This window comes from Streptomyces rapamycinicus NRRL 5491, from assembly GCF_024298965.1.
GTDB lineage: Bacteria > Actinomycetota > Actinomycetes > Streptomycetales > Streptomycetaceae > Streptomyces > Streptomyces rapamycinicus.
Window position 1 is genome coordinate 5,088,256 of sequence record NZ_CP085193.1, and the last position, 114,160, is coordinate 5,202,415.

98 protein-coding genes and 2 pseudogenes (2 of these 100 running past the window's edge) are annotated in these 114,160 nt (G+C 72.2%); 44 read left to right on the forward strand and 56 right to left on the reverse strand.

The features are described from left to right. The 3 genes from LIV37_RS21030 to LIV37_RS21040 form a co-directional block, all read right to left on the reverse strand. Window positions 1-837 carry the 5' portion of an LLM class flavin-dependent oxidoreductase gene (locus tag LIV37_RS21030; RefSeq protein WP_020869135.1) on the reverse strand. Its footprint begins 291 nt before the window's first position, so only the first 837 of its 1,128 coding nucleotides appear in the window; the start codon lies at window positions 835-837; the stop codon falls past the left edge of the window. A gap of 422 nt (window positions 838-1,259) precedes the next feature. Then, the gene (locus tag LIV37_RS21035; RefSeq protein ID WP_020869136.1) at window positions 1,260-2,042 is read right to left on the reverse strand and encodes an SDR family NAD(P)-dependent oxidoreductase; all 783 of its coding nucleotides are present in this window, start codon (window positions 2,040-2,042) and stop codon (window positions 1,260-1,262) included. A gap of 14 nt (window positions 2,043-2,056) precedes the next feature. After that, complete coding sequence (locus tag LIV37_RS21040; RefSeq protein WP_020869137.1) at window positions 2,057-3,025, reverse strand: LLM class F420-dependent oxidoreductase; 969 nt, start codon at window positions 3,023-3,025, stop codon at window positions 2,057-2,059. Window positions 3,026-3,264: 239 nt separating this feature from the next. Between LIV37_RS21040 and LIV37_RS21045 the strand changes: the two genes are divergently transcribed. Further along, window positions 3,265-4,323 carry an AraC family transcriptional regulator gene (locus tag LIV37_RS21045; protein WP_020869138.1) on the forward strand — a complete coding sequence of 353 codons (1,059 nt, stop codon included), beginning with the start codon at window positions 3,265-3,267 and terminating at the stop codon, window positions 4,321-4,323. A gap of 137 nt (window positions 4,324-4,460) precedes the next feature. Here LIV37_RS21045 and LIV37_RS21050 read toward each other — a convergent pair whose 3' ends face one another. Beyond that, window positions 4,461-5,690, reverse strand: coding sequence for an amidohydrolase family protein (locus tag LIV37_RS21050; protein WP_020869139.1), 1,230 nt, complete (start codon window positions 5,688-5,690; stop codon window positions 4,461-4,463). Window positions 5,691-5,847: 157 nt separating this feature from the next. Here LIV37_RS21050 and LIV37_RS21055 point away from each other — a divergent pair, with 157 nt between their 5' ends. The 3 genes from LIV37_RS21055 (at window position 5,848) to LIV37_RS21065 (ending at window position 11,937) form a co-directional block, all read left to right on the forward strand. Then, entirely contained in the window at window positions 5,848-8,307 is a 2,460-nt protein-coding gene (locus LIV37_RS21055) for a tetratricopeptide repeat protein (RefSeq protein ID WP_020869140.1), read from the forward strand. Between the two features lie 129 nt (window positions 8,308-8,436). Continuing rightward, the gene (gene afsR / locus LIV37_RS21060; RefSeq protein ID WP_020869141.1) at window positions 8,437-11,361 is read left to right on the forward strand and encodes an SARP-family global regulator AfsR; all 2,925 of its coding nucleotides are present in this window, start codon (window positions 8,437-8,439) and stop codon (window positions 11,359-11,361) included. A gap of 213 nt (window positions 11,362-11,574) precedes the next feature. Then, the gene (locus LIV37_RS21065; RefSeq protein WP_148717813.1) at window positions 11,575-11,937 is read left to right on the forward strand and encodes a hypothetical protein; all 363 of its coding nucleotides are present in this window, start codon (window positions 11,575-11,577) and stop codon (window positions 11,935-11,937) included. A 545-nt stretch (window positions 11,938-12,482) separates the two neighbouring features. Here the strand turns inward: LIV37_RS21065 and LIV37_RS21070 are convergent. Next, a complete protein-coding gene (locus LIV37_RS21070; RefSeq protein ID WP_020869143.1) occupies window positions 12,483-14,093 on the reverse strand; it encodes a FadD3 family acyl-CoA ligase in 1,611 nt (536 codons plus the stop codon). A 116-nt stretch (window positions 14,094-14,209) separates the two neighbouring features. On the opposite strand from LIV37_RS21070, the gene LIV37_RS21075 reads away from it, so the two are divergent. Genes LIV37_RS21075 through LIV37_RS21085 form a run of 3 tightly spaced genes read left to right on the forward strand, consistent with a single transcriptional unit; the run spans window position 14,210 to window position 16,631 of the window. Then, window positions 14,210-15,376: a lipid-transfer protein gene (locus tag LIV37_RS21075; RefSeq protein ID WP_121824674.1), complete on the forward strand. Its 1,167-nt coding sequence runs from the start codon at window positions 14,210-14,212 to the stop codon at window positions 15,374-15,376. An 8-nt stretch (window positions 15,377-15,384) separates the two neighbouring features. Then, the gene (locus tag LIV37_RS21080) at window positions 15,385-15,870 is read left to right on the forward strand and encodes a Zn-ribbon domain-containing OB-fold protein (RefSeq protein ID WP_020869145.1); all 486 of its coding nucleotides are present in this window, start codon (window positions 15,385-15,387) and stop codon (window positions 15,868-15,870) included. Next, complete coding sequence (locus LIV37_RS21085) at window positions 15,867-16,631, forward strand: enoyl-CoA hydratase/isomerase family protein (RefSeq protein ID WP_020869146.1); 765 nt, start codon at window positions 15,867-15,869, stop codon at window positions 16,629-16,631. The genes LIV37_RS21080 and LIV37_RS21085 overlap by 4 nt, the downstream gene beginning before the upstream one ends. Before the next feature lie 31 nt (window positions 16,632-16,662). Here the strand turns inward: LIV37_RS21085 and LIV37_RS21090 are convergent, their stop codons facing one another. The 4 genes from LIV37_RS21090 to LIV37_RS21105 all read right to left on the reverse strand — a co-directional run bounded on the left by LIV37_RS21090 (window position 16,663) and on the right by LIV37_RS21105 (window position 22,061). Then, entirely contained in the window at window positions 16,663-17,211 is a 549-nt protein-coding gene (locus tag LIV37_RS21090) for a PT domain-containing protein (protein ID WP_243146186.1), read from the reverse strand. Window positions 17,212-17,346: 135 nt separating this feature from the next. Next, window positions 17,347-17,928 (reverse strand): hypothetical protein, encoded by a 582-nt coding sequence (locus tag LIV37_RS21095; RefSeq protein WP_020869148.1) that lies wholly within the window; start codon window positions 17,926-17,928, stop codon window positions 17,347-17,349. A 374-nt stretch (window positions 17,929-18,302) separates the two neighbouring features. Then, a complete protein-coding gene (gene afsK, locus LIV37_RS21100) occupies window positions 18,303-20,984 on the reverse strand; it encodes a protein serine/threonine kinase AfsK (RefSeq protein ID WP_121824673.1) in 2,682 nt (893 codons plus the stop codon). Between the two features lie 231 nt (window positions 20,985-21,215). Next, a complete protein-coding gene (locus LIV37_RS21105) occupies window positions 21,216-22,061 on the reverse strand; it encodes a VOC family protein (RefSeq protein WP_020869149.1) in 846 nt (281 codons plus the stop codon). Between the two features lie 460 nt (window positions 22,062-22,521). On the opposite strand from LIV37_RS21105, the gene LIV37_RS21110 reads away from it, so the two are divergent. Next, on the forward strand, window positions 22,522-23,169 hold the full coding sequence (locus LIV37_RS21110) for a TetR family transcriptional regulator (RefSeq protein ID WP_121824672.1): 648 nt from the start codon (window positions 22,522-22,524) through the stop codon (window positions 23,167-23,169). A gap of 186 nt (window positions 23,170-23,355) precedes the next feature. Here LIV37_RS21110 and LIV37_RS21115 read toward each other — a convergent pair whose 3' ends face one another. Together LIV37_RS21115 and LIV37_RS21120 are read right to left on the reverse strand one after the other, a co-directional pair. After that, on the reverse strand, window positions 23,356-23,838 hold the full coding sequence (locus tag LIV37_RS21115; RefSeq protein ID WP_020869151.1) for a nitroreductase family deazaflavin-dependent oxidoreductase: 483 nt from the start codon (window positions 23,836-23,838) through the stop codon (window positions 23,356-23,358). Next, a complete protein-coding gene (locus LIV37_RS21120) occupies window positions 23,838-25,244 on the reverse strand; it encodes an acyl-CoA dehydrogenase family protein (protein WP_020869152.1) in 1,407 nt (468 codons plus the stop codon). Before LIV37_RS21120 ends, LIV37_RS21115 begins: the two co-directional genes overlap by 1 nt. Window positions 25,245-25,435: 191 nt before the next feature. On the opposite strand from LIV37_RS21120, the gene LIV37_RS51785 reads away from it, so the two are divergent. From LIV37_RS51785 to LIV37_RS21130, 3 genes are all read left to right on the forward strand, one after another. Then, a complete protein-coding gene (locus tag LIV37_RS51785) occupies window positions 25,436-25,564 on the forward strand; it encodes a hypothetical protein (RefSeq protein ID WP_020869153.1) in 129 nt (42 codons plus the stop codon). 156 nt (window positions 25,565-25,720) lie between these two features. Beyond that, a complete protein-coding gene (locus tag LIV37_RS21125; protein WP_020869154.1) occupies window positions 25,721-26,899 on the forward strand; it encodes a thiolase C-terminal domain-containing protein in 1,179 nt (392 codons plus the stop codon). Window positions 26,900-26,969: 70 nt separating this feature from the next. Beyond that, the gene (locus LIV37_RS21130) at window positions 26,970-27,656 is read left to right on the forward strand and encodes a pyridoxine/pyridoxamine 5'-phosphate oxidase (RefSeq protein ID WP_020869155.1); all 687 of its coding nucleotides are present in this window, start codon (window positions 26,970-26,972) and stop codon (window positions 27,654-27,656) included. 248 nt (window positions 27,657-27,904) lie between these two features. On the opposite strand, the gene LIV37_RS21135 is transcribed toward LIV37_RS21130, so the two are convergent. Then, the gene (locus LIV37_RS21135; RefSeq protein WP_020869156.1) at window positions 27,905-28,366 is read right to left on the reverse strand and encodes a Zn-ribbon domain-containing OB-fold protein; all 462 of its coding nucleotides are present in this window, start codon (window positions 28,364-28,366) and stop codon (window positions 27,905-27,907) included. Then, a complete protein-coding gene (locus LIV37_RS21140; RefSeq protein WP_020869157.1) occupies window positions 28,363-28,815 on the reverse strand; it encodes a DoxX family protein in 453 nt (150 codons plus the stop codon). Before LIV37_RS21140 ends, LIV37_RS21135 begins: the two co-directional genes overlap by 4 nt. 218 nt (window positions 28,816-29,033) lie before the next feature. Here LIV37_RS21140 and LIV37_RS21145 point away from each other — a divergent pair, with 218 nt between their 5' ends. The 4 genes from LIV37_RS21145 to LIV37_RS21160 all read left to right on the forward strand — a co-directional run bounded on the left by LIV37_RS21145 (window position 29,034) and on the right by LIV37_RS21160 (window position 34,225). Next, on the forward strand, window positions 29,034-30,188 hold the full coding sequence (locus tag LIV37_RS21145; RefSeq protein WP_020869158.1) for a flavin-containing monooxygenase: 1,155 nt from the start codon (window positions 29,034-29,036) through the stop codon (window positions 30,186-30,188). Between the two features lie 206 nt (window positions 30,189-30,394). Further along, window positions 30,395-32,644, forward strand: a complete 2,250-nt coding sequence (locus LIV37_RS21150; protein WP_020869159.1) for an acetate--CoA ligase family protein — start codon at window positions 30,395-30,397, stop codon at window positions 32,642-32,644. Window positions 32,645-32,660: 16 nt separating this feature from the next. After that, window positions 32,661-33,476: an enoyl-CoA hydratase/isomerase family protein gene (locus tag LIV37_RS21155; protein ID WP_121824670.1), complete on the forward strand. Its 816-nt coding sequence runs from the start codon at window positions 32,661-32,663 to the stop codon at window positions 33,474-33,476. Window positions 33,477-33,589: 113 nt separating this feature from the next. Further along, complete coding sequence (locus tag LIV37_RS21160; protein WP_020869161.1) at window positions 33,590-34,225, forward strand: flavin reductase family protein; 636 nt, start codon at window positions 33,590-33,592, stop codon at window positions 34,223-34,225. Between the two features lie 202 nt (window positions 34,226-34,427). Here LIV37_RS21160 and LIV37_RS21165 read toward each other — a convergent pair whose 3' ends face one another. After that, window positions 34,428-35,762, reverse strand: coding sequence for an MFS transporter (locus LIV37_RS21165; protein ID WP_020869162.1), 1,335 nt, complete (start codon window positions 35,760-35,762; stop codon window positions 34,428-34,430). 111 nt (window positions 35,763-35,873) lie between these two features. Here LIV37_RS21165 and LIV37_RS21170 point away from each other — a divergent pair, with 111 nt between their 5' ends. After that, complete coding sequence (locus LIV37_RS21170) at window positions 35,874-36,923, forward strand: GlxA family transcriptional regulator (RefSeq protein ID WP_020869163.1); 1,050 nt, start codon at window positions 35,874-35,876, stop codon at window positions 36,921-36,923. Window positions 36,924-37,106: 183 nt separating this feature from the next. On the opposite strand, the gene LIV37_RS21175 is transcribed toward LIV37_RS21170, so the two are convergent. From LIV37_RS21175 to LIV37_RS21190, 4 genes are read right to left on the reverse strand one after another with little or no spacing between them, the layout of a single operon-like run. Beyond that, a complete protein-coding gene (locus LIV37_RS21175) occupies window positions 37,107-38,156 on the reverse strand; it encodes a Zn-dependent alcohol dehydrogenase (RefSeq protein ID WP_020869164.1) in 1,050 nt (349 codons plus the stop codon). Window positions 38,157-38,177: 21 nt separating this feature from the next. Beyond that, window positions 38,178-39,644: an aldehyde dehydrogenase family protein gene (locus LIV37_RS21180; protein WP_020869165.1), complete on the reverse strand. Its 1,467-nt coding sequence runs from the start codon at window positions 39,642-39,644 to the stop codon at window positions 38,178-38,180. After that, window positions 39,641-41,035, reverse strand: coding sequence for an acyl-CoA dehydrogenase family protein (locus LIV37_RS21185; protein ID WP_020869166.1), 1,395 nt, complete (start codon window positions 41,033-41,035; stop codon window positions 39,641-39,643). The genes LIV37_RS21180 and LIV37_RS21185 overlap by 4 nt, the downstream gene beginning before the upstream one ends. A gap of 58 nt (window positions 41,036-41,093) precedes the next feature. Then, the gene (locus LIV37_RS21190; RefSeq protein ID WP_020869167.1) at window positions 41,094-42,005 is read right to left on the reverse strand and encodes an SDR family NAD(P)-dependent oxidoreductase; all 912 of its coding nucleotides are present in this window, start codon (window positions 42,003-42,005) and stop codon (window positions 41,094-41,096) included. Between the two features lie 110 nt (window positions 42,006-42,115). On the opposite strand from LIV37_RS21190, the gene LIV37_RS21195 reads away from it, so the two are divergent. Continuing rightward, a complete protein-coding gene (locus LIV37_RS21195; protein WP_020869168.1) occupies window positions 42,116-43,042 on the forward strand; it encodes a cyclase family protein in 927 nt (308 codons plus the stop codon). A gap of 272 nt (window positions 43,043-43,314) precedes the next feature. Here LIV37_RS21195 and LIV37_RS21200 read toward each other — a convergent pair whose 3' ends face one another. The 3 genes from LIV37_RS21200 to LIV37_RS21210 all read right to left on the reverse strand — a co-directional run bounded on the left by LIV37_RS21200 (window position 43,315) and on the right by LIV37_RS21210 (window position 46,600). Then, the gene (locus LIV37_RS21200; protein WP_020869169.1) at window positions 43,315-43,866 is read right to left on the reverse strand and encodes an ATP-binding protein; all 552 of its coding nucleotides are present in this window, start codon (window positions 43,864-43,866) and stop codon (window positions 43,315-43,317) included. 471 nt (window positions 43,867-44,337) lie between these two features. Beyond that, the gene (locus tag LIV37_RS21205) at window positions 44,338-45,429 is read right to left on the reverse strand and encodes an acyl-CoA dehydrogenase family protein (RefSeq protein WP_254807109.1); all 1,092 of its coding nucleotides are present in this window, start codon (window positions 45,427-45,429) and stop codon (window positions 44,338-44,340) included. A 7-nt stretch (window positions 45,430-45,436) separates the two neighbouring features. Beyond that, the gene (locus LIV37_RS21210) at window positions 45,437-46,600 is read right to left on the reverse strand and encodes an acyl-CoA dehydrogenase family protein (RefSeq protein WP_020869171.1); all 1,164 of its coding nucleotides are present in this window, start codon (window positions 46,598-46,600) and stop codon (window positions 45,437-45,439) included. 147 nt (window positions 46,601-46,747) lie between these two features. Here LIV37_RS21210 and LIV37_RS21215 point away from each other — a divergent pair, with 147 nt between their 5' ends. Continuing rightward, entirely contained in the window at window positions 46,748-48,295 is a 1,548-nt protein-coding gene (locus LIV37_RS21215) for an AMP-binding protein (protein ID WP_020869172.1), read from the forward strand. A gap of 177 nt (window positions 48,296-48,472) precedes the next feature. Here the strand turns inward: LIV37_RS21215 and LIV37_RS21220 are convergent, their stop codons facing one another. Both LIV37_RS21220 and LIV37_RS21225 read right to left on the reverse strand, forming a co-directional pair. Continuing rightward, window positions 48,473-51,394 (reverse strand): protein kinase domain-containing protein, encoded by a 2,922-nt coding sequence (locus LIV37_RS21220; protein ID WP_121824669.1) that lies wholly within the window; start codon window positions 51,392-51,394, stop codon window positions 48,473-48,475. A 157-nt stretch (window positions 51,395-51,551) separates the two neighbouring features. Continuing rightward, entirely contained in the window at window positions 51,552-53,552 is a 2,001-nt protein-coding gene (locus tag LIV37_RS21225) for a serine/threonine-protein kinase (RefSeq protein ID WP_020869175.1), read from the reverse strand. A gap of 200 nt (window positions 53,553-53,752) precedes the next feature. On the opposite strand from LIV37_RS21225, the gene LIV37_RS21230 reads away from it, so the two are divergent. Next, entirely contained in the window at window positions 53,753-54,916 is a 1,164-nt protein-coding gene (locus tag LIV37_RS21230) for a serine hydrolase domain-containing protein (protein ID WP_020869176.1), read from the forward strand. 93 nt (window positions 54,917-55,009) lie between these two features. Here the strand turns inward: LIV37_RS21230 and LIV37_RS21235 are convergent, their stop codons facing one another. Further along, the gene (locus LIV37_RS21235) at window positions 55,010-56,716 is read right to left on the reverse strand and encodes a glycerol-3-phosphate dehydrogenase/oxidase (RefSeq protein ID WP_020869177.1); all 1,707 of its coding nucleotides are present in this window, start codon (window positions 56,714-56,716) and stop codon (window positions 55,010-55,012) included. Between the two features lie 197 nt (window positions 56,717-56,913). Between LIV37_RS21235 and LIV37_RS21240 the strand changes: the two genes are divergently transcribed. After that, window positions 56,914-58,185, forward strand: a complete 1,272-nt coding sequence (locus tag LIV37_RS21240; protein ID WP_020869178.1) for a nucleotide sugar dehydrogenase — start codon at window positions 56,914-56,916, stop codon at window positions 58,183-58,185. Window positions 58,186-58,216: 31 nt separating this feature from the next. Here the strand turns inward: LIV37_RS21240 and LIV37_RS21245 are convergent, their stop codons facing one another. The 3 genes from LIV37_RS21245 to LIV37_RS21255 form a co-directional block, all read right to left on the reverse strand. Then, complete coding sequence (locus LIV37_RS21245) at window positions 58,217-60,289, reverse strand: DUF6049 family protein (RefSeq protein ID WP_185057982.1); 2,073 nt, start codon at window positions 60,287-60,289, stop codon at window positions 58,217-58,219. Continuing rightward, window positions 60,286-60,504 (reverse strand): hypothetical protein, encoded by a 219-nt coding sequence (locus tag LIV37_RS21250; protein ID WP_185057983.1) that lies wholly within the window; start codon window positions 60,502-60,504, stop codon window positions 60,286-60,288. Before LIV37_RS21250 ends, LIV37_RS21245 begins: the two co-directional genes overlap by 4 nt. 640 nt (window positions 60,505-61,144) lie before the next feature. Continuing rightward, entirely contained in the window at window positions 61,145-62,302 is a 1,158-nt protein-coding gene (locus LIV37_RS21255; protein ID WP_020869179.1) for a rod shape-determining protein, read from the reverse strand. 89 nt (window positions 62,303-62,391) lie between these two features. Here LIV37_RS21255 and LIV37_RS21260 point away from each other — a divergent pair, with 89 nt between their 5' ends. Both LIV37_RS21260 and LIV37_RS21265 read left to right on the forward strand, forming a co-directional pair. Then, a complete protein-coding gene (locus tag LIV37_RS21260) occupies window positions 62,392-62,835 on the forward strand; it encodes a hypothetical protein (protein WP_020869180.1) in 444 nt (147 codons plus the stop codon). 208 nt (window positions 62,836-63,043) lie between these two features. Next, a complete protein-coding gene (locus LIV37_RS21265; protein WP_020869181.1) occupies window positions 63,044-63,733 on the forward strand; it encodes a hypothetical protein in 690 nt (229 codons plus the stop codon). A 109-nt stretch (window positions 63,734-63,842) separates the two neighbouring features. Here LIV37_RS21265 and LIV37_RS21270 read toward each other — a convergent pair whose 3' ends face one another. From LIV37_RS21270 to LIV37_RS21285, 4 genes are all read right to left on the reverse strand, one after another. Next, on the reverse strand, window positions 63,843-64,970 hold the full coding sequence (locus LIV37_RS21270) for a GuaB3 family IMP dehydrogenase-related protein (protein WP_020869182.1): 1,128 nt from the start codon (window positions 64,968-64,970) through the stop codon (window positions 63,843-63,845). Window positions 64,971-65,089: 119 nt separating this feature from the next. Further along, complete coding sequence (gene guaB, locus LIV37_RS21275; RefSeq protein WP_020869183.1) at window positions 65,090-66,592, reverse strand: IMP dehydrogenase; 1,503 nt, start codon at window positions 66,590-66,592, stop codon at window positions 65,090-65,092. Between the two features lie 156 nt (window positions 66,593-66,748). Next, window positions 66,749-67,360: a sigma-70 family RNA polymerase sigma factor gene (locus LIV37_RS21280; protein WP_020869184.1), complete on the reverse strand. Its 612-nt coding sequence runs from the start codon at window positions 67,358-67,360 to the stop codon at window positions 66,749-66,751. A gap of 290 nt (window positions 67,361-67,650) precedes the next feature. Continuing rightward, on the reverse strand, window positions 67,651-68,262 hold the full coding sequence (locus tag LIV37_RS21285; RefSeq protein WP_003948568.1) for a response regulator transcription factor: 612 nt from the start codon (window positions 68,260-68,262) through the stop codon (window positions 67,651-67,653). 408 nt (window positions 68,263-68,670) lie between these two features. On the opposite strand from LIV37_RS21285, the gene LIV37_RS21290 reads away from it, so the two are divergent. Next, window positions 68,671-68,985: a WhiB family transcriptional regulator gene (locus LIV37_RS21290; RefSeq protein ID WP_014054233.1), complete on the forward strand. Its 315-nt coding sequence runs from the start codon at window positions 68,671-68,673 to the stop codon at window positions 68,983-68,985. Window positions 68,986-69,076: 91 nt separating this feature from the next. Here LIV37_RS21290 and LIV37_RS21295 read toward each other — a convergent pair whose 3' ends face one another. After that, the gene (locus LIV37_RS21295) at window positions 69,077-69,997 is read right to left on the reverse strand and encodes a LysR family transcriptional regulator (RefSeq protein ID WP_020869185.1); all 921 of its coding nucleotides are present in this window, start codon (window positions 69,995-69,997) and stop codon (window positions 69,077-69,079) included. 79 nt (window positions 69,998-70,076) lie between these two features. Here LIV37_RS21295 and LIV37_RS21300 point away from each other — a divergent pair, with 79 nt between their 5' ends. Both LIV37_RS21300 and LIV37_RS21305 read left to right on the forward strand, forming a co-directional pair. Beyond that, entirely contained in the window at window positions 70,077-70,763 is a 687-nt protein-coding gene (locus LIV37_RS21300) for an MOSC domain-containing protein (protein WP_121824667.1), read from the forward strand. Between the two features lie 97 nt (window positions 70,764-70,860). Continuing rightward, window positions 70,861-71,634, forward strand: a complete 774-nt coding sequence (locus LIV37_RS21305) for an SDR family NAD(P)-dependent oxidoreductase (protein ID WP_121824666.1) — start codon at window positions 70,861-70,863, stop codon at window positions 71,632-71,634. An 87-nt stretch (window positions 71,635-71,721) separates the two neighbouring features. On the opposite strand, the gene groL is transcribed toward LIV37_RS21305, so the two are convergent. The 3 genes from groL to LIV37_RS21320 all read right to left on the reverse strand — a co-directional run bounded on the left by groL (window position 71,722) and on the right by LIV37_RS21320 (window position 75,067). After that, a complete protein-coding gene (groL, locus tag LIV37_RS21310; RefSeq protein ID WP_020869188.1) occupies window positions 71,722-73,347 on the reverse strand; it encodes a chaperonin GroEL in 1,626 nt (541 codons plus the stop codon). Window positions 73,348-73,441: 94 nt separating this feature from the next. Beyond that, entirely contained in the window at window positions 73,442-73,750 is a 309-nt protein-coding gene (gene groES / locus LIV37_RS21315) for a co-chaperone GroES (RefSeq protein WP_014054228.1), read from the reverse strand. A gap of 231 nt (window positions 73,751-73,981) precedes the next feature. Beyond that, on the reverse strand, window positions 73,982-75,067 hold the full coding sequence (locus tag LIV37_RS21320; protein ID WP_243146185.1) for a polysaccharide deacetylase family protein: 1,086 nt from the start codon (window positions 75,065-75,067) through the stop codon (window positions 73,982-73,984). A 77-nt stretch (window positions 75,068-75,144) separates the two neighbouring features. Here LIV37_RS21320 and LIV37_RS21325 point away from each other — a divergent pair, with 77 nt between their 5' ends. Both LIV37_RS21325 and LIV37_RS21330 read left to right on the forward strand, forming a co-directional pair. Next, window positions 75,145-76,365 (forward strand): class I SAM-dependent methyltransferase, encoded by a 1,221-nt coding sequence (locus LIV37_RS21325; RefSeq protein WP_020869190.1) that lies wholly within the window; start codon window positions 75,145-75,147, stop codon window positions 76,363-76,365. 508 nt (window positions 76,366-76,873) lie between these two features. Next, window positions 76,874-78,286, forward strand: coding sequence for an acyltransferase (locus tag LIV37_RS21330; RefSeq protein ID WP_020869191.1), 1,413 nt, complete (start codon window positions 76,874-76,876; stop codon window positions 78,284-78,286). Here the strand turns inward: LIV37_RS21330 and LIV37_RS21335 are convergent. After that, window positions 78,283-78,750, reverse strand: a complete 468-nt coding sequence (locus tag LIV37_RS21335; RefSeq protein WP_020869192.1) for an ATP-binding protein — start codon at window positions 78,748-78,750, stop codon at window positions 78,283-78,285. The genes LIV37_RS21330 and LIV37_RS21335 overlap by 4 nt on opposite strands. A gap of 189 nt (window positions 78,751-78,939) precedes the next feature. Here LIV37_RS21335 and LIV37_RS21340 point away from each other — a divergent pair, with 189 nt between their 5' ends. The 4 genes from LIV37_RS21340 to LIV37_RS21355 all read left to right on the forward strand — a co-directional run bounded on the left by LIV37_RS21340 (window position 78,940) and on the right by LIV37_RS21355 (window position 81,329). Further along, entirely contained in the window at window positions 78,940-79,791 is an 852-nt protein-coding gene (locus LIV37_RS21340) for a Scr1 family TA system antitoxin-like transcriptional regulator (protein WP_121824663.1), read from the forward strand. A 10-nt stretch (window positions 79,792-79,801) separates the two neighbouring features. After that, window positions 79,802-80,014, forward strand: a complete 213-nt coding sequence (locus LIV37_RS21345; RefSeq protein WP_020869194.1) for a DUF397 domain-containing protein — start codon at window positions 79,802-79,804, stop codon at window positions 80,012-80,014. A 51-nt stretch (window positions 80,015-80,065) separates the two neighbouring features. Further along, on the forward strand, window positions 80,066-80,887 hold the full coding sequence (locus LIV37_RS21350) for an arylamine N-acetyltransferase family protein (RefSeq protein ID WP_121825349.1): 822 nt from the start codon (window positions 80,066-80,068) through the stop codon (window positions 80,885-80,887). 100 nt (window positions 80,888-80,987) lie between these two features. Then, the gene (locus LIV37_RS21355) at window positions 80,988-81,329 is read left to right on the forward strand and encodes a hypothetical protein (protein WP_121824662.1); all 342 of its coding nucleotides are present in this window, start codon (window positions 80,988-80,990) and stop codon (window positions 81,327-81,329) included. On the opposite strand, the gene LIV37_RS21360 is transcribed toward LIV37_RS21355, so the two are convergent. Next, entirely contained in the window at window positions 81,278-81,991 is a 714-nt protein-coding gene (locus LIV37_RS21360; RefSeq protein ID WP_020869197.1) for a hypothetical protein, read from the reverse strand. The genes LIV37_RS21355 and LIV37_RS21360 overlap by 52 nt on opposite strands. 185 nt (window positions 81,992-82,176) lie before the next feature. Here LIV37_RS21360 and LIV37_RS21365 point away from each other — a divergent pair, with 185 nt between their 5' ends. Further along, window positions 82,177-83,034 (forward strand): polysaccharide deacetylase family protein, encoded by an 858-nt coding sequence (locus LIV37_RS21365; RefSeq protein WP_020869198.1) that lies wholly within the window; start codon window positions 82,177-82,179, stop codon window positions 83,032-83,034. A 2-nt stretch (window positions 83,035-83,036) separates the two neighbouring features. On the opposite strand, the gene LIV37_RS21370 is transcribed toward LIV37_RS21365, so the two are convergent. Further along, window positions 83,037-84,242: a sensor histidine kinase gene (locus LIV37_RS21370; RefSeq protein ID WP_243146309.1), complete on the reverse strand. Its 1,206-nt coding sequence runs from the start codon at window positions 84,240-84,242 to the stop codon at window positions 83,037-83,039. Window positions 84,243-84,268: 26 nt separating this feature from the next. Beyond that, entirely contained in the window at window positions 84,269-84,955 is a 687-nt protein-coding gene (locus LIV37_RS21375) for a response regulator transcription factor (protein ID WP_020869200.1), read from the reverse strand. Window positions 84,956-85,156: 201 nt separating this feature from the next. Between LIV37_RS21375 and LIV37_RS21380 the strand changes: the two genes are divergently transcribed. The 4 genes from LIV37_RS21380 (at window position 85,157) to LIV37_RS21395 (ending at window position 88,753) form a co-directional block, all read left to right on the forward strand. Then, a complete protein-coding gene (locus LIV37_RS21380) occupies window positions 85,157-85,744 on the forward strand; it encodes a hypothetical protein (RefSeq protein WP_020869201.1) in 588 nt (195 codons plus the stop codon). Further along, the gene (locus tag LIV37_RS21385; protein ID WP_020869202.1) at window positions 85,741-86,805 is read left to right on the forward strand and encodes an efflux RND transporter periplasmic adaptor subunit; all 1,065 of its coding nucleotides are present in this window, start codon (window positions 85,741-85,743) and stop codon (window positions 86,803-86,805) included. The genes LIV37_RS21380 and LIV37_RS21385 overlap by 4 nt, the downstream gene beginning before the upstream one ends. Beyond that, a complete protein-coding gene (locus LIV37_RS21390; RefSeq protein WP_121824661.1) occupies window positions 86,802-87,551 on the forward strand; it encodes an ABC transporter ATP-binding protein in 750 nt (249 codons plus the stop codon). Before LIV37_RS21385 ends, LIV37_RS21390 begins: the two co-directional genes overlap by 4 nt. Window positions 87,552-87,613: 62 nt before the next feature. Further along, on the forward strand, window positions 87,614-88,753 hold the full coding sequence (locus LIV37_RS21395; RefSeq protein ID WP_121825347.1) for an ABC transporter permease: 1,140 nt from the start codon (window positions 87,614-87,616) through the stop codon (window positions 88,751-88,753). Between the two features lie 55 nt (window positions 88,754-88,808). Here the strand turns inward: LIV37_RS21395 and LIV37_RS21400 are convergent, their stop codons facing one another. After that, complete coding sequence (locus LIV37_RS21400; protein ID WP_020869205.1) at window positions 88,809-89,708, reverse strand: alpha/beta fold hydrolase; 900 nt, start codon at window positions 89,706-89,708, stop codon at window positions 88,809-88,811. A gap of 179 nt (window positions 89,709-89,887) precedes the next feature. Here LIV37_RS21400 and LIV37_RS21405 point away from each other — a divergent pair, with 179 nt between their 5' ends. Next, entirely contained in the window at window positions 89,888-91,993 is a 2,106-nt protein-coding gene (locus LIV37_RS21405; RefSeq protein ID WP_121824660.1) for an AfsR/SARP family transcriptional regulator, read from the forward strand. Between the two features lie 435 nt (window positions 91,994-92,428). On the opposite strand, the gene LIV37_RS21410 is transcribed toward LIV37_RS21405, so the two are convergent. Genes LIV37_RS21410 through tsaB form a run of 4 tightly spaced genes read right to left on the reverse strand, consistent with a single transcriptional unit; the run spans window position 92,429 to window position 95,106 of the window. Next, complete coding sequence (locus tag LIV37_RS21410) at window positions 92,429-92,692, reverse strand: hypothetical protein (protein WP_020869206.1); 264 nt, start codon at window positions 92,690-92,692, stop codon at window positions 92,429-92,431. Beyond that, window positions 92,689-93,807 carry a tRNA (adenosine(37)-N6)-threonylcarbamoyltransferase complex transferase subunit TsaD gene (gene tsaD / locus LIV37_RS21415; protein WP_020869207.1) on the reverse strand — a complete coding sequence of 373 codons (1,119 nt, stop codon included), beginning with the start codon at window positions 93,805-93,807 and terminating at the stop codon, window positions 92,689-92,691. Before tsaD ends, LIV37_RS21410 begins: the two co-directional genes overlap by 4 nt. Further along, on the reverse strand, window positions 93,800-94,405 hold the full coding sequence (gene rimI / locus LIV37_RS21420; RefSeq protein ID WP_121825346.1) for a ribosomal protein S18-alanine N-acetyltransferase: 606 nt from the start codon (window positions 94,403-94,405) through the stop codon (window positions 93,800-93,802). Before rimI ends, tsaD begins: the two co-directional genes overlap by 8 nt. 32 nt (window positions 94,406-94,437) lie before the next feature. Further along, complete coding sequence (gene tsaB / locus LIV37_RS21425) at window positions 94,438-95,106, reverse strand: tRNA (adenosine(37)-N6)-threonylcarbamoyltransferase complex dimerization subunit type 1 TsaB (protein ID WP_020869209.1); 669 nt, start codon at window positions 95,104-95,106, stop codon at window positions 94,438-94,440. A 265-nt stretch (window positions 95,107-95,371) separates the two neighbouring features. On the opposite strand from tsaB, the gene LIV37_RS21430 reads away from it, so the two are divergent. Next, window positions 95,372-95,911, forward strand: coding sequence for a hypothetical protein (locus tag LIV37_RS21430; protein ID WP_020869210.1), 540 nt, complete (start codon window positions 95,372-95,374; stop codon window positions 95,909-95,911). 71 nt (window positions 95,912-95,982) lie between these two features. On the opposite strand, the gene LIV37_RS21435 is transcribed toward LIV37_RS21430, so the two are convergent. From LIV37_RS21435 to alr, 4 genes are all read right to left on the reverse strand, one after another. Beyond that, a complete protein-coding gene (locus LIV37_RS21435) occupies window positions 95,983-96,183 on the reverse strand; it encodes a hypothetical protein (protein WP_020869211.1) in 201 nt (66 codons plus the stop codon). Window positions 96,184-96,426: 243 nt separating this feature from the next. Then, a complete protein-coding gene (gene tsaE, locus LIV37_RS21440; protein ID WP_020869212.1) occupies window positions 96,427-96,945 on the reverse strand; it encodes a tRNA (adenosine(37)-N6)-threonylcarbamoyltransferase complex ATPase subunit type 1 TsaE in 519 nt (172 codons plus the stop codon). A gap of 104 nt (window positions 96,946-97,049) precedes the next feature. Continuing rightward, on the reverse strand, window positions 97,050-98,273 hold the full coding sequence (locus LIV37_RS21445; RefSeq protein WP_020869213.1) for an alpha/beta fold hydrolase: 1,224 nt from the start codon (window positions 98,271-98,273) through the stop codon (window positions 97,050-97,052). 2 nt (window positions 98,274-98,275) lie between these two features. After that, window positions 98,276-99,430: an alanine racemase gene (alr, locus tag LIV37_RS21450; protein WP_020869214.1), complete on the reverse strand. Its 1,155-nt coding sequence runs from the start codon at window positions 99,428-99,430 to the stop codon at window positions 98,276-98,278. A 121-nt stretch (window positions 99,431-99,551) separates the two neighbouring features. Between alr and LIV37_RS21455 the strand changes: the two genes are divergently transcribed. The 3 genes and pseudogenes from LIV37_RS21455 (at window position 99,552) to LIV37_RS21465 (ending at window position 102,607) form a co-directional block, all read left to right on the forward strand. Then, entirely contained in the window at window positions 99,552-101,015 is a 1,464-nt protein-coding gene (locus LIV37_RS21455) for a bifunctional ADP-dependent NAD(P)H-hydrate dehydratase/NAD(P)H-hydrate epimerase (protein WP_020869215.1), read from the forward strand. Between the two features lie 369 nt (window positions 101,016-101,384). Continuing rightward, window positions 101,385-102,227, forward strand: a pseudogene (locus tag LIV37_RS21460) (transcriptional regulator); the annotation flags it as partial. 14 nt (window positions 102,228-102,241) lie between these two features. Next, on the forward strand, window positions 102,242-102,607 hold the full coding sequence (locus LIV37_RS21465) for a hypothetical protein (RefSeq protein ID WP_020869217.1): 366 nt from the start codon (window positions 102,242-102,244) through the stop codon (window positions 102,605-102,607). Between the two features lie 533 nt (window positions 102,608-103,140). Here LIV37_RS21465 and LIV37_RS21470 read toward each other — a convergent pair. After that, window positions 103,141-103,713 (reverse strand): GNAT family N-acetyltransferase, encoded by a 573-nt coding sequence (locus LIV37_RS21470; protein WP_020869218.1) that lies wholly within the window; start codon window positions 103,711-103,713, stop codon window positions 103,141-103,143. Continuing rightward, window positions 103,710-105,047, reverse strand: a complete 1,338-nt coding sequence (locus LIV37_RS21475; RefSeq protein WP_243146184.1) for an NsdA family TPR-like regulatory protein — start codon at window positions 105,045-105,047, stop codon at window positions 103,710-103,712. Before LIV37_RS21475 ends, LIV37_RS21470 begins: the two co-directional genes overlap by 4 nt. A 207-nt stretch (window positions 105,048-105,254) precedes the next feature. On the opposite strand from LIV37_RS21475, the gene LIV37_RS21480 reads away from it, so the two are divergent. Further along, window positions 105,255-105,578 (forward strand): hypothetical protein, encoded by a 324-nt coding sequence (locus LIV37_RS21480; RefSeq protein ID WP_020869220.1) that lies wholly within the window; start codon window positions 105,255-105,257, stop codon window positions 105,576-105,578. Between the two features lie 424 nt (window positions 105,579-106,002). Here the strand turns inward: LIV37_RS21480 and LIV37_RS21485 are convergent. The 5 genes and pseudogenes from LIV37_RS21485 to glmS form a co-directional block, all read right to left on the reverse strand. Beyond that, a pseudogene (locus LIV37_RS21485) lies at window positions 106,003-106,841 on the reverse strand (MBL fold metallo-hydrolase). Window positions 106,842-106,872: 31 nt separating this feature from the next. Continuing rightward, complete coding sequence (locus tag LIV37_RS21490) at window positions 106,873-107,769, reverse strand: hypothetical protein (RefSeq protein WP_214663676.1); 897 nt, start codon at window positions 107,767-107,769, stop codon at window positions 106,873-106,875. A 119-nt stretch (window positions 107,770-107,888) separates the two neighbouring features. Beyond that, complete coding sequence (locus tag LIV37_RS21495; RefSeq protein WP_020869223.1) at window positions 107,889-108,773, reverse strand: helix-turn-helix domain-containing protein; 885 nt, start codon at window positions 108,771-108,773, stop codon at window positions 107,889-107,891. 451 nt (window positions 108,774-109,224) lie between these two features. Beyond that, window positions 109,225-109,593: a holo-ACP synthase gene (locus LIV37_RS21500; protein WP_020869224.1), complete on the reverse strand. Its 369-nt coding sequence runs from the start codon at window positions 109,591-109,593 to the stop codon at window positions 109,225-109,227. Window positions 109,594-109,627: 34 nt separating this feature from the next. Then, window positions 109,628-111,475, reverse strand: a complete 1,848-nt coding sequence (glmS, locus tag LIV37_RS21505; protein ID WP_121824659.1) for a glutamine--fructose-6-phosphate transaminase (isomerizing) — start codon at window positions 111,473-111,475, stop codon at window positions 109,628-109,630. 128 nt (window positions 111,476-111,603) lie between these two features. On the opposite strand from glmS, the gene coaA reads away from it, so the two are divergent. Then, entirely contained in the window at window positions 111,604-112,581 is a 978-nt protein-coding gene (coaA, locus tag LIV37_RS21510) for a type I pantothenate kinase (protein ID WP_373920778.1), read from the forward strand. 13 nt (window positions 112,582-112,594) lie between these two features. Beyond that, on the forward strand, window positions 112,595-113,530 hold the full coding sequence (locus LIV37_RS21515) for a DUF389 domain-containing protein (protein ID WP_020869227.1): 936 nt from the start codon (window positions 112,595-112,597) through the stop codon (window positions 113,528-113,530). A gap of 200 nt (window positions 113,531-113,730) precedes the next feature. Here the strand turns inward: LIV37_RS21515 and glmM are convergent, their stop codons facing one another. Further along, a protein-coding gene (glmM, locus tag LIV37_RS21520; protein WP_020869228.1) for a phosphoglucosamine mutase crosses the window boundary here: on the reverse strand, window positions 113,731-114,160 show its end. Its footprint extends 929 nt past the window's final position; only the last 430 of its 1,359 coding nucleotides appear in the window; the start codon falls outside the window, past its right edge — the gene reads right to left on this strand; it ends in the stop codon at window positions 113,731-113,733.

Consider the following 114,160-nt stretch of genomic DNA (forward strand, 5'->3'; position numbering starts at 1 on the left):
GCGGGGGAAGGTGTCGTGGTAGCGGAAGAGCAGCGACTGCAGGTAGTTGAGCCCGCCGCCGAGCGCGACCTCGACGGCCTTGGCGTGGGTCTCGGCGCAGATGGCGGTCGAGGTGACCATCACGTTGTCGTTGACGAAGCCGCCGACCGGCTCGGCCTCCTTGATCGCGTTCTTGTAGGAGTCGAGGACCCACTCCATGTCGGAGACCTTCTGGATGGAGAAGCCGAGCACGCCGAGGCCCTTCTTGCCCGCCATCGCGTACGAGGGCGGCGAGCCGGCCGCGTACCACATCGCCGGGTGGGCGGCCCCGTACGGCTTGGGCAGCACCTTGCGCGGCGGCAGCGTCCAGTGCTTGCCGGTGAAGCCCTGGTACTCGTCCTGCAGCCACATCTTGGGGAACTCGGCGATCGTCTCTTCCCAGATCTCCTTGGTGGCGTTCATGTCGGTCACGCCCGGCAGGAAGCCGAGGATCTCGTGGCTGCCCGCGCCCCGGCCCGAGCCGAACTCGAACCGGCCGCCGGAGAGATGGTCGAGCATCGCGACCTTCTCGGCCACCTTCACCGGGTGATTGACCTGCGGCAACGGGTTGAAGATGCCGGAGCCGAGGTGGATGCGCTCGGTGGCGTGGGCGAGATAGCCGAGGAAGACGTCGTTCGCGGAGAGGTGGGAGTACTCGTCCAGGAAGTGGTGCTCGGAGGCCCATACGTACTTGAAGCCCGACCGGTCGGCCTGGATGACGTACTCGGTCTCCTCGACGAGTGCGTGATGCTCGGCCTCGGGGTCGGTTCGGCGTCGGCTTTCGGGGACGTAGCCCTGCACGAAGAGTCCGAATTCCATGGAGGTTCACCGCCTCAGACGAACGTCGATCTGACGGATCGTCAGATTTTGATTGACTCTGGCACCGCGGGCACGGACCGTCAAGGGCCGTGGAAGGCCGGGCGGGGCCGGAGGGCCCACGGGGGTGTTCCGGCGGGCCTTTCCCCTCCCCGCCCCTTCCCGTTACCAGAGGCTCCGCCCCTGGACCCCGGGGGGAGGACGAGCCGACCGTCGGCCGCGATCAGCCCACCGGCCAGGACGCCCGCGTCCGGGGCGGAGCTCGGGTTCCGTTTCGCCCCTGGGCCCCGGGGTCGGCAAGTCGGCCGTCGGCCGCGATCAGCCGACCGGCCAGGACTCCGGGGTCCGGGGCGGAGTCCCGGTTGAGGGAAGGGGCGGGGAGGGGAAAGACCCGCCGCGGGCGTCACGATCGGCCGGGACACCGCCTAGAAGACCGAGACGCCGGTCAGCCAGCCTCCGTCGACGACGAACGGCTGGCCGGTGACGTACGAGGAGTCCTCCGAGGACAGGAAGAGCGCCAGCCGCGCCACCTCCTCCGGGCGGCCGATCCGGCCCAGCGGCACCAGCTTTCGGTAGAGCCCGTCGACCGCCGCCGTCGCCTCCGCGCTGTCGGCTTCGGGGTCGAGCTGGGCCGGGTTGGTCATCGGGGTGTCGACCGCGCCCGGGCACATCGCGTTGACCCGGATGCCCTTGTCCGCGAGCTCCATCGCGGCCACCCGCGTCATCCCCACCACCGCCGCCTTGGTCGCGGCGTACGCGGTGAGCAGCGGCATACCGGACAGGGCGACGTACGAGGCGGTGTTCACGATGGTTCCGCCGCCCGCCGCCGCCAGCTCCGGCGCGACCGTCCGCATCCCCAGGAACGTGCCGACCTGGTTGACCTGGACCACCTCCAGGTACTCGGCCAGCGGGGTGCCCACCAGCTCGTTGAAGCGGAGGATCCCGGCGTTGTTGACCAGGCCGTCCACCGAGCCGAAGGCGTCCTTCGCGGCGGCGACGGCGGCGGTCCAGTCGTCCTCGCGGCCCACGTCCAGATGGACGAACCGGGCACCCTCCCCCAGCTCCTTGGCCAGCGCCTCGCCCGGCTCGTCCAGTACGTCGCCGAGGACCACGCGGGCGCCCTCGGCCGCGAACAGCCGCGCCTCCTGCTCACCCTGTCCGCGCGCCGCCCCGGTGATGATGACGACCCGCCCGTCCAGCTTGCCCATTCCGATCTCCCTAGTCATCCCTGGTCATCGAGGTGCGGAGCGACATCGGCGGCGAAGGCCGCCATCTGGTCGGTCAGTTCGGTGTGGTCCCGGCAGCGGAACCGCACCTGGATCTGGTCCACCCCCATCGCGGCGTAGGCACGCAGGCTCTCGGCCAGCCGTTCGGGCGCGCCGGTCAGGGTCCGGCGCCCCACGTCCCAGCCGGGCTCGCCGACGTACAGCGGTTCGGTGATCGCGCCGATCTCGGCGGGTTCCGCACAGCCCCGATCGTGTTGGGCCGCCTCCTTCCGCAGCTCGCGCAGCCGGGCGATCTGACCTGGCAGCCGGTCGCGTGGATCGCCCTGCGGCAGCCAGCCGTCGCCCCGGACCGCCGCCCGGCGCACCGCGGCGGGCGAGGAGCCGCCGACCCACAGCGGGGGCCGTGGCGTCTGGACGGGGCGCGGGGCCTGTCCGAGGCCGCTGAAGGCGAACCGCTCGCCGCGGAAGTCGGGGAACTCCTCCGGTCCCAGGGCCGCCTTCAGCGCGTCGACCGTCTCGTCCAGCAGCGCCCCGCGCCGGGCGAAGTCCACCCCGAGCGCCTCGAACTCCTCCCGGACGTGCCCGGCCCCGACCCCGAGGATCAGCCGGCCGCCGGAGAGGTGGTCGAGCGTGGCGTACTGCTTTGCGGTCAGCAGCGGATGGCGCAGCGCGGCGACCGCCACATGGCTGAGCAGCCGTACCCGCTCGGTGGCCGCGGCGAGCCAGCCGAGGGTGGCCACCGGGTCGTACCAGACGGTGCCCATGGCCGCGGCCAGCCGTCGCGGGATCGCGACGTGGTCGCAGACGGCGAGGTACGCGAAGCCGAGCCGGTCGGCGGCGCGGGCGATCTCGAGCAGCTCGGCCGGGCCGGCCCCGGCCTCCCACGGCTCGGCGTAGAGGGTGGACTGCGACTGGATCGGCAGCTGCATGCCGTAGCTCAACCGGCCCCGGGGCAGGACGCGCATGCCGGGCCTCCTTGTCGGTGGACCGTCATCGTCGTATCTGACGTCGGACATGGTCGTATCTGACGGTCCATCAGACAAGGGGTGCGGCAGTCTCGTCCCGACGCGCGACGCTTTGCTAGCGTACGGACGTTCGGACCTCGGGGCCCACGCCCGCCTCCCGCCCAGGGGCCACCACGGGGCACAGGCAAGGAGGCACAGCGAGGGGGCACGGCAAGGGGCGCACAGAGGGGCACGACGTGATGATCGAGACGGTCTTCCGCTGCGAGGATCTGCCCAGAGCGGATCGGTTCGACTTCTGGCGCGAGCAGATGGCGCAGCTCATGGCGCCGATGGAGATGACCAGCGACCACACCTGGGACTTCCGGGGCGAGGTGCGCATCCTCGAGTTCGGCGCCGCCTCCGTATGGCCCACGAAGTTCCGCGAGATGGACTTCCGGCGGACGCCCAAGCTCATCCGGCAGTCCGACCCCGAGCTGTACCACTTCTCGTTCATCCAGGAGGGAAACCTCCAGGTCTCCCAGTCCCGCCAGGAGTCCGCGCACAGGGCGGAGGGCCTCTATGTCGTCGACACCTCACGGCCGTTCGACTGTCTGGCCTTCGGCGGCCCTCCCGCGGGCGTGGGCCTGGAGATCCCCAAAGCGCTGATCCCGGTCCCCCACGACCGGATCGACAGGCTGCTCGCCCGGCCCATCCCGGCGCGCGAAGGGGTGGGCGCCCTGCTGACGGGGTTCCTCACCCGGCTCGCGGCGGACCGCTCCTTACGCCCTTCCGACGGGCCGCGCCTGGGAACCGTGCTGATCGACCTGGCGGCCGCGTTGCTCGCCCAGGCGGTCGAGGCCGACGACGCGCTGCCGCCCGAGACCCACCGGCACACCCTCGCCCTGCGGGTGCAGAGCTTCATCCTGCGGAACCTGTCCGACCCGGAGCTGTCACCGGCCACCATCGCCGCCGCGCACCACATCTCCGTCGGCTATCTGCACCGCCTCTTCCGGGCCCGCGACACCACGGTCTCCGCGTGGATCCGGCAACAGCGGCTGGACCGCGTCCGGCGCGACCTCACCGATCCCGGTCTGCTCACGGTCCGCATCCATGAACTCGCCGCGCGCTGGGGCTTCGCCCACCCCGCCGTCTTCAGCCGCGCCTTCCGCGCCGCCTACGGGATGCCGCCCAGCGACTACCGCCATCTGGCGCTTGTGTCCAGCCCGCTCGTGTCCCGCGCGCCGGGCGCTACCCCGCGACGCCCGGTGCGCAGGGACACCCGGCCCTCCGCGCCGCCCACGGCCCCTGTCACGTCGTAGGGGGTGGGTGACGGCGTGGGGAGGCGGGAGGGCCGATATGCCCCACAGCCTGCCGGACGGTCCGGGGGTTGTCATTGACCGGCAGTGACCGCTTTCTTGCTCCTCCGTGACCAGGACGACGGTGCCGAAGCCAACCGCTACGCCCCCGGCGCCCCCGCCCAGAGCCCGTCCGCCGTGAGCCCCAGCAGTTCGATCGCGTTGCCGCGCACGATCCGCTCCACGACGTCCGGCGCCAGATGCCCCATCTGCGCCTCACCGACCTCCCGCGACTTGGGCCAGGTGGAGTCCGAGTGCGGATAGTCCGTCTCGTACAGCACGTTGCCGACTCCGATGGCGTCGAGGTTGCGCAGCCCGAAGGCGTCGTCGAAGAAGCAGCCGTAGACATGCTCGGTGAACAGCTCGGACGGCGGGCGCAGCACCTTGTCGGCCACTCCGCCCCAGCCCCGGTTCTCCTCCCACACCACGTCGGCGCGCTCGAGGATGTAGGGGATCCAGCCGATCTGCCCCTCCGCGTACATCACCTTCAGGTTCGGGAAGCGCTCGAACTTCCCGCTCATCAGCCAGTCGACCATCGAGAAGCAGCAGTTGGCGAAGGTGATCGTGGAGCCGACCGCGGGGGGCGCGTCCGCGGAGGTCGAGGGCATCCTCGAGGAGGAGCCGATGTGCATCGCGATGACCGTGCCGGTCTCGTCGCAGGCGGCCAGGAGCGGGTCCCAGTCGTCGGTGTGGATCGAGGGCAGCCCCAGGTTCGGCGGGATCTCCGAGAAGCAGACGGCCCGCACCCCGCGCGCCGCGTTCCGCCGCACCTCGGCGGCGGCCAGCTCGGCGTCCCACAGCGGGATGATGATCAGCGGGATCAGCCGGCCCCGGGCCTCGGGGCCGCACCACTCCTCCACCATCCAGTCGTTGTACGCCCGGACCCCGAGCAGCCCCAGCTCGCGGTCGGCGGCCTCGGTGAAGGTCTGCCCGCAGAAGCGGGGGAAGGTCGGGAAGCAGAGCGCGGACTGGACGTGGTTGACGTCCATGTCCGCGAGCCGGTCCGGCACCGAGAACGAGCCGGGCCGCATCTGCTCGTAGGTGATGGCCTCCAGCTTGACCTCGTCCCGGTCGTAGCCGACGGCGGTGTCCAACCGGGTCAGCGGCCGGTGCAGTTCCTCGTACACCCACCAGTCCGCGAGCGGCCCGTCGTCCCCGGGCGCCCCCATCTTCGGGGCGAACTTGCCGCCGATGAAGGTCATCTCCTTCAGCGGCGCCCGGACGATGCGCGGCCCGCTGTCGCGGTACTTCGACGGGAGCCGGTCCCGCCAGACGTGAGGGGGCTCAACCGTGTGGTCGTCCACCGAGATTATCTTCGGGAAGCTCTCCATGACTGCACGGTAGCGCCGATCTGACGGATCGTCAGCTATGCGTGCGCCTCCCGGGATGTTCGACGGACGACCCGGACACGTCGCACTCTTTGCTGACGTACGGGCCGCGGGCACGGCAGACTGGCCGTACAGCGAGGAAGCACGTGCGGGGGGCACCATGGCCGGCGACGAGCGCCTGGGGCGGCAGGAATGTTCCACCGGTTCCGTACCGGACCGGTCCCGGCACGGTGAAGAGGCGAGCCTGGCCCTCGGCGAGGATGCGGACTCCGCCCTCGGCCGGACCCGGCTCGAACTGGGGTTGGAGGGCGGCTACCGCGCCGATGTCGTCCGCGAGCGCCGGCCGCACGCCCCCGCGCGGCCCGCCACCGCGCTCTCCCGGCCCACCGGCGCCAGCCGCCCGCGACACCCCATGGCCGACACAACCGTCGTGCGCCCCGCACAGCTGCCCGCGGCGGTGGCGGACTTCACCGGCCGCGAGGACCTCGTACGGGAGCTGAACGACCGGCTCGCGACCTCCGCCGACCGGCCGGCCGCCATCGCGATCGCCGGTATCGGAGGCATCGGCAAGACCGCCCTGGCCGTTCACCTCGCGCACACCGCCCGCCACCGCTTCCCCGACGGCCAGCTCTACGTAGACCTCGGCGGCGCGGGCACCTCCCCCGCCGACCCCGAGACCGTGCTCGGCGCCTTCCTGCGCTCACTCGGCACCTCCGACGCCGCCATTCCGGACGGCACCGAGGAGCGCGCCGCGCTCTACCGCGCGTGTCTCGAGGGCCGCCGCGTCCTCGTCCTCCTGGACAACGCCCGCGACGCCGCTCAGGTCCGGCCGCTGCTCCCCGACGACGGCGCACCGGACTGCGTCGCGCTGATCACCAGTCGCACCCATATGTCCGACCTGGACCGCGCCCACCCGGTCGACCTGGACGCGATGAGCCCGCCGGAGGCGTTCGCCCTGTTCGCACTGATCGTGGGCCAGGAGCGGGCGACCGTGGAACGTGCCGAGGTCATGGACGTGGTGGCGTCCTGCTCCTATCTCCCGCTCGCGATCCGCATAGCGGCCTCCCGGCTCGCCTCCCGCCGCACCTGGACCGTCTCCGTCCTCGCCCGCAAACTCGCCGACGAGCGCCGGCGGCTGGACGAACTGCGGGCCGGGGATCTGGCGGTCAAGGCGACCTTCGAACTCGGCTACGGACAGCTCGACCCGGCTCAGGCCCGCGCCTTCCGGCTGCTGGGCCTGGCCGGCGGCCCGGACATCTCCCTGTCGGCCGCGGGCGCGGTGCTCGGCCTCGACGCCGCGGAGACCGGCCGGCTTCTCACCTCCCTCGTGGACATCTCGCTGCTGGAGTCCGCCGTACCGGGGCGCTACCGCTTCCATGACCTCGTACGGCTCTACGCACGGGCATGCGCGGAGCGGGAGCGGCGGGCGGCGGCGGAGCGCGAGGAGGCGCTGTCCCGGCTGCTGGACTTCTACCTGGCGACGGCGGCGCGGGTGTACGCCCTGGAGCGGCCCGGGGACCGCATGGTCGAGCACCTGGAGCCCACCGGCCATCCGGGACTGCTCTTCGAGACCTCGAAAGCCGCCCTGGACTGGCTCTTCGCGGAGGCCGACTGCCTGCTCGCCTGCGTGCCCAAGTGCACCGGGGAGAGCACCCGCCGCCGCACCGGGGACCTGCTGCTGGGCGCGCTGGACCTCGCCGAGTCCGGTGCCCGGCCGCGGCAGTACGAGACGGTGGCGCAGGTGGTCTGCGACGCCGCCCACGCCGCCGGGGATTCCCGTACCGAGGCCCGCGCCCGCTCGGCACTGGGCCATCTGTACAGCTTCACGGGCCGATACGGCCACGCCGAGCGGGAGCTGCGCCGCGCGCTGGAGCTGGACGGCGACGATCCGGTGGTGGCCAGCCGCGCCTCCAATCAGCTCGGCATCGTGGCCAACGGGCTGGGGCGGCACGAAGACGCCGAGAGGTACCTCGGACAGGCGCTCGAGGCGTTCCGCGCCGATGCCAACGAGGCGGGTGAGGCGAGCGCCCTGGCCAATCTCTCCCGGCTGCACGTGAGCCGGGGCCGCACCCGGACCGGTGTGGAACTGGCCGAGCAGGGGCTCGCCATCTACCGCAGGCTCGGCGCCCCCCTGCGGCTCGCCAACGGGATGTACACCGTCGGCATCGCGCTGACGCGCGCCCACCGCCTGGAGGAGGCATCCGTTCACCTCACCGAAGCGCTCGATCTCTTTCACGAAGCCCGTCAGCCGCTGTGGGAAGGCATGGCCCATTTCCGGCTGGCCGAAATGCATCTGGTAGCGCAGCGCCCCTCAGAAGCGGTGGCCCACGCCGAACAGTCCCTCGCCCTGGGCGGTCTCGGCGGCGAGTGGCGGCGCTTCTCCTTTCTCACCGTTCTGGCGAAGGCCCTGATGGCGGCCGGGCAGCGGACCCGGGCCCAGGACTGCTGGACGCAGGCACGGGCCCTCCGGGAACGGCTGGGCTCACCCGAGCCCGAGGAGGTACGGCAGCTGCTGTCCACATCGGCGCCGGATCTCCCGGCGGCCACGGATCCGTATACCGGCCATCGCGACGCGTACGGAGTCGGCCCTCCGATGACCGAAAGCGACCCCTGGATCTGACGGTGCGTCGGCATTCCGAGGGCTGTGAAGTGTGGCAGGCCTTGTGGAGAGGTCCGGCCCCTACTGACGTGAGGGGTATCGGCAAGGCAAACTGGCCCGTGCAACTGGGAGCAGAGGCAGGGGGAGACCATGGCCGGCGAGAAGGAGCGGGCACAGGAGCAGCCCTTGCGCTTCACCGTGCTCGGACCGGTACGGGCCTGGCGGGGCGAGGAACAGGTGAGCACCGGATCACCACAGCAAAGAGCCCTGCTCACCGCTCTCTTGCTGCGCGGTGGGCGCACCGCCACCGCCCCCGAGCTCATCGACGCCCTGTGGGGCGACGACCCGCCGGACGCCGCCATCGCGGCGCTGCGCACCTACGCCTCCCGGCTGCGCAAGGCCTTCACCCCGCAATCGGCCGTCCTGGTCAGCGAGTCGGGTGGGTACGCGGTCCAGGTGGGCCTCGGGGCCCTGGACACCGACGTGGCCGAGCGCCTGGTGGCGGAGGCGGAGAAGGCACGGCACTCGGGCGACCGGCCGCGGGCCCATGAGCTCATCGGCCAGGCGCTGGGCCTCTGGGACGGTGAAGCCCTGGCCGGAGTGCCGGGGCCCTACGCCGTGACCCAGCGCGCCCGGCTGTCGGAGTGGCATCTGGTCCTCACCGAGACCAGGCTCGATCTCGATCTGGAGCTGGGCCACCACACCGACGCGGTCTCCGAACTCACCGCCCTCACCGCCGCCCATCCGCTCCGGGAGCGGCTGCGCGAGCTGCTGATGCTGGCGCTCTACCGCAGCGGCCGGCAGGCCGAGGCGCTGGCCGTGTACAACGACACCCGGCGGCTGCTCGCCGAGGATCTCGGCGTGGACCCCTGCCCGGAACTCTCCGAGCTGCATCAGCGCATTCTGCAGGCGGATGCCGAGCTGGCCGCCCCGGTGGACGACCGCGCCCACGCGGGGCCCAGCTTCGTACGGCCGGCCCAGCTTCCCGCGACGGTGGCCGACTTCACCGGCCGTGTCGCCTTTGTCGACGAGCTGAGCGATCAGCTCGCCACCGCCGAGGGGCGTGTCATGGCCGTGTCAGCCGTGGCCGGAATCGGAGGTGTCGGCAAGACGACGCTCGCCGTACACGTAGCCCACGCGGCCCGCCATCAATTCCCCGACGGCCAGCTCTACGTCGACCTTCAGGGCGCGGGCCCGGTACCGGCGGAGCCCAACTCGGTCCTGGGCGCCTTCCTGCGCGCCCTCGGCACCCCGGACAACGCGATCCCCGAGGGCGTCCAGGAGCGTGCCGCGCTCTACCGCTCGATGCTGGACGGCCGCCGGGTGCTCACACTGCTCGACAACGCACGCGACGCCGCACAGGTACGGCCGCTGCTGCCCGGTACGGAGGGCTGCGCCGCGCTGATCACCAGCCGGACCCGGATGGTCGACCTGGAGGGCGCCCACCTGGTCGACCTGGACGTGATGAGCCCGGAGGAGGCTCTCGCCCTCTTCACGCGGATAGTGGGCGAGGAGCGTGTCATCAGCGAGCGCGACGCGGCCATGGACGTGGTGGCGGCGTGCGGCTTCCTCCCGCTGGCCATCCGGATCGCGGCCTCCCGGCTGGCCTCGCGCCGCACCTGGACCGTCTCCACGCTGGCGCACAAGCTCGCCAACCAGCGCCGCCGGCTGGACGAGCTGCGGGCGGGCGACCTGGCCGTGCGGGCCACCTTCGAGCTGGGCTACGGCCAGTTGGAGCCGTCACAGGCCCGGGCGTTCCGGCTGCTGGGGCTCGCGGACGGCCCCGACATCTCGCTCGCCGCGGCGGCCGTCGTCCTGGACATGGACACCCTCGACGCCGAGGAGCTCCTGGAGTCCCTGGTCGACGCCTCCCTGCTGGAGTCGGCGGCACCCGGCCGCTACCGCTACCACGACCTCGTACGTCTCTACGCGCGTGACTGCGCCGAGCGGCACCAGTCGGCGGCGGACCGCGAGGCGGCACTCTCCCGGCTGCTGGACTTCTACCTCGCCACGGCCGCCCGGGTGTACGCCATGGAGCGGCCCGGCGACCGCCTGGGCGACCACCTGGCCCCCGCCAGCCACCCCGGCCTGGTCTTCCCACATCAGGACGCCGCTCTGGACTGGCTGTTCACCGAGGCGGACTGCCTGCTGGCCTGCACCCAGCAAGCCGCCTCGGGCAGCACCCTGGGCCGGGCGGCGGATCTGCTGCTCGCCGCGATGGACCTCGCCGAGTCCGGCGCCAACGCCCCCCGCTACGAGGCCGTCGCCCGCGTCGTCAGCGGAACGGCACACACGGTCGGCGACACCCGGGCCGAGGGCCGGGCGCGTACCTGCCTCGCCAAGGTGCGCAACCTCACCGGCCGGCTCGAGGAGGCCGACGCGGAGGCGGAACGCGCCCTGGCCCTGGGCTCCGCGGTCAAGGACCATGTCACGATGGGGCGCGCCCTCACCGAGCGCGGCATCATCGCGCATCTCAGCCGCACCCGCTGGGATGACGCGGAGCGGCATTTCCTCCGCGCCGTCGACGCCTACCGGGCCGTGGACGACCAGCCCGGAGAGGCCAGCGCGCTGTGCAACCTCTCCCGCGCGTATGTGGAGATGGGCCGCATCGACAGCGCCGTGGACCTGGCCCGGCAGGGCGTGCGGATCTACGGGAGCCTGGGGCGCACCCTGCGCCTGGCCAACGGTAAGTACGCGCTCGGTATCGCCCTGACCGGGGCCGGGAGCCTCACTCAGGCGCTCGAACAGCTCACCGAGGCCCTCGGCCTGTTCCGTGAGCACCGCCAGCCGCTCTGGGAGGGCATGACCCACCAGCGGCTGGCCGAGGCGCACCTGTCGATCGGGCGCCCCGCGGAGGCCGCCACCCACGCCGAACAGGCTCTCGCCCTGCGGGGCATCGGGGGCGAGTGGCGCCGGGCCATCGTGCTGACCCTGCTCGGCAAAGCGCTGCTGGAGCTCGGCCAGAACGAGCGCGCGGACGCCTGCTGGCGTGAGGCGCTCTCGATCCACCAGCGGCTGGGGACGCCTGAGGCGGAGGAAGTCCGCAGGCTTCTGGCCCCCGCGGCCGCCGCATAACGGCGCGGCTCGCCGACCGTTCATCAATCGTTTATCGCCGTCCGGGAGTCTTAGTAGCGGTCGACCCGTCCCCGCGGGGGGCAGACGGGTCGGTTGCGAGGTCACACCGTAAGGTGGACGGCCCTTTTGAGACATCCGTCCGGCGACCCACGGGGGAGTCGCCGGGCGGGTGTTAACGGCCTATACCGACCAAAGCATCCGATGGAGTTGATCGTGACAAACACGGACAAGAAGCCCCAGTCCGACACCTACCGGCCGCTTGAGGCCGACCCGGCACCCTTCTCCACTCAGGACGAGGGCCACACACCGGCACCTCCACAGGTGACCACCCAGGGCGAGGGCCACACGCCCGCGCCACCCCAGCTGATCACCCAGGGGGAGGGGCACACGCCCGCACCGCCGCAGCTGAGCACTCAGGGCGAGGGCCACACACCGGCACCACCGCAGCTGAGCCCCGCGGGCGAGGGCCACACACCCGCGCCGTCGGAGCTGAGCACCAAGGGCGAGGGGCACACGCCCGCGCCGCCGCAGCTGAGCGCCGAAGGAGAGGGTCACACACCTTCGGCGCCCCAGTAGATACACACCAAGCGTCGCCCATTTCCATGAGGTAACACCGCGGGGCCGATGTCGATGACGCGGAGGGGACGTCATCGACATCGGCCCCTTTGCGCGGGCCACCTCCCGTACGAGCGCCCCTCGCACCACCGGGCGCACCCCCTTTCCGCCAAGCTTCGACCAGTTCAGGCCAGATGGCCGAACACACGTACCCCTCATTGTTAATTTGCAGTACAAAACAGATAATCACCCCCCGTAACGGAGGAACCGGAATGACTCGTGCTACAAAGGGCATTGCGACCTTGATTATCGCCATAGGTGCCGCGGTCGGAGCCACAAGCCAGACAGCCGCATTCGCGTCTGCAAGCGATAGTCACACCCCCATCGTCGGTATGGACAGTGGTGAATACGCCACAGCCGCCGCTCCGGGCCCCCAGGGCGAGGGTCATGCCCCCACCAGCCCGCAGTAGGCGCCACGAGACACTCGTGAGCACCAAGGGGGGCCGGGCGAAACCGCCCGGCCCCTTTGCGCCGCCCCGCGCCGGGGACAGCTTGATTCCGGCTTCTCAGGTGGCGGGGGAGCCCGCCCGCAGCCTCGCCTTGAGGACCTTGCCGCTGGCGTTGCGCGGCAGTTCGGGGAGGAACTCCACCTGCCGGGGCACCTTGTAGTTGGCCATCTCCCGGCGGGACCAGGCGATCAGGTCGTCCGCCGTCAGCGTCGAGTCCGGGCGGCGGACCGCGTAGGCCTTGGCCACCTCGCCCAGGCGCGGATCCGGGATGCCTATCACGGCGACGTCGGCCACATCCGGATGGCGGGCGATGAGTTGCTCGATCTCGGCGGGGTAGGCGTTGAAGCCGCCGACGATGAACATGTCCTTGATCCGGTCGGTGATGCGCAGATTGCCCTGCTCGTCCAGCACCCCGACATCGCCCGTCCGCAGCCAGCCGTCGGGGGTGACGGTGCGGGACGTGGCGATCGGATCCTCGAAGTAGCCGGATGTGACGTGGTAGCCGCGGACCCAGACCTCGCCCGGCCGCCCCGGGGGGAGTTCACCCCCGGTGGCCGTGGCGATCTTGACTTCGGTGTCCGGGATCGCGCGGCCGGCCGTGCCCGCGATGACCTCGGGCGGGTCGCCGCGGCGGCACATCGTGACGGTGCCGGACGCCTCCGTCAGGCCGTACGCCGTCAGCACGGTGGCGACCCCGAGCTCCGAGCGCAGGCGCTCCACCAGCTCCAGCGGGACGACGGCGGCGCCGGTGACGACCAGGCGCAGGGTGGACAGGTCGTGGGCGGCGCGGGCGGGGTGGTCGAGCAGGGACTGGTGGAGGGTGGGCGGGCCGGGGAGTACGGAGACGCGCTCAGCCGCGATATTGGCCAGGGCCGTCTCCACGCTGAAGACCGGCTGCGGCACCATCGTGGCACCGCGGCTCAGACAGGCGATGACGCCCGCCTTGTAGCCGAAGGTGTGGAAGAACGGGTTCACGATGAGATAGCGGTCGCCCGCCGTCAGCCCCGTGATCTCGCTCCAGGTGTCGAAGACCCGCACGGTCTGGGAGTGCGTGGTCACCACGCCCTTGGGGTGGCCGGTGGTGCCGGAGGTGAAGGTGATGTCGGAGGGATCCGCGGGGCGCACCGCCTGGGCCCGGGAGCGGACCTCCTCCGGCGACACGGCGTCGCCCAGCGCCAGGAAGTCCTTCCAGCCGCGGAAGTCCTCCGGGCCGTTGTCGGCGAGGACGACCACCTCCCGCAGATAGGGCAGGCCCGGCAGCGGGCCGTGGCCCGGCCCCTCCCCCGCCGCCCGGCGCAGCGACGCCACATACGAGGTGCCCAGGAAGGTGCCGGTGATGAACAGATGCGTGGCCCGGGTGCGGCGCAGCACATACGCCGCCTCGCCGCCCTTGAAACGCGTGTTGACCGGGACCAGCACCCCGCCCGCGGTGACCGCGCCGAGCGCCGCCACGATCCAGTCGGTGGTGTTGGGCGCCCAGATCGCGGCGCGGTCGCCCGGTTCGAGGCCCGAGGCGACGCACGCGGCCGCCGCGCGCTCGATCCGGGCGCCGAGCTCCGCGTACGAGATCCGGGCGCGGCCCTCGACGACGGCCTCGTCCGGGCCGTACCGCTCGACCGCAGCCCGGATCAGCGCCGGGATGGTGTGCCCCTGCCGTATCCGTTCCATCGGACCGCTCCCCTCCCCGGAACCCGGGACGGACGACCCCAGTAGCTGACTACCCGTCAGATTAGCGGTAGCCTTCCCCGCTGTCAGCACCGGTGAACGCGACCACGGAGGTGGCCATGGGGGCGGCAAGGGCTACGGCGACCTTGAAGGACGCGACGGCGATAGCCGGTATCGGGCAGACCTCCTTCGCCAAACGCCTCCCCGAGTCCGAGAAGACCCTGGCCTGCCGGGCGATCCTCGCCGCGCTCGACGACGCGGGCATCGCCCCGTCCGAGGTGGACGCCTTCGCCTCGTACACCATGGAGGAGACCGACGAGGTCGAGATCGCCAAGGCCATCGGCGCCGGGGACGTGACCTTCTTCGGCAAGGTCGGCTACGGGGGCGGCGGTTCGTGTGCGACCGTCGCGCATCTGGCCGCCGCGATCGCCACCGGGCAGGCGAGCGTCGGGGTGGCCTGGCGGTCCCGCAAACGCGGCAGCGGACCGCGCCCCTGGACCAACACCCAGGTACAGCTGCCCACCCCGGCCCAGTGGACCCGGCCGTACGGGCTGCTGCGCCCGGCCGATGAGATCGGGCTGCTGGCCCGGCGCTATATGCATGAGTACGGCGCGACCCGCGATCACTTCTTCAATGTGGCGCTGGCCTGCCGCAACCGGGCCAATCAGAACCCCGCCGCGATGATGTACGACCGCCCGCTGACCCGCGAGATGTACATGACCGCGCGCTGGATCAGCGAACCGCTCTGCCTCTTCGACAACTGCCTCGAGACCGATGGCGCGCTGGCCTGTGTGCTGGTGTCGGCCGAGCGGGCGCGCGACTGCCGGCATCGGCCGGTGTACGTCCACTCCGTCGCCCAGGGGCTGCCCGCCCAGCACCACGGAATGGTCAACTACTGGAACGACGACCCGCTGACCGGCCCCTCCTGGACCGCCGCCCGCCGGCTGTGGAAAACCGCCGACTTCGGTCCGCAGGACGTGGACGTCGCGCAGATCTACGACGCCTTCACCCCGCTGATCCCGCTCTCCCTGGAGGGCTACGGCTTCTGCGGCCGCGGCGAGGGCGCCGCCTTCACCGAGGGGGGCGCGCTGGAGATCGGCGGACGGCTGCCGCTCAACACCGGCGGGGGCGGCCTCAGCGAGGCGTACGTCCATGGCTTCAACCTCATCACCGAGGGGGTCAGACAGCTGCGCGGCACCGGCACCGCCCAGGTCCCCGGCGCCACGACCTGCCTGGTCACGGCGGGTGAGGGAGTTCCCACATCGGCTCTGCTGCTGAGGAGTTGAGCGACGGCATGACACAAACGGAAACCACTACGGCCGCGAGTGGCGGGGGCGACCGGGCCGATGGGCTGCTGGCGCCCGTGCCCGACGACGACGGGGCGCCCTTCTTCGCCTACGCGGCACGCGGCGAACTGCGCGTCCAGTGCTGCGCCGACTGCGGCGAACGGCGCTTTCCGCCCCGGCCCTGCTGCCCGCACTGCCAGTCCTTCGAGAGCCTGTGGAAAAAGACGAGCGGCCGTGGCCGGATCTGGTCGTATGTGCTGCCCCATCCCCCGCTGTTGCCCGCCTACGCGGCACAGGCGCCGTACAACGTCGTCCTCGTGGAGCTCGCGGACGCCCCGCGCATCCGGCTGGTGGGCAATCTGGTCGCCGCCGCGGACGCCGCGCTGAACTCGGTCCCGCCCGAGCGGATCCGCATCGGCGCGCCCGTGAGGGCCGCCTTCCATGAGACGGACGACGGGTTCACGGTGGTGCGCTGGCTGCTGGAGCGGCCATGACGGTCCGCATACGGGTGGCGGACGGCGTCGCGGTCGTCACCCTCGACCGGCCCGAACGGCACAACGCCATGGACCTGGAGACGGCCTCGGAACTGACCGCCGTATGGCGGCGCTTCCGCCGGGACGACGCGGTCCGGGCTGTCGTCCTCACCGGCGCGGGCGGCCGGGCCTTCAGCACCGGCATCGACCGCTCGGTGGAGGTGGAACAGCCGTCGTCGCCCTACGCGATGGACGATCCGCTGCGCACCGTCGGGCCCAAGGCGAACGACCTGTGGAAGCCGGTGGTCGCGGCGGTGGCCGGAATGGTCTGCGGCGGGGCGTTCTACCTGCTGGGCGAGGCCGAATTCATCGTCGCCGACGAGACGGCGACCTTCTTCGACCCGCATACCAGCTATGGGATGGTCAGCGCCTATGAGGCCATCTATATGGCGCAGCGGATGCCCATGGGCGAGGTCGCGCGGATGGCGCTGATGGGGACGGCGGAGCGGCTCTCGGCCCGGCGGGCGTATGAGACGGGCCTGGTCAGCGAGGTGACCCCGGCTGGTGAGGCCCTTACGGCGGCCATCCGCGCCGCGTCGGTCATCGCGTCGTACCCGACGGAGGCGGTGCAGGGCACCGTAAGGGCGCTGTGGGCGGCGAAGGAGGCGGCGCTGGCCCAGGCGCTCGCACAGGCCCCGCAGTTGATCGCACTGGGCAATCTGCCGCCGGGGCGCCAGGCCGCGCTCTTCGCGGCCCGCACGCCCGGCTTCCGTACCCGGTGAGGCCGTCCGCCCCGGATCGATCGGCTCGGTCTCAGGTGGAGCTGGGGTACTTGAGCGCCGAGGTGACCTTGCAGGTGAAGGACGTCTGCTCGGTGAGGGTGCGGTAGGAGGTGGCGCTGAGGGTCTGGCTGCTGCCGGACGCCACCGTGACGGACTTGTAGTCGGAGCCCAGCAGGCTGCCGCCGTTCTGGTCCTCCCACTCGATGGTGATCGAGTAGTGCATGGACTGCGTCTCGGGGTTCCTCAGGTTGAGGGTGTACTGGAACGAGCGGGTCGACTCGTCGTAGTCGCAGCCGCTGGCGGAGATGTCGTTCGTGCCGTCCGAGTTGTAGGTGGCCGGCGCGGAGTAGGTGTAGGAGGGCGTGGGGGCGTCGTAGGACGGCACACCGGAGGGCACGCCACTGGGCAGATCGGTGGGCACGCCGCTGGGGAGGTCGGTGGGGCCGGACGCCGGGTTGTCGTTGCCCCCGCTCCCGCCCGAGACGAACCCCCCGAGGCCGCCGTCGTGGCTGCCGCCCTTCTTCTTTCCGCAGCCGGTCAGCGCGATGAGCCCGACCAGGGCGACGGCGCATATGCGCATGGAGCGGCGTTGCATGGTATTACCCCCGTCGAAAAGGCACATTCAAGCCAACTGTGGCCAGTTGACAAGTGCACGCCACCCTAGCAACGGGTTTTCCTACTCCAAAGTCACCTGTGGGCGCGCCTGTCCCGGCTCTCAGAGGACGGAGACGACCTCGCACCGCACCACGGTTCCCACGACCGAGGGGTCGTCGAGCGGCACCCTTACCGTCCGCGTCTTCCCCGCGGGGACCCGCACATCGGCGCGGCCGGAGGTGAGGGTCACGCCGTCCCGGTCCTGGAAGTTCATGTCCACGAGATAGGTCCCGGCCGTGCCCGAGCGGTTGCGCACCTTCACGGTCGCCGCCGGACGGCCGCTCTTGTCCTTGCTCTCCTCGGCGCCCTTGCCCTTTCCGGCACAGGTGACGACCGTCGCCCGGGGCTCGTAGGGCGACGCCGAGCCGCCCGAGGAACCGCTGGAGGCGCTGTCGCCGTAGTCGTCATCGTCGTAGTCGCGGTAGCGAGAACCGCCGGAGCCCGCACCGGTGGTGGAGCTCTCGTCGTCGGAGTCCGAATAACCACCCGAGCCGGAACCGGAGCCCGACCCCGACGAGTGGTGCGAAGACGAACTGGAACAGCCTCCTCCGCCACCCCCGTGGCCATGGCCACGCCCCTTGAACCCGGTGAGCGCCACCAGCACCACGGTGAGCACGGCCGCCAGCCGTAGACCACGCCGCATCACAGACCCCGTTTCCCCCGAAGACCGCGCAGAGTTACCCATCGACCTCCCGGCTCCCAGGAGGTCGATGAACGCCCGCAACCGTAGCAGCAATTGTCAGGGACACGGCCTGCGACCTGCCGTCTCCGCCGCGTGGCCGCGCCACCGCCACGTCGCCCCGTGCCTCTCGCCTGCCGTCTCCGGCTCACCGCCACGTCGCGCCGCACCTGCGGCGTGCCGTCTCCGGCGCGTGGCCGCGTCGCCGCGTCACCGCCACGTGGCGCCGCACCCACGGCCTGCCGCCTCCGGCGCGTGGCTGACTCACCGCCACATCGCGCCGCGCCCACCCTGCCGCCTCGTCGCGCCGCCGCCTCGTCCCGCCGCTCCGGGATCGGTCAGGCACGGCCGCCCGACGGGCGGGACTGGCCCGTGCCCTTCACCGCGTCCAGCGCGTAGACGCAGCGGTCCTTGCTGCACGCGTACACCACGCCCCCGGCGGCCACCGGGGATCCGGTGATCTCGCCGCCGGTCGCCAGCTTCCAGCGCAGCTGTCCGCCCGCCGCGTCCACCGTGTAGAGGCAGTGGTCGGCCGAGCCGAAGTGGACCCGGCCGTCGGCGACCACCGGCGAGCCGATGACCTCGCCGCCCGCCGCGAACCGCCACTTGGGCGTGCCGGTGACCGCGTCGAGCGTGTAGAGCGCGCTGCCGCTGCCCAGGTGGACCGAGCCGTCGGCCACCAGCACCGGCTCGATCGACTGCCGGGCCTCGGTGGCGATGCGCCAGCGGTCGCGGCCGTTGGCCGCGTCCAGCGCGTACACCGTGCCGAGATAGTCGGCGATGTAGATGCCGCCGCCGGTCACCGCGGGCCCCGGCGCGTACGCGGGGGCGCACAGGAAGACGGCGGGCGCCTCGAAACGCCACCGCACATCCCCGCGGGCGATGTCGAGCGCGAGCACCCGTGTGCCCGCCGAGACGTAGACCACCCCGTCGGGCGCCGCCAGCAGACGCAGCGGCACCCCGCCGCACGACGCCGCGTCGCCCACCGGATACGACCAGCGCTCCGCGCCGGTGCGCGCCTCCAGGGCGCGCAGCCGCGCGTCCGCCCACACATACACCGTGCCGTCGTGGACGGCCGGACCCGACTCGGGCGTCTCGAAGTCGGTCTGGAGACCCTGCATCTCCCACAGCAGCTCGCCGTTGGCCGCCTCCCACGCCTGGACGCCACCGCCACGCGTGCCGGTGACGACCGTGCCGCGGTCGACCTTCAGGGAGTAGACCCAGCCGTCGGTCGACAGCCGCCAGCGCTCGGCGCCGTCCTCCGCGTCCAGCGCGTACAGCGTGGGGCCGTCGGAGGCGTGGATCCGGCCGTTCGCCACGGCCATCGCCCATGCCACGTCGCGGGTCTTGAACTGGCGCCGGCCGGTGCCCACGTCCAGCGCGTGCACCTCGAACGACGTCACGTACAGCAGCTCACCCGCGACCGCGGGGGTGCCCCATACGTCGTTGGACATGCGGAACCGCCACGGGCGCCAGCGGCCGTGCCCGGCTCCGCCGGGCGGCTCGGGCGGCTCGGCCGACGGGGCGTGGGTCGGCGGCGGGACGGCGGACGTGCCGTCGCCCCCGTTCAGCCCTCCGCTCGTCACCCCGGCCGGCGGGCGCACCCAGCCGGTGGCGGGCCCGGTGCCGTGCTGCGCCTGCGGGTCCCGCGCGTCGGCGGCCCGGAGTCCCGGGCCGATCGGCACCTGCGAACCGGGCAGCCGCACCGACCCGTCGGCCCCTGCGGGCGCCGGGGCGGGCGCCGGAGCGGGCGCCGAGGCGGCGGACGGGGCAGCGGACGGGGCGGCGTGCCGCCCGGGCCCGATGGAGCCCAGTGCGCTGGGCGGGCTCGCGGCCTCCGGCGCGCGCAGACCGCCGCGTGGATCGCCCACGCCCACGGGCTCCCAGCCGCTCGGACCGACGGGGCCGCCCGCCGCGGCGCCGTGCCGCCCGCCATGGCCGTCCGCGGCGGCTCCCGCGGCGGGGGCGTACGAGGGCGGCGGTGTGGGCGGGCGCTCCGGCGGAAGCGGCGCGGAGGGGCGGCTGCCCGCGCTCGCGGCGCTTCCGGCGTTCCCGGCGTCTCCGTGGTGCCCGCCTGGGCGGCCGCCTCCGGCCGCGGGCCGGGAGGAGCCGCGCACCTGGTTGCGGCCGCTGCGCTTGCGCTCGATGAGCGCGACGGCGCCGGGCGGCAGCCAGGCCGAGGCCGTACCGCTGTCGTCGGCGTTGGAGGCGAACAGATGCGGGGCCAGCTGGGACTGCAGATCGGCCGGGGACGGCCGCCGCTCGGGCTCCATCTGCATGCACGACTCGATCAGCGGCCGCAGCTCGTCGGGCAGCCCGGCCAGATCGGGGCCCTCGCGCAGCAGCATGAACACGGTCTCCACCGGGTTGGCGCCGTGGAAGGGCGCGTGCCCGGTGGCCGCGAAGGTCAGGGTCGAGCCGAGCGAGAAGATGTCGCTCGCGCCCGTCACACTGCGCGAGTCGCGCGCCTGTTCGGGGGACATATAAGCGGGGGTGCCGACCGCGACGTTGGTCATCGTCAGCCGGGTGTTCGAGACACCGGAGGCGATACCGAAGTCGATCACGCGTGGGCCGTCCTCGACGACCAGCACATTGGACGGCTTCAGATCCCGGTGGACCAGGCCCGCGCCATGGATGGACTGCAGCGCCTCGGCGACCCCGGCCGCCAGCCAGCGCACCGCCTGGGCCGGCATCGGCCCGCACTCGTTGACGATTTCCTCGAGGGAAGGCGCCGGTACGTACGCGGTGGCCAGCCACGGCACCGCGGCGCGCGGATCGGCGTCCACGACCGCGGCCGTGTAGAACCCGCTGACCGCGCGGGCCGCCTCCACCTCACGGGTGAATCGGACACGGAACAGCTGGTCCTCGGCGAGCTCGGTCCGGACCGTCTTGATCGCGACCCGTCGGCCCGATGCCGAGCGGGCCAGATAGACCAGCCCCATGCCGCCCGCGCCGAGACGTCCGAGCACCTCGAAAGGGCCGATCCGCCTCGGATCGTGCTGCGTCAGCTGCTCCACCACTTGCCTGCCACCTCCCCGTGGGGGGCTTGAAAAAATACAGCCCCGTGCAGCGTCTCACCGACAAACCAACCGGCGGCACGCATCCTGCATTCTCTCTGGCGAAGGCGGCGGTTGCGAACCCGGGGGCGAATCGTCGTGTCATCGGGCGATACGGAGCCGGGGTCCGTCCGGTTCGACCGGGGACCATCCAAGTGCCCGCAGGCCCGTATCGCCCAGTTATTCGCCCCGGGTTCAGCCCGCCGTCGAGGTGTCGATGACGGCGAAGGCCGCGCCCTGATTGTCCGCAAGGACCGCGAAACGCCCGTACGGCGCATCTTCGACGGTCTTGAGAACCCGCCCGCCCAGCCTGTGGGCCGTGCGCAGCGCCTGATCGCAATCCGCCACCACAAAGTACGTCAGGAAGTGGGCGGGCAGAACGGCTGGGTACTCCTCACCCATCACGACGCGTCCGCCGATCGCGTGACGGGGGTCCGGGGGCTCTCCGCTGGGCGTCCACAGGACCACGTCGGCCGGCGCGCCCTCGGCGGAGGGCGGCGCGGGGGACGCGCCCGAGGGCGGCGCGGAGGGCTCCGTGGAGGGCGGCGTGGAGGGTGTCATCCCGTAGCCGAAGACCGCCCGGTAGAAGGCGTCCACGGCGCGCGGCTGACGCGTATGGACCTCGGTCCAGCCGTACGAACCGGGCGTGCCGCGCCGCGCGAAGCCGGTGTGGCTGCCCGCCTGCCAGACCCCGAAGACGGCGCCGCCCGGGTCGGCGGCCGTCGCCATGACGCAGAACTCGTCGATCCACACCGGTGGGGTGATCACCCGGCCACCGGCCTCGCGGATCCTTACGGCGGTCGCGGCGGCGTCCTGGGCGGCGAAGTAGATGTTCCAGACGGTGGGCATCCGGCCGTCCGGCTTGGGCACCAGCCCCGCGACGTCCTTACCGCCGAGGAGGGCCCGGGTGAACGTGCCGTATTCGGTGGCGATCTCCTGGAAGGTCCAGCCGAAGAGCTCACCGTAGAAGCGCCGGCCCGCCGCCAGGTCGGACAGCAGCACATCCGTCCAGCAGGGCACGCCTTCCGCGAATGCCGCCATGGCCCGGATCCTCCCGCGTCCCTCGGTCCTCGGACTTGCCCGCCTCGGAGCCTGCTCGCCTCGGGGCCGGCCCGCCTGGTCCTCGCTCACCCCGGAACTTGCTCACAGCCCGTTTGGAGATGGTTGGCGCGTGTTTGGAGCCGCTTGGTTCGTTCACCTCACTTGCCACGCTAACGGGGGATCGCCCGGTCTGCTCGCCCCGGAACTCGAAATATTTGGCCAATCCTTTTGGCTCGGAGACGGATCCGACCTCGTCATCCACCGTTCTTATCCACAGGCTGTTGATAACACGATTCACACGCATGGGTGAGCGGTGATTGAGGGCTTGACGACTGTGGACAGGGGCCGGAATCAGCCATTCCAGCCTGCTCAGCGAGGTTCGCAAACCTCCTCATCCCGCCCTAACCCCATTTGCACGCAGCCGAATCGCGCTCCGATCACCCCTCGGTAAGCTGACGGCATGACAGGACAAGTACGCACAGTCGACGGGCGGGTGGCCGGTCGTCGTGGGCAGGCGACGCGGCAGAAGCTGCTCGACTGCCTCGGCGAGATGCTCAGCACCTCCCCGTATCGAGACGTCAAGGTCATCGATGTCGCACGTAAGGCAGGGACCTCGCCTGCGACGTTCTACCAGTACTTCCCCGATGTGGAGGGCGCGGTCCTCGAGCTCGCCGAGGAGATGGCGAAGGAGGGCGCGAACCTCACCGATCTGGTCGCCGACCGCTCATGGGCCGGCAAGTCGGGGGCGACCGCGGCGGAGGACCTGGTCGAGGGGTTCCTCTCCTTCTGGCGCAAACACGACGCCATCCTGAGGGTGGTCGATCTGGGCGCCGCCGAGGGTGACAAGCGGTTCTACAAGATCCGCATGAAGATCCTCAATTCCGTCACCAACTCCCTGACGGATGCCGTCAAGGAGCAGCAGGCCAAGGGCCGGATCGACGGGGACCTCAACCCCGGGGCCATCGCGGGCTCGCTGGTCGCCATGCTGGCGGCGGTCGCGGCGCACCAGAAGGGGTTCCAGAGCTGGGGCGTCAAACAGGCCGACCTCAGGCCGAGCCTGACCTGGCTCGTCCACCTCGGCATCACCGGCCGCAAGCCGCCGAAGTAACGAATCCGCACCCCACCTCCCCCACCTCCCCCGGCCTCCCTTCCCCGGCCCCTCCCGGCCGGCTGCCCGGCCGGGCCCGCATGTCCTGTCACGCCGCGGCGGATCACTTCTCCAGTGATCCGCCGCGGCCCTTTGCGGTCACTGGTCGGTTTGGCCACGGGCTCGCCCGTGGGGGGACGGACCGGCTCAGCCCTCCTCGACGCGGTGGAGGCGGAAGAGGCGGATCTCGCGGTCCACCCGGGACTGATAGGTCGCGTACGGCGGCCAGAAGGCGAGGACCGCGGCCCAGGCCGCCTCGCGTTCGGCGCCCTCCAGCAGGTGCGCCCGGACGCCGACGTCCCGGCCCCGCCAGCTGATCTCCGCTTCCGGGTGTTTCAGGAGGTTCGTGGTCCAGACCGGATGGCCCGGACGGCCGAAGTTGCTGCCGATCAGGATCCAGGTGCCGTCGTCCTCCGGCATGCAGGCCAGCGGCGTACGGCGGGGAAGCCCCGACCTCGCGCCGCGCGCCGTAAGGATCACGCCCGGCAGCATCCGCGCGCTCGGCAGCACCTTGCCGCGGGTCAGCCGGTGGACGGTGCGGTCGAACGCGGGGATGACATGGGGCGCGACCTTGGCGAAGGCGCGGGTCGAGGACACCTTGCGGACCAGCTTCACGCCGTAACCGGCCATCAGACCGTCACCGCCTTACGCAGCCCATCGCCACCGTCGGGCCCGTGGCGCCCGTGGCGCCCGTCGCGCCCGTCCGGCCCATCGTGCGTGCCGTCCCCGTTGGGATCGCCGCTTCCGCCGCGCCCGGCGCGCCCTTCATGGTCACCGTAAGGAGCACGACCGGCCGCGCCGAAGAGTCCCTCCCGTTCCGCGGCCCGGGCCCGCAGCCGGTGGACGGGGCCGAAGAGCAGCTCGTCCGAGGCGGCCCGCTTGAAGTAGAGATGCGCGTCGTGCTCCCAGGTGAAGCCGATACCGCCGTGCAGTTGCACCGCCTCGGCCGCCGCCGTGCGCTGCGCCTCCAGCGCCTGCGCGAGCGCCAGCCCGCCCGCGACCGCGGCTTCCATGCCGCCCGTACCGCCGGTACCGCCCGTACCACTCGCACCGCCCTCGGCCGCGGCCCATGCCGCGTAGTACGCCGCCGATCGGGCCGCCTGCACCGCGACGTACACATCCGCCAGCCGGTGCTTGACCGCCTGGAAGGAACCGATGGGACGGCCGAACTGCTCACGCGCCCGCACATACTCGACCGTCCGTGTGAGGGCCGCGTCCGCCGCCCCCACGGCCTCGGCGGCGAGCACGGCCGCGGCCGCCGTACCCACGGCCGCCAGCGCCTCGGCCACCGCCTCCCCGCTCCCGCTCCCGCCGTCGTCCACCCCCAGCAACTCGGCCGAGACGTTCCGCAGCTCGATCCGGGCCTGCGGCCGGGTCGCGTCGAGCGCGGTCAGCCGGGTGCGGGCAAGGCCGTCCGCCCCCGCCCGGACGAGGAACAGCAGCGTCCGCCCGCGCGTATAGCCCCCGGCGCGGGCGGCGACCAGCAGCAGTTCGGCGCTGTGCCCGCCGGGCACCTGCTCCACCTGCCCGTACAGCCGCCACCCCGCGCCGCCGTCCCGGTCCGGGCGCGCCTGGACACCTCCCGCGCGCCCCCCACCGGCCCACGCGCCCTCCCGCGCTCCTACGAGCCCCAGCGCTTCGGCCAGCGCGCGCCCCGGCACCGCGAGCGCCGCCGTAAGGGCGCCGTCCGCGATGCGTGGCAGCAGTTCCGCGCGCTGCGCCTCCGTCCCGAGCGCGGCGACCAGGGGCGCGGCGAACACGGCGGTGGCCAGGAGCGGCGAGGGGAGCAGCACCCGCCCGGTCTCCTCACAGGCCAGCGCCAGCTCGGTGACGCCGCAGCCGACGCCCCCGTACGCCGCCGAAAGGGCGAGGCCCGGCAGCCCGAGCGTCCCGGCGAGCCGCCGCCACAGGGCCTCGTCATAGCCGGGAGCGGTCTGGACCGCCGCCTTGACCTCGTCCGGCCCGCACCGCTCCCGCAGCAGAGTGCGCAGCGTACGGCGGATCTCGTCCTGTTCCTCGGTGAACGCGGCGTCCATCGGCGAGCACCTCCGTTTTCTGACGGGTCGTCATACTAGGGACGAGCCCCGGACTTTCCCACCCCTCCCGCTCCATCCACGGCCAAGCTGCTACCGCCCCACCACGTTCCTCCCCGCATCCTCCGCCGGAGCGCGACCGGACCGGCGGTGGCCCTGTCCTCCGGGGCCTGTCGGAGGAGCGAGGAGGGGTAATGGACGATCGGAGCACGCAGGAGACAAGCGACGCCCGGTGGACCGGCCCGGACAAGTGGCAGGTCGCGATCGGAGTGCTGAGCCTTCTGGTGGCGATCGCCGCTTGCGTGGGGCAGTTCCTGCAGTAACCGGGAGCCTCACGCGTGGCCCGGACGGGGCTAGCGCTCGGGACGCGAACACGGCCATACGGGAGATCGTCCGGACCGCCCCCTCCCCCCTGGGCCCCGGCGCACTCGCGCATGCGCCCCCTTCCGCCCCAGCGGATCTGATGTACCGTCAGATTCATGCCGCCCGCAGCGCAGCGCAACCGTAAGGTCGCCGTCGTCGGCGTCTCCCTCTCCGACTGCGGCCGCGTCGACACGGCCACCCCCTACGCCCTCCACGCCCAGGCCGCCCGCCGGGCCCTCGCCGACTCCGGTCTCGACCGGTCGGTCGTCGACGGCCTCGCCTCGGCGGGGCTCGGCACCCTCGCGCCGGTCGAGGTGGCCGAGTATCTGGGGCTGCGGCCGACCTGGACCGACTCGACCGCCGTCGGCGGCTCCACCTGGGAGGTCATGGCGGCGCACGCGGCGGACGCGATCGCCGCCGGGCACGCCCGCGCCGTTCTGCTCGTCTACGGGTCCACCGCCCGGGCCGACATCCGCGCGGGCCGCCGCACCGCGAACCTCTCCTTCGGGGCGCGCGGACCGCTCCAGTTCGAGGTCCCGTACGGGCATACGCTGGTCGCCAAGTACGCGATGGCCGCGCGCCGCCATATGCATGAGTACGGCACCACACTCGAACAGCTGGCGGAGATCGCCGTTCAGGCGCGCATCAACGCCGGACACAATCCGGACGCAATGTTTCGTGAACCGATCACGGTCGATGACGTCCTGAGCGGCCCGATGATCGCCGACCCCTTCACCAAACTGCACTGCTGCATCCGCTCGGACGGCGGCTGCGCGGTGCTGCTCGCGGCCGAGGAGTTCGTACCGGACACGGCGAAGGCCCCGGTATGGGTGCTGGGTTCGGGCACGGCCGTCTCGCACACCGCCATGTCCGAATGGGAGGACTTCACGGTCTCCCCGGCCGCGGCCTCCGGGCGGGCGGCGTTCGCGCGGGCCGGCGTCCAGCCGTCGGAGATCGACGTTGCCGAGCTCTATGACGCCTTCACCTATATGACCCTGGTGACGCTGGAGGACCTCGGCTTCTGCGCCAAGGGCGAGGGCGGGGCGTTCGCGGAGAAGGGGCGGCTGACGCGGGACGGCGAGCTGCCGACCAACACCGACGGCGGCGGCCTCTCCGCCTGCCACCCGGGCATGCGCGGGCTGTTCCTGCTGGTCGAGGCGGTACGTCAGCTGCGCGGCGAGGCCGGGGAGCGCCAGGTGCGCAAGGCGGGCGGACGGCTGCCGGAGCTGGCCGTGGCGTCGGGCACGGGGGGCTGGTTCTGCTCGGCGGGCACGGTGGTCCTGGGCCGCGGCTGACGGACCCGCCCTGGCCGTACGTACGCGCCCGCTTGCCCCGGCTCCTCACGGGTGATCGGATGGGGAGCCGATGAGCGAGAACGAGGATGAGGCATTCCGCGCACTGCTACGCGGCCTGCGCGTACCCCATGCGGGCGAACTGCCCGTCTTCGACCCGGCCACGGCCCCGGACGCACCGCTTCCGCTCTTCCGGCGGTGGCTGCGGGAGGCCGCCGAGGCGGGCGAGCCCGGGCCGCACACCATGACCCTGGCCACCGCGGGCGCCGACGGCCGCCCGTCCCAGCGCACGGTGATGCTGCACGACGCGGACGGGCGCGGCTGGCACTTCGGCACCCATCGCACCAGCCGTAAGGGCCGAGAGCTGGCCGGGAGCCCGTACGCCTCGCTCGCGTTCCACTGGATGCGCTCGGGCCGTCAGGTGCGCGTCGGCGGGCGGGTCGGCGAGGCCGGACCGGAGGAGAGCGCGGCCGATCTGCGCGGCCGGTCCCCCGCGGCGCTGGCGGCGGCGCTGGCCGGGAGCGGACGGCAGAGCGAGGTGCTCGGCTCCTACGAGGAGCTGCTGCGGGCCTTCGAGACGGCGTACGAACGGGCCGAACGCGAACCGGACGCGACCGCCCCCACCTGGACCCTGTACGTCCTGGAGGCCGACGAGGTCGAGTTCTACCAGGAGGAGGCGCGGCGGCGGCACGTACGGGTCCGCTACCGCCGCGACCCCGGGGAGCCCGGCGGCTGGCGGCGAGAGCTGCTGTGGCCTTAACGGCGACGCGGCCGTGCGGCGGCGATCGTAAGGCGTATGACGAGAAGGCGACGCGACCGTGAGGCGGCGACGCGGATAAGGCCGGGCGGGCAGCGGCAGGCTAAGCAGGTCGCAGGTCGGAGGAAGTCCGCTACGGTTCGGGCAGCGCCCCGAAGGGGCGCGGGGCTGTGTCGATGTGCGGCTCCGCCGCGGGGCGCGACCAGCCACGACGGCGCCGCAGCCGGCCGACGCCCCTTCCAGCGGAGCGCTCAGGCAGGCACCGGCCGGAAGACAGGAACGACCGGCACGTCCCCCTCGGCCGCCTCGGCGGCCTCCGCGGCCCCCGCCGCCCGGAACGCCACCCTGAGCCGCATCCCCACCCGCGGGCCGCTCTCCGGGACCTCGATGAGCTCGGTCATCATCCGCGGCCCCTCGGCGAGGTCGACGACGGCGGCGGTGTACGGGACGCGGGCGCCGAACGGCGGCAGGTCGTTGCGGTGCACCACGGACCACGTATAGAGCGACGCGGCGCCGCTCGCCGCCTCCCAGGCGACGTTCTCGCTCCAGCAGTACGGGCAGAACTCGCGCGGGTAGTGATGGGCCCGGCCGCACCCGCCGCAGCGCCGGATCAGCAGCCGGCCATCGGCGGCGGCGTCCCAGTAGGGGCGGGTGAAGGCGTCGATCTCGGGCAGGTCGAAGCGCGGGGCGCCCGGGGGCGGCGTCCGGCTCACAGGAACAGCCCCCACGCCTCGTCGAGCGACCAGGTCTGCCAGCTCATGCCGAAGAGCCCGACCACGGAGATCAGCGCCATCATCGAGTTCTGCCCCTGCTCCGCCCAGTCGTGGATCATGAGCAGGAAATAGAGCAGATTGAGCACGATCGCGCCGATCAGGGCGATGGGGGTCAGAAAGCCGAGCGTCAGCCCGAGGCCGAGGGCGAGTTCCGCGTAGACGACGACGTACGCCATGACCTTGGGACGGGGTGTGACCACCGCGTCGAAGCCGCCGCGGACGAACGCCCAGCGGTGCTTGGCGGCCACGCCCACCGCCCAGCCGATGCCGGTGCCGCGTTCGAACCAGTCCTTCTTGTCCTTGTGCCGCCAGCTCTCGAGCCACCACAGGCCGAGTCCGATGCGCAGTACGGCGAGCCATTCGGCCCCGTCGAGCCCGATCGTCCGCATCGTCCTCCACCCTCCCGTCCCGGCGAATCTGACGATACGTCAGTTTCATGGGCCGGGCACGGCTCGCGCAAGGGGTCGCACCGGTGGAACAGAAACCGATGGGACACCGCGCCGACGGTCCGGCGCCGACCGACCGTGACCTCTCCGCAACCCATCCGGAATCACTTTGACCGGATCGCTTGACCGAAACCCGTCAAATACCCGACTACGCTCACCGCATGGCCGACCGCTCCCCCGAGAAGTCCTCACCCGTCTATGTGATCGGCGGTGGACCGGGCGGACTCGCCGCCGCTGCCGCGCTCAGCCACCGCGGGATCCGCGCCGTCGTCCTGGAGAAGTCCGACGCGGTCGCCGCGTCCTGGCGGAACCACTACGACCGGCTGCATCTGCACACCACGCGCAGACTCTCCGCGCTCCCCGGGCTGCCGATCCCCCGGTCCTACGGACGGTGGGTCGGGCGCGACGACGTGGTGCGCTATCTGGAGCGCTATGCCGAGCACCACCGGCTGGACATCGTCACGGGGGTCGAGGTCTCCCGCATCGACCGGTCGTCCGACGACACGGAGTGGGTGCTGCGCGCCACGGGCGGCCGTGCGCTGCCCTCGCCCGTGGTCGTCGTCGCCACGGGCTTCAACCACACCCCACGGCTGCCGGACTGGCCGGGCCGCGCCGGCTACACCGGCGAGCTGCTGCACGCCGCCCACTACCGCAACGCCCGCCCCTTCGAGGGCCGCGACGTCCTGGTGGTCGGCGTCGGCAACACCGGCGCCGAGATCGCGGTCGACCTGATCGAGGGCGGCGCGGCCCGAGTGCGGCTGGCGATCCGCACCGTGCCGCACATCCTGCGCCGCTCGACGGCCGGGTGGCCCGCACAGGCCACCGGCATCCTGGTGCGCAGGCTGCCGCGGCGCGCGGTGGACCGGGCGGCGCGGGTGATGTGCCGGGTGAGCATGCCGGATCTGACCGAGCACGGCCTGCCCTGGCCCGACACCGGGCTCTACACCCGCGTACGGGAGGGCGCGATCCCGGTTCAGGACGTGGGGCTGGTCGACGCGGTGCGGGCGGGACGGGTGGAAGTGGTCTCGGCGGTGGACTCCTTCGATTCGGACAAGGTGATCCTGGCCGATGGCTCGCGGATCAGCCCCGAGGTGGTGATCGCCGCGACCGGCTACCGGCGCGGCCTGGAGGAACTGGTCGGCCATCTGGGCGTGCTCGACGACCGCGGCCGCCCCCTCCCGCACGGCCGACGGACCCTGAAGGGCGCGCCGGGGCTGCACTTCACCGGCTATACGAACCCGATCAGCGGGATGCTGCGCGAGCTGGCCATCGACGCCCGGAAGATCGCCAAGACGGTCGCCCGCACGACGGCGTGACGGCGGGGCGGGGCGGGCCGCGATTCCACCGGCCCCGTCGTCACCCTGCGTGTTCCCTGCTCCCCGAGCATTCCTGACAGGCCGTCAGTTCAGTAACCTGACTACTGGGTAATGTGACTTGGCGTCAGTTTTGCTGCGGCGGCCGACGCCGAATCCCCTGGTCACGTACCCGGTTATTGGCCAACGAGCAGGAGTGGCGGATACCGATGCTTGGATCGACCTACGGCACCCTGACCACCAACTCCCGTCATGCCCGCGCCGTCGCCTGCGGTCAGGCCCCCGGCCCCGCCGTGCATGTCCACAGCAGGGCCGCGGCGGGCGGGACCGCCGAAGGCGTGGACGACGTGGACGTCAGCGGGCGCCCGCTGACGTCCGCCGTCCCCGATCTGGACCGCTTCTTCCATCCCGAGTCGGTGGCCCTCATCGGCGCCTCCGACGCTGACGGCCGCCCCAACACCGGTATCACCCGCCAGCTCCTGGCCTGGGCCGAACGCGTCGGCGCCCGGTTGCACCCCGTGCATCCCTCCCGTCCCGCCGTCTTCGGCATTCCGTGCGTACCGTCCGTGGCCGCGCTGCCCGAACCCGTCGACCTCGCCGTCCTCCTCGTCCGCGACCCGCTCCCGGTGATCGAGGAACTCGACGGGAGCAAGGTGAGGTTCGCCGTCGTCTTCGCTTCCGGCTTCGCCGAGACCGGCCCCGAGGGCGCCGCCGCGCAGGCCCGGCTGGCCGCCGCGGCCCGCGGCGCCGGGCTGCGGCTGCTCGGCCCCAACACCAACCTCAACGCCTTCGAGAAGTTCCGCGACGACCTCGACGGGCCCGCCATCGCCCTCATCACCCAGTCAGGCCACCAGGGCCGCCCGGTCTTCAGCCTCCAGGAGCTCGGCATCCGGCTCAGCCACTGGGCCCCGACCGGCAACGAGGCCGATCTGGAGACCTCCGACTTCATCTCCTACTTCGCCACCCGGCCCGAGGTCGGCGCCATCGCCCTGTACGCGGAGGGGCTGAAGGACGGCCGCGGCTTCCTCCTCGCCGCCGACCGGGCCGCCCGCGCCAAGGTGCCCGTCGTCGCCGTGAAGGTCGGCCGCACCGAGACCGGCGCCCGCACGGCCGCCTCCCACACCGGCAAGCTGACCGGCTCGGACGCGGCGGTGGACGCGGCCATGCGGCAGTTCGGCGTGATCCGCGTGGACGGCCTGGACGAGCTGCAGGACACGGCGGCGCTGCTCGCCCGCGCCCGCCCGCCGCTCGCCGAGGGCGTCGTGGTGTATTCGATCTCCGGGGGCACCGGGGCCCACTTCTCCGACCTCGCCACCGCGGCGGGCCTCACCCTGCCCGCCCTCTCCCCCGAGAAGCAGACCGAGCTCCACCAGTGGATACCCGACGATCTCAGCGTCGCCAACCCGGTGGACAACGGCGGCCACCCGGTCGGCGACTGGCGCGGCCGGAAGATCATCGACGCGATCCTCGCCGATCCCTCCGTGGGCGTGCTGATCTGCCCGATCACCGGCCCCTTCCCGCCCATGAGCGACAAGCTGGCGCAGGACCTGGTGGACGCGGCGGAGCAGACGGACAAGCTCGTGTGCGTGGTGTGGGGCTCGCCGGTCGGCACCGAGGACGCCTACCGCACCACCCTGCTGGGCTCCTCCCGCGTGGCCACCTTCCGGACGTTCGCCAACTGCATCACCGCCGTGCGCGCCTATCTCGGGCACCACCGCTTCACCGCCTCCTACCGCTCCCCGTTCGAGGACGCCCCGCGCACGCCGTCGCCCTCCCTGCGCAAGGTGCGCGATCTGCTGCGCCCAGGAGACCGCCTGAGCGAGCACGCGGCGAAACAGCTGCTGCGGGCGTACGGCATCCGGGTGCCGCGCGAGCAGCTGGTGACCAGCGCGGCCGCGGCCGTCCGCGCCGCCGGTCTGGTGGGCTACCCCGTGGTCATGAAGGCGTCCGCCCCGCAGCTCGCCCACAAGACCGAGCTGGGGCTGGTCCGGCTGGGGCTGACCTCGGCCAGCCAGGTCCGCGACACCTACCGGGAGCTCACCGACATCGCCCGCTACGAAGGCGTCGAGCTGGACGGGGTGCTGGTCTGCCAGATGGTCGAGCGCGGGGTGGAGATGGTGGTCGGCATGAGCCAGGACCCCCTCTTCGGCCCGACCGTGACCGTCGGTATAGGGGGCGTGCTCGTCGAGGTCCTCCGTGACGCTGCCATAGGCATCCCCCCGTTCGGCGAGGACCAGGCGCGCGCGATGCTCGCCGAACTGCGCGGCCGCGCCCTCCTCGACGGTGTGCGCGGCGCTCCCCCCGCCGATGTGGACGCGCTCGTGGAGGTCGTGCTGCGGGTCCAGCGCATGGCCCTGGAGCTCGGGGACCACCTCGCCGAACTGGACGTCAATCCGCTGATGGTGCTGGAACGTGGCCAAGGTGCCGTGGCACTGGACGCCCTGGCGATCTGCCGCTGACGCATGGAGCGTTGCCATGACCTCTGCCCCCCTTGAAGATTCCCGTGACTCCGTTCTACGGCACACCACTGACAACGGGGTCTCGTGGATCACGCTCAACCGCCCAGCGGCGATGAACGCCATCACCCCCGACCAGCGAGAACACCTGATTTCGCTGCTGGATCACGCCTCCTCGGACCCGGCCGTCCGGGCCGTCGTGCTCACCGCCACCGGCAAGGGCTTCTGCGCGGGAGCGGATCTGCGCGGCACATCCGACGGGACGGAACGGGTCGCGGGCGATGTCGCCCGGCTGATCCGCGGCGGAGCGCAGCGGCTCATCGCCGCCGTCCTCGACTGCGAGAAGCCGGTGATCGCCGCAGTCAACGGCACCGCCGCCGGGCTCGGCGCCCATCTCGCCCTCGCCTGCGATCTGGTGCTGGCCGCCGAATCGGCCGTCTTCATCGAGGTGTTCATCCGCCGCGGCCTGGTCCCCGACGGGGGCGGTGCGTATCTCCTCCCCCGGCTGATCGGCCCGCAGCGCGCGAAGGAGCTGATGTTCTTCGGCGACGCGCTGCCCGCCGCCGAGGCCGAGCGGCTGGGGCTGGTCAACCGGGTGATCCCGGACGACGACCTGGCCAAGACCGCCCGCGCCTGGGCAGAGCGGCTCGCCGCGGGTCCCACCCGCGCCCTGGCCCTCACCAAGGCGCTGGTGAACGCCTCCCTGGAGGCCGACCGACCGGCCGCGTTCGCCGCCGAGGCGGCGGCGCAGGAGATCAACATGAGCACGGCCGACGCTCAGGAGGGCGTCCGCGCCTTCATCGAGCGCCGGCCGCCCGGGTACCTGGGTCGCTGAGGGCGTTGAGACCGCTGAGGACGCTGAGGAACCGCGCCGTCAGGGGAACCCGGGCAGCGAGGCAGAACCCGAATAAGCGAGAAACCCGAGCAAGCGAGAAAGGGGGACGGGCCATGATGGGACACGCCGGTATGGCCGCCACCGCCGTCCGCTACCTCCGGGCGGTCGGCTCGCCGACCGCCTCCGTACGACCGGTCGACCCGCTGCCCCCGCCGGAGCTGCGCTGTGTGCGCGCCGATGAGCGGCCGCCGGTCGACCCGGCCGAATTCCGCCATGTGCTGGGCCACTTCGCCAGCGGGGTCACCGTGATCGCCACCGTCGACGAGAACGGACCGGCCGGCTTCGCCTGCCAGTCCTTCGCCTCGCTGTCCCTGGACCCGCCGCTGGTCGCCTTCATGGTGGCCCGCACCTCCACGACCTGGCCGCGCATCGCCCGCGCGGGCGTTTTCTGCGTCAATGTCCTGGGCGCGCACCAGGGCGAGCTGTGCCGCTCCTTCGCGGTCAGCGGCTCCCGGCGCCCCGACAAATTCGCGGGCGTCCGCTACGAGGCGTCCCCGGTCACCGGCTCACCGCGGCTCGCGGAGGTCCCGGCGTGGATCGACTGCGCGATCCACGCCGTGCACACGGGAGGTGACCATCTGGTCGTGGTGGGCCGCGTCCGGGCGCTGGGCACGGACGAGCCCGCGGCGCGATCGGGGCCGCTGCTCTTCCACCGCGGCTCCTTCGGGGAGTTCACGGCGCTTCTCTGAGGCCGCCCGTTCGCACAAGCCCGGGCGGCCCCACGGGGTGTCCGGCGCGTTCCCCTCCCTGCCCCTTCCCGCGGCATCCATATGCGGCTCCGCCGCATGGCAGGGGCTCCGCTCCAGACCCCGGGGCCTGGGGCGGAGCCCCGGTTGAGGGAAGGGACGGGGAGGGGAACAGCCCGCGCAGGCGCCAAGATCCGTCGGCCCCCTACGCCGTCGCCGACGCGGTCTTCGCGTCCGGGGCACGCTGGATGACCAGCGACATCAGCGCGGCGATCGCGCACAGCGCCCCCGCGCCGTACCAGACCAGGTCGTACGAGCCGAAGGCGTCCCGCGCCGCGCCGCCCACGAAGGCCACGACCCCGGCCCCCACCTGGTGAGAGGCGAGTACCCAGCCGAAGACGATCGCGCTGTCCTCCCCGTACTGCTCCCGGCACAGCGCCATCGTCGGCGGGACCGTGGCGACCCAGTCGAGACCGTAGAACACGATGAAGAAGAGCATCGGCGGATGGACCGCGTCGTCCAGCAGGATCGGCAGGAACATCAGGGAGATCCCGCGCAGCGCGTAGTACACGGCCAGCAGCCGTCGCGCGTCGAAGCGGTCGGTGAACCAGCCGGAGGCCACGGTCCCCACGATGTCGAAGACGCCGATGACGGCGAGCAGGCTCGCGGCGGCCGTCACCGGCATGCCGTGATCATGCGCGGCGGGCACGAAGTGGGTCTTGACGAGGCCGTTCGTGGAGGCGCCGCAGATCGCGAAGGCGCCCGCGAGCAGCCAGAAGGAGCCGGTGCGCGAGGCCGAGGCGAGGGCCTTGACGGCCCGCCGGGCCGCGCCGCGCCGGGGGGCGGGCCGCGGGGCGGGCGGCCCGTCGGCGCCGTACGCGGCGAGGCCCACGTCCGAGGGGTAGTCGCGCAGCAGCAGCCAGACGAGGGGGACGATCGCCAGCGCGGCGACCGAGACGGTGATCGCGGCGGGCCGCCAGTCGTGCCGTTCGACGATCCAGGAGAGCAGCGGGAGAAAGATCAGCTGCCCGGAGGCCCCGCCCGCCGTGAGCATGCCGGTGACCAGCCCGCGCCGGGCCACGAACCACCGGTTGGTCACGGTCGCCGCGAAGGCCAGCGCCATGGAGCCGCTGCCGAGGCCGACCAGCACACCCCAGCACAGGATGAGCTGCCAGGGCTCGCTCATGAAGACCGTAAGGCCGCCTCCGGCCGCGATGACGACGAGCGCGGCCGCGACGACCTTACGGATGCCGAAGCGATCCATCAGGGCGGCGGCGAAGGGCGCGGTGAGCCCGTAAAGGGCGAGGTTGACGGAGACCGCGAACCCGATCGTGCCGCGCGACCAGCCGAACTCCTCGTGGAGCGGATCGATGAGCAGACCCGGCAGGGAGGCGAATCCGGCCGCGCCGATGATCGTCACAAAGGCGATGGCGGCGACCGACCAGGCGCGGTGCGGTAGCCGCAGGAGGGCCCGTCGTGCGGGCTGTTCCGGCTGTTCGTCCTGTTCGGGGGCTTCGGAGAGCTCGGTCGTCTGCGTCACCGGACCAGCATCGGGCAGCGGGTCGGCACGGGCGAGTGGCCCAAAGGACAGCATTCGCTAGGATCGGGCCACGGCCCTTTCTGGCCGTGGCCGAACGACGGGAGGCCGGAAGTGTCCCAGCCCCAACCCCAACCCCATTCCCCGCCCTGGACCGCCGACGCGCACCATCGCGTCGCCGTCCTCGCCCTCCCTGGCGTGATCCCCTTCGAGCTGGGCATTCCGTACCGGATCTTCGGCAAGGCCCGCTCCGCCGACCGCCGGCGGCTGTACGAGGTGGTCACCTGCACCCCCGAGCCCGGTCTGGTGCCCACGGACGCCGACTTCCCGATCGCCGTGGCGCAGGGCCCGGAGGTCCTCGCCGAGGCCGACACCATCGTGGTGCCCGCCTCGTACGAACTCGGCCCGGTCCACGAGGAGGGCCGGATGACCGAGCCGCTCGGCGCCGCGCTTGCCCATGCCCGGCCGGGCGTGCGCTGGGTGTCCATCTGCACCGGTTCGTTCGTGCTCGCCGCCGCCGGGCTTCTCGACGGCCGCCCGGCCACCACCCATTGGTCCAGCGTCGACCACTTCCAGCGCCTCTTCCCGACCGTCAAGGTCGATCCGAACGTGCTGTTCGTGGACGACGGCGATGTGCTCACCTCGGCCGGTGTCGCCTCGGGGCTCGACCTGTGCCTGCATCTGGTGCGGCGCGACCACGGCACGGCCGTCGCCAACGACGTGGCCCGGCGCAGCCTGGTGCCGCCCCACCGCGACGGCGGCCAGGCCCAGTACATTCCGCGCCCGCTGCCCGAGGCCCAACAGGCCACCACGACGACGGCCCGCGCCTGGGCGCTCGGTCGGCTGGACCGGCCCATCTCGCTGCGGGAGCTGGCCGCCCAGGAGGCGATGAGCGTACGGACGTTCACCCGCCGGTTCCGCGAGGAGGTCGGCGTCAGCCCGGGCCAGTGGCTGACCCAGCAGCGGGTGGAGCGGGCCCGTCATCTCCTGGAGGGCACCGATCTGTCGGTGGACCAGGTGACGCGCGAGGCCGGTTTCGGCTCCCCCGCGTCCCTGCGCCAGCACTTCCAGACGGCCGTGGGCGTCTCCCCCACCGCCTACCGCCGCACCTTCCGCGCGGGCGCCGAGGCCGGTACGGCTCCGGGCGCCGACGCCCGCGCGTAAAGGCCGCTCAGCCCGTCACGGCGCGTAAGCCCGCACGGCCGATCCCGCGCCGTCACGGGCCACTCCCGCTCCGTCACGGGGCCGCGCCCGCGCCGTCATGCGGTCGCCTCGGCGCCCTGGAGCCGCCAGCTGGGAAGGCAGGGCGAACAGTCCTCGTCGCCAGGCGCACCGGACGCCGCCCGTTCAGAAGGTGAGCACGGCACGCGCCACCCGGCCGTGGTGGGCGTCGTCGGCGGCCTTGGCGAAGTCCTCCAAGGGGTAGGTCCTGCTGACGAGTTCGTCCAGCAGCAGCCGCCCCTGCCGGTAGAGGTCCGCGTACAGCGCGATGTCGGCCTGTGGCCGTGAGGAGCCGTAGCGGCAGCCCAGGATGGACTTGTCCAGGTACATGGAGGACACGCGGAAGGCCGCCTCGGCGTCGGCGGGCGGCACCCCGAGCAGCACCGCCTGGCCGTGCCGGTCGAGCAGATCGACGGCCTGGCGGATGAGCCGGGTGGAGCCGACGCATTCGAAGGCGTGGTCCGCACCGGTCGGCAGGACCTCCGCCACGGCGTCGGCGGAGGGGACGAAGTGGGTGGCGCCGAAGCGCCGGGCCATCGGCTCCTTGGCGGGGTTGGAGTCGACGGCGACGATCGGGGACGCCCCGGCGATCCGGGCCCCTTGCAGCACATTGAGCCCGATGCCGCCACTGCCGATGACGACGACCGACTCACCGCGGTCCACCTTGGCGCGGTTGAGCACGGCGCCGACGCCGGTGAGGACGGCACAGCCGATGAGGGCGGCGGCGACGAGCGGAATGTCCTCGGGGATCGGCACCACCTGGACGGCGGTGACGAGGGTGCGCTCGGCGAAGGCGGAGTTCGAGGCGAAGTTGTACAGCCGCTCGTCGCCGCGGCGGAACGGCCGGGTCGGCCGGCCGATCGCCGCGCGGCACATCGTGGGGCGGCCCCGCGCGCAGTCGGCGCAGGTCCCGCAGTTGGCGAGGGTGGAGAGCGCCACATGGTCACCGGGTGCGACATGGGTGACGCCCGGCCCGACCTCCTCGACCACGCCCGCGCCCTCGTGGCCGAGGACCACGGGGAGAGGGAAGGGGATGGTGCCGTCGACGACCGACAGATCGCTGTGGCAGAGCCCGGCGGCGGCGATGCGCACCAGCACCTCGCCGGGGCCGGGGTCGCGCACCTCCAGGTCCTCGACCACGCGCGGCGCGGTGCCGTCGAAGATGACGCCTCTCATCCTCATCACCCTTCCGGTGTCTCAGGCAACCCAGACCAGCGACTGGAGTTCGCTGTACGCGTGCAGGCCGAACGAGCCGCCGTCGCGGCCGACTCCGCTTTCCTTGAAGCCGCCGAACGGTGTCTCGGGGTGGCGCTGGGCGGTGTTGATGCCGACGTTTCCGCTGCGCAGACGGGCGGCGAGGGACCAGGCGCGGCCCGCGTCGGCGCTGAAGACATAGTCGTAGAGGCCGTAGGGGGTGGAGTCGGCGATCCGCACCGCCTCGTCCTCGTCGTCGAAGGGCAGGGCCACGACGACCGGGCCGAACAGCTCCTCGCGCGCGACAGTCATCGCGGGATCGGCGTCGGCGATCAGGGTGGGGGCCACGTAGAAGCCGGGTTTGAGCGCCGGGCGTTCGCCGCCCACGACGATCCGGGCGCCCTGCTCACGGGCGCCGGAGACATACGCCTCGACGCGATCGCGCTGCGCGGCGGAGATCAATGGGCCGACGACCGTGGAGTTATCCACAGGGTCCCCGATCTTCAGTGACTCTGCGTAGTGTGTGAGTGCGGCGATGACCTTCTCGTACAGCGATCGATGTACGAGCACACGGGTCGGCGCCGTGCAGATCTGCCCGCTGTGAAAGGAGAAGGTCGAACCGACCGCCCCGACCGCCGACGCGATCACTCGCTCGTCGGCGTCCCCCAGGACGATGGCCGCGCCCTTGCCCCCAAGTTCCATCAGGGTGCGCTTCATCGACCGCCCCGCGGATTCGGCGATCTTCTTCCCCACGGCGGTGGATCCGGTGAAGCTGACCATGTCGACACCGGGGTGCGCGACCAGCGCCTCGCCGGCGGCCGCGCGCGAGCCGGTGACGACATTGAAGGCACCGTCCGGGAGCCCGGCCTCCTTCAGCAGAGGGCCGAGCTCGAGACAGCAAAGCGGATCTTGCGGCGCGGGTTTGGCCACGACCGTATTGCCCATGGCCAGGGCCGGGGCCACCTTGCCCGCGAGATTCGTGAGAGGGAAGTTGTAGGAGGTGATGCAGCAGACGACACCCAGGGGACGGCGGACCGCTGCCGCTCCGATCAGCCCGCCGGGCGCCAGCGGGGTGGCGGCCAGGGGCAGCGGGGCCAGCGGCACGGTGTCCGGTTCAAGGGCGCCGCGCGCATAGCGGCGGAAGCGGTCGATCGCCGGGGGCACCTGGAGGGCCGAGGTGACGCGCAGCGTCGCCCCGGTCTCCGCCTGGACGAGGGGCACCAGGTCCGGGGCGTGCTCGGCGAGCAGATCGGCGGCCCGGTCGAGTACGGCGGCGCGCTCCTTTGGGGCGGTGCGCGACCAGCCGTCGTACGCGGCCCGGGCGGCCCGGACCGCGGCGTCCACATCGGCCGGGTCGGCCTCGGGGGCATGGCCGACGGTTTCCTCGGTGGCGGGGTTGATGACGGGGTAGTGCCCGTTCCCGGGAGCCCGCCACGAGCCGCCGATCCAGTGCGCGTAGGCCTTCGTCATCGGCGTGATTCCTTGGGGAGGTGAAGTACGCGCTCGGCGATGATGGTGCGCTGTATCTCGTCCGAGCCGCCGTAGATGGTGTCGGCGCGGGAGAAGAGGAAGAGACGCTGGAAGGCGTCGAGTTCGTACGGCCGGCCGGCGGTCCAGCGCGCCGGGCCGAGTGCGGCCGCGGCGCCTCTCACCTCCACGGCCAGCTCGCCGAGCCGCTGATGCCAGCCGCCCCACAGCAGCTTGGCGACGCTGGGCGCGCCGGGGTCCTGCGGTCCGGAGTGCTGGGGATCGGAGTGCTGCGGGCCGGAGGCGGGTGAGCCAGGATCGGGTAAGCCGGGGGCAGGTGAGCCGGGGGCCTGGGGGTTCGCGCTCCTCGGGGGGAGGTCATGGGGGGCGGCCTTCCGCGGGGCGGGGTCCCGGGCGGGCCGGGCGGAGTTCGGGGCTGGGCTCTGCGCACTGCCCAGGGTGCGCAGGGCGTTCCAGCGCATGGCCTTGAGCTCGGCCCACTGCCGTATGAGCCGGTCTCGCAGCACGGGCTCCTCCGCGGCGCCGGTCTCCAGCGCCAGCCGCACCACCCGGCTCAGCTCATGGGCGAAGCCGATCTGCTGGACCAGGGTGGAGACCCCGCGCTCCACCGCCAGCAGGCTCATGGCCACGCGCCAGCCGTGGCCCGCGCCGCCGACGAGGTGTTCGGCGCGGGCCACGGCCCCGTCGAAGAACACCTCGTTGAAGTCCGCGGTCCCGGTCAGCTGCCGGATCGGCCGCACCTCGATCCGTCCCGGCTGGTCCATCGGCACCAGCAGAAAGGAGAGTCCATGATGGCGCTGTGAGCCCTCCTCGGTGCGCGCCAGCACAAAGCACCAGTCGGCCTCATGGGCGAGGGAGGTCCAGATCTTCTGCCCGGTGATGCGATAGGTGCCCTCGCCCGGGTCGCGGACGGCGCGGGTCCGCAGCCCGGCGAGGTCCGAACCGGCGTCGGGTTCGCTGTAGCCCTGGCACCACACCTCCTCGCCACGGGCGATGGGCGGCAGAAAGCGGGTGCGCTGGGCGGAGTCGCCGTGGGCGAGCAGGGTGGGCCCGAGGAGGTTCTCGCCGATATGGCCCAGTCGGCCGGGCGCCCCGGCGCGGGCGTACTCCTCGGCCCAGACGACCTGTTGGGTCAGCGTCGCGGCGCGGTTGCCGTACGCCCCGTCCGTACGGTCCCAGCCCAGGCCGATCCAGCCGCCCGTGCCGAGCTCGCGCTCCCAGGCGCGGCGGACGGCCATGTCGCCGTGCGCCTCGCCGGGGTGGCCGCCGGTCCGCTGCTTGAGGGCGGCGAACGGTCCGGTGAAGTGCTCGGCCAGCCAGTCGCGCGCCTCGGCGCGGAAGCGCTCGTCCTCCGGCCCGAAAGCGAAGTCCACAACCTCTCCCCTCGTCGGCCCTGGTGGGTGTTTCCGGTAAGCCCCGCCGTTGCCGGGGTCAGGCGTTGGGACGTTGGCCGTCGGCTGCGGCCTGGGCCATGGCCTCCAGCTGGGCCAGCATCGGCATGGGGTCGGTGCCGACCGTGCCCGGGAGGAAGTCGGCGATCTTCTCCGGGGTCCAGGCGCCCTCGGCGTATCCGGCGCGCAGTTCACGGGGCTGGGCCCAGACCGCGATCTTGGGGCCCGCGATCGTATAGACCTGCCCGGTGATCCGCTCCACGCGGGCGCGTTCGCTCAGCAGATAGACGACCAGGGCCGCCACATCCTCCGGCTCGCCGATCTCCTTGAGCTCCATCGGTACGTTGGCGGACATCCGGGTGCGGGCGACCGGGGCCACGCAGTTCGCCGTGACGCCGTACTTGTGCAGCCCCAGCGCGGCGCTGCGCATCAGGGAGATGATCCCGCCCTTGGCGGAGGCGTAGTTGGCCTGGGCGACGCTGCCCTGGTGGTTGCCGCTGGTGAAGCCGATCAGGGTGCCGGAGCGCTGGCGGCGCATCACCGCCGACGCCGCCCGGAAGACCGTGAAGGTGCCCTTGAGATGGGTGGCGACGACCGGGTCCCACTCCTCCTCGGACATGTTGAACAGCATCCGCTCGCGCAGGATCCCGGCGACGCAGACGACCCCGTCCAGCCGTCCGTACCGCTCCAGTGCGGTGTCCACGATCCGCTGGCCACCGGCCATGGTCGAGACGTCGTCGGCGACCGCGACCGCCTCGCCGCCCGCCGCCGCGATCTCCTTGACCACGGCCTCGGCGACCTCGCTGCTCGGTTCGCCGCCCTCGATCGAGACCCCGTAGTCGTTGACGACGACCTGTGCCCCCTCGGCCGCGCAGGCGAGGGCCACCGCTCGTCCGATACCACGTCCGGCCCCGGTGACGGCGACCACCTTGCCGTCCAAGAAGTTGCCCACGTCGCATCCCCTCCCGGAGTTTCTGACGGTCCGTTAGATTTTTGAGCAGACGCGGCCCGAGTACAAGCCCCCGCACACAAACGACGGCCGGGAACACCGAAGGAGACGCCATGCCGCTGCCAGCCGAGTTCCACGAGATCGCCAAACGGGTCAACAACTGGGGCCGCTGGGGGACGGAGGACGAGATCGGCACGCTCAACCTGATCACCGATGCCGTGGTCCGGGAGGCCGCCGCGACGATACGGACCGGTCGTCGGGTACCGCTCGCGGTGCCGCTGCGACAGGACGGCATCCAGACCGGAATGATCCCCGGGCGGGTCAACCCGCTGCATACGATGATCGCGGTCAACTTCGAGATATTCGGCCCGGACACGGTGGCGACCAGCGACGACGCCGTGACGATGGGACTCCAGGCCGGTACCCACTGGGACGGGCTGACCCATGTCTCGCACTCCGGAAGGATCTACAACGGCCGCCCCGCCGACTCCATCACCTCCCATGACCGCGCCGCCTTCAGCGGTATCGACAAGGCGGGGCCCCTCGTCTCGCGCGGGGTGCTGCTCGATGTGGCCCGGGCCCGGGGCGCCGGGCGGCTGCCCGAGGGGCATGTGGTCACCCCCGAAGACCTCGACGCCGCCGAGGAACTGGCCGGGACGAGGGTGCGCTCCGGCGATATCGTGCTCGTCCGCACCGGGCAGATCCAGCGCTATCTGGCGGGCGAGAAGGAGGCGTACGCCTTCCCCTCACCGGGCCTGTCCCTGCGCACGCCCGAATGGTTCCACGCCCGCGATGTGGCGGCGGTCGCCAATGACACCCTGACCTTCGAGGCCTTCCCACCGGAGATCGAGGATCTCTGGATGCCGGTCCACGCCCTCGACCTGGTCGAGATGGGCATGCTCCAGGGCCAGAACTGGAATCTGGAGGAACTCTCCGAAGCCTGCGCCGAGGAGGGGCGCCATGCCTTTCTGCTGTCGGCCCCGCCCGAGCCGTTCGTCGGCGGCACGGGCTCGCCCGTCGCACCCGTCGCGATCCTCTGAAGGCTTGACGCCGCTGATGTCTTGACGTCTTCGACGCCCGTGGAGGGGACGGCGGGTCGGCCTCTTTCGGGTGGCGGTGCGCTCATGCGCGCCCCGAGCACGGCACCGCGCACCGCCACCCGGCTCCCGACGCTGAGCCCTGTTTCAGCAGCGGGGGCGCGACCCGCACTCGCCAAGGAACGTCCCCGTGAACACACGGTCCACAGGGACACCACAGCCCTCGGCGTCCCCTCGCGACGAATCGCTGATCCTAGAGTGATCAAGCGAACACGTCACGTCAACACCTGGTCTGGACTTTGCCTGATTCGCCCCATGTGTGACGGCGCATGGGAGGCCGCTCGCTTCTTGGAGAGCGACTCCTCGCCCTTCGCGCGGTCGATTTCACACCAGATCCGCTTCCCGGAGCCCTCCGGCTGCCAGCCCCAGCGGTCGGCGAGACCGTCGACCAGCTCCAGACCGCGCCCATGAGTGTCCCCCTCATCGGCGCAGCGCTGACGCGGAGCGCGGTCACTGGCGTCGGCGACCTCGACCCGGACCGTTCCCACACCGGCAGCCCGGCTCGTGAACGGCCCCGGCGTCCCGCCCCCGGCACCGCCACCGCCGCCCGTGGACTGGGCGGGGAAGAGCATCCGCAGCACGGCCGGACAGCCGGTGTGCACCACGGCGTTGGTGACGAGTTCGGAGATGAGCAGAATCAACGTCTCAGCGAGCGGCTCATCGGCTCCGATTCCGGACCCGACAAGCCGCGAACGGGCCCATCGACGGGCACGACTCACCTCCGCCGGGTCGGGCCTGACCTCCATCTGCGCCTGAAGCACCTGCACCGCTCACACCATCCGAACCGGCAGACACATCGCCTTGTACCTCCAAGAGGTCACGGACCGTGACACTCCCCCAGCTACCGCTGAGAGGTACCCCCGTGCGCGACAGCATGGTTGACGTACAGTCACCCCAACAAGCGCTTCGGTCATATTCCAGCGCCAAGGAGTATGCGTGGGGCATACTGTGCGACACGCGTCCTGAGGACTCGAACATCGAGGCTGGGGCGTCGCACACCCCGAGCGAGCGGGGCACGTCGTCATGCCCGGAATCGCCCCATGGGCAACGCCGGGCTTCTCGCACCCCATAAGCGTTCGCACCCCACGGAGAGTACCCGAGCCCGGGCCCGACTCCACCCTGTGACGAGTCACGCCTAGGAAACAACCTGGTATCAACGCTCGGTCACCTCAGAAGCTCTGGGGATCTCCCCAGAGAATGCGACATCCCAACAATTCAGGCGTATCCATCGAGCCCGGCTACAAACATGTTTCAACGGTCGACACGAGCCCGGCCGCCAATTCCTCCTCCGCCGCCGCCCCGGACTGCCACTGACCTGCCCGCACCCAGGCCCGCTTGAGATGGAGATGGACATCCGCCTCCCAGGTGAAGCCCATCCCGCCATGGACTTGCAGACAATCGCGGGCATTATGGACAGCGGCCTCATCGGCGAGGAGCTTGGCGGCCGCGATGTCACCCGGGTCTTCTGTGACCGCCGCGGCATACACCACACTTCTGGCTGATTCGGCACGAACCAGCATCTGGGCGCACAGATGCTGTACGGCCTGGAAGGCGCCGATCGGCCGGCCGAACTGGGTGCGGTGCTTGGCATGGTCCACCGCGAGCTCGACCGTACGGGAGGCGCTGCCCAGTTGTTGGGCCGCGGTCAGCAGCGCCGCCTCGCGCCGCAGCCGGGCGGCGGGCCCCGAACGGCCCGTGCCCGCCTGGGCCGTCCGGGGCGCCTGGGCCGTCCGGTCGGCCTGGTCCATCCGGTCAGCCGGATCCATCTGTTCCGCCTGGTCCGGCCGGGTTCGGCTCGGGGCAGTCCGGTGCAGCGGGGTGGCCGGGTCGACGGAGCGCATCGGCTCCGCCGAACGCGCCACCTCCGCCGCCGGAATCACCTCGACCGCCGTCGGCCCCAGCGCCAGCACCACATCGGCGGAGGCAAGATACTCGACCGGCGCACCGCCCTCGTCCAGCGCCGTCACCACCGTCTCGCCCTGGGCCGCACCCGCCGCCAAAGATCCCGAAAGTCCCGCCGCGAGCTCCGTCGCGACCAGCGGCCCCGGCAGCAGCGCACGGCCCGCCTCCTCGAAGGCCAGCACCACCTCCGGCAGCCCCCGCCCCACCCCGCCCGCCGACTCCGCCACCCGCAGCGCGAAGAGGCCCGCGGCGCCCAGCTCCCGCCACAGCTCCCGGTCCAGCGCTCCGCCCCGCCCCGTGTCCCCGTCGCCCCGCGCCGTGTCCCCGTCCACCACCGCCCGCAGCCGGGTGCGCGGAAAGCGCCGCTCCAGCAGTTCGCGCATCCCGGTCCGCAGTGCCCGCTGGTCGTCCGTGAGCTGGAAGTCCACGCCCCGCTCACCGTCCCTTCGGCAGGCCGAGGATCCGCTCGGCCACGATGTTCCGCTGGATCTGCGAGGTCCCCGCCGCGATGGTGTACGAGAGCGAGGAGAGCCGGTCGGCGACCCACTCCTGACCGGCGTCCAGCGCGTCCGGCCCCAGCACCTCGGCGGCCGCGTCGTACAGCTCCTGCCGAACCTGTGAGAAGCGCAGTTTGAAGACCGAGCCGCCGACGCCCGGCACCCCGCCGGTGCGCCGCGCCTCGCTCACGTTCCACTGGGTGAGCCGCCACAGCGCCGCGCACTCCGCCGCGAGCCGCCCCAACCGGCGCCGTAGCACCGTGTCGTCCCAGCGCCCGTTGGCCTGCGCCGTCCTGGCCAGCGCCGCCAGCACCCGCCTGCACGCGACCACCTCGCCCACGAAGGCCGTACCGCGCTCGAAGGAGAGGGTCACCATGGTCACCCGCCAGCCGTCGTTCTCCTCCCCGACCCGGTGGCCGACCGGCACCCGCACCTCGTCCAGGAACACCTCGGCGAACTCCGCCGTCCCGGCGAGGGTCCGCAGCGGCCGCACCGTCACCCCGGGCGCGTCCATCGGCATCGCAAGCCAGGTGATGCCCCGGTGCTTCGGCGTGTCGGCGTTTACCGGCGCGGTGCGCACCAATAGTTCGCACCAGTCGGCGATCTCGGCGTGCGAGGTCCAGATCTTGCTCCCGCTGATGACGTACTCATCACCGTCCCGTACCGCCCGGGTGCGCAGCGACGCCAGGTCGGAGCCGGCGTCCGGTTCGGAGAACCCCTGGCACCAGACCTCGTCCCCGCGCAGGATCGGCGGCAGCCAGCGCGCCCGCTGTTCGGGGGTGCCCTCGGCGGCGATCGTGGGGCCCGCGTGCAGCAGTCCGACGAACCCCGCGCCCACATAGGGCGCACCGGCGCGCTCGGTCTCCTCCAGGAAGATCAGATGCTGGGTGGGCGTCGCGCCCCGGCCGCCCGCGTCCTCGGGCCAGTGCAGCCCGGCGTAGCCCGCGTCGTGGAGCATGCGCTGCCAGCCGCAGTCATAGGCGCGGCGGCCGGGCCAGTCGGCCGGATGCGGACGGTCCGGCAGCTTGGGCAGGACCTCGGCGAGCCAGGCGCGCAGCCGGTGCCGGAAGTCCTCCTCGTCCTCCGTGTAGGTGAGATCCATCAGCCGCCGACCTCTCTTTCTGATGGTCCGTCAGACAAGATGGGCTTCCGCAGGCTAGTCCGCACCCCCTGGACCGACAAGGCGTGCGCCCTTACGCTTCGAGCACTATCTGATGGGTCGTCAGCTACCGTCCCACGGGAGGCCGGGATGACCGACATCGCGCATGAGCTCGGCAGTTCGGCGACGCTGTGGGAGCTGCTCGAGCGCCGCGCCGCCCTCACCCCCGACGCCCCCGCCCTGCTCCAGGCCACCGCCTCCGCCCGCCACGACCGGCGGCTGACCTTCGGCGCCCTGCGCACCCGCGCCGAGCGGACCGCCGCCGGGCTGTACCGGCTGGGGATACGCCCCGGCAGCCGGGTCGCCTGGCAGCTGCCCACCCGGATCGAGACGGTCGTGCTGACCATGGCGCTCGCCCGCCTCGGCGCCGTGCAGACCCCGCTCATCCCGTACTACCGCGACCGCGAGGTGCGGTTCGCGCTCCGCGCGTCCGGGGCGCGGTTCTTCGCCGCACCCGGCCGGTGGCGCGGCTTCGACCACACCGCGATGGCACGCCGCCTGGCCGCCGAACTGCCGGAGCCGCCGACGGTCTTCGAGGCGTACGACACGCTGCCGGTGGCCGACCCCAAGGCGCTGCGGCTGCCGCCACCGCCCACCGACGGACGGGCCGTCCGCTGGATCTACTGGACCTCGGGCACCACCTCCGACCCCAAGGGCGTGCTGCACACCGACCGCAGCCTCATCGCCGCCGGTGCCTGCCTCGCCCACGCGCTGCGGCTCGGCCCGGACGACGTCGGGTCCATGGCCTTCCCGTACGCCCATGTCGCGGGGCCCGACTACACCGTGATGCTGCTGCTCTACGGCTTCCCGGCGGTGCTTCTCGAGCACTTCTCGCTGCCCGAGTCGCTGCCCGCCTACCGGCGGCACGGGGTGACGGTCGCGGGCGGCAGCACCGCCTTCTACTCGATGTTCCTGGCCGAGCAGCGCAAGAACCCCTCGCGCCGCCTCATCCCCACCCTGCGGCTCCTCGCGGGCGGCGGCGCGCCCAAGCCGCCCGAGCTCTACTACGAAGTCGTACGGGAGCTGGGCTGCACGCTCACCCATGGCTACGGGATGACCGAAGTCCCCATGATCACCATGGGAGCGCCGGACGACACGGACGAGAACCTCGCCACCACCGAGGGCCGCCCGCCCAAGGAGATGGAGATCCGTGTGGTGGACGGTCAGGTGCGGCTGCGCGGCGAGGCGGTCTGCGCCGGATATCTGGACGAGGCCGAGAGCCGTAAGGCGTTCGACGCGGACGGCTTCTTCCTCACCGGCGATCTCGGCCACCTCACGGAGAGCGGCCATCTGGTGCTGACCGGCCGCGTCAAGGACATCATCATCCGCAAGGGCGAGAACATCTCGGCCAAGGAGATCGAGCAGCTGCTGTACCAGCACCCGGACGTGGGCGATGTGGCGGTGATCGGCCTGCCCGACCCGGACCGGGGCGAGCTGGTCTGCGCCGTCGTGGAGCAGCCGGCCGGGGCGGCGGCGCTGACGCTCGGCCAGGTCGTGTCGTATCTGCGAGGGGCCGGGCTGTCGGTGCACAAGCTGCCGGAGCGGCTCGAGGTGGTGGACGCCCTGCCGCGTAACGAGACGCTGCGGAAGGTGCTGAAGTACCAGCTGCGGGAGCGGTTCGCGGAGGGCGCCGCCTAGGCTGAGCGCTCCGCGGGAAGTGCCGCGAGGTGCGGTCGTTCATCCGCGGCTGCGTCGTGGCTGGTCGCCCACGCGGCGGAGCCGCATATCGACACAGCCGCGGCGGAGCCGCATATCGACACAGTCCCGCGCCCCTTCGGGGCGCACCCGAACCGCACCGGACTTCAACGAGGCCGCTTAGCCGTTGGTCGTGCTGTACGTGGCCGTGGCCTGGTCGAAGTACTGGTTGACCGCCCGGCGCTCATCGGACGGACCGATGACCAGGACCACGTGGTAGCGGCCGTCGATCAGCATCGCGAGGTTGCGCGCGTACACGTTCCGGCCGCTGCTGTCGCGCCAGGTGAAGGCGCCCTCCGCCATCGCCGTACGGCCGACGTCGATCCGCCGCAGCCCGGAGGACGAGGCCCAGGAGGAGCCGCGGAAGGCGGACAGCTCGGCCTCGCGGTCCTGCTGGTACGCCATCGGGTCGCCACCGAACTCGGACATCTTGTCCCGCCCGGCCACGACCACCAGCTCGAAGTCGCCGCCGATGTAGCGGATCTGGCCGCGGCCGTTCTCGCCCCGGCGGGTCCAGTTCTCGTGAACGGCGACCTTGAAGCCCTTGGGGTCCTTACGGACCGCGAAGCCCTTCGCCAGCCCGGCCGGGTCGGTGGACTGCGGCTCCTGGTCACCGGGGGCGGCGGGGTCGGAGGGCTTTCCGGCCTCCCCCTCGTCGCCATCGTCCTTGTCGCCGCCCGCGGGGTCGTGCGGCGCCGCGCTGGGTGTACCGGCCGAGCCCGTACGCTCCTGGCCGCCGTCGTCCTTGGAGCGCGGCATGAACATCATCGCGTAGAGCACCGCGGCCGCCAGCCCCAGCAGGATCAGGAGCAGCAGCATCCGCCCGAGTTTGCGCGGCTTGCGCTGGGTGGGGGGCGCCGGAGGAGCCTGCCGGCTCTCCCGGGGCTCTCTCTTCTCCCGCTTCTCGCGCTTGTCCCGCCGGTGCCGCGCGTGGCCCACCGGCGCGTCGGCCGCCGCGGCCGGGCGGCGCCCCCGGCCCCTGCGCACCAGCCAGCCCCGCCTGCGGACGATCGGCAGCCGCCGGGGGTCGGAGGCACCACCGGAGCCGAGCGAGGGCACCGTGACCGTGCTGATGCCGACGTCCGGCTCGGGCGCCGACCGGATCAGGGACCGCAGCCAGCCGCGCAGCTCCTCGAAGTCCGGGCGCTCGGTGGGGTCCTGGCGCATCAGCGACTCGACGACGGGGCGCAGCGCACCGCACTCCTCCGCGTACGCGGGCGCCTCCCCACAGACCATCTGCACCAGCTCGGCGGCGCTCTCCTCCGGGTACGGGGCATGGCCCTGCACCGCGCGGAACAGCAGTGCGCCGAGCGCCCACAGATCGGCGGCTGGGCCGACCGGGGGCGCCAGCCGCCAGTTCTCATGGACCGGGCCCGCCTGCTCGGGCGCCCAGCGCTCGGTGACGGCGCCGACCACGACGATACGGGCCTGGCGGGCGCGTTCGGCGGCGAGCGCGGTGGCGGGGCCGCCGCCGGTGGCTCCGCCGGAGTCCCAGGAGCCGCCTTCGGGGACGGACTGGCCTTCGGAGGCGGTCGGCTGGGCGCTCTCCGCAGCCTCCGGCCGGCCCGGCCAGCGGGCGCCGTCGGTCACCGGCTCCGGGTCGGGCTCGGCCGCGGGTGTCGGGGCGGGCTCGGGGGCGTGCGGGGAGCGGGGGGCCGCGTCGACGTTGGCCCGTGCGGCGGCTCGCGCGCCCGCCGCGTAGGCGGCGATGGCGCTGGCCCGCGCCGCCCGCGCGGCCGCGTTGGGCGCATCGGCGCCGGAGCCGCCCCGTTCGCCCTCCCGGTCCCCCGGCTGTCCCGACTGTCCAGCTCGCCGAGGCCCGGGCAGTCCACCGGCGGCCGCCTGGTCCCGGTAAGGCGCCATGGGCCCGCCGGCCCCCGGGCCGAACGTCAATTGATCCCGGTACACCGGACCACCTGGGCGGGACCTCACCGGACCACCGGCGCCCGGCCCCGCCGAACCACCCATGTCCGGCCCCGCCGAACCCCCCGCACCAGGCTCCGAATTCGCCTCCGTCGCCCCGTGGTCGCCGTAAGGCGACCGTGGCTCGGGCAGGCCCGGCGGTGTTGTGCCCTGGCCGCCGTGTTCCCGGCCGTCGGCGTCGGGCCAGACCGCGCCCGCGGGTTCGTCGGGCCGTGCCGCGTCAGCCGGTTCATGGCCACCGTAAGGACGGCCCGGCGGCCGGAAGCCGCCCGCTTCGCCCTGGTCGTGGTAGCGCGGGCCGCCGTGCGGCCGCCCCTCGTCGCCCTCGGCCGTACGGGCCCCGGGGATGGCGGCGCGCCCTTCGTCCGCTCGCTCCGCCGGGTCCTGGGCGGCCCGGTCCGGGTGGTCGCCGGAAGCCGCCGGGCCCGGTGGCAGGGCGGCCGGGGCGTCAGCCGACGGGGCGTCCTCCGCAGCGGACACGGCGTCCGGGGAGGGCGAGGACGCGGGCGCCGGAACGGGGTCGTAGCCGCACAGCGCCTCCTCCGCCGCGCCCGCCGCCAGCCCCGTGAGCATCGCGCGCCCGTCGTCGCACAACAGCACCGTGCGGGCGGTGATGTTGCGGTGGACCCAGCCGTGGGCGTGCAGGGCGCGCAGCGCCGTAAGGATGTCGTTGGCGACCTCGGCGGCGCGGTGCGGGGACAGTGTGCCCTCCGCGAGCAGCGCGGCCAGCGGGCGGCCGGAGACCAGTTCGCTGACGATCCACAGGCTTCCGGCCTCGGCGAAGACATGGAAGACCTGGCCGAGCCGGGGGTGGTCGGGGATCTGCGCGGCGGATGTCGCCGCGGCGATGGCGCGCCGGACGGCCGGGTCAGCGCCGCCCCGGGCCGTACGCCCGGCACCGGCGAACGTGCCGTTCCGCCCCGGCGGCCCGCCGCCCCACCGCGCGTCGTCGCCCACGACTTCCGCGTCGATGACCTCCGGCAGCGGTATCTGCCGCAGATGGACTTCCTGTCCGCTGTAGGTGTCGAAGGCGCGGGTCTGGACGAGTTCGTACTCGTCGGCGGGCGGCAGGGGCAGGCGGTAGCGGTCGGCCAGCACCCGGCCCGCGTACTCCTCCACGACGCCTCCCCAAGCGCGCGGCCAACGCCGCCCTCATCAGCGGTCGGCGCAGCCTGAAACCCTTCAAATATGGTCGTTTTGGCGGGTTCCCGCGGCTGCGCACAGTCTAGGGCCTCTCACGATACGTGCCCGAACGACGCTTCGCCGACAGGAGTGTTCAGTCCGTAATCTTGAACGTGTCGAAGGCGGTCCGGCGGAGGGTGGCGCACTCCTTGTCGTCCCACTTGCTCGCCTCGCAGGTGATCAGTATGGCGAAGCCATGGCTGCTGTCCGCCTTGAAGCCGCGGTTGAGCACCCGGACCCGCTTGCCGTCCTGGTCGCGCTCGAACTCCCAGTCCGCGACGGTCGGATAGCCACGCCAGTCGACCGACTTGATGCCGAGGCCCTTGTAGCCGGACATGGTGCGGCGGGCGTTCTCCTCGCCCTTGCGCCAGTCCGCCTCCGCGTCAGACTTCGGCGCGTTGGTGAAGTCGATCTGAATACGCGGAATGCTGGAGCCGCCGTAGTACTTACGGCTTCCGGAATAGCTCCCGGAGTGGACCGACCAGCCCTCCGGCATGGCCATGCTGAACGGGAAGTCGGAGCTCTTGACGGTCTTGTAGCCGTCGGGCAGGCCGCCCTTACCGCCGTCGCCCTTGCCCTTACCGCCGTTGTCGCCGCTTCCGCCGCCCTTGCCCGAGTTGTCGTCCGAACCCTTGGAGGCATCCGGCTGACCGCTCTGCTTGCCGCCGGAAGTCCCCGTCTTCGGCGACTCGCCCCCCGACTGGCCGGTCTTGTCGGTGCCCTTGCCCTGGTCCTCCTTGGAGCCCCCCGAGGTCCCGGCGGAGGTGGACTTGTCGCCGCCGGAGGAGCCCTTGGCCTTGTCGCCGCCGTCCCCGCCGTCGTTCAGGACGACGGCGAGCACGGTGGCCACGATGGCGAGCACCACGACCACCGCGATGATGATCAGAGTGCGCTTGGGGATCACGTCGGTGATCGAGGCGCGCGGCGGCAGGGAAGGCCGCGGGGCGGGCGCGGCCGCGGGCGTCGCGGCGCCCGACCCGGAGCCCGCCGCTCCGGACGTCGCGCCGGACTTCGCACCGGACTTCGCGCCGGACTTCGCGCCCGACGCCGACGCCGACTCCGGCTCCGCCTCGCTCTTGTCCCCCACCTTCTTCGCGGCCGCCGCCGCGGCCGCGTTGCGCACCGACTTCAGCGCACCGCGCCTGCGCTCCGCGGCGGCCTTCTCCTTGACCTCCGCAGCGGCCTCGTCCTCCTTCGACGGGGCCGGCGGCAGGCTCATCGTGCGGGTCGCGTCGGCGGGGGCCTTGGTGACCTCGGGCCCGTTCACCACGTGCTCGAGCAGCGCCCGCGCCCCGGCGTCGTCGAGCCGCCGGTCCGGGTCCTTGGTGAGCAGACCGTAGATGACCTCCTCCAGCGGGCCCGCGTTCTTCGGCGGCTCCACCGGCTCGGTCATCACGGCGGTCAGAGTCGCTATGGCCGTGCTCTTGTCGTACGGCGGCACGCCCTCCACCGCCGCGTACAGCAGCCCGCCCAGCGACCACAGGTCGGCCGGTGGGCCGGGCTTGTGGCCGCGGGCCCGCTCCGGGGAGATGTAGGAGGGCGCGCCGACGAGCATGCCGGTCGAGGTCACCGACGGGTCGCCCTCGACCTGGGCGATGCCGAAGTCGGTGAGGACGACGCGGCCGTCGTCCGAGATCAGCACGTTGGAGGGCTTCACATCGCGGTGCAGGATGCCCGCCTGGTGGGCGGCGCGCAGCACATCGAGGACGGCGAGCCCGACCTCGGCGGCGCGCTTGGGGGTCAGCGGGCCGTCGTCGCGGACGACGTCGGCGAGGGAGCGGCCCTCGATGAGCTCCATGACGATCCACGGGCGGTCGTCCTCGTCGACCACGTCGTAGACGGTGACGGCGCCGTTGCTGCGGATCCGGGCGATCGCCTTCGCCTCGCGCAGCGTACGGGTGATGAGCCGTCTCTTCTCGTCCTCCTCCACGCTGGACGGGAAGCGCAGCTCCTTGACCGCGACCGTACGGCCGAGGGTCTGGTCGCTCGCACGCCAGACCGTGCCCATGCCGCCCTGACCGAGGATCTCCCCGAGCCGGTACCGCCCGGCGAGGAGGCGCCCAGTCGAACCCTGCGTCTTCTCAGCCTCCGACATGCGACCCCTCTGCAAATCTACCCACCCTGAACCCACCCTGGGAGAGCGTCCATTGTCTCTCATCCGCGGACCCGGAACCGCCCCGGGTCCGGGGCGCGGCGTGGCGGCCACCGCGGTACCTGCGACCATCTGGAAGTACGCAGGAAACGGAGGTCCGTGTCATGCCCATCTCCGCCATACGATGGCACAGGCGGAGCCGTATGCCGACCGCCGCGGCGCTCGCGACCGCCCTGGCGCTCGTCCTGTCCGGCTGCGGCGCGGCGGCCACCGAACCGGGCCGGGACGCGGACCCGCGGGCGAGCGCGAACCCGGGCGCCGAGGGCGGTCGTGACGGTGTCCTGCGCGCCGCCGTACGGCGGTTGGCGGCCCAGGGCGACGCTCCGGGGGCCGCGGTGCTCATCCGCCGGGAGGGCGGCGGCACGCGGTACCTGGCCTCGGGGGTCGCGGACGTCCGCACCGGACGCCGGATCCACCGGAACGACCACTTCCGGGCGGGCAGCCTCACCAAGACCGTCATCGCGGCGGTGACGCTGCGCCTTGCCTCCCAGAGGCGGCTCGGCCTCGGCGACACGGTGGAGGAACACCTCCCGGGGCTGGTGCGCGGCCGGGGCAACGACGGCCGGGCCATCACGATCCGTCAGCTGCTGAACCAGACCAGCGGGCTGTTCGACTACACCGCCGACCCGGTGCTGGCGCGTCAGCTGTCCACCGCGGCCGACCGCACCCGCACCCCCGCCTCCCTGGTGCGGACCGCCGTCGCGCACCGCCCGTACTTCGCGCCCGGGGCCGGCTGGCGCTACTCCAACACCAACTACGTGCTGCTGGGCATGGTCGTCCAGCGGATCACCGGCCGCTCCTACGCGGCCGAGGCCCGGCGCGACGTGCTCGTCCCCCTTCGGCTGCACGGCACCTCCTTCCCCGGCACCCGCACCACCCTCCCGGACCCGCACGGCCGCGCGTACACGCGGGACGGCGGGGCCGGGGACGGCGGCGCCCGACGCGATGTCACCGACCTCAACCCCTCCTCGGCCGGGGCCGCGGGGGAGCTGATCTCCACGCTCGGCGACCTGACCCGCCTCCTCCCCGGTCTGCTGCGCGGCAAGGTCGTGCCCCGGGCCGAGCTGCGGCAGATGCGGAACACCTCCGCCTCCGACGGCCGGTACGGCATGGGGCTGTTCCCGGTGCGGCTGACGTGCGGGGTGACGCTGTGGGGCCACAACGGCGAGATCAACGGCTCGTACGCGCTGGCCGTGACCACCCCCGACGGCCGTCACAGCCTCGCCTACCGGCTCAACAGCACCGCCGCCTCCGGTCTGGCCGCCGAAACGTCCCTGCTCGAGGCCGAGTTCTGTCCTCGCCGATAGGCCACGCGACCTCCACGCGGCCTCCTCCTGCAGCGGGCCGGTAAGACACGCGAGCCCCTCCTGCAGCGGGCCGGTGACACACGCGACCTCCTCCTACAGCGGGATGATGTCCGGCGCGCCCAGCCGGGCCGCGTCCGCCGTCAGATCGTCCGGCTGACGCTGCGACTCGCGCTCCGCCTCCACCCGCTTCTCGTAGTGCTGGACCTCCCGGTCGAGCTGGTCCTCGGCCCAGCCCAGCACCGGCCCCAGCAGCTCGGCCACCTCGCGGGCGCAGCGCGTACCGCGGTCGAAGGTCTCGATCGAGATGCGGGTGCGGCGGGTGAGGACGTCGTCCAGATGGCGGGCCCCCTCGTGCGAGGCGGCGTAAGAGACCTCGGCACGCAGATAGTCCTCCGCCCCGGCCAGCGGCTTCCCCAGCGAGGCGTCGCCCGCGATCAGGTCCAGCACCTCCTGCGCCGCCGAGCCGTAGCGGTTGAGCAGATGCTCGATCCGCGCCGCGTGCAGCCCGTGCTGCCGGCCGATCCGCTCCCGGGCGTTCCACAACGCGTTGTAGCCGACGGCGCCGACCAGCGGGATCTCCTCGGTGACACAGGGCCCGACCCGGCGGTCGAGGCCGTGCACCGCCTCGTCCACGGCGTCCTTGGCCATCACCCGGTACGTGGTGTACTTGCCGCCCGCGACCACCACCAGGCCCGGCACCGGATGGGCGACGGTGTGCTCGCGGGAGAGCTTGCTGGTGGCGTCCGACTCCCCGGCCAGCAGCGGGCGCAGCCCGGCGTAGACGCCCTCCACGTCGTCACGGGTCAGCGGCACCGCGAGGACCTCGTTGACATGCTCCAGCAGATAGTCGATATCGGCGCTGGAGGCGGCCGGATGGGCCTTGTCCAGGTCCCAGTCGGTGTCCGTGGTGCCGATGATCCAGTGCCTGCCCCAGGGGATCACGAACAGCACGCTCTTCTCGGTGCGCAGGATCAGCCCGGTCGTGGAGTGGATGCGGTCCTTGGGGACCACCAGGTGGATGCCCTTGGAGGCCCGGACGTGGAACTGGCCGCGCTCGCCGATCAGCGCCTGGGTCTCGTCGGTCCACACCCCGGTGGCGTTGACCACCTGCCGGGCGCGGACCTCGAACTCGCCGCCCTGCTCCAGGTCGTGCACCCGGGCGCCGACCACGCGCTCGCCCTCCCGCAGGAAGCCGACCACCCGCGCGCGGTTGGCCACATGGGCGCCGTACTCCGCCGCCGTGCGCACCAGCGTGGTGACGTAGCGGGCGTCGTCCATCTGGGCGTCGTAGTACTGCAACGCCCCGACCAGCGCGTCCTTCTTGAGGCAGGGGGCGACGCGCAGCGCCCGGCCGCGGCTCAGATGGCGGTGGGCGGGCAGTCCGCGGCCGTGCCCCGAGGAGATCGACATGGTGTCGTAGAGGGCGACGCCCGAGCCCGCGTAGAACCGCTCCCAGACCCGGTGTTTCAGCGGGTACAGGAACGGCACCGGCTTGACCAGGTGCGGTGCGATCCGCTCCAGCAGCAGCCCGCGCTCCTTCAGCGCCTCGCGCACCAGTGCGAAGTCCAGCATCTCCAGATAGCGCAGTCCGCCGTGGATCAGCTTGCTGGACCGGCTGGAGGTGCCGGAGGCCCAGTCCCGCGACTCGACCAGACCGGTCTCCAGGCCCCGGGTCGCGGCGTCCAGCGCGGTGCCCGCGCCGACCACGCCGCCGCCCACGACCAGCACATCGAGCTCACGGTCCGCCATCCGGGCCAGCGCCTCGCCGCGCTCGGCCGGTCCCAGTGCCGGTGTTTTCACCGCTGCCTCCCGTTGTGATCGACGCCACGCCGCTCTGCCGATTTTCCTGGCTTTCTCCCCTCCATGCCATGCCGCTGCTCCGGCCATCGACGCGACACCGTGTCAACACCCCTCACCAATACTGAATACGAGTCATATTTCCGCTTAGTCTGCCTTTGCGCCATCCGACATCGTCCCGGGAAGGACGACACGACGTCATGCCCGCAGATCTCGCCGTCATCGGACTCGGTCATCTCGGTATTCCTCTCGCCCGGGCGGCCACCGCCGCCGGCATCCGCACCGTCGGCTACGACCCCGATCCGCGCACGGCCCACGACCTCCGGGCCGGACGGCTGCCCGCCGGCTCGGGCGAGGGCCTGCTCTCCGCCGCCGAGCTGCGCCGGATGGCCTCCCAGGGGTTCCGGATCACCGCCGACCCCGCCGAACTCGGCCGCGTCCGCACCGCTGTGATCTGCGCCCCGACCCCGCGCGGGGACGACCGCAGACTGGATCTGTCGGCGGTCGGCGAGGCGGCCCGTACGCTCGCGGCGAGGCTGCGCCCGCACACCACCGTTCTGCTGGAATCGACCGTGTACCCCGGCACCACCGAGGAATTCCTCCGTCCACTCCTAGAGGAGGGATCCGGGCTGCGGGCCGGGCGCGACTTCCACCTCGCCTACTCCCCCTGCCGCCACGACCCGGGCAACCGCGCCCACGGCCCCGCCAACACTCCCAAGGTCATCGGCGGCCTCACCCCCGCCTGCACCGAGGCGGCCGCCGCGTTCTACGGGCGCTTCACCGAGAAGGTCGTCCGGGCCCGCGGCACGCGCGAGGCCGAGACGGTCAAGGTCCTGGAGACCAATTACCGGCACGTCAACATCGCCCTGGTCAACGAGATGGCGGTGTACTGCCATGACCTCGGCGTCGATGTGTGGGACGTGGTCCGCTGCGCCGAGACCAAGCCGTTCGGCTTCCAGTCCTTCCGCCCCGGCCCCGGCGTCGGCGGCCACGGCGTGCCGGTCGACCACGGGCACATGGCCGACCCGCAGCGCGGCCTCGGCATCCCGCTGCGCATGGTGGAGCTCGCGCAGCAGGTCAACGGGCGGATGCCGGGCTATGTCACGCGCCGCTGCACGGCCCTGCTCAACGAGTACGGGAAGTCGGCGCGCGGCGCGCACGTACTGCTGCTGGGCGTCGGCTACAAGGCCGACGTCGCCGACGCCGAGGGCTCACCCGCGCGGGAGATCGCCTCCCGGCTGATCGAGCTGGGCGCCCGGCTCAGCTACCACGATCCGTACGTCACGCGCTGGCGGGTGCTGGGGCGCGAGGTGGAGCGCGCCGACTCGGTGTACGAGGCGGCCGCCGACGCCGACCTGACCGTCCTGCTCCAGCCGCACCGCACCTACGACCTCCAGGGGCTGTCGGTGAAGGCCCAGCTGCTGCTGGACACCCGGGGCGCGGGACCGGCGGGCACGGCACACCGGCTGTGAGAGCCGCCCGGCCCGGGTCCGGGCCCCGCCGTCACCGGCTCCGCGTACGCCGCAGCCGGAACGCGACCGCCAGCACGATCAGCGCCGTCCCGCCCAGCACGAAGATCACCGCTCCCGACGGCACCGACCGCACATCCGCCGTGAACGTCATCGGCGCGCCCCAGGGCCTGCCGTCGGTGGTGGTGTAGAGCTGGGCGGTCAGCCGCACCGGCCCGTTCGCGTACGCCTCCACCCGGATCCGCACCGTACGGCTCACCGCCCGCGACGCCTGGACCGGCATCGCGCGGTCCCGGGCGATCAGCCGCTCGGGGCGGCTGGAGAGGACCCGGAGCTCCACCCCGGTGAGGTCCTGCTGGAGGCCGTTGTCGACGGTGACCGGGATGGTCGCCGAACCCCCGGTCACCACCACCGTGGACTTCGGCACCAGCCGCACCGACGCGATCGAGGCGGTCAGATAGCGGGACACCCCCCGCTGGTACGAGGCCGCGCCCGCCGGGTCGGCGCGCCAGGCGGTCGCCACGGAGCGGCCCAGCGCGGCCCGTACGGACGCGGCGGTGGCCCGCGCGTCCGACAGCACCTTGGCCAGGGCCCGCATCCGCAGCCGGTCCCGGACCACCGCCGCGAGCCGGGCGGGCGGCAGCTCGGAGGCGTGCCGCGCGAGCGGATAGCCGTCGAAGCCCCGCAGCCGCCCCGCCGTGGGCTTGCGCAGCGCGGCCGCGAACCCGGCCGGCTCCAGCCAGCCCGCCTTACGGCCCTCGGCCACCACCGTGAGCAGCACCCGGGCGACCGCGAGCGGCATCCGGCGCGGCGGCACCATCACCAGCTCGCGACGGGCGGACGGCAGCTCCCGCGCGGCCGTAAGGGTCTCGGCGAGGAGCCGCTGGCGCAAGCGCAGCCGGGCGGGCGCACCGGAGGCGCCCGCGGCCGGATGGCTCGCGAAGAGCTGGGACGCGATCGCCGCGTCGTAGCGCAGCGCGGTCGTGCCGCCCTCGAGCGAGACGGCGCCGTCGTCGGTGGCCCCCTCCGAGACCAGCTCACCGGCGGAGGTCACCCCGGCGCCCGAGGCCAGCACCGTGTCCAGGCCGAGCCCCTTGGCGTACCGGGCGATCCCGTCGTCCAGCTCGCCGCCCGCGGGCCAGCCCACACCGGCGCGCGCGTGGACGCCCAGCGCCCGGTCCACCACGCTCCGGCCGGTGCGCGAGGCCCGGCGCAGCAGCCCGGCGAGCGGGGCGCCGCCGCCGCGCGCGAGCGAGGCCAGATCCGGGTCCGCGTACGGCAGCGCGATCACCTCGCGGCCCCGGACCGCCGCCCGGAGCGCGGCCAGCCAGCCCGCCGCCGCCTCGTCGCCCTTCCCCTCGGTGGCTCGCAGCGGATCGGTGTCACCCGGCGTACGGGCCACCCGGTACCCGGCGACCATGGCCCGAGCCTGGACGATCAGATCCGGATCGAGCACCCATGTGACCGGCCGCCCCTTGCCCATCTCCACCAGCCGCCGCAGCCGCCCGCCCGGCCCGAAGGCGGCGGTCAGCTGGTCGTCGCGGAAGACCGGCAGCACGCTGTCCTGGGTGCGCAGGGTCAGCGCCTCCATCCGCGGGGCGTCCAGCACCGGCCACAGCACGGTGGTGCGCAGCGGCTCCAGCCGGGTGGCGTCGGGGTACGCGGACAGGTGGGTGCGGATCAGCCCGAGCACGGTCCCGGCACCCGCGCCGTCCGCGCCGTCCGCCCGGACGACATGCACGGTGAGCGCGTACGCCCCGGCGCCGTCCAGCCCCAGGTCGGGGACGGGCACGGTGAGCCGGAAGCCGCGCTCGGCGCCGGTGGGCAGCGGGGCGAGACGGGCCGTACGGTCGGCCACCTCGGGGCCGTCGGCCCGGGTCAGGGGCGTACGACGGGCCACGGTGGCGAGCCCGCCACGGGTGTCGATCGCCCCGGAGGCCCCGATCCGCACCCCGATCCGCGCGGCCCCGACCCGCCGCCCGGAGGTGTTGGTGACCCGCCCGCTGATCCTCAGCTCGCCGCCCTGACGGATCACGGCGGGGGTGAGGGAGGTCAGCTCGACGGACACGGGATAGCGGCGGGAGGGTGCGTGGGCCGCGGGGCTCATGACGCCGTCGGGCCCACGGCCCTGCGGCGTGACGGGGCCATCAGGCCCACGGCCGCGCGGCGCGGCGGCGCCGTCAGACCCACGGCCGCGCGGCGCAGCAGCGCCGTCAGACCCACGGCCGCGCGGCGCAGCAGCGCCGTCAGACCCACGGCCGCGCGGCGCAGCAGCGCCGTCAGACCCACGGCCGCGCGGCGCAGCAGCGCCGTCAGACCCACGGCCCTGCGGCGTGGCAGCGCCGCCGCGCCCACGGCCGTGCGGCGCGGCGGCGCGAGCCTCTAGGCCGTTCGCCGGGGCGGCACCACCGTAAGACCCACGGCCCTCCGGCGTGCCACCACGAACCCCACGGCCGTCCGCCGGGGCGGCGCCACGAGGCCCGCGGCCTTGCGCCGTAGTGTCGCCGTAAGGCACGCGGCCCTGCGCCGCCGCCATGGCCGCGCCATAACCCCCGCCGCCGTCCGCCAGGACTGTCGCCGCCCCGGCGGGCATCGACAGCACGGAAGCGATCGCGACCAGGATCGTGGTGGCGGTCGCGAGAACCGCCCGCCGGTACGTCCTGCCGCGCCCCACGACCACCACCTCGACGCCCGCGCCTGTCGTCCGCCCGCGCCGCACGGGACCGACGCGGTGTCACCAGCCCACCACGCCGGGGACGACGCCGCACGCTCAAGGCCGCCGCCCCGGGGAGCCCCCGCCGGGCCGCCCCGAGGCGTCCTCAGCAGCTCGCGGAAATCGGCCGCGGTTCGAACGGCACCCCGAAGGGGCGATCTGCGGCTCCGCCGGGTGGGCGACCGGCCACGACGGCGCCGCGAGACGGCCGACGGCAGGTCAGGGCATTCCCGGCGGAGCGCTTGGGCGTCACACCCGCACGGAGTCCGGCCGACGGGGCCGTGCGTCCATCGCGGTGCGCAGCGAGGCGAAGTCCTCCACACAGCGGCCGGTGCCGATGGCCACGCAGTCCAGCGGGTCGTCGGCCACCAGCACCGGGATGTTCAGCTCGCGCCCCAGCCGTACGTCCAGACCGCGCAGCAGGGCCCCGCCGCCGGTCAGCACGATGCCGCGGTCCATGATGTCGCCCGCCAGCTCCGGCGGGGTCTCGTCGAGCGTGGCCCGCACGGCCGCGACGATGCTGTCCACCGGCTCGGCGAGGGCGTGCCGCACCTCGTCCGAGGTCAGTTCGAGCACCCTGGGCAGCCCGGTCGCCTGGTCCCGGCCGCGGATCGTGCAGCGGTCCGGCGGCAGCAGCGCCTGGGTGTCCTCGTTGTCCTCGCTCTGACCCGGGATGAACACCTCCACATTCCGCTCGGGCCGCCGGACGGACTCCGAGACCCGCGGTACGGACAGCGGCCCGGTGGGCGAGGCGGATCCGATGGAGACCTTGATCTCCTCGGCGGACCGCTCACCGATCGCCAGCGCGTACTGCTTCTTCACATAGGAGGTGATCGCGACATCCATCGCGTCGCCCGCGGTGCGCACCGACCGCGCGGTGACGATGCCGCCCAGCGAGACCACGGCGACCTCCGTCGTACCGCCGCCGATGTCGACGACCATGCAGCCGGTCGGCTCGCTCACCGGCAGCCCCGCGCCGATCGCCGCCGCGATGGGCTCCTCGACCAGATGCACCTGCCGCGCCCCGGCCTGGGTGGCCGCCTCCATCACCGCGCGCCGCTCAACGCCGGTGATCCCGGAGGGCACACAGACCACCACCCGGGGGCGGGCCAGCCGGCGGCTGCCCATGACCTTCTTGATGAAGTACCGCAGCATGCGCTCGGCGATCTCGAAATCGGCGATCACGCCATCGCGCAGCGGCCGCACGGCGACGATGTTCGTCGGTGTCCGCCCCATGGTCTCCTTGGCGGCCGAACCCACCGACAGCACACTGCCGTCGACTGTGTTCACCGCCACAACCGACGGCTCGTTGAGCACGATGCCCCTGCCCCGTACGTACACCAGTGTGTTGGCGGTGCCGAGGTCGATACCCATGTCACGCCCATTGAACGACTTGTTCTGCGCCATAAGTTGACATTATTGCTTATGCCGGATTCTGTCCCGGCACTGATGTCATTCGCACCACCGTGCGGCCGTGCCACTGCTACCTTGCGGGCATGATCGTGTCCGCTCCCTCCGCAGCTCAGGCCCCACGACCGGCCCGTGGGCTCGCGGCGGGAATCGCGGCGGCCCTGCTCGGAGCCCTGGTCTTCGGCTTCATCCAGGGCAAAATCGGCCACCGCGGCCAGGAGGTCGGCTACTGGGCGCTGTGCATCGGACTGTTGACCGGCGCCGCGCTGGGCAAGCTGGGCGGCCGGGCGCCGCTGCTGGCGCTCGTCGGCATACCGCTGGCCGTGGTCAGTGTCTCGCTGGCGCAACTGATCGGCGCCGCGGTACTGATGGGGGACGAGAGCTCCTGGCCCACCGCCGACACCCTGATCAGGCACTTCGGGCTGGTGGCGGACTATTGGCGTGATCACATCCTGGGGCGCAACGACATCACCTTCTACGCCGTGGCGGGAGCGGAAAGTTACCTCGTCGCGAAGCGCGTCACCGAATAGCGGCGACGAATCGCCATATGCCGGGCCAACGTGTCTCCGTCCGGTCCCAGCCATGTCACGGACGTCAGACACGACTTGTCTGATTGTCATGCCTGCCTGTTAGTTTTATGGCTCGATAGTTTCCTTCCGCGTTCCCAGCCCGCAGCCGCTCATCAGCCGAGCTGTCCCCGGAACGCGGTCTCAACACCTTCATCCCCGGGGGAATTCCATGAGCCAGAACTGGCAGCAGCCACAGCAGCCAGGCGGGTACCCGCAGCAGCCGGGCGGCTATCCGCAGCAGCCCGCCCCGCCCCAGCAGGCCGGTGGGTACGGCTCCGCGCAGCAGCCCGGCTATGGCTACCCGCAGGGTCAGCCGCCCCAGCCCCAGCAGCCTCAGCCGCAGTACGGCGGCGGCTTCCCGCCGCCCGCGCCGCCGGCCGGCCGCCCCGGCAACCCGCTGCTGGCCGTGGGCGCCGCCCTCGTGGCCACGATCGTCGGCGCGTTCCTCTACGCGTTCCTGCTGAGCGCGATGGCGGACACGGACAAGACCCCGCCGGAGGTCACGCAGTTCGCGTACGCCGGTGTGGTCGTCGGCGCGCTCATCGGTCTGGCGGTCGCCAAGCTGGGCGGCCGCAACACGGGACTGTGGGTGGTCGGCGCGGTGCTGGCCCTGGCCGCGGTGTTCCTCGGCGAGCTCTACGGCTACGCCATGATCCTGCACGATGTGATGAGCAACTACGCCGACAAGATCGGCGGCGGCGCCAGCAGCCAGGTGCTCTCCTCGAACGAGATCTTCTTCGACCACTTCAGCGACCTGTGGAAGTCGTGGAAGGAAGACTCCGACGCGCTGACCTACATCTTCATGGCGCTCGCGCCGGTCGCCGCGGTCAGCACCGCCTACCGGATCAGCAACCGCTGAGCCCACGGGCAACACAGCAAGGGGAAGGCCCCGGCCGCGAGGCGGTCGGGGCCTTCCCCTTGCCGAATCGGTCACCGCACCGGTTGCCGAACCGGCCCGTGAAGGACGCTCAGCGCTTGTCGCGGGCCGACGGCGCGACCGTGACCTCGACCCGCTGGAACTCCTTCAGCTCCGAGTAGCCGGTGGTGGCCATCGCGCGGCGCAGCGCGCCGAAGAAGTTCATCGAACCGTCGGTGGTGTGCGACGGGCCGAGGAGGATCTCCTCGGTGGAGCCCACCGTGCCCAGGTTCATCCGCTTGCCGCGCGGCACTTCGTCGTGCACGGCCTCCATGCCCCAGTGGTGACCGCGGCCCGGTGCGTCGGTGGCCCGGGCCAGCGGGGAGCCCATCATCACCGAGTCCGCGCCGCAGGCGACGGCCTTCGGCAGATCGCCGCTCCAGCCCACGCCGCCATCGGCGATCACATGTACATAGCGGCCGCCGGACTCGTCCATGTAGTCCCGGCGGGCGGCGGCGACATCGGCGACCGCCGTGGCCATCGGCACCTGGATGCCCAGCACATTGCGGGTGGTGTGCGCGGCGCCGCCGCCGAAGCCCACCAGCACACCGGCCGCGCCGGTGCGCATCAGATGCAGGGCCGCCGTGTACGTGGCGCAGCCGCCCACGATCACCGGGACGTCCAGCTCATAGATGAACTGCTTGAGGTTGAGCGGCTCGGCGGCGCCGGAGACATGCTCGGCGGAGACCGTGGTGCCGCGGATCACGAAGATGTCGACCCCCGCGTCCACCACGGCCTTGGAGAACTGCGCCGTGCGCTGCGGGGACAGGGCGGCGGCGGTCACCACTCCCGCGTCCCGCACCTCCTTCAGGCGCTGGCCGATCAGCTCCTCCTTGATCGGCTCGGCGTAGATCTCCTGCATCCGGGTGGTCGCGGTGTGCTCGTCCAGCTCGGCGATCTCCGCCAGCAGCGGCTCCGGGTCCTCGTAACGGGTCCAGAGCCCCTCGAGGTTGAGCACTCCGAGGCCGCCGAGCTCACCGATGCGGATCGCGGTGCGGGGTGAGACCACCGAGTCCATCGGCGCGGCCAGGAACGGCAGCTCGAAGCGGTAGGCGTCGATCTGCCAGGCGATCGAGACCTCCTTCGGGTCCCGGGTGCGACGACTCGGCACAACGGCGATGTCGTCGAACGCGTACGCCCTGCGGCCGCGCTTGCCGCGCCCGATCTCGATCTCAGTCACGTGGGTGCCTTTCCCTGTTCACGAACAGCCGTCCCAGTATCCCTGCCCGCACCGTCGCGAGGTCGCCCGGGTGAACGGTGCGGGCGGCACGGACGGCACGGGTCAGCGGACAGCGTGGATCAACGGCCGGAGTAGTTCGGCGCCTCGGTGGTCATCTGGATGTCATGCGGGTGGCTCTCCTTGAGGCCCGCCGCGGTGATCCGCACAAAGCGGCCCTTCTCCTTCAACTCCGCCACATTGGCCGAGCCGACATAGCCCATCGACGCCCGCAGACCGCCCACCAGCTGGTGCGCGACCGAGGCCAGCGGGCCGCGATAGGGCACCTGGCCCTCGATGCCCTCGGGGACCAGCTTGTCCTCGGACAGGACGTTGTCCTGGAAGTAGCGGTCCTTGGAGTACGAGCGGGCCTGGCCGCGCGTCTGCATGGCGGCCAGGGAGCCCATGCCCCGGTAGGACTTGAACTGCTTGCCGTTGATGAAGACCATCTCGCCCGGCGACTCCTCGCAGCCGGCCAGCAGGCTGCCCAGCATCACGGTGTCCGCACCGGCCGCGATCGCCTTGGCGATGTCGCCCGAGTACTGCAGACCGCCGTCGCCGATCAGCGGCACCCCGGCCGCGTGACAGGCGCGGGCGGCCTCGTAGATCGCCGTCACCTGCGGTACGCCGATGCCCGCGACCACGCGCGTGGTGCAGATCGAGCCCGGGCCGACGCCGACCTTGACCCCGTCCACCCCCGCGTCGATCAGCGCCTGGGCGCCGTCCCTGGTGGCGATATTGCCGCCCACCACATCGACCGCGATATTGGACTTGACCTTGGCGATCATGTCGAGGATGCCCCGGCTGTGGCCGTGCGCGCTGTCCACGACCAGGAAGTCGGCCCCGGCCTCGACCAGCGCCTGCGCCCGCTCGTACGACTCGTCGCCGACACCTACGGCGGCGCCGACGACCAGCCGGCCGCCCGCGTCCTTCGCCGCGTGGGGGTACTGCTCCGCCTTCACGAAGTCCTTGACCGTGATCAGGCCCTTGAGCACGCCCGCGTCGTCGACCAGCGGCAGCTTCTCGATCTTGTGGCGGCGCAGCAGCTGCATCGCGTCCTCGCCGGAGATCCCCACCTTGCCGGTGACCAGCGGCATCGGGGTCATGACCTCGCGGACCTGACGGCCCCGGTCCACCTCGAAGGCCATGTCACGGTTGGTGACGATGCCGAGCAGCTTGCCCACGGCGTCCGTGACCGGCACACCGCTGATACGGAACTTCGCGCACAGCGCGTCCGCCTCGTGCAGCGTGGCGTCCGGCCGGACCGTGATCGGGTCGGTGACCATGCCGGACTCCGACCGCTTGACCAGGTCGACCTGGTTGGCCTGGTCCTCGATGGACAGATTGCGGTGCAGCACGCCCACGCCGCCCTGCCGGGCCATGGCGATGGCCATCCGGGACTCGGTGACCTTGTCCATGGCGGCGGACAGCAGCGGCACGTTCACCCGCACGTTCCGAGAGACCCTGGACGAGGTGTCGACCGCGTTCGGCAGCACCTCGGAGGCGCCCGGCAGCAGCAGCACGTCGTCGTACGTCAGCCCGAGCATGGCGAACTTCTCAGGCACTCCGTCGACGTTGTCAGTCATGACACCCTTCCAATGGTCTTGCCCCAGCGCGGACTCCCATGCTAACGGGCTCCCCGAGTGCCTCATTCCGCCCTGTGGATAACTTCTCAGCGACCTGCTAAATGCGGAAGGCACAACAAGGTAACGAGCCGCTCGGAACTCCGGTGGGCCCGGGGCTCACTGCTCGGCGAGCGCGCGCAGCCTGCTCAGCGCCCGGTGCTGGGCGACCCGCACCGCTCCGGGGGACATCCCGAGCATCTGCCCGGTCTCCTCCGCCGTCAGCCCGACCGCGACCCTCAGCAGCACCAGCTCGCGCTGGTGCTCCGGAAGGTTGGCCAGCAGCTTCTTGGCCCACTCCGCGTCGCTGCTGAGCAGCGCCCGCTCCTCGGGCCCCAGCGAATCGTCCGGCTGCTCCGGCATCTCGTCCGAGGGGACGGCCGTGGAGCCCGGGTGGCGCATGGCGGCCCGCTGCAGATCGGCGACCTTGTGGGAGGCGATGGCCACGACGAACGCCTCGAAGGGCTTTCCGGTGTCGCGGTAGCGCGGCAGCGCGCACAGCACCGCGAGACAGACCTCCTGCGCCAGGTCGTCCACGAAGTGGCGGGCATCACCCGGAAGTCGGGACAGCCTCGTACGGCAGTAGCGCAGGGCCAGCGGGTGGACCAGGGCCAGCAGATCGTGGGTGGCCTGCTCGTCCCCCTCGGCTGCGCGCCCGACGAGGGAGCCGATCGCCCCCGTACCCCCGGGAGCTCCCTTGGGGGCTCCTGGGCTCTCGTCGTCGCGCGGCATCCATCCATGGTGCCTCGGGCCCGGGGGCTCCGTGGCATCGCGTCCGTAGTTGTGCGCTGATCCGTTATGAGCAGGTGCGCCGGCTGTCGTCACGTCCTGCGCTCTCCCCTCACGCCCGACCGACTCGTCCCCGAGGAACTCCACACCTTCAAGGATGCGGCATAGCGCGGGGAACTGATACAGGCCACCACCACAGCGCTCGCCGCGCACGCTTTCGCCCCGCCCGCCAACCGACGGGCGGGGACCGTAGCGCCCCCGCTGCGCAGCACGTCAGAACGGTCGTGGCCGGATCAGCGGACCAGACCCCAGCGGAACCCGAGGGCCACCGCATGTGCCCGGTCGGACGCGCCGAGCTTCTTGAACAACCGGCGTGCGTGCGTCTTGACCGTGTCCTCGGACAGGAACAGCTCGCGGCCGATCTCCGCGTTGGACCGGCCGTGGCTCATGCCCTCGAGCACCTGGATCTCCCGCGCGGTGAGCGTGGGCGCGGCGCCCATCTCGGCCGAGCGCAGCCGGCGCGGGGCCAGCCGCCAGGTGGGGTCGGCGAGCGCCTGGGTCACGGTGGCGCGCAGCTCGGCGCGCGAGGCGTCCTTGTGCAGATAGCCACGGGCGCCGGCCGCCACGGCCAGCGCCACTCCGTCCAGGTCCTCGGCGACCGTGAGCATGATGATCCGGGCGCCGGGGTCGGCGGAGAGCAGCCGCCGCACGGTCTCGACCCCGCCGAGACCGGGCATCCGTACGTCCATCAGAATCAGATCCGAGCGGTCGGCACCCCAGCGGCGGAGGACTTCCTCGCCGTTGGCCGCCGTCGTCACACGCTCGACGCCGGGCACGGTCGCCACCGCGCGGCGCAGCGCCTCTCGGGCAAGCGGGGAGTCGTCGCAGACGAGGACGGATGTCATGGCCGCCCTCCGCAGCTGATGCGCGTCACCTTGAGCCTCCAGGCTGGTACATATCGTCACCTGAGCGATTGACAGCCCCGGATGTCTGTCCGAGAGCTTTACCCATCAACCGCCTCCGCACTCTCAACGACGGTCACCCGAAAGAGTTACGGGGTTCGGCGGCCACCTTCGACACTCTACGTGAGGGCCCGGACACGGAGCAGCTTCGTCGCGCCGGTCGCGTCCTTCGCGCCTCCCCCATAGGGCAGCCCCCGAGGCAGTCCCTTCGGTGGCATTTGGCGACCTTGCTTCCAATTTGGTGGTGTGTGTGGCTAGATTCGCAATGAGTCATATTTACATCTACTTACACCGTAGGTGTACGACCCAGGACACAGCGTCCGCAGCCGATCGCTTCGAGGAGATAAGGCAATGGCAGATTTCTCCCGTCTTCCCGGCCCGAATGCCGACCTGTGGGACTGGCAGCTCCTGGCCGCGTGTCGCGGGGTCGACAGCTCGCTCTTCTTCCACCCGGAGGGGGAGCGCGGCGCTGCCCGCAGCGCACGCGAGATGTCGGCGAAAGAGGTGTGCATGCGCTGCCCGGTACGGGCGCAGTGCGCGGCCCACGCCCTTGCCGTACGCGAGCCCTACGGAGTGTGGGGAGGGCTGACCGAGGACGAGCGCGAGGAGCTCATGGGGCGGGCACGGCATCGCGCGGTCGCCGGTACGGGAGCCCCGGGATCCTGATCAACGGCCTGAGCACGGCCAACTGAAGAAACGTTCCTCCTGTCACCGCCCGGCGCATCCGCGGACGGCCGCGGGGTGGTGCGCGCGCCGCTCACCTGCGGGCGGCCCGCTCCAGCCGGTCCAGTGTCGCCGCCACCGCCGGGACGCGGGCGAGGTCGGGCAGGGTCAGCGCCACCACTTCCCGCCGCACCGCCGGTTCCACCTCCAGCGTCGTGGCGCCCTTGGTCCGCACCGACTCCAGCGCCAGCTCGGGCAGCACCGCGACCCCCAGCCCGGCCCCGACCAGGCCGACGACCGTCGGATAGTCGTCCGTCGCGAAGTCGATGCGCGGCGTGAAGCCCGCGGACTCGCACACCTCCACCAGATGCCCCCGGCAGCGCGGACAGCCCGCGATCCACGGCTCCCCGGCCAGCTCGGCGATCCCCACCGCCCCGGCGCCCGCCAGCTTGTGCCCCTCCGGCACCACGCCCACCAGCCGATCGCTCAGCAGCGGCCGCAGGACCAGGTCGTCCCACTCGCCGCCGCCTCCCGAGGCCGCCTCCGCCTCCGCGCTCACCTGCGGATACCGGAAGGCCAGCGCGATCTCGCAGTCGCCCGAGCGCAGCATCTCCACCGAGCCCGGCGGCTCGGCCTCCACGAGCGAGACCCGCGTCCCGGGGTGCGCCGCGCGCATCTCGGCGAGCGCCATGGGCACCAGGGTCGAGCTGCCGCTGGGGAAGGACACCAGCCGCACCCGGCCCGAGCGCAGCCCGGCGATCGCCGCGACCTCCTCCTCGGCGGCGGTCAGCCCGGCCAGGATCCCGCCGGCGTGCCGCACCAGCGCCCGGCCCGCCTCGGTCAGCCGCATCTCCCGTCCGCTGCGGATCAGCAGCGGGGTGCCCGCGGCGCCCTCCAGGGCCTTCATCTGCTGGCTGACGGCGGGCTGGGTGCAGCCGAGCTCACGGGCGGCGGCGGAGAAGGAGCCGGTGGCGGCCACCGCGCGCAGCACCCTGAGATGGCGGGCCTCGATCATGCCTTGAGCATAAGGGACCCTTGGGTACGGCCCGGGATATTACGTCGACGCTTTGACCTCACTGTCCTACGGTGCGGTCATGCCGCATACTCCACGCCCCTCAACCGTCCTCACCGTGAACATCGGCCGCGCGATGCCGAGCGCCCACACCGACTGCCCCGCAGGCACCGGTATCGACAAGCGGCCCGTCGACCGCCCGGTGCGGGTCGCGGCCCCCGGGCCGAAGGGCCGGGCCGGAAGCGGTCTGGCCGGTGACTCGGTCTGCGACCTCCGCCACCACGGCGGCGACGACCAGGCCGTCTACGCCTACGCCCGGGAGGACCTCAACGTCTGGGAGCGGGAGCTGGCCCGCGAGCTGGCCAACGGAGCCTTCGGCGAGAACCTCACCACCAGCGGTATCGACGTCAACGGCGCGCTCGTCGGCGAGCGCTGGCGAGTGGGGAGCGAACTGCTGCTGGAGGTGACCTCACCGCGGATCCCGTGCCGTACGTTCGCCGGGTGGCTGGGCGAGCGGGGGTGGCTCAAGCGGTTCACCCAGGCCGCCGTCCCGGGTGCGTATCTGCGGGTGATCGAGCCCGGCGAGATCCGCTCGGGCGACTCCGTCGAGATCGTGCACCGGCCCGACCACGAGGTGACGGTCGAGTTCCTCTTCCGCGCCGAGACCACGGAGCGGGAGCTGCTCCCGAGGGTGCTGGCGGCCGGTGACGCGCTGCATCCGGAGGTGCGGAAGACCGCCCTGAAGTACCGGTCCGCGAAGGCGAGCTGACGGAAGCGGACTGACGGAAGCGCTCATTCCGGCGCAGATCGCTCGCGGTGCCGCTCGGCGGTCCGCCGGGGCCTGCCACGGCCGATAACGTGCGCGTATGACGACTGCATTGATTACCGGAACCACCGCGGGCATCGGCGCCGCCTTCGCGGGCCGGCTCGCCGCCGACGGGCACAATCTGGTGCTCGTCGCACGCGACGAGAAGCGGCTGCGGGAGCAGGCGGCGGATCTCCACGACCGGCACGGCGTGGAGGCGGACGTGCTGGTGGCGGACCTCTCCGAGGATGACGGGATCGCTGCGGTCGAGGCCCGGCTGAAGGACCGTACTCACCCGGTCGATCTGCTCGTCAACAACGCCGGTTTCGGCAACCGCGCCCGCTATCTGGATGTGCCGATCGCCGATGAGCTGCGGATGCTGAAGCTGCACTGCGAGGCGGTGCTGCGGCTGACCAGCGCGGGGGCCACGACGATGCGGGACCGGGGGCGCGGCGGGGTGATCAATGTGGCGTCGGTCGCGGCCTTCTTCCCGCGCGGGACGTACGGGGCGAGCAAGGCGTGGGTCGTGCAGTTCACGCAGGGCGCGGCGAAGGACCTGGCCAGCTCGGGGGTGCGGCTGATGGCGCTGTGCCCGGGGTTCGTCCGTACGGAGTTCCACGCGCGGGCGGGGATCAAGGACACCAGCGTGCCGAGCTGGATGTGGCTGGACCCGGACCGGCTGGTCACGGCGGCGCTGAAGGATTTCGCCCGGGGCAAGTCGCTGTCCATCCCGGACCCGCGCTACAAGGCGATGTCGAGCCTGGCGAAGCTGGCCCCGCGCTCGGCCCTCTCCTCCATCTCCTCCAAGGTCGGCCGCCCCCCGGCGAAGGGGTAGCCGTCCGGCGGAACCGGAACACACGAAGGCGCGGCCGCCCGTCGGGCGGCCGCGCCTTCGCGCTGCTTATGGCAGAACGCCGGCGCGTCAGTGCGCGTGACCGTGGCCGTGGCCCGCGGCCTCGGCCTCTTCCTCGGCCGGCTTCTCGACCACCAGGGTCTCGGTGGTGAGCAGCAGCGAGGCGATCGACGCCGCGTTCTCCAGCGCGGAGCGGGTGACCTTGACCGGGTCGATGACGCCGGCCTTCACCAGGTCGCCGTACTCCTCGGTGGCCGCGTTGTAGCCGTGGCCCTTCTCGAGCTCGGCGACCTTCGAGGTGATCACGTAGCCCTCGAGACCGGCGTTCTCGGCGATCCAGCGCAGCGGCTCGACCGCGGCGCGGCGGACCACGGCGACACCGGTGGCCTCGTCGCCCTGCAGACCCAGGCTGTTCTCCAGCACCTTCGCGGCGTGGACCAGCGCGGAGCCACCACCGGAGACGATGCCCTCCTCGACCGCGGCGCGGGTCGCGGAGATGGCGTCCTCCAGGCGGTGCTTCTTCTCCTTGAGCTCGACCTCGGTGGCCGCGCCCACGCGGATCACGCACACGCCGCCGGCCAGCTTCGCGAGCCGCTCCTGCAGCTTCTCGCGGTCCCAGTCGGAGTCCGTGGACTCGATCTCGGCCTTGATCTGGTTGACGCGGCCGGTAACCTCGTCGCTCTTGCCGCCACCGTCGACGATCGTGGTGTCGTCCTTGGTGACGGTCACGCGGCGGGCGGTGCCCAGCACGTCCAGACCGACCTGGTCGATCTTGAGACCGACCTCCTCGGCGATGACGGTGCCGCCCGTAAGGGTGGCGATGTCGCCGAGCATGGCCTTACGGCGGTCACCGAAGCCCGGGGCCTTCACCGCGACGGCGTTGAAGGTGCCGCGGATCTTGTTCACGACGAGGGTGGAGAGGGCCTCGCCCTCCACGTCCTCGGCGATGATCAGCAGCGGCTTGCTGGCGTTGGCCTGGATGATCTTCTCCAGGAGCGGCAGCAGGTCCTGGATGGAGGAGATCTTGCCCTGGTGGATCAGGATGTACGGGTCGTCGAGGACGGCCTCCATCCGCTCCTGGTCGGTGACCATGTACGGGGAGAGGTAGCCCTTGTCGAAGGCCATGCCCTCGGTGAAGTCGAGCTCCAGACCGAAGGTGTTGGACTCCTCGACGGTGATGACACCGTCCTTGCCGACCTTGTCCATCGCCTCGGCGATCAGCTCGCCGACCTGCTTGTCCTGCGCGGACAGGCCGGCCACGGCGGCGATGTCGGACTTCTCGTCGATCGGGCGGGCGGTGGCCAGCAGGTCGTCCGAGACGGCCTTGACCGCCGCGTCGATGCCCTTCTTCAGGGCGGCCGGGGAGGCACCGGCGGCCACGTTCTTCAGGCCCTCGCGGACGAGCGCCTGGGCCAGCACGGTGGCGGTGGTGGTGCCGTCACCCGCGATGTCGTTGGTCTTGGTCGCCACCTCCTTGACGAGCTGAGCGCCAAGGTTCTCGTACGGGTCCTCGACCTCGACCTCACGGGCGATCGTGACACCGTCGTTGGTGATGGTGGGGGCACCGAACTTCTTGTCGATGACGACATTGCGGCCACGGGGGCCGATGGTCACCTTGACGGTGTCCGCGAGCTTGTTGACGCCGCGCTCGAGGGCGCGACGGGCGTCCTCATCGAACTTCAGGATCTTCGCCATGAGTTGCGTATGTCCTCTCAAACAAGCCGTGCCCCGACCCCGGTTTCAGATGACACGGGCACCGGGGCACGGCTCATAGGCAAAACTTCGGTGATTACTTCTCGACGATCGCGAGAACGTCGCGAGCCGAGAGGACGAGGTACTCCTCGCCGCTGTACTTCACCTCGGTGCCGCCGTACTTGCTGTAGAGCACGACGTCACCGACGGAGACGTCGAGCGGAAGGCGCTTGCCGTCCTCGAAGCGGCCCGGGCCCACGGCCAGGACGACGCCCTCCTGGGGCTTTTCCTTGGCGGTGTCCGGAATGACCAGGCCCGAAGCCGTGGTCTGCTCGGCGTCGAGCGGCTGGACCACAATGCGGTCCTCGAGCGGCTTGATGGCAACCTTGGAGCTGGTGGTCGTCACGATCCGACCTCCCCCTTCGGAGATCTCACGGGGTCAACTGTCTGAGGTGGCGACCAGGTGGATCCGTCGTCGCGGGTGCCGGACCTGCCCGTCGCTGTATACCTGGCACTCATCGGTCCCGAGTGCCAGCCTCGACATTATGACGCGGTTAGCACTCAGTCAACTAGAGTGCCAAGCGACGTGGTGGCGGGCTCCGCGCGGCTCTCTCCGGGGCCGTCCCGCGGAGGGCCCTCATACGTAGTCCTCCAGCCGTCCGATCGTGAAGCCCTGGGCCTGGATCGCCCGCACCAGCCCCGTGATCCACTCGGTCATCGACTGGCCCTCGAGCTGCTCCGGCCCCCGGAAGTGCGCGAGCACGATGTCCCCCGGCAGCAGATGATCGCCGGAGCGGTAGGCCAGCCCGTGGGTCTCCATCTCGGCGCGCCACAGCACCACCGTCCGCACCCCGCAGAAGGACGCCGCCCGCAGGGTCGTGTCGTCGTACTCCCCGAAAGGGGGACGGAAGAGCTTCGGCTGTTGACCGAAGCGGTGCCACAGGATGTCGCGCTGGCCGCAGATCTCCCGCACCTGGTCGTCGTAGGCCATACCGGCCAGGCTGGGATGGGTCAGGGTGTGGTTCTCCATGGGGTTGCCGAGCAGGCGCAACTGGTCGAAGTAGTCGTAGTGGGTCCCGATCACGTTGTCCGTCAGGAACCCGGTGAACGGCAGCCCGAGCTCGCGGGCCTGCTCCACGAAGCGCGGGTCCTTCTCGATCCCGTCGTCGATCGTCACGAAGACCACCCGCCGATCGGTCGGCACCCGCCGCACGATCGGCGGCAGCCCCCACTGCTGCGGCCCCGACCGCCCGAGCGCGGGCTTGACGTCGGGCGGGGCCGGGGGCCGCGCCAGCGGCCGGTCCAGCCCCCAGCGGCGGTAGGCGTCGGACGCGCCCGTCAGGGCCGAGCCGGGCGGCCCGGCGGGCGGGGCGGACGCCGGGGCGTCGCCGGAGGGCGACACGGCCTGGGCCCGGCCGTCCTGGGCCCGGCCGCCCTCGGCCCCTCCGTCGTCACCCTCGTAACCCTCGTCTCCCTCGTAACCCTCGTACCCCGGCCCGGACGACTCCGGTGGCCGCTGCTCCGGCTCCCGTCCGGACGGCGGCCGCGACGCCGCCGAGGGCGGGTCGTCCAGCCGGGCGGCGAGGGAGGCCGGTGGCATGGGAGCGCCGTGGCGGGAGCCGGTGTGCGGCTCGGGGGCGGCGGCGAGGGATCCGCAGGCCGTGAGCACGGCCGCCGCGCCGACGAGAACCAGACAGCGAGGAAAACCAGTCTTGATCATCATCACATAAGCGATCTTCGGCCCGAGGGGGCGCATATGCGCGCCGTGCGCGGGCGAATGCGCTCGCGGGAGCGGGGAGAATGGGCCATGTGGACGTTGACGCCTTCGACTCACTGCTCGGCGACGAGGGGCAGGCGCTGCTCTCCGCGCTCCGCGACTACGACCCGGCGAAGGAACTCGCCACCGCGACGCGGCTGCGCCGCGACCATCCCCCGGCGCTGGTCTCGGCGGCCCTGACCCAGGCCACGCTGCGGCAGCGGGCAGTGGCCAAATTCGGCCCCGAGGACGCGCACCGCATGTACTTCACGCCGAACGGCGTCGAGCAGTCCACCCGCACCTCCGTGGCCGCGTACCGCGCCTCCCGCTTCGCGGAGTTCGGCGTCCGCCGCATGGCCGATCTGTGCTGCGGCATCGGCGGCGACGCGATCGCGCTCGCCCGCGCCGGGATCTCCGTACTCGCCGTCGATCGCGACCCGCTGACCTGCGCCGTCACCCGCGCCAACGCCGAGGCGCTCGGCCTGGCCGAGCTCATCGAGGTCCGCTGCGCCGATGTCACCGAGGTCGACACCCGGGACTTCGACGCGGTCTTCGTCGACCCGGCCCGGCGCGGCGGCCGGGGCCGCGTCTTCGACCCCGAGGCGTACTCCCCGCCCCTCTCCTGGGCCATCGAGGCCGCCCGCACCACTCCGCGCGCCGCCCTCAAGATCGCCCCCGGCGTGCCGCACGAGGCGGTCCCCGAGGACGCGGAGGCCGAGTGGATCTCGGACCACGGCCATGTGAAGGAGGCCGTCCTGTGGTTCGGCACCGCCCGCCCCGGGCTGCGCCGCGCCACGCTGCTGCCGAGCGGCCACTCCCTCATCGGCACCCCGCACCTCCCCGACCCCGAGCCCGGCGCGGTCGGCCGCTGGCTCTACGAACCGGACGGCGCCGTCATCCGCGCCCATCTCGTGGCCGATGTCGCGGCCCGTGTCGGCGGCCGTCTGATCGACCCGACGATCGCCTACATCACGACGGACGAACTGCGCCCGACGCCGTTCGCGACCGCGTACGAGATCACGGATGTGCTGCCGTTCAACCTGAAGAAGCTCAAGGCGCTGCTGCGGGAGCGGGAGGTCGGCGTCGCGACCATCAAGAAGCGCGGTTCGGCGGTCGAGCCGGAGCAGCTGCGCAAGAAGCTGCGGCTCGAAGGGGGGAACGCCTGCACGATCGTGCTGACGCGTTCGGCGGGCTCCCCCACGATGCTGCTGGGCCACCCGGCCCAGGCCCTGTCCGGCGGCTCGGTGACGCCTGCGGCGGGCTGATCCCCTCCCCGCGGCACCGATATGCGGCTCCGCCGCGTGGGGGGGGACCGCCCCGGGCCCCGGCCGGGCGCCGCGGATACGCGCGGGCGTCACCTGCGGCGGGCGTTCCCCACCCCGCCCCTTCCCGAAACTGGGACCCCGCCCCAGACCCCGGCCGGTGAGCCGATCGCGCCGACGGTCGGCACCTAGCCCCGGGGTCCAGGGGCGGGGCAAAGCCGGGGGCTCCGTCCGGACCCCGGCCGGGCGACCCGGATACGCGCGGGCGTCCGCCCGGTCATCCGCCGCGTCGGCGTGCCCGCCGCGGCGTGCCGCCTGCGGCGAGCTGCGGGGTGGGGGAAAGATCCGCCGAGCACGGTGGGGAATTCCCTAAATCCGATTCCACTTCATGAGGGGCCTCGCGCCCCGGGGGTTACGGTCAACACCTCGAGGGTTACGGTCAACGCGTCGGGAGTTACGGCAACGCGTCGACGTGACAGCGCGTTTGGGCCCGACGAAAGAGCGTGTGAGTATGACGGCTTCCGCCGCCGAGAGCGACGCCAAGCGATCGTTCACCGTGTGTGCCGGAGAGGCGACCGGTGACCGCATACGGCTGAGCGTCTACGACATGCTCATCGGCACGGTCTACACGCCCCGCGCCTTTTTCTACCGGGAGACGCTCGACGGCGAGGCGCTGCGCGCCTCCCTCGGCCGGACACTGCGTAACTTCCCCGTCCTTTCGGGCCGCATGAAGAAGGACCCCGACGGCGGTCTCAGTGTGCTCTGCGACGACTCGGGCGTGCGCTTCGTCGAGGCGCACGCATCCGTGCCCATGCCGGACTACGGGCCCCGTCACACGGCGAAAAAGGAACTGAACCGCCATCTCAGTCACGCCATGCCGTTCTGGGTGGTGGACCGCGATACGCCGCTTTTCACGGTGAAGCTCACCCAGATGAAAGGCGGCGGCTCCATCCTGGGGCTCACGATGAACCACGCCGTGGGCGACGGATACAGCTATATGAGTTTCCTGGAGGCCTGGTCGCACGAGCACCGGGGCCTCGGATACGCCAAGCCCAGCCATGACCGCGGGGTCATCGACACGCTCGCCGCCTCGGCCTCCGGTGACGCCCTTACGGGTGGCCTGACGGGCGGTGCCCATCTCACGGTCACCGGGCGCGGCCAGAAGACCGCCTTCGTGGGGCGCGTCCTGCGGGGCAGCCTCGGCAGTGTGACGACGGTGACCACCCGCTTCACCGGCGCCGAGCTGACCGCCATGAAGGACGCCGCGATGGCCGACCTGGCGGGCACGGACCGGTGGGTGTCGACCAATGACGCGCTCACCGCCCATCTGTGGAAAGTGCTCGGCGCATTGCGCGACCGACCCGATGCGAGCGAGGAAAGGCTCGGCCTCATCGCCGACTTCCGTTCGTTCGTCGGCGCGGACGTACCGGATGACTACTGGGGCAACGCCGTCACCAACACCCGGCCCGGAATGACCGCCGCCGAACTCCGCTCCCGCCCGCTCGGCGAGGTCGCCGCGGCGATCCGCGCGGGCTATGCCGAGAACACGGAGGAGCGAATCCGCGAGGAAGCGGCGTTCCTGTGCGCCGAGCGCGACGCGGGGCGCCTCAAGCGGGTCATGTCCACCATGGGCCTGAACGCGTTCGACAACACCATCGCGATCAACAACTGGTCGAAGCTGCCCTTCTATCGCATCGACTTCGGGCAGGGCGCCCCGTTCTGGTACGACTTCTCCCTCATCCCCATTCCCTGGACCGTGCATATCGCGCCGACCCCGGCCGACCAGGACGGCGGCCGCGATGTGCACATCGCGCTGCCCCGCACCCAGGTCCGGGCCCTTCAGGAGCCGTCCTGGGTCGGGCGGTTCCACCGTTACGCGGATTCCGGCGAGGCATTTCCGCTGACCTTCGCCGCGGCCGGTTAAGCCTCGTCCTCCTCCTTGCCCGCGAGTTCGAACCAGACCCCCTTGGCGTACATGCCCACCGCGTCCCCCTCCGCCGTCCCCCACGCGTCGGCCAGGGCCGCCACCAGCCCGAGGCCACGGCCGTGGAGGCGGTCCCCCGCGGGGAGGCACGCGGCGGTGGGGAGCTCGGCGGAGGCGTCGTAGACCAGGACGCGGAAGCGGGGCGGTTCGATCACCACGCGCAGCATCACGGAGTCGCCCTCGGCGTGCAGAAAGGCGTTGGTGGCCAGCTCCGAGGTGCACAGCGTCGCCGTGTCGACCAGTTCCTCCTGCCCCACGGAGTTCAGGACGCAGGCGACGAAGTCCCGGCAGACCTTGGCGGAGGTCGCGTGCCGACTGCTCTGCAGGGTGTAGACGTACGGATCCCTGGAGGGAACGGGCGGGCGGCGTGGGGGACGGTCGTCGGACTCGTGATCGGAATCCATGGGGCAACTCCCTGTGAAGGGGCCGACAGCGCGCGTACCGTTACGGCGATCAACGCGCAGTAGCGGCAACGACACCTACGGTAGAGGTCGACACCTAACTAGTGCCACCAGATCGCCGAAATTAGTGAGTAGATAGACCCATTCGTGGTCACACGCCACACTGGGTGACGACCCACGAGGAAGGCAGGCATGGCTTCGAGGACCACCATCACGGCACGTCAGCGCCGACTTGGCACGGAGCTTCGGAGGATGCGCGAGCACGCGGGTCTCACCATCCAGGAAGCGGCCGACCGGCTGGGCACGAACCGCTCGCACGTCACCAATATGGAGCTGGCCCGATTCGGCGTCAGCGAGGAGCGCGTACGCACACTCGCCGCCAACTACGCCTGCCCGGACGCGGCGTACGTCGAGGCGCTGGTCGCGATGGCGACCGAGCGCAAGCGCGGGTGGTGGGAGGAGTACCGGGGGACGCTCGGCGCCGCCGGTCTGGATCTGGCGGAACTGGAGTACTTCGCCACGAGCCTGCGGGTCGTCGAGCTGATGCACGTCCCAGGGCTTCTGCAGACCGAGGACTACGCCCGGTCGGTACTGAGCACAGCCGTCCCCGGCTGGTCGCCGACGGAGCTCCGCCGAAGGCTCTCGCACCGCATGAAGCGCCGGGACATCCTGGATCGGGACCAGCCGCCATCCTGCACATTCATCATGCACGAGACCGCGCTCCGCGTACGGTTCGGCGATCAGCGCGTGCTGTGCGCGCAGCTCGACAGCCTGCTGGAGTCCTCGGAGCGCCCGAACGTCTCCGTCCGGGTCGTCCCGATCGCGGCCGGGGGTTTCCACCTCGCAGGTATCTCCGTCACCTACGCCACAGGTCCGGTGCCGCAGTTGGATACCGTTCAACTCGACGTCGCGCAGGACGCGGCGTTCCTCGACGGGGAGTCCCAGCTTCTGAACTACCGGGCGGTCATGGACCGGACCGAAGAGCTGGCTTTGTCCGAGAAGGAGTCACGTGACTTCATCCGCGAGACCGTTCAACAGATGTGAGGGCGAAGGAATGTCCGAGATCAACTGGCGTAAGTCGTCGTACTCCGGCGCGGGGGACGGGAACTCCTGCATAGAGCTCGCCTCCATAGGCACCACCGTCGCCCTCCGCGAGAGCGACGACCCCCGTACGGTCCTCACCACGAGCCCCGCGAGGCTGGGAGCCCTGCTCCAGTCGATCAAGGCGGGTGCGCTCGATCACCTCGCGGCGGTGCCGGAGACGTAACAGATCCACGAGGGATCCCGAGTTACGGTCGGCAGTATGGAACCAGCCCGTATCGCCCTTGACCTCGACGCCTATCTGACGCGTATCGGCTGGGCGGGCGACCGTCGCCCCGCCCCCACCGTGGAGACGCTGCGGGCGGTGCACCGGGCGCACCTCACGTCCATACCGTTCGAGAACCTCGACCCCCTGCTCGGCTCGGCCCCCTCCCTCGCCGTCCCCGACCTCGAGGCCAAGCTGGTCCGCGGCCGGCGCGGCGGTTACTGCTATGAGCACAACACGCTGCTGACCGCCGCCCTCACCGCCCTCGGCTTCCGTGTCACCGGCCTCACCGCCCGGGTCCGGGTCGGAGCCGCCCCCGGAATGGTCCGTCCGCGCACGCACATGCTGCTGCGGGTCGGGATCCCGGGCGAGGAGCGGCGGTACGTGGCCGATGTGGGCTTCGGCAGCGTCGGCGGCCTCCTGGAGGCCGTGCCGCTCGTCGCCGGCACCGAGTTCCACGACGGCAGCCGCCGCCACCGCTATGTCCGCGAGCCGTACCCGGAGGGGCTGGAGGACCTGTGGGTGTTCCAGGCGTTCCTCGACGGCTCCTGGCAGGACCAGTACGCCTTCACCCGCGAGCCGTTCGAGGCGTCCGACTACGGGGTCATCAACTGGCACGTCGCCACCAACCCGCGCTCGCCCTTCCAGCACACCCTCCACGTCCAGCGCACCGCCCTGGACCGCCATCTCCTCCTGTCCGGGCGGACTCTCGTCGAGACCTGCTCCGACGGCAGCCGTAAGGAGCGCGAACTCGCCGACAACGGCCAGGTGCTGCGCGTTCTCGCCGCCGACTTCGGCATCGAACTGCCCCCGGGCACGGTCCTGCCGGACTGACGGCACAGGAGTTACCCGTGTGACTCTCCACACCGGCCCCGGTCATGGCACGATCATCCCGCTAATGGGCCGATGGGAGGGTGGCAGGGACGGATGGAACATGGGTAAAGACAAACTGTCCGTATCGGACCAGGATCTGTCGGATCTCATCAAAGACCTTGAGGGAATGCTCAGTTACCTCGAGGAACAGATCGAGCGTCTCGGCCATTTGAGGCAGTCGGTGGACCCCGACGACCACAAGGGCCCGGCCGCCGCCGCGTACAAGAAGCTGGAGCGCGACGCCTATACGGACGCCGTGCGGGTCAGGCAGCTGCTGACCCGTATCGAGGAGGTTGCCAAGGAGCACGGGGAGACCCCCGGGGAACGGTACGAGGAGCTGCGGACCCGCTTTCAGTCACTGCAGAAGCCGTCGTCGGAGAGGCCGTCCTCGGAGAAGCCGTAGCCGGAGTCCGGACGGGGGGCGTCCGGACGGCGGGCGTCCGGACCGCCGGTGTCGGGGCGGAGGGGGCGGAGTTCGCGGCTGACCAGGCGGTAGTAGTCGATCGCCTTGGCCATGCCGAGCGCACCGGCGGCCACGAAGACCAGGCCGATACCGGCGACCGTGCCGACGCTCTCCGTGCCGACGTCCGAGAAGACCGCGAACCCGCCCAGCGCCAGCCCCAGGCAGGTGAGCACGATGGACGGGCCCAGCCACAGGAGAGCGCCGCCGGAGACCCGCCAGTGCGGCAGCGACTGGGGGTCGCGCTCCAGTTCCGCCCAGTCGCGGAGGCACGCGCCCACGAAGACGTCGCGCCGGATGCCGGAGGCCACCCCGAGGCTGGAGGGGACCGTGGCGCCCAGGGCGAGACCCAGGAAGATCATGCCCAGGACGTGCTCGATGATCTCGCCCTTCACCAGGAACTGGAACCCCGAGACCGCGAGGCTCCACCCCAGCGCGAAGACGAGCGTGGACAGCCACAGCAGCAGCGCCCGGTGCGGTGCCAGGTACCACCGCGCCAGCGCCCCCATCGCCCGCGCGCGCTCATCGAGCAACCCGGCGCGGTCCTTCCACGGCCGCTCGTCCGGGGCGGGCGGCGGTGGCGGAAGCTCGTTGGGCGGCGTCATGGCGTCCTTCCTCATGGCACGCAGGGCATGCAGGGCATACAGGGCACTGCGGTGTACGCCGACGCAGTCTCTCAGCTCACGAGGGCAGGTCACTTGACCTTCTCACTTGTGTGAGGGTTTCACGATGTCCATCGAGCGGAGCCGAACCGCCGCACAGCCGAGCCGTACAGATGAGGTGAGCCCTGATGGACAACCAGCTCTTCGACTACAGCCCCATCGTCGAACGCGCCCCGATCCACTGGCCCGACGGCGCCCGGGTGGCCTTCTACGTCGGGCTGAACGTCGAGCACTACGAAGTTGACCGCCCCTCCACCAGTATCTTCCCCGACACCAGGGCGCTGGCGCCCGATCCGCTGAACTACGGGTGGCGGGACTACGGGCCCCGGGTCGGGATCTGGCGGCTGATCGAGAGCCTGGACCGGCACCAGGTGCGGGCGAGCGTGATGCTCAACTCGGATGTCGCCGAGCGCTACCCCCAGATCATCCGGGCCGGGCGGGAGCGGAACTGGGTGTGGGCGGCGCACGGCAAGAACAACTCGATCCTCCAGGCGGACATGTCGCCCGAGGAGGAGCGCGCCTACCTCACCGAGGTGATCGGCACCGTCGAGAAGGCCACCGGCCGCAGGCCGCGCGGCTGGCTGGGACCGGCCCTGACCGAGACCTTCCGCACGCCGGAGCTCCTGGCCGAGCTGGGGCTGCGGTACGTACTGGACTGGGCCAACGACGACCAGCCGTACCGGCTGAACGTGCCGGGCATGCTGAGCGTGCCGTATTCGATCGAGGTCAACGACATCCAGCTCTTCGTCGGCAAGAGCCCCAGCGGGCCGGAGTTCGTCCGCATCGTCAAGGACCAACTCGACCAGCTCTACGCGGACTCGGCCGGCAGCGGGCGGGTGATGTCACTCGTGCTGCACCCGTTCGTGATCAACCAGCCCTTCCGGCACAGGTACGTGGACCAGGCGCTGGAGTACGTGGTGAACCACCCCGGGGTGTGGGTGACGACCAGCGACGAGATCGCCGACCATTACGCCCGGACGGCGTGACGTCATGGGAAGCGGACGCTGACCGAGAGGCCGCCGTCCGGGTTGGCGTCCGCGGTGGCCTCGGCGCCGTGGGCCCGCGCGATGGACGCGACGATGGACAGGCCGAGTCCGGCGCCTTCCCCAGCGGTGTGCGTGCGCTCGTTCAGACGGCGGAACGGTTCGAAGAGCCGGTGGACGGTGTCCGCGGGGATCTCCGGGCCGGTGTTGGAGACCCGCAGTACCCGGCCGGTGAGCTGGACGCGGACGCGGCCGCCCTGGTGGTTGTACGCCACCGCGTTGGCGACGAGATTGCGGACCAGATGGGCGAGCAGGACCGGGTCGCCCGGAACCCTCAGCGGCTCCACGGTGGTCGTGACGGTGATCGCCCTTTCGCGGGCCTCGTCGGAGAACCCGGCGGTGACCACCGCGACCGTCTCGTTCATCTCGACGTCCTCGCGGCGCTGGACGCCCTGGTCGGTGGCGGCGAGCAGGAGAAGCGACTCGATGAGTCTTTCGCTGCTGTCCGCGGCCTTGATCAGCTCGGCCCGGATCCACGCCACGCGTTCGGGGTCGGCGTCGGCCAGGCCGATCTCGGCGGCGGCCCGCTGGACGGCCAGCGGTGTGCGCAGCTCGTGCGCGGCGTTCGCCGCGAACCGCTGCTGGGCCGTCACCAGCTGCTCCAGCCGGCCCAGCATCTGATCGAAGGTGTCGGCCAGCGCCTTGAGCTCCCCGGGCGGCCCCTTGAGGTCGATGCGCTGGTGGAGGTTCTCCCCGGAGAGCTTGCGCGCGGTGGCGGTGATGACACCGACCGGGCGCAGCACCCGGCCCGCCATCCACCAGGCCAGGAAGAGCGAGAGCACCGCGAAGACGCCGAGCGCGACGCCCGAGACGGTCAGCAGGCGGCTGAGGGTGGTGGCGGTGAGGGCCGCCACCGTCCGTGTCCTGGCCGCCTCGCCCACCTCGTTCGCCGGGACGACGGTGTACTCGTCCCCCCGTACGGAGCCGGGAGGGACTTCGTCGGGGTTCATCCGCGGCCCGCGCGGCACGGGGGTGACCGCCCTGCCGAAACGTGCGTCCAGGTCGTCCTGGACGAGTGCGTAGATGACACCGGCCAGGACGCCTCCGGCCAGCAGCAGGAGCCCTCCGTAGAGGGCGGTGAGACGGGCCCGCTCCGTGGTGGGAAGCAGTCGGCGCACCATCGCGGTCATGGGAAGCGGTCGGCGCGTCATCGCGGTCATGGGAAGCAGGCGGCGCGTCATCGCCCGGCCCGCCTGGAACCCGGGGTGGGGGCGATCCGGTATCCGGCGCCGGGTACGGTCTCGATCACCGGCGGGCCGCCGAGCTTGGTGCGCAGGCGGCTCAGGGCGACGCGCACGGGGTTGGTGTCGTACCCGGCGTTCTCCTCCCACACCTTCTCGATGAGGTCCTCGCCGCTGACGACGGCGCCGTTCGCGCGCATCAGCGTTTCGAGGACGGCGAACTCCTTGCGGGTCAGGGAGAGCGCCACGCCGTCCCGGTCGGCCTGCCGGCGGGCGGTGTCCAGGGTGATCCCGGCACGCTCGATCACCGGTGGCAGCGCGGGCTGGACGCGGCGGCCGAGCGCGAGCACGCGGGCGAGCAACTCCTCGTAGGCGAACGGCTTGGTGAGGTAGTCGTCGGCGCCGAGGCTCAGCCCCGCCACCCGCTCGGGAACGGTCACCGAGGCGGTGAGCATCAGCACCCGGGTGAGCAGGCCCTCGGCGACCAGGCGGCGGCACACCTCGTCGCCGTGCATACCGGGAAGGTCGCGATCGAGTACGAGGACGTCGTAGTCGCCGAACTGGAGCTTGCGCAGAGCGCTGACTCCGTCGAGAGCGATGTCGACCGTGATCGCGTCGCGACGCATACCGTCGGCGATCATCTCGGCGAGGAACGCGTTGTCTTCCACCACCAGAACACGCATGGCCCCTGTCTACCCGACGGGCGCCTTTCGCCGTTGTTACACGTGTCCGCGATGCCGCCCCGCGGTGGCGGGCGGGGCGCCCACGCGTCTGTAAGAGAAACGAAACAGCCCCATCGATCACTCTCCGAGCTGTCCGCAACCACGCGGTCGCCGCACGGTGCGCAGCACGGTGCGGCGACTCGTTCACGAGGAGAGAGAACCGTGCGGAACCACAGGCTCACCCTGACCCTGGCGGCCACCGTGGCCGGTCTGGCCCTGTCCTTGACCGGCTGCTCCGGCTCGTCCGACTCCGGCGGGTCCAAGGACTCGGCCTCGTCCGAGGACTCCGCCGCTTCGGGCGGGTCCGGCGGCTCGGGCGGCTCGGGCGGCTCGGGCGGCTCGGGCGGCTCGGGCGGCTCGGGCGGCTCGGGCTCGGACTCGGCCGCTTTCGACAAGGCCCAGAAGCTGCGCACGTGCCTGCGGGACAAGGGCATCGACGTTCCCGACCTCAAGCCCGGCGAGGACCCGCACTCGGCGACGCTCGGGCAGCCGGAGGGCACATCCGCGGAGAAGTGGTCCAAGGCGCTCAAGGACTGCGGCTCCGGCATGGCCGGGGGCGGCTCCGGCGGCGCCGCCGACCAGCAGGACTCGCTCGACCAGCAGGTCAAGATCGCCGAGTGCGTGCGGGGCAAGGGCTTCGACATGCCCGACCCGAAGCCCGGCCCCGACGGGGGCAACAAGGGCTTCCGGATCCCGAAGGGAGCCGACCCCGACAAGTTCCTCAAGGCCCTCAACGAGTGCGCGGCATGAGGCGGGCAGCCATCGTCGGATCGCTGGTGGCGGTCGCGGCCGTCATCGGCGGCGGCGTCGCCGTGACGGGACTGGCCCAGCCGCAGAAGGACGAATCCGGGCCGCGGCGGTCCCAGCTGCCCGCGACAACACAACCCGTCGAGCGCGGCGACCTGACCAGCAGCACCAGCGTCGACGGCACGCTCGGCTACTCCCAGGAACGCAAGCTGAACGCCGGGGCGTCCGGCACCCTCACCCGGGTGGCCCGCAGCGGCTCCACCGTCAAGCGGGACGGCCGTCTGTACGCCCTGGACGGCAAGGACATACGCCTGATGTACGGGAGCGAGCCGATGTACCGGACGCTGAAGAAGGGCGACACGGGCACCGACGTCAAGCAGTTGAAGGAGAACCTCGTCGAGCTCGGGTACGGCGGCGCCCTCGTGGCCGACGACGAGTTCACCGCGGGCACGACCGCGGCCGTCGAACGCTGGCAGGAGGACCACGGGCTGAAGGAGACCGGCCGGATCGGATCCGACCAGATCGCCTTCGCGTCCGGCCCACTGCGGGTGCAGAGCGTGAACGCGTCGGTCGGCGACGTGGCGGCGCCGGGCCAGAAGATCATGACCACCACCGGTTCCGACCGGGTCGTACGCCTCGAGGTCAAGGTCTCCGAGGCCGCGCTGGCCAAGCCGGACCACAAGGTGCGGGTGGAGTTGCCCGACGGAACCGTCGCCGACGGGACGGTCTCCTCCGTGGGCGAGGTCGCCACGACGGGGGACGACCCGGACGACAAGACCCCGAAGGTCGGCGTCACCGTCACCTTCGACGATCCCGGCGCGGTGGAGGGTGTCGACAAGTCCCCCGCCACCGTCAGGTTCACCGGCCGGACCCGCAAGGACGTGCTCAGCGTTCCGGTCAGCGCCCTGCTCGCTCTGGAGGACGGCTCGTTCGGCGTCCAGGTCGTCGTGGGCGGCAAGGCACACGAGGTCAAGGTGCGGCTCGGCATGTTCGCCCAAGGCCGGGTCGAGGTCTCCGGCGCCGGGCTGCGGGACGGTATGCGGGTCGGGGTGCCCACGACATGACCGCCCCTGACAACGCAGCCCGGACCGGACCCGTGGTGCGGCTGACGGGTGTGACCAAGGAGTACCCGGGCGGGGTCGTGGCCCTGCGCGGTGTGGATCTGACCATCGGCCGGGGCGAACTGGTGGCCATCGTCGGCCCGTCGGGGTCGGGCAAGTCGACCCTGCTGCACATCGTGGGCACCCTCGACCAGCCTACGGCCGGTTCGGTCACCATCGCGGGCCATGGCGCGGCCGGGCTCGGCGACCGCGGCCTGTCCGCGCTGCGCGCCCAGCACATCGGCTTCGTCTTCCAGGCGTTCCACCTCGTACCGGGCATGAGCGCGCAGGCCAACGTCGCCGAGGGGCTGCTCTACTCCGGTCTGCCGCGCGCCGAACGCCGCAGGCGCGCGGTTGAGACCCTGGAACGGGTCGGCCTCGGCGACCGGCTGAACCACCGGCCGCATGAGTTGTCCGGCGGTCAGAAGCAGCGGGTCGCCATCGCCCGTGCGGTCGTGGGCGAGCCCGATCTGCTCCTCGCCGACGAGCCGACCGGCGCGCTGGACTCCGCCTCCGGCGAGGCCGTCGTGGAACTCATCCACGAACTCAACGAGGAGGGCGCGACCATCGCGGTCATCACCCACGACACCGAGATCGCCGCCCGTCTGCCCCGGCAGGTGCGGATCCGCGACGGCGGCATCGTCCAGGACACCGCTCACGGCCATGGCCACGCGGGTACCCCCGGCCACGTACCGAGCGAGGCCCGGTGAGGCGGCGGGGGCCGGTGCTCAAACCGGCCCGTCTGACCCCGCTGGACATCCTGCACACCGGGATGGCCGGGATGCGCAACCGCCCGATGCGCGTGGTGCTGTCCGCTCTCGGGATCGCCATCGGTATCGCGACGATGATCTCGGTGGTCGGCATCTCCGCCTCCAGCAAGGAGAACCTCCTGCGGGAACTCGACAAGCTCGGCACGAACATGCTGGTCGTCACCCCCGGCACGGATCTGGTCACCCAGAAGCCGGCGCCGATGGCCGAGGACGCGGCAGGCAGGGTGGCCCGGATCGACGGCGTCGAGCACGTCGGCGCCACCGGTCTGCTGGATCACACCGTCCGCCGGTCGGAGAAGATCGACGACATGATCACCGGCGGTATCTCGGTCCAGAGCGCCACCGAGGACCTGCTGACCACCCTGCGGGGCAGCATGCGCAGCGGCACCTGGCTCAACGCGGCCACCGGCAAGTACCCCTCGGTGGTGCTCGGCGATGTCGCGGCTCGGCGCCTCGGCATCACCGAGCCCGGCCAGCGGGTCTACATCGACGACGAGTACTTCACCGTCCTCGGCGTCCTCGACGAACTGCCGTTGGCCCCCGAGATCGCCCGCTCCGCCCTGGTCGGCTGGGAGGTCGGACGGACACGACTCGGCTTCGACGGCCGGCCGACCACGATCTACGAACGCTCCGCCGACGGCAGGGTGGAACCGGTCCACAGCCTGATCCCGCGAACGGTCGACCCCCAAACGCCCCATAACGTCGAGGTCACCGACCCGTCGTCCGGGCTCCAGGCCAAGGCCGCCGCCGAGGGCGCCTTCAGCAACCTGCTGCTCGGACTCGGCGGGGTGGCCCTCCTGGTCGGCGGCGTCGGCGTCGCCAACACCATGATCATCTCAGTGCTGGAGCGCCGCTACGAGATCGGCCTGCGCCGCTCCATCGGCGCGACCCGAGGTCAGATCCGGGGCCAGTTCGTCACCGAGTCGCTGCTGCTGTCCGGACTCGGCGGTCTCGTCGGCATCCTCCTGGGCGCCGCCGTCACCGGCGGCTACGCGGCCGGCAACGGCATTCCCTGGGTGATCCCGCCGTGGACGATCGGCGGCGGTTTCGGCGCCACCCTCGTCATCGGCACCCTCGCGGGCCTCTACCCGGCGGTCCGCGCCTCCCATCTGTCCCCGACCCTCGCGCTCCACGCGACCTGATCCAGGCGGCCCCGCCATGGTGCGGGCGAGACATGTGACGACGACTCCTGGACTCCTAGCGGGTGAGGAGCTCCCGCAGCGCCTTGGCGATGTCGGCGGGTGCCTCCTCGGCCATGAAGTGGCCGTGGCCGACGGTGTGGTGCTCCAGATCGTCGGCCCAGGCGCGCCAGAGCGCCGCCGCGTCATAGCCGAGGGCGGCGCCCCAGTCCTGCTGGATGACGGCGAGCGGCATCGTCAGCCGGCGCCCGGCGTCCCGGTCGGCCCGGTCGTGCTCGACGTCGACACCGGCGGAGGCCCGGTAGTCGGCCACGATCGACGGCACCGCGGCGCGGCAGGCGTCCAGATAGGCGGTACGGACCTCGGCGGGGATGGCCCGCGGGTCGCCCACCCACAGGTCGAGGAAGTGGCCGAAGAAGTCGTCGGGGCAGGCGGCGATCATCCGCTCGGGCAGCCCCGGGGGCTGCGCCATCAGAAAGAGGTGGAAGCCGACGGCGGCGGTGGTGCCGTGCAGCACGTCCCACATGTCGAGGGTCGGCAGCACGTCCAGGCAGGCGAGATGGGTGACCGTCGCCGGGTGGTCGAGGCCCGCCCGGAAGGCGACCAGGGCGCCGCGGTCATGACCGGCCAGCGCGAAGCGGTCATGACCGAGCGCGCGGGCCAGGGCGACGATGTCGGCGGCCATGGTGCGCTTGGCGTAGGCGGCGGGGTCGGCGTCGGTCTCCCCGTCGGCATCGGCCGCCGGTTTGTCGCTCGCGCCGTAGCCGCGCAGATCGGGGCAGATCACGGTGTGATCGGCCGCGAGGTCGGCGGCCACGTGCCGCCACATGAGGTGGGTCTGCGGGAAGCCGTGCAGCAGGACGACGGGGCTGCCGGAGCCCGCGACGGCCACGTTCAGGGACACGCCGTCGGCGACGGGGACGCGGCGGTAGTCGAAGCCGGGAATGACAGGGGCCATGGGTGAGCGCGCTTTCTGTGGAGGATCCGGGCGACCGGACGATACCGGGCGACCGGACTGGATGACTGGACGACCGGATGACCGGATGACCGGATGACGTGGGCAACCAGTAGGTGACCAGGTGACTGTCAGCCTCCCGGGTGCGGATGAGCATCCGATCAGCGCGCTACCGTGACCGCATGCGGGTCGGTTTCGGGGTGCTGGGGCCGGTGGTGGCCTGGGACGCGGACGCCGGCGGGCGCGCGATCGCGCTCAAAGGTCCACGGCACCGCGAGGTGCTGGCCCGGCTGATCGTCGCCCGCCGCCGTGTCGTACCCGTCTCCCGGCTGATCGAGGACCTGTGGGCGGAGCCGCCACCGGGCGCGGTGGGCGCGGTGCGTACGTTCGTGGCCGCGCTGCGCCGCGCGCTGGAGCCGCAGCGCCCGCCGCGCACCCCGGCCCGGCTGCTGGTCACCGAGGGCCCCGGGTACGCGCTGCGGGCCGATCCGGACGCGGTGGACGCCTGGCGCTTCGAACGGGACGTGGCCGCCGCCGCGACCCTGCCGCCGGACGGTGCGCTGCCCCGGCTGGAGGAGGCGCTGAGCCGGTGGCGCGGACCCGCGTACGCGGAGTTCGCCGACGAGGGCTGGGCCCGGGGCGAGCGCTCCCGGCTGGCGGAGCTGCGGCTGCACGCCGTCGAGCGGCAGGCGGAGGCCCGGCTGGCGCTGGGCCGGGCCGCCGAGGCGGTGCCGGACCTGGAGGCGCATCTGGCCGAGCACCCCTGGCGCGAGGGCGCCTGGCGGGCGCTGGCCCTCGCGCTGTACCGCACCGGACGCCAGGGCGACGCGCTGGCGGTACTGCGCCGGGCCCGCTCCCTGCTGGTCGAGCAGCTGGGCGTGGACCCCGGCCCGGAGCTGCGCCGCCTGGAGACGGACATCCTCGGCCAGGCGCCCCACCTCGACCCCGCCGCGGCGCGGGGCGGCGCGGCGGCCCAGGTGTGGGCGGACGCGACCGCCGCGTACGACCGCGCCGTGGCCTCCGGCGCCCGCACCCGCCTGGAGTCGACGGCCGCCCTGCTCCGCGACCTCTCGATGACCGGTGGCGGCGGCCTGCTGACGGCCCGCCGACAACGCGTGACGGCCGTGGCGGCGGCGGAAGAACTGGGCGACCCCGAACTGACCGCCCGCGTCATCGGCGCCTACGACGTCCCCGCGATCTGGACCCGCCTGGACGACCCCGAACAGGCGGCATCGATCGTAAGGACAGCCGAACGCACGTTGGCCGCGCTCGCGGCCGGTTCCGGGCCGGTCGGCCATGACGCGATCCGCGCCCGGCTGCTGGCGACGATCGCCGTCGAGTCGCGCGGTGGGCGGTCCGAGCGGGGGCGGCAGGCGGCTCGGCAGGCCGAGGAGATCGCCCGGCGGCTGGACGATCCCGGGCTGCTGGCATTCGCGCTGAACGGCGTCTTCATGCAGAGCTTCGAGCGCGCGGGGCTGGCGCCGCGCCGGGACGCGACCGGGGCCGAGCTGATCGCCCTCGCGGCGCGGCACGGGCTGGTCGCCTTCGAGGTGCTCGGCCATCTCATCCGGCTCCAGGCCCGCGGCGCGCTCGGGGACTTCGCGGCGGCCGACCGGCACGCGGCCGCCGCCGAGCGGCTGGGCGAGCGCCATGAGCGGCCGCTGGTGGGGGTGTTCACCGCGTGGTACCGGGCGCTGCGGCTGGCCGCGACGGGACGGGCGGCCGAGGCAGTGGTCGAGGTCGCGGACGAGGCTGTGGCCGAGACCACGGACCAGGCGGTGGTCGAGACCGCGGACCAGGCGGCGGCCGAGGCCACGGACCGGGCGGCGGCCGAGGTCGCGGACGAGGCCGCGGTCGAGGCGGCCTACCGGGACGCCGCCGCGCGGCTGGACGGCGCCGGGATGCCCGGCCTGGAGCGCGGCCTGCCACAGCTCGCGCTGCTCTGTCTGCGCGTGGAGCGGGGGCGCCCCGCCCCGACCGACGCGGACCTCGACTGGGGGCCGTACGCGCCCTGGGCCCGCCCGCTGGTGCTGCTGGCCCAGGACCGCCGCGCCGAGGCCGCGGCGGCGCTGCGCGAAGTCCCGGAGCCGCCCCGCGATCTGCTGCTGGAGGCGCTGTGGTGTCTCACCGGGCAGGCGGCCATCGCCGTCGGCGACCGGGAGACGATCGCGCGCGCCCACGCGGCGTTGACCCCGGCGGCGGCCGAGCTCGCCGGGGCGGGCAGCGGTCTGCTCACCCTGGGCCCGGTCTCCCGGCACCTGGCCGATCTGGCCGAGGCCCTGCGGTGAGGCCGCGGCCTCGCGCCGGACGGCTCTTTCCCCTCCCCGCCCCTTCCCGATACCAGGGGCTCCGCCCCTGGACCCCAGGATCTGGGGCGGAGCCCCGGTTTCGGGATCTGAGGCGCAGCCCCGGCCCGGGGTCTGGGGCGGAGCCCCGGGCCAGAGCCTGAGGCGGACCCCCGGCCCAGAGCCTGAGGCACAACCCCGGCCCAGAGCATGAGGCGGACCCCCGACCCGGGATCTGGGGCGGACCCCCCGCCCGGGGGCTGGGGCGGACCCCCGGCCCAGAGCCTGAGGCACAACCCCGGCCCAGAGCCTGAGGCGGACCCCCGACCCGGGGGCTGGGGCGGACCCCCGGGCCGGGGTCTGGGGCGGAGCCCCGGTTTCGGGAAGGGGCGGGGAGGGGAGCAGCCCGCCGCGGGCGTCAAGATCCGCCGCACGCCCCTAGCCTCCGTTCGCTACCACCTCGAAGCGCCAGCGGTGAACCGCACGCCGCGCCAAGTCCTCCCCCGGCTCGGGGAGTTCCGGCAGGCCCTGGGTGTCGTAGGCGCCGTCCCACCACGTGATGACGAGGACGCGGTCCTCGGGTGCGCGGAAGGTTTCGCGGCGGAGCGGGGGCGGGTCGAGGGTCTGGTGGGTGGCCCAGGCCAGGAGTTCCTCGCCCTTTCCGGCCACGGCCCGGGCTTCCCACATCAACGCGACGGTCATGCGTACAGGTTCTTCCGGCTCAGCTCGTGCACATGGTCGTGGGAGTGGGAGTTGGAGTGGGAGTGCGCGTCCGGGTCCGGGACGTGTGGGTCGGTCACCGGGAGGGACGAGTCGGCCGACAGGTCCCACGCCGACGCCGACCGCCCCCGCGCCACCATCTCCGCGCCGAGCGCCGCGACCATCGCCCCGTTGTCCGTGCACAGCTTCGGCCGCGGCACCCGCAGGGTGAGGCCCGCGTCCTCGCAGCGGCGTTCGGCCATCGCCCGCAGCCGGGAGTTGGCGGCGACGCCGCCGCCGATCATCAGGTGCTCCACGCCCTCGTCCTTGCAGGCGCGGACGGCCTTGCGGGTCAGCACGTCCACGACCGCCTCCTGGAAGGAGGCCGAGACATCGGCGATCGGGACCTCCTCGCCCGCCGCCCGCTTCGCCTCGATCCAGCGGGCGACGGCGGTCTTCAGCCCCGAGAAGGAGAAGTCGTACGCGGCGTCCCGAGGGCCGGTCAGCCCGCGCGGGAAGGCGATCGCGTCCGGGTCGCCCTCGCGGGCGATGCGGTCGATGACGGGCCCGCCGGGGAAGCCCAGGTTCAGCACCCGGGCGATCTTGTCGAACGCCTCGCCCGCCGCGTCGTCGATGGTCGAGCCGAGCGGGCGGACGTCGGCGGTGATGTCGGGCGCGAGGAGCAGCGACGAGTGCCCGCCGCTCACCAGCAGCGCCATCGTCGGCTCGGGCAGCGGACCGTGCTCCAGCTGGTCGACGCAGATGTGGGAGGCGAGGTGGTTGACGCCGTAGAGCGGCTTGCCGAGGGCGTAGGCGTACGCCTTGGCGGCCGAGACGCCGACCAGCAGCGCGCCCGCGAGCCCGGGGCCCGCGGTGACGGCGATGCCGTCGAGGTCGGAGGCGGCGACCCCGGCCTCCTTCAGCGCGCGCTGGATCGTGGGGACCATCGCCTCCAGATGGGCGCGGCTGGCGACCTCCGGGACCACCCCCCCGAAGCGGGCGTGCTCGTCCACGCTGGAGGCGACGGCGTCAGCGAGGAGGGTGTGGCCGCGGACGATGCCGACGCCGGTCTCGTCGCAGGAGGTCTCGATGCCGAGGACGAGGGGTTCGTCAGCCATGGGTCTCGGTTCCTTGTACTGATGGGGTCGCGGGGTTCGCGGGGTTGGCCGTGTGCGCGGTGGACGCCGTGTTCGCCGTGGGTTCGATGGACTCGCCGGGCTCGCCGGGCTCGCCGTTCGCGGTCGTCGCGGCGCTCGCCGTCACCGCACTCGCCGTCGCCGGGTCGGCCAGCCGCATGACCAGGGCGTCCACATTGCCGGGCTGGTAGTAGCCCTTGCGTATGCCGATGGGTTCGAAGCCGAAGCGCTCGTACAGCCGCTGGGCGCGGGCGTTGTCCACCCGCATCTCCAGCAGTACCTCACGGCACTCGAACGCGGTGGCGGCCGTAAGGAGGTCGGTGAGGAGGCGGGCGCCGAGGCCGGTGCCCCACTGGTCGCGGGCGGCGGCGATGGTCTGGACGTCGCCGGTGCGGTCGACGGCCGCGAGCCCGGCGTACCCGACCAGCCGGGGCCCGTCCTCCGCCACCACATAGTGGCGGGTGGCGTCCCGGCCCCGGGCGTGCGCGAGCTCGGACCAGAACATCCCCCGCGACCAGGCGTCCTCGGGGAACAGCTCCTCCTCGAGCTCCATCACCCGTTCCAGGTCCCACCAGCGCATCTCGCGCAGGGTCACGGTCGTGCCGGTGCCGGTCACTTCGGGGTGACCACCTTGTAGTTGGCGGGCACCTTGGCGTCGGGGCGGCGCAGATACAGCGGCCGGGGCGGCGCCAGTTCCTCGCCGCGCGCCAGCTTCTCGGCGGCGAGCGCGGCGAGCGCCCCGGCCGACTGGTGCTCCGGCATCCCGGGCGGTACGTCGGCGAAGGCCGCCGGGTAGAGCAGCGCGCCCGCGCCGACAGCGGGCAGCCCGGCCACCCGCTCGGCGAGCTCGGCGGGGTGGTCGACGGCGGGCTCGGTGACGCGGGTGCGGGCGTCGTCGTAGCGCGCCCAGTAGACCTCCTTGCGCCGCGCGTCCGTGGCCACGACGAAGGGGCCTGCCAGACCGGCCTGCCCGGCGGCGTACGCGATCCCGTCCAGCGTGCACAGCCCGTGGACGGGGAGATCGAGCGCCGACCCGAAGGTGGCCGCGGTGACCAGGCCGACGCGCAGTCCGGTGTACGGGCCGGGGCCCACGCCGACGACGATCTCCGTCACCGCGCCCAGCTCGGTGCCCGCGGCTTTCAGCGTCCGGTGGACGGCGGGCAGCAGGAGTTCGCCGTGGCGCCGGGCGTCCACGTCGGAGGACTCGGCGATCACTGCGGAGCCGTCGTGCAGGGCGACGGTCACGGCGGGGGTGGCGGTATCAAGAGCGAGCAACAGCACGAGAACAGCCTACGGCGCGCCGGGAGGTCGTTCTTTCGTACCGGCGTCGGTACCGGTACTGGAACCGAAGCCGGTACCGGCTTTCGTACCGGCCTCGGTACGCGCTTTCGTACCGACGGTGGAACAGCTCGGTCACCGGACGCCCGGAGCGCGGCCGGGCGGCGGGCGCCGGTGCTACCGTCACCGTAAGTGCGTACGGGCCGTCAGCACGTACTGACCGCAGGAGAGGGAAGCCGCCGTGCCAAGGAGCAGTACCGGGCCAGCTGTGGCCGTACTCACCGCCGCCGCGCTGGGCGTCGTCGGGTTCCTCGGCTACCAGGCCGCCGCGACCGCGCCCGACCATCCGACCCAGGCCCGGCCAGGGTCGCACTCCGCCGAGTCCAAGAAGAAGGACAAGGACGACGCGGGGTCGAAGAAGAAGTCCACCGCCCTTCCCGCCCGCTCCGGCACCGGCGTACGGGTCGTCTACGCCCTCGGCGACAAGCGGGTCTGGCTGGTCGGCGCCGACGGCAGGGCCGGCCGCACCTTCGAGGTGGGCCCGAGCCCGGCCAGCCCCACGCCGGGGACCTACACGGTGACCTCGCGCAACAAGGGCGGGGTCGGATCGGACGGAGTGCAGGTCGAGCACGTCGTCGTCTTCCACTCGGAAGGGGGGGTCGTGTTCGGTTTCAGCGCGGCGGTGGACGGGTCGATGCCGGACCCGAACGCGCGCAAGCGGACCGGGGCCGTCCGGGAGAGCCGGGCGGACGGTACGGCGATGTGGGAGTTCGCACAGGTCGACATGAAGGTGGTCGTCGTCCCCTAGCGGACCCCGGCCCGGGTCAGACCTGGCCGACGTACCCGGATGACGCGGCCGGCCGAGGCAGCCGTGTGCGGCTACGCCGCGTCCCGCTCCTCGTCATCCGCCTGGGGGTCATCCGCCTCGGGCTCGACGGAGGCCGGGGTCTCCTCCTCGGCCGGCCGAGGGGGCGTCGAGACCGCGCTCGCCGCCGCACACGCCGCCAGGAGCTCCGACATCGACGGTGACCGGTCGTCGCGCGCGGCGCCGGTCCCGGCCACAGGGTCGTGGGCCGACATGGATGCCTCCTGAGGGTCCTGGGGCAGTCGAGCGGAGTTAGGTAGACCTAACCCACGCTTTCTCCCACCATGTGACCACGGGTGATGCCCGGAATGCAACAGCATGCCGACGGCTTGTCGGAAACTACGCGGCATCTGCACGCGAGCTCTACCTGCGGCTTGACCGTTTGACCGGGCAGCGCTGCCCGGCGGCACAACCCCCAAGGGCACTACCCCGCGAGGGCGGCACGGCCCCCAAGGGCACTACCCCGCGAGCGACGCCAGGTCCTCCGCCGCCCAGCGGGTGCCCACGCCCGTCACCACCACGTCCCGTACGTCGTCCACGTCGGCGGCCATCGTGTCCGTGACGGCCATGTCGCTGCCCACGGTCCGCTGGATCACCACATGCAGCCGGTCCTCCGCCAGCCCCTCGACCTTGCCCTCGCCCCACTCCACGGCCACCACCGAATCGGGCAGGGAGACATCGAGGTCCAGGTCCTCCATCTCGTCGAGGCCGCCGTTCAGCCGGTAGGCGTCGACATGGACCAGCGGCGGGCCGTCGCCCAGCGAGGGGTGCACCCGGGCGATCACGAAGGTGGGCGAGGTAACGGCGCCCCGGACGCCGAGGCCCTCGCCGAGGCCCCGCGTCAGGGTCGTCTTGCCCGCGCCGAGTTCACCGGTGAGCAGCACCAGATCGCCGGGGCGCAGCAGCTTGGCGAGTCTGCGGCCCAGGTCCCGCATCTGGTCGGGAGAGGTGACGGTGATGCGCGTGCCTACGTCCATACTCGCCGATGGTACGGGCCCGAAAAGCCCGCCGCGGACCAGCGTGCGGCCACCCCGAACGCCCCGCCCGGACCGCCGGAACGGCCGGGCGGGGGCACCGCTCGTCAGCCCGTCACGCCCCGCCCCGCCCGGTCGCCGATCCCGTCCACCGACCGGATGAGCAACTCCGTCAGATGGCCGTTGACCACCTCCGGATGCTCGAGGATCACCAGATGCCCGGCCTCCTCGAGGATCACCAGCTCAGCGCCGGGAAGCAGCTCCGCGATCGCCTCGCTGTGTTCCATCGGGGTGATGAGGTCCTTGTCGCCCGCGAGCACCAGCAGCGGCATGCCGTCGAAGTGCGGCAGCGCCGCCGCCTTGTCGTGGGCGATGAACGCCGGGTAGAACTCCGCGACCACATCGATCGGCGTGGCCTCGATCAGCCGCTCGGCGAACCGCGCGACCCCCGGATCCACGTCCTTCGAGCCGAACGAATAGCGCTTGATCAGCCCCGCGAACAGATCCGCGGTCGCCCGCCGCCCGCGCTCCACCAGGTCGGCCTGCCAGCCCAGCGCCTTCAGCAGCCCGGGCAGCACCCGCCGCACCGCGTTCACCCCGACCACCGGGAGGCCGAAGCTGACCTCGCCAAGACGGCCCGCCGAGGTGCCGATGAAGGCCGTGCCGATCACGCGCTCGCGGATCAGGTCGGGGTACTGCGCGGCCAGCGCCATCATCGTCATGCCGCCCATGGAGTGGCCGACGAGCACCAGCGGCCCCTCGGGCGCCGTCGCGTCGATCACCGCCTTCAGATCGCGGCCGAGCTGGTCGATGCTGATCGCCTCGCCGTCCGCCTGGGCGCAGCCGCGCGCCGAGCGGCCGTGGCAGCGCTGGTCCCAGTAGACGGTGCGGACCACCTCGCGCAGCGCGGAGCGCTGGAAGTGCCAGGAGTCCTGGGCGAGGCAGTAGCCATGACTGAAGATCATGGTGACGGGGGCGGGGGCGCGGCGCCCGAACCGCCGCTTGCGCCGGGGCGAGGGCGCGGCGGCGTTCTCCCGCATCTCCTCGACCTCGTAGTAGAGCTCGGTGCCGTCGTCGGCGACCGCCGTCCCCGGGGTGCCGCGCAGCGTGCCGTACGGGCCCTCGGCGTCCAGGGCGAGCCGCGCCTTGCGCCGTACGCCCCGGCCGACCGTCAGCCGCTCGAGCGCGACGCCCGCCGCCGCCCCCGCCGCCAACACACCGATCGCGGCACCCGCGAATCCGGCGCCCCGGCGCCAGCTCACGGCTGTGGCCCCCGCCGCGACTCGTGTCGCCATCTCTGCCGTGCTGACGGCCGTGGTCTCGTCGCCCATGGTCAGTTCCCTGTGCCCCCGTCCTCATCTACATAAACGCGGGGAATACGGGCCGAGATCCTGGTCACGATCTCGTAGCCGATCGAGCCCACGGCCCGCGCCCAGTCCTCGACGGTCGGCTCGCCCCGGTCCCCCGGACCGAACAGCACCGCCTCGTCCCCCGGGGCGGCGGTGTCGCCGCCCAGATCCACGACGAACTGGTCCATGGCGACCGTGCCCGCGATGGTCCGCCACTTTCCCGCGACCAGTACCGGGCCGGTGCCCGAGGCATGGCGCGGGATGCCGTCCCCGTAGCCGACGGGCACCAGCGCGAGGGTCGTCTCGCCGGGGGTCACATAGCGGTGCCCGTAGGAGACGCCGTGACCGCCCGGCACCCGCTTCACGGAGGCGAGCGCGGCGGACAGCGTCATCACCGGGCGCAGCCCGAAGTCGGCGGACGTGCCGAGTTCGGGGCTCGGGCAGATGCCGTAGGTGGAGATGCCGGTCCGGACGAGGTCGAAGTGGGAATCGGGCACGGTCAGGGTCGCCGGTGAGTTGGCGATGTGACGCACCTCCGGCCGCAGCCCCGCCTGTTCGGCGTGGGCGATCACCTCGCGGAAGACCGACAGCTGCGCCGCGATGGACGGATGGCCCGGCTCGTCCGCGCACGCGAAGTGGGACCACAGCCCCGTCACCCGGATGGCCCCTTCCGCCTCGGCGGCGCGCGCCTCGGCGACCAGGGCGGGCCAGTCGGCGGGCTGGCAGCCATTGCGGCCGAGCCCGGTGTCCGCCTTCAGGTGCAGCCGCGCGGTACGCCCGCACGCGCGGGCCGCGGCGACGGCCTCGCGCAGCGCCCACAGCCCGCTGGCCGAGACGTCGATGTCCGCCTCGATGGCCCGCCGCCAGGGGCCGCCGGGCGTCCACAGCCAGCACATCAGCCGGCCCGTGTCCCCCGCCGCCCGCAGCGCGAACGCCTCCTCGGGCGTGGCCGCGCCCAGCCAGTCCGCGCCCGCCGCGCGGGCGGCGCGCGCGCACGGGACCATGCCGTGGCCATAGGCGTCCGACTTGACCACGGTCATCAGCTCGGCCGTGGGTGCCGCGGCGCGCAGCGCCCTCACGTTGGCCCGTAGGGCGGCCAGATCGACCACGGCACGGGCGCGCATCGGTGTCTCGTCCATCTCCGTCAGTCTCTCAGGCCCGTCCCCCGACCGGAGTGTGCGCTTCTGCGCTTCTGCGCTTCTGCGCACGGAGTGCCTCGCTTCCACGCAAGGAGTGCCCTCAGTTCGGGAGACTATGGGCATGAGGATTGCCTACAGCGTCGAGACCGTACGGGCCGCCGAGCGCGAACTGATGGCACGGCTGCCCGAAGGAGCGCTCATGCAGCGCGCGGCGGCAGGACTCGCGGCCGCGTGCGCCGATCTGCTGGGCCGGGTGTACGGCTCCCGGGTGGCCCTGCTCGTCGGCAGCGGCGACAACGGCGGCGACGCGCTCTACGCGGGCGCCCGCCTGGCCCGCCGAGGCGCGGGCGTCACGGCGGTACTGCTCAACCCCGACCGGGCCCACGGGGGCGGCCTCGCCGCTCTGCGGGCGGCGGGCGGACGAGTGGTCGCCGTTGGCGGCGGAAGCGAGGCGAACGGTACCGCCGAGGCGGCCGTCGCGCGCGCCGATCTCGTCGTCGACGGCATCGTCGGCATCGGCGGCAAGGGCGGGCTGCGGCCCGACGCGGAGCGGCTGGTCCGGGCGGTGCGCGGGATCGTCGTCGCCGTGGACCTGCCCAGCGGGGTCGACGCCGACACCGGCGAGGTGCGCGGCTCCGCCGTACGCGCGGACGCCACGATCACCTTCGGCACGTACAAGCCGGGGCTGCTCATCGACCCCGCCCGCACCCACGCGGGCGCCCTGCGGCTGGTCGACATCGGCCTGGACGCCCACCTCCCGGCCGACCCCGACGTGGAGGCGCTGCAGCACGAGGACGTGGCGGCGCTGCTGCCCCGGCCGTCGGCGGAGAGCGACAAGTACCGGCGCGGTGTGGTGGGCGTCGTCGCGGGCTCCGCCCGCTACCCGGGCGCGGCCGTGCTGGCCGTCTCGGGCGCGCTGCGGGGCGGCGCCGGGGCCGTGCGCTACGTCGGCCCCGGGGCCGACACCGTCATCGCACGCTTCCCCGAGACCCTCGTCCACTCCGGGCCCCCGGCCAAGGCAGGCCGGGTCCAGTCGTGGGTCGTCGGCCCCGGCCTCGGCGACGGCGCGGCGGCCCGGCACTCCCTGGAGGACGTCCTCGCCTCCGATGTCCCGGTCCTGGTCGACGCCGATGGGCTCCACCTGCTGCCCACCGGCAGCGACCTGCGCAAACGCGAGGCGGCCACGGTCCTCACCCCGCATGCGGGCGAGGCGGCGGCGCTGCTCGGCGTGAGCCGCGAGGAGGTCGAGGCGGGCCGGCTGGCCGCCGTAAGGGCGCTGTCCGAGCGCTACGGCGCGACGGTACTGCTGAAGGGGTCGACCACGCTGATCGCCGCCGAGCACCAGCCGGTACGCGTCAACCCCACCGGCGTCGGCTGGCTGGCCACGGCGGGCAGCGGCGATGTGCTGTCCGGCCTGATCGGCTCCCTGCTCGCCACAGGCCTCCCCGCCCGCGACGCGGCCTCGGCCGGCGCCTACCTCCACGGCCTGGCCGCCCGCCGCACCACGGCCCCGCACGGCGCACCCATCGCGGCGTACGACGTGTCGACGGCGCTGACGGACACGTGGCGGGACGTGCTGGCCTGAGGGGTGCGATGGGTGCGGGTGCGTTGGTCCGCTGGGTGCGGGTGCGTGGACGGTGCGCCGGGGATGCGTGGGTGGTGCCGGTGCGGGTACTGGTGCGGGTGCGTGGGTGGTGTGCCCGCTGTTCGTGGTGGGTGCCGGGGGCGGGGCCTGCGGGGCGGCGCCCTGGACCGCACATTTACGGCGCCATTGACCGGGGGCTTGCGTGGGCCGGAGATCGGCGCCACAAATATGCGTGAGCGTCCAGGACACCACCCCTCCGACCCCACCCCCTCCCGCCTCGTCGGCGGCCACCCGCCGGTGGCCCAGACCCTGGCCAGGTGCCCGGTCGCCCGGTGACGCGAGCGCCGGGCCGATCAGCATGCATGCCTACTCGCCCGCGCCAAAGGGACTGTGCAGCCCATCGTCTCCGGCCAGCTCGCTGCCCTCGCCGAAGCCCTGGACGGCCGTTACGGCAAGGACGGGCAAGCTCTGTGCGGCGCTGCGGCGGACCTCTTCCAGCTTGCCGGTGAGCTGGCTTTCGACGGCAACCGGTATACCGATGCAGCGGCTTCGTACACGCTCGCCGCGTCAGCCGGTAAGGAGGCAGGGTCGTTCGATCTCTGGGCTTGCGCTCTCATTCGGCATGCGTACGTCGACGTGTACGAGCGTCGCTACCGGGAGGCCGCGGGCATCTTGTCGGTCGCTGAGCGCATCGCTCGCCGAGGGGACAGTTGCCTGTCGACACGACATTGGGTCGCTGCGGTACAGGCTGAGGCGTTCGCGGGGCTGGGAGATCTGACCGCGTGCGAAAGTGCACTCGAGCAGGCCGAGAAGGTCGCGGACATGACCGGATCGGCACAGAACGGCGGATGGCTCCGCTTTGATGGCTCCCGGCTCGCGGAGGAGCGCGGCGCTCGGTATGTCCAGCTGGGTCGACTCGACCTCGCTGAACAGGTGCTTCAGAGCGCCCTTCGGCAAGGTGCCCTGGCAGAGGGCCAGTCCTTTCGGCGCCGAGGTGCCGTGCTCGCGAATCTGGCCGCCATCGGCGTCAAGCGCAAGGACCCGGAGCAGGTTGTCGTCTATGCCCGCGAGGCGATCCACCTGGCACGTGAATCTTCCTCCGGTTACGTCGCTCGTAGACTCCAGGCCCTGCGTATGGACTTCGGCTCCCTCGCTCGCGATGTGCGGGTTGCCGAGTTGGATGCCGAGATCAAGGCACTGAGCGTGAACTGACGAAAGGGGCAGGGATGTCGCGGACCGAGGGTGCCCGGCTGTTCCGGGAGGCGTGGATCGCGGGGGTGCGGCGGCACTTTCCCGGGGAGCCCAAGCCGGGTTATGTGACCCCCTGGGAGGAGACCCCGGAGTGGGAGCGGGCGGCTGCCGGGGCGGTGTACGAGCAGGTGAGGCAGTTCCTGGAGGTGAGCGAGGGGCACGCCGGGCGACTTACGCGGGAGCAGAAGGGGCGCTTCGTCGCTACGTGCTGGACCGCGCAGATGTACCGGCACTTCGAGGACCCGAAGCCCGGGTACGTCGCCGGCTGGCCGGACCTTCCCGGCTGGCAGCAGGAGACGGACGCGGACATCTTCGAGGCGATCGAGAAGGACGTCAGCTGACGCGCGTCCTCGCTTCGCCCTTGTCGTACAGCCGGCCTGTGAAGAGCTTGCTCAGGTCCTGGCCGAACAGGGCGGTGAACCGCGGTGGACCACGGGAGGATGGCCGCCAATGATGCGGAGGGGCGGGTCGCAGGCCCCGCCCCTCCCCCGGCCGACCCTGATGTGGAGGCGTTGCAGCACGAGGACGTGGCGGCGCTGCTGCCCCAACCCTCGGCGGAGAGCGGCAAGTACCGGTGCGGCGTGGCGGGACGTGCTGGCCCAAGAGTTCCGCGGGGTCCGCTGGGTGCGGGTGCGTGGTCTGACGGGTGCGGGTGCGTGGGTGGTGCGCCCGCTGTTCGTGGTGGGTGCCGGGGGCGGGGCCTCCGGGGCGGCGCCCTGGACCGTATATTTACGGCGCCATTGACCGGGGGCTTGCGTGGGCCGGAGATTGGCGCCACAAATACACGTAAGCGTCCAGGACACCACCCCTCCGACCCCACCCCCTCCCGCCTCGTTCGCGGCTATCCACCGGTGGCGGGTGCGGCCCCGCCGTCTCACGGCTGTCCGGACGGTGCCCCCAGGTCCAGGACCATCACGTCGTGCAGCACCGCGCCCTCCCACGGGTGGGCCTCCCCCACCTTGCGGTACCCCCACGACCGGTACGCGGCCTGCGCGGCCTCGACGTCCGGCCGTGCGTTCAGCAGTACGCGCTCGGCCGTGGTGTCGGCGAGCACCGCTTCGTGCATCCGGCGTGCCACCCCCAGTCGGCGCCACGGGGCCCGTACGGCGAGCTCCATGAGCCCGAACGTCCGCCGCCCGTCCTCGCGACGCAACTCGTCGCTCACCGGTGTGATGAGCCGGTCCCACCAGCCGGTGCTCGGGCTCAGCGGATAGCCATAGGCGATGCCGACCGGCTCACCGTCGCCCGTGCGGGCGAGTGCGGCCGAGAAGGTCTTCTTGCGGACCTGCGAACGGAACCGCCGGAAGTTCGCGTCGACCGAGTCCGAAGTCTTGTCGTATGGCGGTTCGGCGAACGCCTCGGCATAGACCAGAGTGAACGCGTCCTCGGCCTGCGCCGCAGCAGCGCCATCCATGCGCTCGACTGTGATCGTCTCTGGCGTCGTCATCGGTCGCCCCCTCTCGTTGTCTCGCGGATGCGCTCCACGGTGTCTCGCGCAGCGGGAACATCGGCGCGCACGGCGATCCGCTCGAATGCATGCAGGCGACGACGCAACTTCTCCGAGGACACCCCGTTACAAGCGTCGAGTACGCCCATCATCTCGTGGCACGCCTCTTCCACCTCGTTCGTGTCGAACAGCGTCTGCGCGAGTCGGGCCCGGTACCAGGCGGTGTTACGGGTGTAACCACCGCCGAGACCGGCAACCGCCGAGCGCAGGAACGGGACGGCCCGCATGAGCTGCCCTTTCCCGGTGTAGTAGGCCGCCGTCGCGTAATCCACCTCGACAGGGCCAGCGAACCGCGCCCACCTCGGTACGTCCGTGTCCGTGTCCGTACGCCCCTGGTAGGAAACGGCTCGGCTCAGCGCACGGCCTGCACTGACCGAGTCGCCCGCGTGCGTCGCCGCACTGGCCTCGCGCAATGAGATCACCAAATGCACCGTGGCACCCGCGCCTGCCCGGCGGGCAAGGCTGTAACCGTTCTCGACAGCCGATGCCGCCTCCCACATGCGGCCCGTATCGGCGGAAAGCAGGGAAAGCGTATTGAGCGCGCGAACCTGCAAGAGGGGCTCGTCGATAAGCTGTGCCGCCGTCATCGCCTCCATGCAGGCGGCGCGAGCCTGTTCAGGAGGCCCACCGTCGTATCCGAACCAGGCGCGGTGACAAGCGAGTTCACAGAGCATGGTGTGAAGGTCACGGCCTACTCTGCCAATGTAGGCGCTGCTGTTGAGTACATGCGTGATCTTCCGCTCCAACTGTTCAGCACGTGCCTTCGCGGGAATGCCACCGGCCCGGTGATCGACGGCATAGAGGTCAGCCAGTCGTGTTCGGAACGCCGTCACCTCACTCGCACCGACACGCGACCCTTGCTGATTCGGGAAGACCGCCGCCGCCGCGATCGCACCCGACCCCGTGACAAACGCTCGACGCTTCACCTCTCCATCGTCGCCGATCCTCTCGACAGTCGAATAGCGATGCGACGGGACATCGAATCCCATCTCGGCAAGCGGAAGCCCGAACATCGCCTCCAATACTGCCTGTTGGCCCGGGTGCGGTAACGGCGGTGGCGACTCGCTCTCCCACCGCCGGAGCTGGCGGACGCTCACCGAGGCGTCGATGCCCAGCCGGGCGGCTTCACGGGCGAATGCGGAAACGAAGCTCACCTGCGTGTATCCCGCCGCGCAGCGCAGCGATGCCAATGTGCCGAGCATCCTGTCTGCCATCCGCATCCCCCACCACGCGCGAACCGTCCCCTCACCATAGCGACTCAGTACATCCGGCATACGCGGAAACGTCCGCCCAAACGTCCGGTCACAGATCGCCCGCGGGGCCCGACGAAACGGTGGACTTGCACAAGACACCCGCGACGTTGTGGGACGTCCGGGGGCGTGGCCCACCAGCTGACAGGAGCTGATGAACATGAACCACTTTATGGCCAATGCCCTCGAATGGGTGAGAGCGGTTCTCGCGCCTCTCCGGGAGGCCGCCGGATGAACACGATGACCGGCCTGCGACTACTCCCCTGGTCCGACCAGGAGGGCAGGCCGTGCTATCTGACATCGGACAGAGACGAAAGTCCCCTGAACCGACGAGCGGACCAGATCGAGGCACTCCAACTGTCCATGGGGACGGAGCTCCTCGGCCACGCCCGGGCCCTGCTGGAGGACCACAAGGCAGACGCAAGAGAGCTCCGCTTCCTGGCGGACCGACTCTGTGAGGCACTACGCGACGCACTGCGGGTAGCCGAGAGCAGAGGCAGACGACTGCCCGTCCACAACGAGGACGGCGACCAAGACGCGCCCACCGGCGGATAGCCGCGAACGAGACGGGAGGGGGCGGGGCCGGAGGGGTGGTGTCCTGGACGCTTACGTGTATTTGTGGCGCCAATCTCCGGCCCACGCAAGCCCCCGGCCAATGGCGCCGTAAATATACGGTCCAGGGCACCGCCCCGGAGGCCCCGCCCCCGGCACCCACCACGAACAACAGGCGCGTCAGCCGCCATCGGCGTCAAGCGCAAGGACCGCAAGCAGGTTGTCGTCTACGCCCGCAAGGCGATCCACCTGGCGCGGGAATCATCCTCCGGTTACGTCGCCCGCCGCGCCAGGTCTGCGGGTGGGCTGGTGGTTCCCAGTAGACCAAGGTGGCGCCGTCCACGGACGGCGCGCGCCACCTGGGGTGGTCACAAAAGGCTCGTCCGGGGCCGCGTGGTCGGCCCGTGCCTTCGGTCGGAGGCGGGGGTCAGAGTCGGCTGAAGGGGGCCCACTGCTTGATGGCGAAGGCACCGGCGTCGCGCTGGACCTCCAGTGCGCTGTGGCCGGCGAGGTGTGCGGGCAGTATCAGGGCGTTGTGGTCGGCGGCCCGGCCGAGGATCTTGTGGCGGGTGGCGCGGGAGGCGGCCGGGTCCTCGCAGAAGCAGCTGTTGTGTTCGGGCTCCATGATCTGCAGCGGGGTGTGCAGCAGGTCGCCGGCGAACACCGCGCGGTCGCTGCCGGAGGCCAGGGTGATCACGCTGGAGCCAGGGGTGTGCCCGGGTGCCGCCTCCAGCCGCAGGTTGGCGTCGATGGTGTGGCTGTCCTCCCACAGCAGCACCTGGCCCGCGGCGTGGACGGGGGCGACGCTGTCCTCGAAGACGTTCTCGTTGACGCCGCCGGCGATGTCCGGGTGGGTCGCCGGGTTCCAGCGCTCGAAGTCGGCCCGGGGCATCAGGTAAGTGGCGTTGGGGAAGGTCGGCACCCAGGCGCCGTCGACCAGGCGGGTGTTCCAGCCGACGTGGTCGGCGTGCAGGTGGGTGTTGACCACGAGGTCGACGTCCTCGGGCCGCACACCGGCCCGGGCGAGGGTGCCGAGGTAGTCCAGCTGCAGGTGGTCCCACACCTCGACGGCCGGGCGGGACTTGTCGTTGCCGACGCCGGTGTCGACCAGGATGGTGCGGCCCTCGCTGCGCAGCAGCCAGGTCTGCATGGCGGCGTGGACCATGGTGTCGTGCTGAACTGGTCGGTGGGCATGATCGGCCCGTGCGTCTCCTCGATCCGGGTGACAGTGACGTCACCCAGGGTGATCTCGTGCGTATCGCGCATGGGGTTCTCCGTAAAGTGGGGGTTGGTCGGCTCAGCCGTCCAGGCGGGCGAGGACGAGGTTGGGGTCCTTCGCGGTGAGGTAGGCGGCGCTCGGGACGTAGACGGTGTCGCCACGCAGCGCGATGGAGGTTGGACCCTGCAGGCCGTCGGCGGCGGTCAGGGCGGTGGTGTGGGTGCCGTCGGGCCGGACCAGGGCGACCTGGTTGACGTTGTTGAGGGCGGCGATGATCTGGTCGCCGTGGCCTGTGAAGGCGAAGTCGTCGATCCCGGTCAGACCGGTGGCGGTGACCAGGGCGGTGCCGGCACGCCCGCCGGGGAGCATCGGGATGCGGACAATGGTGCCCTTGTCGAGGTTGGTGGCCCAGACCGCCCCGTTGTGGATCTTCAGGCCGTTGGCACCGAGGAATCCGGCGGGGGCCAGCGCCGGGTCGGTGGACCAGGCGGTGGCGATGCCGCCGGAGGTGGGCACGCGCCAGACGGTTCCGAGGACGGAGTCGGTGACGTACAGAGTGCGGGTGTCCAGGGCCAGGCCGTTGGGCAGGCCGTCGGCGGGCAGTGCGGCGATGCGCTGCGGTCGGCCGCCCGGGCGCAGGCGCCATACGCCGGTCAGGTCCGCGGTGCCGGTGGCGTAGAGGAAGTACAGGGTGCCGTCGTGGGCGCGGACGATGCCGGTGGTCAGCGGGAAGCCCAGGGCCGGGGTGTGCACGCCGCCGTCGGCGGGTGCGGGCAGAGTGGCCAGGGTCCGGACGGCACCGTGGCGGGAGACCGCGGCGACCTGGCGGGCCTTGGCGAAGGTGACGTACGCGGTGCCGTCCGGGGCCAGCACGATGTTTTCCGGCAGCTGGCCCCTGGCCAGGTCGAAGTGTACGGCGGTACGCGCGTGGCCGAGCGGTGGCGAGACGGCGGCTGCCGGGGCCGGAACGGCCATCGCGACCGCGATCGCGGCGGCGGCAAGGACGGCGGGCTTGGTGAACACGGGCTTCCTTCAACTGCTTTCGGGCATGCGGAAGCGAAACGCTGACGCATGACGGTGGATGGTGTGCGGGGTCAGCCGGTGCTGAGCCGGCTGTCCGAACGGGCGGGGGTGGCCCGGGTGATGGCCTGGGCGAGGAGGCCCAGGGCGGCTCGCGAGGGTGAGCCCGCCGCGGTGGTGGCGACCACGACGCTGGGGCCCGGCCCCTGGCTGAGGGTCTGCTGCATGACGGTCAGTGGACCGACCAGCGGGTGCCGCATCTCGTACTCGGCGACCGTGCAGGCCCTGACCCGGTGGTCGGCCCACATGGACGCGAAGTCCTCGCTCTTCGCACTCAGTTCACCCAGCAGCGTGTGCAGTGCGGCGTCCTGGGGGTACTGGCCCGCCACCAGGCGCAGATTCCCCACCACCGCCCTGGCCTTGCTCGGCCAGTCCGCGTACAGGTCGCGCGTATGGGCGTCGAGGAACACCAGTCCGGCCATGTTGGGGCGCTCCGCCGGTACGTCCGGGGCACCGGGGTCGAGGTGACCGGCGAACAGCGCGTGGCCCAGTCGGTTCCACGCCAGAACGTCACTGCGCCTGCCGACCACGACCGCGGGGACGTCCCCGAGCGCGTCCAGCAGCTGGGCGATGGGCTCCGTCACGCGCTCCGGCGCGGGGCGCCGCCGACCGCGGGGCTTGGCCGATCGGGCCAGGTCGTGCAGGTGCCGGCGCTCGGACTCGTCCAGCCGCAGGGCGCGGGCGATCGCGTCCAGCACCTCCGGCGAGGCGCCCCGCGAATGCCCCTGTTCCAACCGGGCGTAGTAGGAGGCGCTCACCCCCGCCAGCAGCGCCAGTTCCTCACGGCGAAGACCCGGCACCCGCCGGCGCTCCCCGTAGGTGGGCACCCCGGCCTCGTCGGGTCGCAGCTGGGAGCGCCGCGTCTGCAGGAAGTCCCCGAGCTGTGATTTCCCGTCCATGGCTCCGAGTATGGGTCGACCCGCAGCGCGCAGCCTCTCCCTGCCGAGGATAGGCACCAGCGGCCCGACTTCGCCTCCGTCCTCGGCGGCGGGCGCGCCCACCGGCGGATAGCCGCGAACGAGGCGGGAGGGGGCGGGGTCGGAGGGGTGGTGTCCTGGACGCTCACGCATATTTGTGGCGCCAATCTCCGGCCCACGCAAGCCCCCGGCCAACGGCGCCGTAAATGTGCGGTCCAGGGCGCCGCCCCGCAGGCCCCGCCCCCGGCACCCACCACGAACAGCAGGCGCACCCACCACGCACCCGCACCACGCCCGTCACCGGAGCGACCGCGCGGGGTCCGGGGCGGGGCCCCTGCCGGAGCGTGGGGGCGGAGCCCCCGCGCCCGCACCCGCACCCGCACCCGCACCCGCACCCAGCGGACCCCGCGGACCCCGCGGACCCGCGGAAGCCTCACCCTTCCGCGATCACCACCGCCGACGCGACCCCCGCGTCATGGCTCAGCGAGACGTGCAGGCCCCGTACCCCCAGCCGTTCCGCGCACGTGGCGACCGTGCCGCGGATCGAGAGGCGGGGGCGGCCGCTCGGCTCGGTGAGGATTTCGGCGTCGGTCCAGCGCAGGCCGCCGGGGGCGCCCAGGGACTTGGCCAATGCTTCCTTGGCCGCGAAGCGGGCGGCCAGGGAGGCCATGCCGCGGCGCTCCCCGCTCGGCAGCCACAGCTCGTGCTCGACGAACAGGCGGTCCGCCATGCCGGGGGTGCGCCGCAGCGCGTCGTCGAAGCGGTCGATCTCGGCGACGTCGATGCCGACACCGATGATCACGACGTCGCTCGACGGGGCCGACCGGACCCACTCGTCACTCGACCGTCACCGACTTGGCCAGGTTCCTCGGCTGGTCGACCTCGTTGCCGCGCGCCGTCGCCAGCTCGCACGCGAAGACCTGCAGCGGCACGGTGGCGACCAGGGGCTGCAGCAGGGTGGGCGTGGCGGGGATCTCGATGAGGTGGTCGGCGTACGGGGCCACCGTCTCGTCGCCACGCTCGGCGATCACGATGGTGCGGGCGCCGCGGGCCCGGATCTCCTGGATATTGGAGACGATCTTGTCGTGGAGCACCGACCGGCCGCGCGGCGACGGGACGACCACCACGACCGGTACGTCCTGCTCGATCAGCGCGATCGGCCCGTGCTTGAGCTCGCCCGCCGCGAAGCCCTCGGCGTGCATGTACGCGAGCTCCTTGAGCTTGAGCGCGCCCTCCAGGGCGACCGGGAAGCCGACGTGCCGCCCCAGGAAGAGCACGGTGTTCTTGTCGGCCAGGGTGCGGGCCAGCTCCCGTACCGGCTCCATGGTCTCCAGGACCTCTTCCACCTGGGTCGCGATCTCCGACAGCTCGCGGATCACGGAGAGGATCTCGTCGCCCCACTTGGTGCCGCGCACCTGGCCCAGGTAGAGAGCCACCAGGTAGCAGGCCACCAGCTGGGTGAGGAACGCCTTGGTGGAGGCGACGGCGACCTCGGGACCGGCGTGGGTGTAGAGCACCGCGTCCGACTCACGCGGAATCGTGGAGCCGTTCGTGTTGCAGATGGCCAGCACCTTCGCGCCCTGCTCACGGGCGTGCCGCAGCGCCATCAGGGTGTCCATGGTCTCGCCGGACTGCGAGATGGCGATCACCAGCGTCCGCTGGTCCAGGATCGGGTCGCGGTAGCGGAACTCGCTGGCCAGCTCCGTCTCGCAGGGGATCCGGGTCCAGTGCTCGATGGCGTACTTGGCGATCATGCCCGCGTGGTACGCGGTGCCGCACGCCACGATCACGACCTTGCTGACCTCGCGCAGCACCGAGGCCGGGATGCGCACCTCGTCCAGGCAGAGGTTCCCGGCCAGGTCGATCCGGCCGAGCAGGGTGTCCGCGACGGCCTTCGGCTGCTCGGCGATCTCCTTGAGCATGAAGTAGTCGTAGCCGCCCTTCTCGGCGGCGGAGGCGTCCCAGTCCACGTGGTACGGGCGGACCTCGGCCGGCGCCCCCTCGAAGTCGGTGACGGTCACACCGTCCCGGCGGGCCTCCACGACCTGGTCCTGGCCCAGCTCGATGGCCTCGCGGGTGTGGGCGATGAAGGCGGCCACATCGGAGGCGAGGAACGCCTCCTCCTCGCCGACGCCGACGACCAGCGGCGAGTTGCGGCGCGCCCCGACCACCACATCGGGCGCGTCCGCGTGCACCGCGACCAGTGTGAAGGCCCCCTCCAGCCGGCGGCAGACCTGGCGCATCGCCTCGGCGAGGTCACCGCTGGACGAGAACGACTCGGCGAGCAGATGCGCCACGACCTCGGTGTCGGTCTCGGAGGCCAGCTCATGGCCGCGCTCGGCCAGCTCGGCGCGGAGCGCGGCGAAGTTCTCGATGATGCCGTTGTGGACGACGGAGACGCGGCCCGCGTTGTCCAGGTGCGGATGGGCGTTGGCATCGGTCGGGCCGCCATGGGTGGCCCAACGGGTGTGGCCGATGCCGGTGCCCCCGGTGGGCAGCGGGCGGTCGGCCAGCTCCTTCTCCAGGTTGCCCAGCTTGCCCGCCTTCTTGGCCGCCGCCAGCCCACCGTCGGCCAGCACGGCGACGCCCGCCGAGTCATAGCCGCGGTACTCCAGCCGCTTGAGCCCGGCGAGGACGACGTCGAGGGCCGACTGCCCTCCCACATAACCAACGATTCCGCACATGGACGCAGCGTACGACCCCCGGCCCCGGCCCGGGGTGACCGACCCCACGCCTCGGCACCGGTCACTCGGGCGGTCCCTGGCATGACAATGAGGGGGTGATCACGTCAAGCGCGCGCGCGGCGCGCACCGTGCGCGGCCCGCAGCGGCGGAGCGGCGAAGCGACCCCGTACGTCGATCTGTCCCGCTCCGAGTGGAGCGCGCTGCGGGACAAGACGCCGCTGCCGCTGACCGCCGGCGAGGTCGAGAAGCTGCGGGGACTCGGCGATGTCATCGACCTCGATGAGGTGCGGGATGTCTATCTGCCGCTGTCCCGGCTGCTCAACCTCTATGTGGCCGCCACCGGCAATCTGCGCGGCGCGCTCAATACCTTCCTGGGCGACACCAAGCGGGGCAACGGGGCCCAGCCCGGTACGCCGTTCGTGATCGGCGTGGCGGGGAGCGTCGCGGTCGGCAAGTCGACCACCGCGCGGCTGCTCCAGGCGCTGCTGGCCCGCTGGCCCGAGCATCCGCGGGTAGAGCTGATCACCACGGACGGCTTTCTTTACCCCAACGCCGAGCTGCGCCGCCGTGGGCTGATGTCCCGCAAGGGGTTCCCGGAGAGCTATGACCGCAGGGCGCTGACCCGCTTCGTCGCCGATGTGAAGGCGGGCCGGGCGGAGGTGTCGGCGCCGGTCTACTCCCACCTGATCTACGACATCGTGCCGGACGAGCAGCTGACCGTGCACCGCCCCGACATCCTCATCGTCGAGGGCCTCAATGTGCTGCAGCCCGCGCTGCCGGGGAAGGACGGGCTGACCCGGGTCGGGCTCGCGGACTTCTTCGACTTCAGCGTCTACGTGGATGCCCGGACCGAGGACATCGAGCGCTGGTACCTGGGCCGCTTCAGGAAGCTGCGGGAGACGGCCTTCCAGGACCCGTCCTCGTACTTCCGCAAGTACACCCAGGTCTCCGAGGAGGAGGCGCTGGACTACGGGCGGATGATCTGGCGGACCATCAACAAGCCCAATCTGAAGCAGAATGTGCAGCCCACGCGGGGGCGGGCGACGCTTGTGCTGCGGAAGGGGCCGGATCACAAGGTGCAGCGGCTGTCCCTGCGCAAGCTGTGAGGAGCGTCGGGCCATGCTGCACTTGAGGTTGATCGTCCCCGCCGACCGCACCGAGGACGTGGTGCGCACGATCGAGAAGACGGTCGGCACCACCCATCTGGTGGTGCTGCCCGGCGCCGCCCGCGACCCCGTGGGGGACGTCGTCATGTGCGACGTGGCGCGCGAGGCCGGGGACGCCCTGCTGGGCGACCTGCGTGAGCTGGGCCTTGACGAGGCCGGTTCGATCGCGGTGGAGAACATCGACCTGTCGCTGTCCAAGCGCGCCGACAAGGCGGAGGAGGAGGCGCCCGGCGAGGGAGCGGACGCGGTCCTGTGGGAGCACCTGGCGGACGCCACCCACGAGGAGTCCACGCTCTCGGTCACCTACCTCGCCTTCCTCGTCATCGCGACGATGATCGCGGCATGCGGTGTGGTGCTGGACAACGCGATCCTGATCGTCGGTGCGATGGCGGTCGGCCCCGAGTTCGGTCCGCTGGCGGGGCTGTGCACCGCGCTGGTGCGGCGCGCGCCGCGGCTGGCCGCCCGCTCGGCGATCGCGCTGCTGGTCGGATTCGCGGCGGCGATGGCGCTGACCACCGGCTTCAGCATCGCGATGGACGCGGTGGGTCTCTTCGACAAGGACATGCTGGAGCGTGCCCGGCCGAACACGGACTTCATCTGGAAGCCGGACATGTTCTCGTTCGTGGTCGCCGTGCTCGCGGGGATCGCCGGAACGCTCTCGCTGACCTCGGCGAAGTCCGGCGCGCTGGTGGGCGTGGCGATCTCGGTGACCACGGTGCCCGCGGCGGCCAACGCGGCGGTGGCGCTCGGGTACGGGGAGATCGACCAGATGTGGGGCTCGACGGAGCAGCTGCTGCTGAATCTGGTGGGGATCGTGGTGGCGGGGACGCTGACGCTGCTGGCGCAGAAGGTTTTGTGGGGGCGGCGGGGGTCTCCTCCCCCGGGGTAGGGAGCTTCCCCACCCCGCCCCTTCCCGCAGCATCGATATGCGGCTCCGCCGCGTGGCGGGGCTCCGCCCCGGACCCCGCTCCTCAAACTCCCCCAGCTATCGCTGGGAGTGCCCCCTGGAGGGGCTGGAATATCCAGCCCCTCCGGCGCGAGAAGTCCGGGGATGAACGGCCGCACCTTGCGCCGCTTCCCGCGGAGCGCTTAGCCCAGGGCCGACTTCACCGCGTCCGCCAGGCGGCCCGCGACCGAGCGGGCCTGCTCGATGTCGGCGGCCTCGACCATGACCCGTACCAGCGGCTCCGTGCCCGAGGGGCGGAGCAGGACCCGGCCGGTCTCGCCCAGCTCGCGCTCGGCCTCGGCGACGGCCGCGGCCACGTCCGCGCTGGAGGCGACGCGGGACTTGTCCACGTCGGGGACGTTGACCAGCACCTGCGGCAGCCGCTCCATGACACCCGCGAGGTCGGCCAGGGTGCGGCCGGTCGCGGCGACGCGGGCCGCCAGCAGCAGGCCGGTGAGGGTGCCGTCACCCGTCGTGGCGTGGTCGAGGACGATCACGTGCCCGGACTGCTCGCCGCCCAGGGCGTAGCCGTGGGCCTTCATCTCCTCCAGCACATAGCGGTCCCCGACCGCC

Coding starts and splice junctions, on each gene's coding strand:
- tsaD (WP_020869207.1), bottom strand. CDS start 93,807: ATGGCTGACGAACCCCTCGTCCTCGGCATCGAGACCTCCTGCGACGAG.
- LIV37_RS21345 (WP_020869194.1), top strand. CDS start 79,802: ATGTCCGAGATCAACTGGCGTAAGTCGTCGTACTCCGGCGCGGGGGAC.
- LIV37_RS21125 (WP_020869154.1), top strand. CDS start 25,721: ATGCCGCCCGCAGCGCAGCGCAACCGTAAGGTCGCCGTCGTCGGCGTC.
- LIV37_RS21210 (WP_020869171.1), bottom strand. CDS start 46,600: ATGGATCTCACCTACACGGAGGACGAGGAGGACTTCCGGCACCGGCTG.
- LIV37_RS21320 (WP_243146185.1), bottom strand. CDS start 75,067: ATGATGATCAAGACTGGTTTTCCTCGCTGTCTGGTTCTCGTCGGCGCG.
- LIV37_RS21180 (WP_020869165.1), bottom strand. CDS start 39,644: ATGACGAAGGCCTACGCGCACTGGATCGGCGGCTCGTGGCGGGCTCCC.
- LIV37_RS21375 (WP_020869200.1), bottom strand. CDS start 84,955: ATGCGTGTTCTGGTGGTGGAAGACAACGCGTTCCTCGCCGAGATGATC.
- LIV37_RS51785 (WP_020869153.1), top strand. CDS start 25,436: ATGGACGATCGGAGCACGCAGGAGACAAGCGACGCCCGGTGGACCGGC.
- alr (WP_020869214.1), bottom strand. CDS start 99,430: ATGGACGAGACACCGATGCGCGCCCGTGCCGTGGTCGATCTGGCCGCC.
- LIV37_RS21355 (WP_121824662.1), top strand. CDS start 80,988: ATGGGTAAAGACAAACTGTCCGTATCGGACCAGGATCTGTCGGATCTC.
- LIV37_RS21290 (WP_014054233.1), top strand. CDS start 68,671: ATGGCAGATTTCTCCCGTCTTCCCGGCCCGAATGCCGACCTGTGGGAC.
- guaB (WP_020869183.1), bottom strand. CDS start 66,592: ATGACTGACAACGTCGACGGAGTGCCTGAGAAGTTCGCCATGCTCGGG.
- LIV37_RS21360 (WP_020869197.1), bottom strand. CDS start 81,991: ATGACGCCGCCCAACGAGCTTCCGCCACCGCCGCCCGCCCCGGACGAG.
- LIV37_RS21295 (WP_020869185.1), bottom strand. CDS start 69,997: ATGATCGAGGCCCGCCATCTCAGGGTGCTGCGCGCGGTGGCCGCCACC.
- LIV37_RS21105 (WP_020869149.1), bottom strand. CDS start 22,061: ATGGCGGCATTCGCGGAAGGCGTGCCCTGCTGGACGGATGTGCTGCTG.
- LIV37_RS21305 (WP_121824666.1), top strand. CDS start 70,861: ATGACGACTGCATTGATTACCGGAACCACCGCGGGCATCGGCGCCGCC.
- LIV37_RS21490 (WP_214663676.1), bottom strand. CDS start 107,769: ATGGCCGTTCCGGCCCCGGCAGCCGCCGTCTCGCCACCGCTCGGCCAC.
- LIV37_RS21195 (WP_020869168.1), top strand. CDS start 42,116: ATGCCGCTGCCAGCCGAGTTCCACGAGATCGCCAAACGGGTCAACAAC.
- LIV37_RS21155 (WP_121824670.1), top strand. CDS start 32,661: ATGACCTCTGCCCCCCTTGAAGATTCCCGTGACTCCGTTCTACGGCAC.
- LIV37_RS21285 (WP_003948568.1), bottom strand. CDS start 68,262: ATGACATCCGTCCTCGTCTGCGACGACTCCCCGCTTGCCCGAGAGGCG.
- LIV37_RS21230 (WP_020869176.1), top strand. CDS start 53,753: ATGCCGACCGCCGCGGCGCTCGCGACCGCCCTGGCGCTCGTCCTGTCC.
- LIV37_RS21095 (WP_020869148.1), bottom strand. CDS start 17,928: ATGCGGCGTGGTCTACGGCTGGCGGCCGTGCTCACCGTGGTGCTGGTG.
- LIV37_RS21160 (WP_020869161.1), top strand. CDS start 33,590: ATGATGGGACACGCCGGTATGGCCGCCACCGCCGTCCGCTACCTCCGG.
- LIV37_RS21410 (WP_020869206.1), bottom strand. CDS start 92,692: ATGACCGTCGCGTTGATGTGGGAAGCCCGGGCCGTGGCCGGAAAGGGC.
- glmS (WP_121824659.1), bottom strand. CDS start 111,475: ATGTGCGGAATCGTTGGTTATGTGGGAGGGCAGTCGGCCCTCGACGTC.
- LIV37_RS21365 (WP_020869198.1), top strand. CDS start 82,177: ATGGACAACCAGCTCTTCGACTACAGCCCCATCGTCGAACGCGCCCCG.
- LIV37_RS21215 (WP_020869172.1), top strand. CDS start 46,748: ATGACCGACATCGCGCATGAGCTCGGCAGTTCGGCGACGCTGTGGGAG.
- LIV37_RS21435 (WP_020869211.1), bottom strand. CDS start 96,183: ATGTCGGCCCACGACCCTGTGGCCGGGACCGGCGCCGCGCGCGACGAC.
- LIV37_RS21140 (WP_020869157.1), bottom strand. CDS start 28,815: ATGCGGACGATCGGGCTCGACGGGGCCGAATGGCTCGCCGTACTGCGC.
- LIV37_RS21390 (WP_121824661.1), top strand. CDS start 86,802: ATGACCGCCCCTGACAACGCAGCCCGGACCGGACCCGTGGTGCGGCTG.
- LIV37_RS21110 (WP_121824672.1), top strand. CDS start 22,522: ATGACAGGACAAGTACGCACAGTCGACGGGCGGGTGGCCGGTCGTCGT.
- LIV37_RS21445 (WP_020869213.1), bottom strand. CDS start 98,273: ATGGGCGACGAGACCACGGCCGTCAGCACGGCAGAGATGGCGACACGA.
- LIV37_RS21035 (WP_020869136.1), bottom strand. CDS start 2,042: ATGGGCAAGCTGGACGGGCGGGTCGTCATCATCACCGGGGCGGCGCGC.
- LIV37_RS21130 (WP_020869155.1), top strand. CDS start 26,970: ATGAGCGAGAACGAGGATGAGGCATTCCGCGCACTGCTACGCGGCCTG.
- LIV37_RS21225 (WP_020869175.1), bottom strand. CDS start 53,552: ATGTCGGAGGCTGAGAAGACGCAGGGTTCGACTGGGCGCCTCCTCGCC.
- afsR (WP_020869141.1), top strand. CDS start 8,437: ATGGCCGGCGAGAAGGAGCGGGCACAGGAGCAGCCCTTGCGCTTCACC.
- LIV37_RS21175 (WP_020869164.1), bottom strand. CDS start 38,156: ATGAGAGGCGTCATCTTCGACGGCACCGCGCCGCGCGTGGTCGAGGAC.
- LIV37_RS21475 (WP_243146184.1), bottom strand. CDS start 105,047: ATGCCGGATGTACTGAGTCGCTATGGTGAGGGGACGGTTCGCGCGTGG.
- LIV37_RS21080 (WP_020869145.1), top strand. CDS start 15,385: ATGACACAAACGGAAACCACTACGGCCGCGAGTGGCGGGGGCGACCGG.
- rimI (WP_121825346.1), bottom strand. CDS start 94,405: ATGCGCTGGTGGGACCTGGAACGGGTGATGGAGCTCGAGGAGGAGCTG.
- LIV37_RS21395 (WP_121825347.1), top strand. CDS start 87,614: ATGGCCGGGATGCGCAACCGCCCGATGCGCGTGGTGCTGTCCGCTCTC.
- LIV37_RS21465 (WP_020869217.1), top strand. CDS start 102,242: ATGTCGCGGACCGAGGGTGCCCGGCTGTTCCGGGAGGCGTGGATCGCG.
- LIV37_RS21300 (WP_121824667.1), top strand. CDS start 70,077: ATGCCGCATACTCCACGCCCCTCAACCGTCCTCACCGTGAACATCGGC.
- LIV37_RS21240 (WP_020869178.1), top strand. CDS start 56,914: ATGCCCGCAGATCTCGCCGTCATCGGACTCGGTCATCTCGGTATTCCT.
- LIV37_RS21340 (WP_121824663.1), top strand. CDS start 78,940: ATGGCTTCGAGGACCACCATCACGGCACGTCAGCGCCGACTTGGCACG.
- LIV37_RS21075 (WP_121824674.1), top strand. CDS start 14,210: ATGGGGGCGGCAAGGGCTACGGCGACCTTGAAGGACGCGACGGCGATA.
- LIV37_RS21405 (WP_121824660.1), top strand. CDS start 89,888: ATGCGGGTCGGTTTCGGGGTGCTGGGGCCGGTGGTGGCCTGGGACGCG.
- LIV37_RS21070 (WP_020869143.1), bottom strand. CDS start 14,093: ATGGAACGGATACGGCAGGGGCACACCATCCCGGCGCTGATCCGGGCT.
- LIV37_RS21470 (WP_020869218.1), bottom strand. CDS start 103,713: ATGACGACGCCAGAGACGATCACAGTCGAGCGCATGGATGGCGCTGCT.
- LIV37_RS21515 (WP_020869227.1), top strand. CDS start 112,595: ATGCTGCACTTGAGGTTGATCGTCCCCGCCGACCGCACCGAGGACGTG.
- LIV37_RS21400 (WP_020869205.1), bottom strand. CDS start 89,708: ATGGCCCCTGTCATTCCCGGCTTCGACTACCGCCGCGTCCCCGTCGCC.
- LIV37_RS21260 (WP_020869180.1), top strand. CDS start 62,392: ATGATCGTGTCCGCTCCCTCCGCAGCTCAGGCCCCACGACCGGCCCGT.
- LIV37_RS21335 (WP_020869192.1), bottom strand. CDS start 78,750: ATGGATTCCGATCACGAGTCCGACGACCGTCCCCCACGCCGCCCGCCC.
- LIV37_RS21455 (WP_020869215.1), top strand. CDS start 99,552: ATGAGGATTGCCTACAGCGTCGAGACCGTACGGGCCGCCGAGCGCGAA.
- LIV37_RS21090 (WP_243146186.1), bottom strand. CDS start 17,211: ATGCGCATATGCGCCGTCGCCCTGGTCGGGCTCATCGCGCTGACCGGC.
- LIV37_RS21325 (WP_020869190.1), top strand. CDS start 75,145: ATGGGCCATGTGGACGTTGACGCCTTCGACTCACTGCTCGGCGACGAG.
- LIV37_RS21495 (WP_020869223.1), bottom strand. CDS start 108,773: ATGGACGGGAAATCACAGCTCGGGGACTTCCTGCAGACGCGGCGCTCC.
- LIV37_RS21040 (WP_020869137.1), bottom strand. CDS start 3,025: ATGCGCGTCCTGCCCCGGGGCCGGTTGAGCTACGGCATGCAGCTGCCG.
- LIV37_RS21330 (WP_020869191.1), top strand. CDS start 76,874: ATGACGGCTTCCGCCGCCGAGAGCGACGCCAAGCGATCGTTCACCGTG.
- LIV37_RS21145 (WP_020869158.1), top strand. CDS start 29,034: ATGGCCGACCGCTCCCCCGAGAAGTCCTCACCCGTCTATGTGATCGGC.
- LIV37_RS21050 (WP_020869139.1), bottom strand. CDS start 5,690: ATGGAGAGCTTCCCGAAGATAATCTCGGTGGACGACCACACGGTTGAG.
- LIV37_RS21245 (WP_185057982.1), bottom strand. CDS start 60,289: ATGAGCCCCGCGGCCCACGCACCCTCCCGCCGCTATCCCGTGTCCGTC.
- LIV37_RS21265 (WP_020869181.1), top strand. CDS start 63,044: ATGAGCCAGAACTGGCAGCAGCCACAGCAGCCAGGCGGGTACCCGCAG.
- LIV37_RS21055 (WP_020869140.1), top strand. CDS start 5,848: ATGGCCGGCGACGAGCGCCTGGGGCGGCAGGAATGTTCCACCGGTTCC.
- LIV37_RS21255 (WP_020869179.1), bottom strand. CDS start 62,302: ATGGCGCAGAACAAGTCGTTCAATGGGCGTGACATGGGTATCGACCTC.
- LIV37_RS21480 (WP_020869220.1), top strand. CDS start 105,255: ATGAACACGATGACCGGCCTGCGACTACTCCCCTGGTCCGACCAGGAG.
- LIV37_RS21085 (WP_020869146.1), top strand. CDS start 15,867: ATGACGGTCCGCATACGGGTGGCGGACGGCGTCGCGGTCGTCACCCTC.
- LIV37_RS21385 (WP_020869202.1), top strand. CDS start 85,741: ATGAGGCGGGCAGCCATCGTCGGATCGCTGGTGGCGGTCGCGGCCGTC.
- LIV37_RS21120 (WP_020869152.1), bottom strand. CDS start 25,244: ATGGACGCCGCGTTCACCGAGGAACAGGACGAGATCCGCCGTACGCTG.
- LIV37_RS21045 (WP_020869138.1), top strand. CDS start 3,265: ATGATCGAGACGGTCTTCCGCTGCGAGGATCTGCCCAGAGCGGATCGG.
- LIV37_RS21150 (WP_020869159.1), top strand. CDS start 30,395: ATGCTTGGATCGACCTACGGCACCCTGACCACCAACTCCCGTCATGCC.
- LIV37_RS21115 (WP_020869151.1), bottom strand. CDS start 23,838: ATGGCCGGTTACGGCGTGAAGCTGGTCCGCAAGGTGTCCTCGACCCGC.
- LIV37_RS21280 (WP_020869184.1), bottom strand. CDS start 67,360: ATGCCGCGCGACGACGAGAGCCCAGGAGCCCCCAAGGGAGCTCCCGGG.
- LIV37_RS21370 (WP_243146309.1), bottom strand. CDS start 84,242: ATGACGCGCCGACCGCTTCCCATGACCGCGATGGTGCGCCGACTGCTT.
- groL (WP_020869188.1), bottom strand. CDS start 73,347: ATGGCGAAGATCCTGAAGTTCGATGAGGACGCCCGTCGCGCCCTCGAG.
- tsaE (WP_020869212.1), bottom strand. CDS start 96,945: ATGGACGTAGGCACGCGCATCACCGTCACCTCTCCCGACCAGATGCGG.